General features: G+C 39.1%; 92 protein-coding genes, 4 tRNA genes and 1 riboswitch (1 of these 97 running past the window's edge). Of the genes, 47 read left to right on the forward strand and 49 right to left on the reverse strand.

The features are described 5' to 3' along the window. Positions 1-2,296: immunoglobulin domain-containing protein (locus tag HQN86_RS15695; protein WP_449580845.1), on the reverse strand; the 2,296-nt coding region annotated here is incomplete at its 3' end. Positions 2,297-2,546: 250 nt separating this feature from the next. Between HQN86_RS15695 and HQN86_RS15700 the strand changes: the two genes are divergently transcribed. Continuing rightward, positions 2,547-5,081, forward strand: coding sequence for an NACHT domain-containing protein (locus HQN86_RS15700; RefSeq protein WP_172661891.1), 2,535 nt, complete (start codon positions 2,547-2,549; stop codon positions 5,079-5,081). 45 nt (positions 5,082-5,126) lie between these two features. Here HQN86_RS15700 and HQN86_RS15705 read toward each other — a convergent pair whose 3' ends face one another. The 3 genes from HQN86_RS15705 to HQN86_RS15715 form a co-directional block, all read right to left on the reverse strand. Further along, complete coding sequence (locus HQN86_RS15705) at positions 5,127-6,725, reverse strand: S8 family peptidase (protein WP_172661892.1); 1,599 nt, start codon at positions 6,723-6,725, stop codon at positions 5,127-5,129. A 199-nt stretch (positions 6,726-6,924) separates the two neighbouring features. Next, positions 6,925-7,362: an RrF2 family transcriptional regulator gene (locus HQN86_RS15710; protein WP_048903680.1), complete on the reverse strand. Its 438-nt coding sequence runs from the start codon at positions 7,360-7,362 to the stop codon at positions 6,925-6,927. 304 nt (positions 7,363-7,666) lie between these two features. Next, complete coding sequence (locus HQN86_RS15715) at positions 7,667-8,173, reverse strand: GbsR/MarR family transcriptional regulator (protein ID WP_172661893.1); 507 nt, start codon at positions 8,171-8,173, stop codon at positions 7,667-7,669. A gap of 211 nt (positions 8,174-8,384) precedes the next feature. Here HQN86_RS15715 and HQN86_RS15720 point away from each other — a divergent pair, with 211 nt between their 5' ends. After that, on the forward strand, positions 8,385-9,713 hold the full coding sequence (locus HQN86_RS15720; protein ID WP_172661894.1) for a sigma-54-dependent transcriptional regulator: 1,329 nt from the start codon (positions 8,385-8,387) through the stop codon (positions 9,711-9,713). On the opposite strand, the gene HQN86_RS15725 is transcribed toward HQN86_RS15720, so the two are convergent. Then, a complete protein-coding gene (locus HQN86_RS15725; protein ID WP_246269656.1) occupies positions 9,698-12,178 on the reverse strand; it encodes an ATP-binding protein in 2,481 nt (826 codons plus the stop codon). The genes HQN86_RS15720 and HQN86_RS15725 overlap by 16 nt on opposite strands. 232 nt (positions 12,179-12,410) lie before the next feature. On the opposite strand from HQN86_RS15725, the gene HQN86_RS15730 reads away from it, so the two are divergent. Beyond that, entirely contained in the window at positions 12,411-15,386 is a 2,976-nt protein-coding gene (locus HQN86_RS15730; protein ID WP_216854432.1) for a glycosyl hydrolase family 28-related protein, read from the forward strand. A 17-nt stretch (positions 15,387-15,403) separates the two neighbouring features. Here HQN86_RS15730 and HQN86_RS15735 read toward each other — a convergent pair whose 3' ends face one another. Then, positions 15,404-16,381 (reverse strand): GlxA family transcriptional regulator, encoded by a 978-nt coding sequence (locus HQN86_RS15735; protein WP_172661896.1) that lies wholly within the window; start codon positions 16,379-16,381, stop codon positions 15,404-15,406. A gap of 373 nt (positions 16,382-16,754) precedes the next feature. On the opposite strand from HQN86_RS15735, the gene HQN86_RS15740 reads away from it, so the two are divergent. The 5 genes from HQN86_RS15740 to HQN86_RS15760 all read left to right on the forward strand — a co-directional run bounded on the left by HQN86_RS15740 (position 16,755) and on the right by HQN86_RS15760 (position 25,699). Further along, the gene (locus HQN86_RS15740) at positions 16,755-17,339 is read left to right on the forward strand and encodes an RNA polymerase sigma-70 factor (protein ID WP_172661897.1); all 585 of its coding nucleotides are present in this window, start codon (positions 16,755-16,757) and stop codon (positions 17,337-17,339) included. Positions 17,340-17,436: 97 nt separating this feature from the next. Beyond that, positions 17,437-18,435 carry a FecR family protein gene (locus HQN86_RS15745; protein ID WP_172661898.1) on the forward strand — a complete coding sequence of 333 codons (999 nt, stop codon included), beginning with the start codon at positions 17,437-17,439 and terminating at the stop codon, positions 18,433-18,435. Between the two features lie 244 nt (positions 18,436-18,679). Next, entirely contained in the window at positions 18,680-22,024 is a 3,345-nt protein-coding gene (locus HQN86_RS15750; RefSeq protein WP_246269658.1) for a SusC/RagA family TonB-linked outer membrane protein, read from the forward strand. Positions 22,025-22,040: 16 nt separating this feature from the next. Continuing rightward, on the forward strand, positions 22,041-23,633 hold the full coding sequence (locus HQN86_RS15755) for a RagB/SusD family nutrient uptake outer membrane protein (RefSeq protein WP_172661899.1): 1,593 nt from the start codon (positions 22,041-22,043) through the stop codon (positions 23,631-23,633). Between the two features lie 194 nt (positions 23,634-23,827). Continuing rightward, a complete protein-coding gene (locus tag HQN86_RS15760; protein ID WP_172661900.1) occupies positions 23,828-25,699 on the forward strand; it encodes an alkaline phosphatase in 1,872 nt (623 codons plus the stop codon). A 31-nt stretch (positions 25,700-25,730) separates the two neighbouring features. Here HQN86_RS15760 and HQN86_RS15765 read toward each other — a convergent pair whose 3' ends face one another. After that, positions 25,731-26,435 (reverse strand): GNAT family N-acetyltransferase, encoded by a 705-nt coding sequence (locus HQN86_RS15765; protein WP_172661901.1) that lies wholly within the window; start codon positions 26,433-26,435, stop codon positions 25,731-25,733. 44 nt (positions 26,436-26,479) lie between these two features. On the opposite strand from HQN86_RS15765, the gene HQN86_RS15770 reads away from it, so the two are divergent. Beyond that, positions 26,480-28,768, forward strand: a complete 2,289-nt coding sequence (locus tag HQN86_RS15770) for an alpha-L-rhamnosidase-related protein (protein ID WP_172661902.1) — start codon at positions 26,480-26,482, stop codon at positions 28,766-28,768. A 22-nt stretch (positions 28,769-28,790) separates the two neighbouring features. Here the strand turns inward: HQN86_RS15770 and HQN86_RS15775 are convergent, their stop codons facing one another. Then, positions 28,791-29,768 (reverse strand): GlxA family transcriptional regulator, encoded by a 978-nt coding sequence (locus tag HQN86_RS15775; RefSeq protein ID WP_172661903.1) that lies wholly within the window; start codon positions 29,766-29,768, stop codon positions 28,791-28,793. Between the two features lie 129 nt (positions 29,769-29,897). On the opposite strand from HQN86_RS15775, the gene HQN86_RS15780 reads away from it, so the two are divergent. The 4 genes from HQN86_RS15780 to HQN86_RS15795 all read left to right on the forward strand — a co-directional run bounded on the left by HQN86_RS15780 (position 29,898) and on the right by HQN86_RS15795 (position 31,628). Further along, positions 29,898-30,317, forward strand: coding sequence for an SRPBCC family protein (locus HQN86_RS15780; protein WP_172661904.1), 420 nt, complete (start codon positions 29,898-29,900; stop codon positions 30,315-30,317). Positions 30,318-30,341: 24 nt separating this feature from the next. Continuing rightward, a complete protein-coding gene (locus HQN86_RS15785) occupies positions 30,342-30,716 on the forward strand; it encodes a DoxX family protein (protein ID WP_172661905.1) in 375 nt (124 codons plus the stop codon). Further along, on the forward strand, positions 30,709-31,089 hold the full coding sequence (locus HQN86_RS15790) for an iron chaperone (RefSeq protein ID WP_172661906.1): 381 nt from the start codon (positions 30,709-30,711) through the stop codon (positions 31,087-31,089). Before HQN86_RS15785 ends, HQN86_RS15790 begins: the two co-directional genes overlap by 8 nt. Before the next feature lie 137 nt (positions 31,090-31,226). Further along, the gene (locus HQN86_RS15795) at positions 31,227-31,628 is read left to right on the forward strand and encodes a VOC family protein (protein WP_172661907.1); all 402 of its coding nucleotides are present in this window, start codon (positions 31,227-31,229) and stop codon (positions 31,626-31,628) included. A 68-nt stretch (positions 31,629-31,696) separates the two neighbouring features. On the opposite strand, the gene HQN86_RS15800 is transcribed toward HQN86_RS15795, so the two are convergent. Then, positions 31,697-32,299: an FMN-dependent NADH-azoreductase gene (locus HQN86_RS15800; protein WP_172661908.1), complete on the reverse strand. Its 603-nt coding sequence runs from the start codon at positions 32,297-32,299 to the stop codon at positions 31,697-31,699. 108 nt (positions 32,300-32,407) lie between these two features. Between HQN86_RS15800 and HQN86_RS15805 the strand changes: the two genes are divergently transcribed. Further along, the gene (locus tag HQN86_RS15805; protein ID WP_172661909.1) at positions 32,408-32,785 is read left to right on the forward strand and encodes a winged helix-turn-helix transcriptional regulator; all 378 of its coding nucleotides are present in this window, start codon (positions 32,408-32,410) and stop codon (positions 32,783-32,785) included. Between the two features lie 130 nt (positions 32,786-32,915). Here the strand turns inward: HQN86_RS15805 and HQN86_RS15810 are convergent, their stop codons facing one another. The 5 genes from HQN86_RS15810 to HQN86_RS15830 all read right to left on the reverse strand — a co-directional run bounded on the left by HQN86_RS15810 (position 32,916) and on the right by HQN86_RS15830 (position 34,181). Beyond that, the gene (locus HQN86_RS15810) at positions 32,916-33,473 is read right to left on the reverse strand and encodes a hypothetical protein (RefSeq protein ID WP_172661910.1); all 558 of its coding nucleotides are present in this window, start codon (positions 33,471-33,473) and stop codon (positions 32,916-32,918) included. A 284-nt stretch (positions 33,474-33,757) separates the two neighbouring features. Beyond that, a tRNA-Glu gene (locus tag HQN86_RS15815) sits at positions 33,758-33,829 on the reverse strand. A gap of 38 nt (positions 33,830-33,867) precedes the next feature. Continuing rightward, positions 33,868-33,943: transfer RNA gene (locus tag HQN86_RS15820), tRNA-Met, on the reverse strand. 50 nt (positions 33,944-33,993) lie between these two features. Continuing rightward, positions 33,994-34,065 (reverse strand) — tRNA-Glu (locus HQN86_RS15825). A gap of 40 nt (positions 34,066-34,105) precedes the next feature. Then, positions 34,106-34,181: transfer RNA gene (locus HQN86_RS15830), tRNA-Met, on the reverse strand. Between the two features lie 110 nt (positions 34,182-34,291). On the opposite strand from HQN86_RS15830, the gene era reads away from it, so the two are divergent. Then, entirely contained in the window at positions 34,292-35,170 is an 879-nt protein-coding gene (era, locus tag HQN86_RS15835; RefSeq protein WP_048903657.1) for a GTPase Era, read from the forward strand. 47 nt (positions 35,171-35,217) lie between these two features. Then, the gene (gene der, locus HQN86_RS15840; RefSeq protein ID WP_068887998.1) at positions 35,218-36,519 is read left to right on the forward strand and encodes a ribosome biogenesis GTPase Der; all 1,302 of its coding nucleotides are present in this window, start codon (positions 35,218-35,220) and stop codon (positions 36,517-36,519) included. A gap of 2 nt (positions 36,520-36,521) precedes the next feature. Here the strand turns inward: der and HQN86_RS15845 are convergent, their stop codons facing one another. After that, positions 36,522-38,099: a S41 family peptidase gene (locus tag HQN86_RS15845; RefSeq protein ID WP_172661911.1), complete on the reverse strand. Its 1,578-nt coding sequence runs from the start codon at positions 38,097-38,099 to the stop codon at positions 36,522-36,524. 184 nt (positions 38,100-38,283) lie between these two features. Here HQN86_RS15845 and murQ point away from each other — a divergent pair, with 184 nt between their 5' ends. The 6 genes from murQ to HQN86_RS15875 all read left to right on the forward strand — a co-directional run bounded on the left by murQ (position 38,284) and on the right by HQN86_RS15875 (position 46,134). Continuing rightward, positions 38,284-39,090 (forward strand): N-acetylmuramic acid 6-phosphate etherase, encoded by an 807-nt coding sequence (murQ, locus tag HQN86_RS15850; protein WP_172661912.1) that lies wholly within the window; start codon positions 38,284-38,286, stop codon positions 39,088-39,090. Positions 39,091-39,096: 6 nt separating this feature from the next. Then, positions 39,097-39,666: a hypothetical protein gene (locus HQN86_RS15855; protein ID WP_172661913.1), complete on the forward strand. Its 570-nt coding sequence runs from the start codon at positions 39,097-39,099 to the stop codon at positions 39,664-39,666. A gap of 48 nt (positions 39,667-39,714) precedes the next feature. Next, complete coding sequence (locus HQN86_RS15860) at positions 39,715-40,467, forward strand: Bax inhibitor-1/YccA family protein (protein WP_172661914.1); 753 nt, start codon at positions 39,715-39,717, stop codon at positions 40,465-40,467. A 265-nt stretch (positions 40,468-40,732) separates the two neighbouring features. After that, positions 40,733-40,842, forward strand: a riboswitch (SAM riboswitch). 117 nt (positions 40,843-40,959) lie between these two features. Continuing rightward, positions 40,960-44,619 carry a methionine synthase gene (gene metH / locus HQN86_RS15865; protein ID WP_172661915.1) on the forward strand — a complete coding sequence of 1,220 codons (3,660 nt, stop codon included), beginning with the start codon at positions 40,960-40,962 and terminating at the stop codon, positions 44,617-44,619. 23 nt (positions 44,620-44,642) lie between these two features. Next, on the forward strand, positions 44,643-45,596 hold the full coding sequence (metF, locus tag HQN86_RS15870; RefSeq protein ID WP_172661916.1) for a methylenetetrahydrofolate reductase [NAD(P)H]: 954 nt from the start codon (positions 44,643-44,645) through the stop codon (positions 45,594-45,596). A 103-nt stretch (positions 45,597-45,699) separates the two neighbouring features. Further along, on the forward strand, positions 45,700-46,134 hold the full coding sequence (locus tag HQN86_RS15875) for an META domain-containing protein (RefSeq protein WP_172661917.1): 435 nt from the start codon (positions 45,700-45,702) through the stop codon (positions 46,132-46,134). Here HQN86_RS15875 and thrC read toward each other — a convergent pair. From thrC to thrA, 3 genes are read right to left on the reverse strand one after another with little or no spacing between them, the layout of a single operon-like run. Then, a complete protein-coding gene (gene thrC / locus HQN86_RS15880; protein WP_172661918.1) occupies positions 46,121-47,431 on the reverse strand; it encodes a threonine synthase in 1,311 nt (436 codons plus the stop codon). The two genes, HQN86_RS15875 and thrC, sit on opposite strands and share 14 nt — an antisense overlap. A 12-nt stretch (positions 47,432-47,443) precedes the next feature. Beyond that, on the reverse strand, positions 47,444-48,379 hold the full coding sequence (locus HQN86_RS15885) for a homoserine kinase (protein WP_172661919.1): 936 nt from the start codon (positions 48,377-48,379) through the stop codon (positions 47,444-47,446). Next, entirely contained in the window at positions 48,376-50,823 is a 2,448-nt protein-coding gene (thrA, locus tag HQN86_RS15890; RefSeq protein ID WP_172661920.1) for a bifunctional aspartate kinase/homoserine dehydrogenase I, read from the reverse strand. Before thrA ends, HQN86_RS15885 begins: the two co-directional genes overlap by 4 nt. A gap of 259 nt (positions 50,824-51,082) precedes the next feature. Here thrA and rsgA point away from each other — a divergent pair, with 259 nt between their 5' ends. The 4 genes from rsgA (at position 51,083) to HQN86_RS15910 (ending at position 54,383) form a co-directional block, all read left to right on the forward strand. Further along, on the forward strand, positions 51,083-52,003 hold the full coding sequence (gene rsgA / locus HQN86_RS15895) for a ribosome small subunit-dependent GTPase A (protein ID WP_048903646.1): 921 nt from the start codon (positions 51,083-51,085) through the stop codon (positions 52,001-52,003). 5 nt (positions 52,004-52,008) lie between these two features. Next, complete coding sequence (dtd, locus tag HQN86_RS15900) at positions 52,009-52,461, forward strand: D-aminoacyl-tRNA deacylase (RefSeq protein ID WP_172661921.1); 453 nt, start codon at positions 52,009-52,011, stop codon at positions 52,459-52,461. A 64-nt stretch (positions 52,462-52,525) separates the two neighbouring features. Further along, positions 52,526-54,055, forward strand: coding sequence for a glycosyltransferase family 39 protein (locus HQN86_RS15905; RefSeq protein ID WP_172661922.1), 1,530 nt, complete (start codon positions 52,526-52,528; stop codon positions 54,053-54,055). Between the two features lies 1 nt (position 54,056). After that, complete coding sequence (locus tag HQN86_RS15910) at positions 54,057-54,383, forward strand: nucleotide pyrophosphohydrolase (RefSeq protein ID WP_048903643.1); 327 nt, start codon at positions 54,057-54,059, stop codon at positions 54,381-54,383. Positions 54,384-54,435: 52 nt separating this feature from the next. On the opposite strand, the gene HQN86_RS15915 is transcribed toward HQN86_RS15910, so the two are convergent. Further along, the gene (locus HQN86_RS15915; protein ID WP_172661923.1) at positions 54,436-54,837 is read right to left on the reverse strand and encodes an HIT family protein; all 402 of its coding nucleotides are present in this window, start codon (positions 54,835-54,837) and stop codon (positions 54,436-54,438) included. 11 nt (positions 54,838-54,848) lie between these two features. Next, the gene (gene greA, locus HQN86_RS15920; RefSeq protein WP_048903641.1) at positions 54,849-55,322 is read right to left on the reverse strand and encodes a transcription elongation factor GreA; all 474 of its coding nucleotides are present in this window, start codon (positions 55,320-55,322) and stop codon (positions 54,849-54,851) included. A 191-nt stretch (positions 55,323-55,513) separates the two neighbouring features. On the opposite strand from greA, the gene HQN86_RS15925 reads away from it, so the two are divergent. Then, complete coding sequence (locus HQN86_RS15925) at positions 55,514-57,391, forward strand: M1 family metallopeptidase (protein ID WP_172661924.1); 1,878 nt, start codon at positions 55,514-55,516, stop codon at positions 57,389-57,391. Here the strand turns inward: HQN86_RS15925 and HQN86_RS15930 are convergent. Beyond that, a complete protein-coding gene (locus HQN86_RS15930; RefSeq protein WP_172661925.1) occupies positions 57,386-58,312 on the reverse strand; it encodes a 2-hydroxyacid dehydrogenase in 927 nt (308 codons plus the stop codon). The genes HQN86_RS15925 and HQN86_RS15930 overlap by 6 nt on opposite strands. 47 nt (positions 58,313-58,359) lie before the next feature. Continuing rightward, positions 58,360-59,142 carry a 16S rRNA (adenine(1518)-N(6)/adenine(1519)-N(6))-dimethyltransferase RsmA gene (gene rsmA / locus HQN86_RS15935; protein ID WP_172661926.1) on the reverse strand — a complete coding sequence of 261 codons (783 nt, stop codon included), beginning with the start codon at positions 59,140-59,142 and terminating at the stop codon, positions 58,360-58,362. A gap of 101 nt (positions 59,143-59,243) precedes the next feature. Between rsmA and pdxA the strand changes: the two genes are divergently transcribed. The 13 genes from pdxA (at position 59,244) to HQN86_RS16000 (ending at position 72,749) form a co-directional block, all read left to right on the forward strand. Then, complete coding sequence (pdxA, locus tag HQN86_RS15940) at positions 59,244-60,323, forward strand: 4-hydroxythreonine-4-phosphate dehydrogenase PdxA (protein WP_172661927.1); 1,080 nt, start codon at positions 59,244-59,246, stop codon at positions 60,321-60,323. Positions 60,324-60,399: 76 nt separating this feature from the next. After that, entirely contained in the window at positions 60,400-60,936 is a 537-nt protein-coding gene (locus HQN86_RS15945; protein WP_172661928.1) for a YceD family protein, read from the forward strand. 18 nt (positions 60,937-60,954) lie between these two features. After that, positions 60,955-61,146, forward strand: a complete 192-nt coding sequence (gene rpmF / locus HQN86_RS15950) for a 50S ribosomal protein L32 (protein WP_048903635.1) — start codon at positions 60,955-60,957, stop codon at positions 61,144-61,146. Between the two features lie 98 nt (positions 61,147-61,244). Further along, on the forward strand, positions 61,245-62,186 hold the full coding sequence (gene plsX, locus HQN86_RS15955; RefSeq protein ID WP_048903634.1) for a phosphate acyltransferase PlsX: 942 nt from the start codon (positions 61,245-61,247) through the stop codon (positions 62,184-62,186). Positions 62,187-62,195: 9 nt separating this feature from the next. Then, positions 62,196-63,185, forward strand: a complete 990-nt coding sequence (locus HQN86_RS15960) for a beta-ketoacyl-ACP synthase III (RefSeq protein ID WP_172661929.1) — start codon at positions 62,196-62,198, stop codon at positions 63,183-63,185. Positions 63,186-63,337: 152 nt separating this feature from the next. Beyond that, positions 63,338-63,814, forward strand: a complete 477-nt coding sequence (accB, locus tag HQN86_RS15965; protein ID WP_172661930.1) for an acetyl-CoA carboxylase biotin carboxyl carrier protein — start codon at positions 63,338-63,340, stop codon at positions 63,812-63,814. A 129-nt stretch (positions 63,815-63,943) separates the two neighbouring features. Further along, positions 63,944-65,284: an acetyl-CoA carboxylase biotin carboxylase subunit gene (accC, locus tag HQN86_RS15970; RefSeq protein WP_172661931.1), complete on the forward strand. Its 1,341-nt coding sequence runs from the start codon at positions 63,944-63,946 to the stop codon at positions 65,282-65,284. Positions 65,285-65,365: 81 nt separating this feature from the next. Continuing rightward, a complete protein-coding gene (gene tatC, locus HQN86_RS15975; protein ID WP_172661932.1) occupies positions 65,366-66,250 on the forward strand; it encodes a twin-arginine translocase subunit TatC in 885 nt (294 codons plus the stop codon). Positions 66,251-66,306: 56 nt separating this feature from the next. Further along, the gene (rpiB, locus tag HQN86_RS15980) at positions 66,307-66,729 is read left to right on the forward strand and encodes a ribose 5-phosphate isomerase B (protein WP_216854433.1); all 423 of its coding nucleotides are present in this window, start codon (positions 66,307-66,309) and stop codon (positions 66,727-66,729) included. Between the two features lie 46 nt (positions 66,730-66,775). Next, positions 66,776-68,374: a M28 family peptidase gene (locus HQN86_RS15985; protein WP_172661934.1), complete on the forward strand. Its 1,599-nt coding sequence runs from the start codon at positions 66,776-66,778 to the stop codon at positions 68,372-68,374. Positions 68,375-68,518: 144 nt separating this feature from the next. Next, a complete protein-coding gene (locus HQN86_RS15990; protein WP_172661935.1) occupies positions 68,519-69,907 on the forward strand; it encodes a LutB/LldF family L-lactate oxidation iron-sulfur protein in 1,389 nt (462 codons plus the stop codon). A gap of 2 nt (positions 69,908-69,909) precedes the next feature. Continuing rightward, a complete protein-coding gene (locus HQN86_RS15995; protein ID WP_172661936.1) occupies positions 69,910-71,886 on the forward strand; it encodes an alpha-ketoacid dehydrogenase subunit alpha/beta in 1,977 nt (658 codons plus the stop codon). A 53-nt stretch (positions 71,887-71,939) separates the two neighbouring features. Beyond that, entirely contained in the window at positions 71,940-72,749 is an 810-nt protein-coding gene (locus tag HQN86_RS16000) for a hypothetical protein (protein ID WP_172661937.1), read from the forward strand. Here the strand turns inward: HQN86_RS16000 and HQN86_RS16005 are convergent. The 20 genes from HQN86_RS16005 to HQN86_RS16100 all read right to left on the reverse strand — a co-directional run bounded on the left by HQN86_RS16005 (position 72,698) and on the right by HQN86_RS16100 (position 98,308). After that, positions 72,698-73,282: a SprT-like domain-containing protein gene (locus tag HQN86_RS16005; protein WP_172662414.1), complete on the reverse strand. Its 585-nt coding sequence runs from the start codon at positions 73,280-73,282 to the stop codon at positions 72,698-72,700. The genes HQN86_RS16000 and HQN86_RS16005 overlap by 52 nt on opposite strands. Before the next feature lie 49 nt (positions 73,283-73,331). Next, positions 73,332-75,446 carry a ferrous iron transport protein B gene (feoB, locus tag HQN86_RS16010; RefSeq protein WP_172661938.1) on the reverse strand — a complete coding sequence of 705 codons (2,115 nt, stop codon included), beginning with the start codon at positions 75,444-75,446 and terminating at the stop codon, positions 73,332-73,334. Between the two features lie 5 nt (positions 75,447-75,451). Next, entirely contained in the window at positions 75,452-75,667 is a 216-nt protein-coding gene (locus HQN86_RS16015) for a FeoA family protein (protein WP_048903622.1), read from the reverse strand. Positions 75,668-75,902: 235 nt separating this feature from the next. Continuing rightward, positions 75,903-76,307 carry a VanZ family protein gene (locus tag HQN86_RS16020; RefSeq protein WP_172661939.1) on the reverse strand — a complete coding sequence of 135 codons (405 nt, stop codon included), beginning with the start codon at positions 76,305-76,307 and terminating at the stop codon, positions 75,903-75,905. Positions 76,308-76,310: 3 nt separating this feature from the next. Further along, positions 76,311-76,691: a glycine cleavage system protein GcvH gene (gene gcvH, locus HQN86_RS16025; protein WP_172661940.1), complete on the reverse strand. Its 381-nt coding sequence runs from the start codon at positions 76,689-76,691 to the stop codon at positions 76,311-76,313. A gap of 98 nt (positions 76,692-76,789) precedes the next feature. Beyond that, positions 76,790-83,962 carry a T9SS outer membrane translocon Sov/SprA gene (gene sov / locus HQN86_RS16030; protein ID WP_449580846.1) on the reverse strand — a complete coding sequence of 2,391 codons (7,173 nt, stop codon included), beginning with the start codon at positions 83,960-83,962 and terminating at the stop codon, positions 76,790-76,792. 54 nt (positions 83,963-84,016) lie between these two features. Next, the gene (ruvA, locus tag HQN86_RS16035) at positions 84,017-84,601 is read right to left on the reverse strand and encodes a Holliday junction branch migration protein RuvA (protein WP_068888257.1); all 585 of its coding nucleotides are present in this window, start codon (positions 84,599-84,601) and stop codon (positions 84,017-84,019) included. Positions 84,602-84,604: 3 nt separating this feature from the next. Then, positions 84,605-86,917 (reverse strand): NADP-dependent malic enzyme, encoded by a 2,313-nt coding sequence (locus tag HQN86_RS16040; RefSeq protein ID WP_172661942.1) that lies wholly within the window; start codon positions 86,915-86,917, stop codon positions 84,605-84,607. Between the two features lie 139 nt (positions 86,918-87,056). Beyond that, on the reverse strand, positions 87,057-88,268 hold the full coding sequence (locus tag HQN86_RS16045) for a lytic transglycosylase domain-containing protein (protein ID WP_172661943.1): 1,212 nt from the start codon (positions 88,266-88,268) through the stop codon (positions 87,057-87,059). A gap of 43 nt (positions 88,269-88,311) precedes the next feature. Beyond that, entirely contained in the window at positions 88,312-89,742 is a 1,431-nt protein-coding gene (gene gatA, locus HQN86_RS16050) for an Asp-tRNA(Asn)/Glu-tRNA(Gln) amidotransferase subunit GatA (protein WP_172662415.1), read from the reverse strand. Between the two features lie 40 nt (positions 89,743-89,782). Further along, positions 89,783-89,986, reverse strand: a complete 204-nt coding sequence (locus HQN86_RS16055) for a Sec-independent protein translocase subunit TatA/TatB (RefSeq protein WP_048903583.1) — start codon at positions 89,984-89,986, stop codon at positions 89,783-89,785. 10 nt (positions 89,987-89,996) lie between these two features. After that, the gene (locus tag HQN86_RS16060) at positions 89,997-90,389 is read right to left on the reverse strand and encodes a Sec-independent protein translocase subunit TatA/TatB (RefSeq protein WP_172661944.1); all 393 of its coding nucleotides are present in this window, start codon (positions 90,387-90,389) and stop codon (positions 89,997-89,999) included. A 58-nt stretch (positions 90,390-90,447) separates the two neighbouring features. After that, positions 90,448-91,722: a murein hydrolase activator EnvC family protein gene (locus HQN86_RS16065; RefSeq protein WP_172661945.1), complete on the reverse strand. Its 1,275-nt coding sequence runs from the start codon at positions 91,720-91,722 to the stop codon at positions 90,448-90,450. Positions 91,723-91,742: 20 nt separating this feature from the next. Beyond that, positions 91,743-92,525 carry a DUF4292 domain-containing protein gene (locus HQN86_RS16070; RefSeq protein WP_172661946.1) on the reverse strand — a complete coding sequence of 261 codons (783 nt, stop codon included), beginning with the start codon at positions 92,523-92,525 and terminating at the stop codon, positions 91,743-91,745. Next, positions 92,503-93,876, reverse strand: coding sequence for a tetratricopeptide repeat protein (locus HQN86_RS16075; RefSeq protein ID WP_172661947.1), 1,374 nt, complete (start codon positions 93,874-93,876; stop codon positions 92,503-92,505). Before HQN86_RS16075 ends, HQN86_RS16070 begins: the two co-directional genes overlap by 23 nt. Positions 93,877-93,882: 6 nt before the next feature. Beyond that, positions 93,883-94,314: a dUTP diphosphatase gene (gene dut, locus HQN86_RS16080; protein ID WP_172661948.1), complete on the reverse strand. Its 432-nt coding sequence runs from the start codon at positions 94,312-94,314 to the stop codon at positions 93,883-93,885. 2 nt (positions 94,315-94,316) lie between these two features. After that, positions 94,317-95,840, reverse strand: coding sequence for an oligosaccharide flippase family protein (locus HQN86_RS16085; protein WP_172661949.1), 1,524 nt, complete (start codon positions 95,838-95,840; stop codon positions 94,317-94,319). Further along, the gene (locus HQN86_RS16090) at positions 95,841-96,119 is read right to left on the reverse strand and encodes an acylphosphatase (RefSeq protein WP_172661950.1); all 279 of its coding nucleotides are present in this window, start codon (positions 96,117-96,119) and stop codon (positions 95,841-95,843) included. A gap of 15 nt (positions 96,120-96,134) precedes the next feature. Beyond that, a complete protein-coding gene (locus tag HQN86_RS16095; RefSeq protein ID WP_172661951.1) occupies positions 96,135-97,094 on the reverse strand; it encodes an NAD(P)H-dependent flavin oxidoreductase in 960 nt (319 codons plus the stop codon). A gap of 35 nt (positions 97,095-97,129) precedes the next feature. Further along, positions 97,130-98,308 (reverse strand): amidohydrolase family protein, encoded by a 1,179-nt coding sequence (locus tag HQN86_RS16100; RefSeq protein WP_172661952.1) that lies wholly within the window; start codon positions 98,306-98,308, stop codon positions 97,130-97,132. A gap of 95 nt (positions 98,309-98,403) precedes the next feature. On the opposite strand from HQN86_RS16100, the gene HQN86_RS16105 reads away from it, so the two are divergent. The 5 genes from HQN86_RS16105 (at position 98,404) to HQN86_RS16125 (ending at position 103,491) form a co-directional block, all read left to right on the forward strand. Beyond that, positions 98,404-99,093 carry a helix-turn-helix transcriptional regulator gene (locus tag HQN86_RS16105; protein ID WP_172661953.1) on the forward strand — a complete coding sequence of 230 codons (690 nt, stop codon included), beginning with the start codon at positions 98,404-98,406 and terminating at the stop codon, positions 99,091-99,093. An 85-nt stretch (positions 99,094-99,178) separates the two neighbouring features. Then, complete coding sequence (locus tag HQN86_RS16110) at positions 99,179-99,676, forward strand: DinB family protein (RefSeq protein ID WP_172661954.1); 498 nt, start codon at positions 99,179-99,181, stop codon at positions 99,674-99,676. A gap of 154 nt (positions 99,677-99,830) precedes the next feature. After that, positions 99,831-100,877, forward strand: coding sequence for a 23S rRNA pseudouridine(2604) synthase RluF (gene rluF, locus HQN86_RS16115; RefSeq protein ID WP_172661955.1), 1,047 nt, complete (start codon positions 99,831-99,833; stop codon positions 100,875-100,877). Between the two features lie 85 nt (positions 100,878-100,962). Beyond that, a complete protein-coding gene (gene rlmN / locus HQN86_RS16120) occupies positions 100,963-102,012 on the forward strand; it encodes a 23S rRNA (adenine(2503)-C(2))-methyltransferase RlmN (protein WP_172661956.1) in 1,050 nt (349 codons plus the stop codon). 102 nt (positions 102,013-102,114) lie between these two features. Beyond that, on the forward strand, positions 102,115-103,491 hold the full coding sequence (locus HQN86_RS16125) for a hypothetical protein (protein ID WP_172661957.1): 1,377 nt from the start codon (positions 102,115-102,117) through the stop codon (positions 103,489-103,491). 269 nt (positions 103,492-103,760) lie between these two features. On the opposite strand, the gene HQN86_RS16130 is transcribed toward HQN86_RS16125, so the two are convergent. Next, positions 103,761-106,526, reverse strand: coding sequence for a PAS domain S-box protein (locus HQN86_RS16130; RefSeq protein ID WP_172661958.1), 2,766 nt, complete (start codon positions 106,524-106,526; stop codon positions 103,761-103,763). Between the two features lie 19 nt (positions 106,527-106,545). After that, positions 106,546-107,817 carry a serine hydroxymethyltransferase gene (gene glyA / locus HQN86_RS16135; RefSeq protein ID WP_172661959.1) on the reverse strand — a complete coding sequence of 424 codons (1,272 nt, stop codon included), beginning with the start codon at positions 107,815-107,817 and terminating at the stop codon, positions 106,546-106,548. Between the two features lie 93 nt (positions 107,818-107,910). Here glyA and dxs point away from each other — a divergent pair, with 93 nt between their 5' ends. Together dxs and HQN86_RS16145 are read left to right on the forward strand one after the other, a co-directional pair. Further along, positions 107,911-109,839 (forward strand): 1-deoxy-D-xylulose-5-phosphate synthase, encoded by a 1,929-nt coding sequence (dxs, locus tag HQN86_RS16140; RefSeq protein ID WP_172661960.1) that lies wholly within the window; start codon positions 107,911-107,913, stop codon positions 109,837-109,839. Further along, positions 109,839-110,822 (forward strand): helix-turn-helix domain-containing protein, encoded by a 984-nt coding sequence (locus tag HQN86_RS16145; protein WP_172661961.1) that lies wholly within the window; start codon positions 109,839-109,841, stop codon positions 110,820-110,822. The genes dxs and HQN86_RS16145 overlap by 1 nt, the downstream gene beginning before the upstream one ends. Before the next feature lie 343 nt (positions 110,823-111,165). On the opposite strand, the gene HQN86_RS16150 is transcribed toward HQN86_RS16145, so the two are convergent. The 5 genes in view from HQN86_RS16150 to HQN86_RS16170 are tightly spaced (at most 16 nt apart) and all read right to left on the reverse strand, a layout consistent with a single transcriptional unit that may run on beyond the window. Further along, the gene (locus HQN86_RS16150; RefSeq protein ID WP_172661962.1) at positions 111,166-111,879 is read right to left on the reverse strand and encodes a DUF4397 domain-containing protein; all 714 of its coding nucleotides are present in this window, start codon (positions 111,877-111,879) and stop codon (positions 111,166-111,168) included. 16 nt (positions 111,880-111,895) lie between these two features. Then, positions 111,896-112,603 (reverse strand): LytR/AlgR family response regulator transcription factor, encoded by a 708-nt coding sequence (locus tag HQN86_RS16155; protein WP_172661963.1) that lies wholly within the window; start codon positions 112,601-112,603, stop codon positions 111,896-111,898. Continuing rightward, positions 112,604-113,635: a sensor histidine kinase gene (locus HQN86_RS16160; RefSeq protein WP_172661964.1), complete on the reverse strand. Its 1,032-nt coding sequence runs from the start codon at positions 113,633-113,635 to the stop codon at positions 112,604-112,606. It abuts the gene before it with no gap. Next, complete coding sequence (locus HQN86_RS16165) at positions 113,635-114,432, reverse strand: DUF4249 family protein (protein ID WP_172661965.1); 798 nt, start codon at positions 114,430-114,432, stop codon at positions 113,635-113,637. The genes HQN86_RS16160 and HQN86_RS16165 overlap by 1 nt, the downstream gene beginning before the upstream one ends. Then, on the reverse strand, positions 114,423-115,343 hold the end of the coding sequence (locus HQN86_RS16170; protein ID WP_172661966.1) for a TonB-dependent receptor. Its footprint extends 1,869 nt past the window's final position; 921 of the gene's 2,790 nt are visible here — the last part of the coding sequence; its start codon lies beyond the right edge, outside the window; the stop codon is at positions 114,423-114,425. The genes HQN86_RS16165 and HQN86_RS16170 overlap by 10 nt, the downstream gene beginning before the upstream one ends.

Below are 115,343 nucleotides of genomic sequence, written 5' to 3' on the forward strand. Positions count from 1 at the left end.
TGCTTAAAGCAGAAACCAATGCACCGAAACGAATTTCTACTCTGTCATAAACAGCACTTGCAGGAATAGTAACTTTTGCTCTATTTCCACTTAGCAATCGAAGGGTTAATAATGACGAATTTAGTGGATATGAAATTACATCTGTAGTTCCATTCATAACCTTTGCGGTTATTCCACCAAGCAGAGATAAATCTAATAAGCCATTTGGATTTTCTATATCTATACGGATACTATCAGTTGCAATACCAGGATTTGCAAAAATCAGACGCTGATAACCGGTTGCCCCTACACCTACCGCCAAATGGAGGCTGGTGAAATTGGTAGTATTCGCGTCAGTAGATGCTTCAGGATTGTCAACTCCGCATAATAAACAGATACCATCTATACCACTTTGCTGTGCTGTTGCTGCATTACAAGGTAAACCTGTTGATATCGGCGTCACGGTTACTTTCACCGCTACTCTTGAAGAACTCACACAACCTGATGCACTTTCAGCCTCTACATAATAAGTAGTAGTTGCTGCTAAAGCCGGAGTGGTAAAGCTTGGTCCGGTAGCTAATGATGCTCCGCCACTTGCTGCTGCATACCATTTAATGGTATTGCCCGGGTCGGCCGTTGCTTGAAGTGTGGCTGTTTGCCCTGCACTGATAACTTCATTATTAGTCGTTATTACGGCAAGCGCAACAACAGGACTTACCGATACATTTACAGCAACCCTTGGACTTACACAAGCTCCAATTACCGATTCAACATAATATATTTTATTAGCAGTTAATGCTGGTGAGTTAAAAGTTGTACTAGTGGCCAGAGCTGTGCCCCCTGTAGAAACATCATACCATTTGTATGTCTGTCCGGGGACAGGCGAATCCACCTGCAGGGTAACCGTACTACCATTACATATAGGCAATGGCGCTGTTACAACCGGCGGAATCGGATCATTAACAGTTATGCTTACTTCAGTGCGAGGTGATGTATTCGTACAATCGGTTCGCTTAGCCTCTACATAGAATTTATTTATACCCGTATTTAGATTTGTCGGTGTAAAAGTTGTCCCAGCAGTACCAGTACCCCCGGAAGCCTGGGTATACCATGTATAAGTTGCGCCCGCCTGTGGGCCATTTATTTTTAAAACGACAGGATCATTAATACAGACAACTGCAGATTTACTAACAACTCCATTTATTTCCGTAGTTGTAGGCATTACTCTGCTAACCTCATGTAGATTTATAGAAGCTAAAACACTTAACACTCCTCCTAACCTTAATTGTACTCTGTCAAATTGTGTTGTAGGTGCGAATGTAATCACTGCGGTATTCCCTCCACCGCTTAGTAATCTCAAATTCAAGAGCCCACCGGATCCCGCGACTACCGCACCTGGAACATTTCCGTTAAATGTTTGAATTGAAATAGAATTTAAAAGCTGTGCTTCAATTAATGCAGCAGGTGTCGATACTACCATGCGAACAGAATCTCCGATTACGGAATTTCCTAAAAACACAATGGTTTGCTGAGCATAACCCGCAACCCCTACTGATGCATTTAAAACAGACTTTGTTGCTTCACTTCCATCTATTGCATTTTTAGGATCCACTACTGCTCCAAGCGCAGCAATATTTCCAACGATGCCATGAAGTTCTTCAACTGGAGCATCACATGCTCCGTTTATCGCATCCTTTAAAAAGTATGCATGGTATACATTAATATTAGCAGCAACTGCAAGCAATCCACCATTTACCTTAACACGAACTCTATCATAAGCCACACCTGGGGCAGGGACAAAAATCTCTGCCTGATTACCGCTTGCAAGAAGGTTCAATAATGACGATCCCGCATCTACCGGATTTCCAACCGCAGTAGTGCCATCAAAAGCCTGAACTGTTATCGCCCCTAATGCACTTACACTTAATAGACCTCCAGTTGAAACTTTAACTACAGAACCGGTGGTTGCGGTAGGTAAGTTACCGTTAGGGAAAATAAGTTCCTGATACTGCTGTCCTGCGACACCAACACCAACTGAAATAGTTGATGCAGTATTTAAAAAGTCACCAGTTGCATCTATTGCATTTCCTCTATTGTCAACACCACAGATGAGGCAAAGGCCGAGAGTACCTGTTCTGTCGGCACTAGCATATACACGTTGTTTTGCTTGCGCATACGATTTTGTATTTAATAACGTTATTGCTATAATACTTATAAGAACAAGAATAGACTTTTTAAGATTTCCTGGTAGGGTAGATGTCCATTTCATAGGAGAGGGATTGAGATTATCTAATTTACTTGGTACAATTTTACTCATAGATTAGATCGTAAACCACGTTCGAATTGTTCATTTAAGGCCCCAAAACCCTTATTTGTCATTCATTTTGTTCATTTTTGAATAAAAAAAACAAGCAAACCCAAGGTCAAACAATTAACGCTCTGTAAAACAGATGATTACAAAATAAATTCATTGACGTTCATTTTTTATCCACGGAAGAAATATTCATTGTTCCTACATAAACCATTATATTCGTTTCGTTCAAGAATTTGACGCTCAATTATAATGTATGGATGAAACATTTATCTTAAACGAACTCAAAAGCTTAATTCTATCCAAAACAGGAATTCGAACCATCACACCTGCAGATTGTAAAAGAATTTCAATTGAGATCAGCAAGACATTGAACAAGAATGTTAGTGAAACAACCATTAAGAGGCTGTTCGGCTTTGCTATGGTTAAACACAACTTCTCCAAATTTACCTTAACTACACTATCAGAGTATGTTAATGAAGAATATGCTGAAATCGGAAATAGCTCATTAAACCTCAGCAAGCAAACTTCCCTTCGTACATGGAAAGAAATTCACGATAAGGCGACCAAAGTAACCGACTTCACACTCAAAAGTGTAAGGAATCGTTCTGGAATGCCATATGAATTGACAATAGGAAGAAAATTTGCCGAACACGATTTTGAAGATTTCTTTAAGAATAACTACAGCTTCACTTGTTTTATTTCCCAACCTGGCTATGGCAGAACTATTTTACTCAGCCACCTGGCCGAAAAATTTCTTACCAGTGATCTTCCGGAGTACAAAGACTCTACCCTGCTTTTCATTACAGCCTATAGTTTTTTTAACAAAGACCATATATCTCCAAATTTTGAAGATCAATTAAAGTTGCAATTGGGAATTCATCCTAAGGATAGTCTAGTTAGCTACATTAAGCAAAATTATAATGCCTCAGGGGGGAAATTCGTAATCTTTCTTGATGGCTTTTCGGAATTAGTGGTCAAGGCCGATCTTAAAAAACAGCTGTTCGAAAGCATCATTAATTTTATATGCAATATTGAAGATAATGAATGTATTAAATTGGTGATGAGTATGAGATCCACCACTTGGATCAAATTTTATGATCGCATAAGGCATTCCGCATACTTAAAAACGAAGTGGTTTCCTGGAAATTACTTTAATGTTAACGACGTTTCAAATGTACCTCCGCTTACAGAAAAAGAAGTTGATTTAATTCTAACAAAAATTAACAAAATCGATCCGAAAGGAATCAATTCAAAACTTAAGGCTCAATTAAAATTTCCATTTCATATTCAGCTCTATTACCAGTTAAAAGAGGAAGATCCTTACTTTAACTATTCTACAAATATCACTTTCTATGAGTTAATATCTCGTTTTATTCAAGACAAGATATACAGATCGAATTATTATACTGAAAAAATCCTTTTCCTAAAGAAAATAATTCAGTTAACAGATTATGGGAAAAAAGGCAATTCTGTACCAAAAGATGACCTTATAAGTGAATTGTCGGCATTCAAAAATGCATACATGGAACTCTTATCGGAGGGAATACTCATGGAAGAAAAAAGCCAGCAAGAATTCCACCCACGGGAATACGTTCGTTTTATTCATCCTCATATTTTTGAGTATTTTCTATTCATTGAACTTTTAGAAAAATTTCATCTAAAGGTAGACAGTTCTTTCTTTGATTACATTAAAGAGGAATATAAGCATACCAATGCCAGGTTCCAGCTCCTGCAGTGGACGATCAGATTTATTATAAGAATTGGCGATTTTAAGTCTTTAACTAACATTTTTAATCTTGAGCTCAATAACTACGAAAAGAATTATCTAATCCTTTTTATTGCCGAGAATTTAGAATACCGGAATAAATACAGTCCTGAAACTATCAAATTATTAAGAGAGCATCAGCTTCATGATATCATAATCAAAGAGCTCATCAACTTTGATTTTATAGACTCTTGCTATAAAGAAGCAATAACAGTCCTTATCAAAGTAGTTGATACAAATGAAAATCTATTAGTATATCATTCTTTATTGGCCTTCTTCGATATTTTAAGCTTAGATACGAAACTTATTAAGGAAAGAATCGAAATATTAGCTCAATTTAAGAGTGCCAAATGGCTAATAGCTCCTCATAATATTATTTCTATGATTCATGCAAAAATCATGGGTGTATCTTCTTCTCAGGAGGAACTAACTTTCAATGATATTGAAGCACTGATTTTAATGCAAGACCCTAATGATGTAAGTCCTCAACAAGCCATTTCTTATTTACTCATTATTATTTTAGATCAGCTTTTTGAAGAAAACGCGAGCACACAGCACCTTATTAATGCAATTTCCACTCAGCATGCTAAAGCCCTTTCGAAAAGAGCACCTATGGCAATTTTTTTAATGGCAATTTTTGCCCTTGTGAGCTCAAGAATAAATCCTGATAAAAAAACGGATAGATTAGAATCGATTCTAGTTTCATTAGCAGATAATAAATCCAGATTTAGGATCACAAAATATACCGAATCAATCATCAAATTAACGCAAGCTTATCAAGCTAAAAACAGAAGAGAGTACACAATGGCTTTCAATTACTGTAATGAATGTTTGGAGCTTTTTAAGAGAAATCAGCTGAACATGAATTCCTTAAGTGTATACAATCTTATTATTGAGATTTTTACTGCGCTTAAAGATCCTGTAAAAGTTAACGAATATAAATACGAACGTCTCTGCTTTATGGAAGATAATAGTATATCTCACCATTTATTCGTTTTGCCAAATGAAACAAAAAGATTTTAGAAATGCTACCAATCAGTAATTAAAGACTGGTAGCATCTTCTTATATTATTTTTTATATTCAGAGGCAAGTTTTAATGCATTATATGCATTCACTATCCCCCCTGTAACACAAAGGTCTGAGAACGGTACGGTTTTGGTCGTATCATCATTATCCTTAATCGTAACGTTTTGTTCTACCTTAACAACTGATTTCATGATGATATCTTTGACCTCAATTGCGGTTAATTTAGGATAGTACGAACGAATTAACCCAGCTAAACCAGCCACTACTGGAGAAGCCATACTTGTCCCATTTAGTTTTTCATATTTAGAACCAGGTACAGTAGAGTTTATATTTACTCCTGGAGCAAAAACATCAACCGTATTTTTTCCGTAATTCGAAAAACTAGCTTTTATGGTTTCATCATTTGCTGGTCCAGATGCTCCTACTGTAATCCATGAGGTGGCTGTTCCTCCATTTTCGTAATTTGGATTTGGATAATTTTTAGCTACTTCCAGATTTTCATTATCATTGCCCGCTGCATGTACAATTAGAACGTCCTTAGAAACGGCATACTTAACGGCTTCATCAACAATTGCCTTATCCCATGAATAAGATTTACCAAAGCTCATATTTATAACTTTCGCTCCATTGTCCGCCGCATAACGGATTGAATTTGCAACATCTTTATCGCGCTCGTCTCCATTTGGAGTACTACGAACAGCCATAATTGCTACATTATCGGCTATACCGTCAATACCTAAATCATTATTTCTAACCGCACCAATAATACCCGCAACGTGAGATCCATGTCTGGCGTCTGGTCCAGCTACGTCATTATTCCCATAGAACTTCTCCTTGCTATTATTAGGATCATCACCAACTATAGATCTTGGATCATAATCAAGATTTAAATTATAATCAACCTGCGATTTAAAATGTTCATAACCTGCCAATATCTGAGCATTATAAAATTCCTCGAAGGTCGTATCTTTTAGTTGTTGCAATAATATTCTCTGAATGTTTGTTTCGATATCAGAAGAGGGTTTAAAGGCTTGAATATCTTCAATAGTAGGCTTATCTTTCCCTAACTTCTTTACTAAATCATCAATGGCAGATTTAATAGCCGAATAATTCTCTAATCCTTCCTTTGCTTCAGCTAACTCTTTGTCAAGTTCTGCTTTATTCTTCTGATATGCTTCAAAAGCAGTTAGATCACTTGCGGGAACTGAAGTTGCATCTGCTTTACCAAATTTAGCACTATCTCTTCGCACCAATCTGGTCAACTCTAATGTTTCATAGTTGATTGATCCCTTGTTAGAGCCTAAAAAGTTCCAGCCATTTATATCATCAACGTAACCGTTCTTATCGTCATCCTTGCCATTACCGGCCTTTTCCTTTTTATTTATCCAGATTACTGATTTCAGATCCTCGTGATTAATATCAACCCCACCATCTAAAACAGCAACAATTACTTTTGTAGATTTCTTACCTTTCAATAATTCCGTATATGCCCTTTGCGTACTAATTCCAAATGTAGAATCTGCTTTAAGATCCAGGTTTTGCCAATTGGGCTTTTGAGCGAACGACATAAAAGGAATAATCATCAATAAAGACATTCCAAGCATCCGACTAGAAAAATTACTCATGTTCTTTTTAATCATATATATAAGTTTTAAAACAAAGTTAATTAAATAAAAGTTCAGGGTATTAATAACAAATGTGTGATTATCACCCGATATAACGAGAAAACCAGATATTTCATATCTGGTTTTCTAAAATAACAAAAGCAAAATGTATTCCAATCTTAAGAGAATACTATAATTGAATCGTCATTTCATAAAATTATTTAATCGACATGATTTAAGAAACAATGTTTTCGTCAGTCTCTCGAGCGATCACATCAGCTATGGAAGTCTGTGCCAATACGTTCAATGTGGCATTTCTTACATCTATAAATGTTTTTCTAATACCACAAGTTACTTCATCATGGCACTCATCACATTTGCGATAAAACTTCAAACTTGCACATGGCACCATTGCTATTGGTCCATCAGTAATGCGCAGGATATCAGCAAGAAATATATCTTGGGGGTCTTTATTTAAACTGTAGCCACCTCCGGCACCTTTTTTACTATAAAGGTATCCTGCATTACGCATATCTAACAGGATCTGTTCCAAAAATTTTCTCGGAATCATTTCCTGTTCAGCTAATCTGACTATTTGCATTGGAGGGTTACCGGTGTTCTTACCAAGAGCAACCAGTGCTTTTATCGCATATTTCGTTTTCTTAGACAGCATATAACAAAGCTAAGAAAAGATATAAGTATAGTAAAGCTTCATCAAAGATAATTTAACTAAATAGTTAACAAATTGTGTTTTTATAGTATAATCTATGGTTTTTGCCGAACATTATTTTAAGTCCTGCCTGCTGATTCCCTAAGGAATAATCATTTGTCATTCAGGTAAACTAACGGCAAAGCCAACAAAGGTCTATGGAAAGCAATAAATTCATTAAATCTAAAATCTGCACGCTGTTTTAATGACGCCTATTAAAACAAAACACATTTCTAAATTTTCAATATAGATTGAAAATTTAGAAAATCTATTTGAATATTTTAAAAATAGACCCCCAGAACCAACTCTCCTCCGCCTTTAACATTGTTTCCAGAGTCTTATTTACATTTTTTGCGAGTTTATTTATATCCTTTACTGAACTTCTAAATGTCTTATAATTTCGATCCTTATCATCGCCCTTCACTTCAGATAACTCGTTTAAAAGTTTAATTATAGGATCCAACTCACGCTTTTTTCTTTCTTTAGCCACTTGCCTGGCAATGTTCCATGTATCCTTGTCTGCATAAAAATATTCTTTACGTTCACCAGATTTATGCTGTTTCTCTACAAGCCCCCATCCAATTAAATCTCTTAAATTCATATTGGTATTTCCTCTGGAGATAGTAAGTTCTTCCATAATCTCTTCAGTGGTTAATGCTTCAGGTGAAATAAGAAGTAAAGCATGAATCTGAGCCATAGTCCTATTAATCCCCCATTCAGAGCCCAATTTACCCCAGGCTTCAATAAATTTCAATCTTCCTTCTGATAATTCCATACTCAAAAATAGATTTAAATATCAAAAGTTCAAAAATTACTGAAAGTTTAAATAACCACAAAAACAAACCACCTTTCTTCTTAAAATATCAACTTATAGATTAAAACGAGAGTTAGGTCGCAAAAAGTCAACTGTTAGCAATTTGTGTCGAATAAAAGCCAAATTTCGTCTGGCTTTTGTATTTTTGCTAATATTTACCTGCTTAATCCCTATGGCGAAAATACTCATTATTGAAGACGATTTAACTTTCTCTCAGATACTAGAGGGCTTTTTAACAAAGCATGGGCACGAGCCATTAGCTATAAACGAAGTAAAAAAAAGCTTCCAAATACTGGAAAAACAAACCTTCGATTTACTTTTAGTCGACTATCGTTTACCTGATGGAACAGGTCTGGATGTATTGGCCCATCTTCGGGAAAAGGGTTCGCTACAGCCAATTATCATCATGACGAGTTTTAATGATGTAAGAACTGCTGTGAAATCTATTCAGCTTAGCGCCTTCGATTACATTACTAAACCAGTCAATCCAGAGGAATTGTTAATGATTATCAATAATGCTTTGGGTAAAAAAGAGTCAGAAAGCACAACCGATTCGGTAGAGCACACAGATGCAATAAAAGGTAAAAGTGCGATTGCTGACAAGTTATATGAACATATAAACCTGGTTGCACCCACAGATATGTCTGTCATTATTCAAGGAGAAAGTGGAACCGGTAAAGAATATGCTGCAAGGGCCTTGCACATGCAAAGCAAGCGCAAAAACAAGCCTTTCATAGCAATAGATTGTGGCGCGCTTTCCAAAGATCTTGCAGCCAGTGAGCTCTTTGGTCATGCAAAAGGAGCATTTACCGGAGCATTGAATGATAAAAAGGGTCAATTTGAAATAGCCAGTGGAGGAACTCTCTTTCTAGATGAGGTTGGAAATCTAAGTTATGAGGTTCAGGTAAAACTACTCCGGGCGCTTCAGGAGAGAACAATACAGCCTGTTGGAAGCACTAAAACCATCAAAGTTGATGTCCGCATTATTACAGCTACAAACGACGATCTGAAAGCAAGTGTAAGCAATGGATCATTCAGAGAAGATTTATACCATCGTCTTAATGAATTTAAAATTCATCTCCCGGCATTAAGAGATCGCGGAAAAGACCTGGAGCTTTTTATCAATCATTTCATTAAGTTATCAAATGCTGAACTACAGCGGAATGTCTCAAATATATCTTCCCCTGCAAAGGAATTATTGCTTCAGTACGACTGGCCGGGAAACTTAAGAGAGCTTAAAAACGTAATTAAGCGAATGGTATTGTTAACTCCAAACGAGACTGCCGAAGTAGATTCCTTACCGGAAGAAATGATTGTTGCTATTAATCAAACCCCTAAACCTAGCGGGTCAGACCTTAAGGCAATTAATGAAGTCAATGAAAAGGCACTTATAATGGAAACACTGGTAAAGGTGAAGTACAATAAATCAAAGGCAGCCAAATTGCTTAATATCGATAGAAAAACGCTGTACAGCAAAATGGAACGTTACGAAATTGAATAATCGGGCTTTTTCAATTCTTCATCAATTTTGTCTAAAAGTCCACTCAGTTTTTCAAGCAATAACATTATTTCACCTTTTAAAGGCTCATCCAGCTGTACGCTATTATTCAATTTCAATTCGCACTCCCTATATTCCTTTGCCAAATCCTTAGAGCCAATCTGAGCTATTCTCCCAGCCAATCTATGTGTCAGCAAACGCAATACGACCAAATCATTTTCTGCTGTTGCCAGTCTAATTTCATCACCATCAGTCTGGCAATCTTCTTTAAATCTCAAAAGAATTTTATTCAACTGCTCCGTATCGCCATAAGTCATTTTTTTTAATGACGACAAGTCAAGTTCTAGCTCATGCAATAAAGGCTCGCTATGGCCAGGATGCTCAAGAAGTGCCGCTAAAAGTTCTGCCTCTCTAAACGGCTTCATTACAATACCATCAAAACCATTCTCTAATAAAAAGGCACGTTCATCAGGCAAAACCTGAGCAGTAATGGCATATATATTTACATCATTCCCCACCTTCTCTCTCAAAAGTTTACACAGCTTTATACCATCCATTTCGGGCATTCGCATATCCATTAAAACATAACTAACGGTCTTGTCCCATTCTGCATTTAATAACTGGGTTGGAGAGTTAAAACTCCTATAACTTATACCATTCTTTTTAAAGATAATCTCACATAAATCCAGGATTAACTGATCATCGTCAACAATCCATACTTTATGATGCGACAATGGTTCGTACACCGAGAGCTGAGTATTGTCAACCTCTGGTTCATTGGCATAAGTAAAAGTCAGGTACACAGTAAAAGCACTTCCTTCATTTACCTTACTTTTAACATAAATTCTCCCTCCCTGATTCTCAACAAGCGATTTTATAATCGTTAATCCCAGCCCTGTCCCGGTACTATTTACCACTTCACTTTCAATGGTGTTAATCTGCTCAAATTCGTTAAAAATCACCTTGCCATCTTCTTCGGAAAGTCCAATACCCGTATCTTTTACAATGAATGTAAAATGGACATTTTCATTTTGTCTTTTGTAAAATGCTGAAAGCACAATCTCTCCCGTTTGAGTAAATTTAACTGCATTTCCCAATAGGTTATAAAGGATTTGTTTTAATCTAAAAGGATCTCCATAAATATATTTAAGTCCCTTCAAATCAAAGTCAGCAACCATTTTCAACGACTTAGCCTCAGCCTGTGGTCTCATTACAGAAATAACTTCAGCTAAAAGTTGCCCCACGTCAAACACTTTGTTAGAGAAAGTGAACTTACCTGATATAATTCTGTTATAATCCAGCACTTCGTTAACAATTTGCAACAAATGTTCTGACGAGTGATAAATAGCATCAATATCTTTAGACTGTGGATATTCTTGCTGCTTAATCAGCTCGGCGTAACCAATTATTGATTGAAGCGGCGTTCTAATCTCATGACTCATATTCGAAAGAAAACGTTGTTTGGCCCTTCCATGATACTCTGCTTCATCCTTTGCCAATTCAAGCTCATTCCTATATCGCCCACTTCGGGTAATATCCGTTAAAATAAGATATAGCAGCACTCCTGTCAACACCAGAAAAACAAGCATAATTAATGAGATTGTATTGATTCCGGTGTTTACAACCTTTTTTGCTTGAATCCCGTTTACTTCTATTTGGCTTACCACTTCGCTTTCAACCTTTCTTAAAACGTCTAACATCTGACTAATTAGTACACTGTTGGCATTGGCAAGTACAGCTTCTCTATTTAAAAAACTAGCATTCTTTTGTTTTTGATCATCTTCAATAATCTTCAATGATTTCTTCAAATCACTAGCCATTTTCTCTTCAGCAGATAACGCTATCGTATCTCTTTTTACCTTTTCTTCACTTACAATTCTTATGGAGTTATCATTCTCACTTTTCTTTCTACCAAAAAGTTTCCCAAAAAAGCTTCTTGGCTTATCCTCATTAGGATAAATAGTTGTTGTAGATGTCTTTTCTTCAGTAGCAAGAATGGTACTGTCTGCCTGCTCAGCACTTTTAGAAACTATATCATTAATATTTTGAACCTGCGCTGAAAACGACTTGTTATTTACCAAACGCTCCCTGACTTTTAAATAGTTAATAAACTGTTTATCACGCTCGCTCAACAGCCTCTTTATAGTAGCTATTCGATCCAATTGAATAGAATCATTAGCATATAAAAACCCTAAACTATCTAAAATAGATCTTAGCTGTCGCGATTCTTTAAACAGCTTTCTATAGTTCCCCGGATCATTGAAGGCTTGTTTCTTTTGCAATTGATCAAGACTACTAATCTTCCTCGAAATAACATTCACAATCCTTAATCGCTCACTGGGAGCAGAGATATTCTCAACAGTATTTAGCATTTCCTTAAATGCTACTCTACTCACTCCCCACGCCATAAAAAGAGCAAAACACGCCAAGAGTAAAGCTATTATAACCTTACCCTTTATCGATTTCATGAAACTCTTTCTGGGGGAACTATTCATCTTAACTTTTTAATTATAACGCCAGTACTACGTAGGTATTTCCGCTTCGTATTCACATTTTACTAACTACAAGTATTATTCCATTTAAGCCAAGACAATATAACCGATCTAAAAAACAAAATAATTCATGCCAGTTTGGCTGAGTAATTGGCCAAAAAAATTCAACAATTAATATCGAATTTTAATTCTCCTATTCAAACCAAATATGAAAAAATTACTGGCATTCACGTTTGTGCCGCTACTATTAATACTTTCACAAGCAAAGGCTCTAAAAAGGACAGCTATTGAAATTACAATAGCTAAAGACGCCACTCATGTAGCTCTTATTAAAGCCGATACGGTTGTTGTTATTACCGGAAGCACATATTTATTCACAGTTGACACACCAGAGGATAAGGGATTAATTTCTACCAGCACAACCGTAAACCAACTGACACGGGAAATAAAATCTAAAGATGGATCTCTGCAAACATATAGAATTACGACAAAGGATGGCAGTTCAAAAACTGAAGGAGCATTAATTACCGGCGATAAACTTGTTGTTACGTCCGGTGATAAACAAACCGAAAAAAAGTATATCATCAAACTGCAGCCTATGGCCATTGGAGGAAACCTGCAACTAGATGAACAGCAGATAACCACCAATACAAGCACAAATCTTACTTTATATTTTACAGCTGGGCAAAGAAGTCCGGATGCTACAGTAAGTATTTCCCTACCTAAAGGCATTAATGCTACCCTTGAAAACACCACTGTAAATGTTATTGGGCGGGGTGATGTAAAATTAAAGGACCTTAGCAAACAGTCCATAGGGCGCACTGGCAATCACTACTCTTACTCAAAGGTTGGGAGCATTACAATAACATCAACTCTAAAAGGACAAATTCTTAACTTTAAGCATCTCGATTTAAGGCCAGCAAACGGAGCCGACCTCAAAATTGTCATTTCTAATGTGAACTTACCTGTAGCAGATAAATATCTTTTCAAAGCTAGCTATACGACGTCTAAACCTGAAATTCTTAAAAGTCCGGGCATAGGTTCCGAAATTGTAATACTAACTGCAACCAAAACCATTTCTGACTTCAAAAGAGTGCTTAAAAAGGACATTCGATATAAAGAATTACCCTCAACATATACCAATGCTACTTTTAAATGGGGATCCAATAAAAAACCCAGGAATATTCAAGTCATGCAGTCCCTCGACAAAGGAAAGAACTGGATTAAGGCATCGGCAAGTATAGATCAAAAAAAATCCACTGCGACTATATCAAATTTAGTCCCTAATAAATTATACACTTTCCGATTATTAATTACTACAGGCGCCAAAAAAGATACCTCCAACTCGGCTTACTTCTATTCGGGCAAAATGGACATAAAAGACTTCGGAGTAAATGCTGATGGAAAAGAAGATAACACTGAATCGATCAATAAAGCCATAGCATACCTAAATAAAATTGGTGGTGGCACACTTCTATTCTCTCAAGGAACCTATAATGTACGCACCGTTCATTTAAAAAGTAACGTTTATTTGTACATAGATAAAAATGCAACCATTAAGGCCATAAAAGGAGCTGATGCTCCTGAATCTACCTGGTTTAGTGACAAAAAATATAGATCTGGCCTATCTCCTACTGATCCTGGACCATATGCAGATCCGGAAAACTACATGACAAAACAGGATGTGGGACATCATTATTTCAGAAATGCTATGTTTTTTGGCGAAAGGCTAGACAATGTAAAAATTATTGGTAATGGCTTAATTACCGGAAATGGACATCTTGTAAATGGCGATAACGTAATGAAGAACGCGCCAAACAATAGAGCCGACAAAATGTTTACCCTAAAACTATGCACAAACCTTGAGATTGGAGGCATTCATCGAGAAGAAGATCTGTGGTATGATGCGGAGAAAGACGAACCATATTATATTGGAAACAATGGATCAAAAATATTTGATCACGACAATATGTTAAAAATTGATCGCGGCGGTCATTTCGTACTACTCGCTACGGGCACCGACAATATCAATGTACATAACACCTATTTTGCAAAGGACAGCCAATCTAATGCCCGAGACATCTATGATTTTATGGGCTGCAATAACGTTACGGCTACCAATATCTATTCAAAAGTAAGTTCCGATGACATCATAAAGCCAGGCTCAGATTGCTCACTCGGCTTCACCAGACCGGCTAGAAACTATAAAGTTCGTAATATCATTGGCGACACAAATTGTAATCTTTTCCAGGTAGGATCTGAAACAGCTGATGACATTAAAGACATTTGTGTTGATAACATTTATGTTCTTGGGGCCAACAAAGCGGGCTTTTCCATATCAACTAATGATGGCGCGCACATTAGTGATATTCATTTAAATTGCGGGCATACAGGCAAGCTACATTCCAGGTCAAAGATGTACAGAACCAGGGCTCCTTTCTTTATTTCTATATCAAATCGTGCACGTATTCTTGGGGCAACAATTGGCAGATACGTATTTACGGAAAATGGTGTTAAGCACGACGAATTACTTGTAAAAAATGTAAACATAGGAAAGGTAGAGAACATTATTCTTAATGGAATAGACGTATCAGAAGTATATGGTGGAAGTTCTTATGGCGGAAAAAATGGCCGTTGGAAAGCATACGATGGCTCCCAAAAAAAAGCAACTCCAATTATTGCGGGATATAAACTTCCGGATACAGATTCAGTTAAAGGGGGGCTCAATTTTAAACTTCCGAATGGTCAGCATACAGGCTACATTACCAACATTCAATTCAATGATGTTCATATATTAGTTAAAGGAGGTAATTTAGCATCCGACACCTCAAACCTTGCACCTGAGCTTGGCGTAGGGCAATACAATGTTGCAAACCTTAATGTACAGCCGTCATATGGCCTCTGGGCTCGCCATGTAAAAGGTCTAGAAGTAACCAAGAGTACTTTTAACTACGAAACCAGAGATAGCAGGTACGCCATTTTTCTGGATGATGTTTTGGACGCGAAAATATCATCTGTAAAAGTAGTCCGGGCAAAAGACAATAACCATATTATAAAACTCAAAAATTCATCAGATATAGCTATTACAGATATACTATACTACAAGGACGCATGGGAGAATTCACCGGCAAAACTCCCAAACATCCACTCAAAAAAATCCAATGAAAATGGCCAATATCCGTAAAAACATTAATTTTCAGTTTACACAGCCATTTCTCTGTTGTATTTACTACGATACTGAATTGGCGACAAACCCGTAATTCTTTTAAAAGTTGTACGGAAAGCCTTGTTGTCGGTATACCCTACTTTATACATCACCTCGTTAATATTTTCACGCGAAGATTCTAAACTAATTTTAGCAGCTTCCATTTTTACCCTTTGGATATATTCTACAATGGTATTAGAAGTTGCTTTTTTAAATCTCCGCTCCAGATTTCTTCTGCCAATTGCCTGCATCGAAGCCAATTGATCAATAGTTATTTTCTCCTGAAAATTATTCTCTATAAATTCCTGGATCTTCTTAACCGATTCATCTTCGTGCTCTTTTTGTCCTTGAAATATCGTAAACGACAGCTGGCTTTCACGATCAAGCTCTATAGCAAAAACTTTAGCAGAAAGAACGGCAATCTCACGACCTGCATATTTCTCAATCAGGTACAGGATAAGATTAAGGTAAGAAAAAGCCCCACCACTTGAATAAATTCCATGCTCGTCTGTAATGATTTTCTCAGTAACAAGGCTGACATCAGGGAACATTCTCCTAAAATCATTCTCGGCCAACCAGTGAGTAGCACACTTCTTTCCTTTCAATAAACCAGTAGAGGCCAATAAAAATGCACCAAGGCATAAACTTGCAATTTCTGCTCCCTCTTTATACTGTTTTACGATCCAAGGGATGAAATCTTTATTCTTTTCTATAGCTCCGCTTATTTCCCCATCAATAGCAGGTATTATGATAAGGTCTGTTTTTTCTATATCCCCAATCAAAAGATCTGTATTCACAGTAAACAATCCTCCGCTAACAGGTGTCTCCTTAGTTAAACCTACTAATTGCACTTTAAATAAAGGTGGCTGGCCTTTCGCTTTAAAAAACTCATTCACCTGACTAAACAATTGACGGGATCCTTCAAGGCTCCCCAAAATAGCCCCCTTGGGAACCAGGATAGATATATGTTTCATATTCTAAAATTAATGATATGTTTTGTCATAATCAACCCCCTAATATTGACGCATTTACACCCCCTAAGTACCTATTTTTATCATACCACACCATTTTTATTAATCAGGTTAAAAAATGGGCAATCTAGAAATTTCACATAATTAAAAATTCCTTTAAAAAAATTCGGGAAAATCAGACAAATATGTACCTTAACAAAACCATTTATAAACACCAAAAAAACGTTTAGCAACAGAATGATAGGGATTTCTGAGCTAATGCAAATACCTGAATAAAAGAACTTCCTTAGGAAAAGGCCATGTTAAATAAATGTTAACCGGAATTAACTAAAATATAATAAAAGCAAATCAAGTAAGTAGCTAATTTTGTTGCATAATGGCGAATAGAAGTTTACCAGATCATGAATTGTTACAAAGATGCCGGGAAGGAAATACCCGTGCATTTGACTTGCTATTTGAACGATATTTTAACAAGTTAAATCTTTTTGCCCTAAAATACATTCGCCAACAATCTATAACGGAAGAACTCATAATGGATCTGATGTTAAAGGTTTGGGAGAAAAAAGACAGCTTCCAGGAGGAGGGTTCTTTGGGCCCTTACCTCTTTAAAGCACTCAAAAATTCTATGATTGACTACTTCCGGAAAAAGGAGCTCTCCACAACCCCAATTTGTAAGTTAATAGAAGATTCTTTCACTCAGGATACAACTAATGAAGCGGTTTCTTATAATGAACTTCAAAAAATCTATCTTGACCATCTTAATCAGTTAAGTCCTCAAAGAAAGCTTGTTTTTGAAATGAGCAGACACGAGAACCTTAGCTACCGCCAAATTGCCACCAACTTAAACCTATCTGTAAAAACAGTAGAAAGTCACGTTTCTGCGGCCCTTCTTTTTCTCAGAAAAAAAATGAGAAGTCATGTAAACCTTATCCTTACAATCATCACTATTCATTTTTTATAGCTGAAAATCAGTTAATTATAAAAAATATCTATTTTACATTCAGGGTATTTTTCCTTTTTTACGTATTCACTAATGAAGGCCCAAATAGCAAACCAAATTGAACAAATTATTACTTAAAAAGTATTTAAATAACACCTGCACAGATCAAGAACTGGAGCAAGTAAAGCAATTCCTGAAACAACCGGAATCGGAAGAGCTATTTCGTGAAGTTCTTGATGAAGCCTGGCAGGAGATGGAAGAGCCTGAATTGAATATTCATGCAATGGCAACCTACCGCCAGCAATTGATGCAAAAGGTTCAAAACAATAATGAAAATATTCCTGAAACAAGCAAACTCTGGCCAAAAACATGGATTAAATATGCAGCAATCCTAGTTCTTCCGCTTATGTTTGGCCTTTACCAACTTTCAAAAAATAAAAAAGAAATAAGTGCTAAGGTTGCTATTATAGAATCTTATAATCCAAAAGGTCAGCGTTCAATAGTATCCCTATCAGATGGAACAGTAATCTATCTTGGCTCAAATAGTAAAATATGCTACCCTAAAACATTCTCTAATGTCAGAGAAATCGAACTAATAGGCGAGGCATTTTTTAAAGTAAAAAGAGATCCGGCCAGACCGTTTATAATTCATACCAATAATATTCAAACTAAGGTTCTTGGCACATCTTTCAAAATAGAAGCATTCAGGGGAAATCCGGTTGAAGTAAGCGTGGCAACAGGAAAAGTTAGCGTGGATAGACAGGCCGACCCTACCAAAAAACAATTAACCTCAGTTGCCGTTCTTACCCCGGGCAACCTTGTAAATTGGGACGAAAAAACAAAAAAAGCAACCTTAGCTAAAATCTCGACTCAGGAACTTGAACAATGGAAAGATGGAAATCTTACATTCAACAATCAACGTTTAGCAGATGTTGTTGCGGTACTAGAACGTTGCTACAATGTAAAGATCCATATCTCCTCAGATGCGCTGTCTAATTATCGTATAAATACCACCTGCTCTTTAAACGAATCTATAACTAAAATTATGGACATTATGGGTAAAGCGGCAAGTTTTAAATATAAGCTGCAAGGCGATCAGATTATAATTTCTAACTAATTAAAAATCAAACTATGTAAACAGAAAAAGCTACCAAAAAAAAACGCCCTGTTAAACAGGGCGAATTCACTAGAAATCCATTTAGTCATTGGTTTACGAGGCCTCAAGACTTAAAGGATTCGCATCTGAGTAAAACCTCAGAAGGCTAACAGATTTATTACCCCATTTTCTTTGGGAAAAAACCTACTAAACAAACAAAAATATGCAAAAAGGATTGTACCTCCACCCATGTATCAGATTTATTATGAAGATATCTGCAATCACACTAATTGTACAACTTACCCTAACAGGAATGTTGTTTGCAAACAGCGCTAATAGTCAGGATTTGAACAAGATACAGTTAAACCTAAAACTTAAAAATGCAGGTTTAAAAGAATGTTTTCAAACCCTTCAGAAACAAACTGGCATAAAGTTCTCCTTTGGAGAGGCGCTAATTAAAAGAAATGAAAAAAAAACCAGCATTAGTGCACGCCAGATCTCAATGGAGACAGCTTTAAAGCTGATTCTAGATGAAACCAATCTCCGCTGCATACAAATTGGCAATAACCTTATCATTGATGAAAAGCCCGCACCACCTAAACCAGCCACACCGCCTATTGAGCGTATTGTAACTGGTACAGTAACCGCAGATGATATTGTGGGCCCTTTACCTGGTGTAACCGTTCAGTTAAAAGGAACAAATAAAAGAACTGCGACAACTTTAGAAGGAAAGTATAGCATTGCTGTCGACAATGATCAGTCAATACTTGTCTTCAGCTACATGGGCTATGTAGCACAAGAGATCGCAGTAGGAAATTCAGCTAGTTTAAATGTAATTCTTAAAACTGACAGACAATCTTTAAATGAGATTGTGGTAATTGGTTATGGAACTTCCAGAAAACAAGATCTTTCCGCTGCTGTTGCAACAGTTCCTGATATGGATAAGATTAAAGATCGGCCTGTATTAAACGTTGCTTCCATGATTCAGGGTAAAGTTCCCGGAGTAACGGCAATTAACGACGGAGGCCACCCTAACAAGTCACCAAAAATAACAATTAGGGGCGTCGGTTCCAGAAAAAATGAGAATGTATTGTACGTAGTAGATGGTGTTCCAAACGCGCCATACAATCCAGCTGATGTTGAATCAATAACAATTTTGAAAGATGCTGCGTCTGCTGCAATTTATGGTGCATTTTCTGGCTCTGCCGGGGTAATCCTAATTACAACTCGTCAAGCTAAACAAGGAAGTCCAAGTGTAGAATATAGTGGCTTTACGGGACTAAAAAATGCATGGCGCCTACCTCATGCCTTAACTGCCGAAAACGAGGCAAAAGTAGCTAACCTTGCTTTAACAAATTCCGGATCTAATCCTTCAGAAGGTTGGGATATAACGAAAAATCCATATGCGCAAGTAACCCGAACTGATTGGATGAATGAAATTTTCAGGACTGGATTAATCCAACGACATAATGTTAGTATTAATGCTGGTACTGAAAAATTCTCCAACCTGATCCAAGGACGTTATGAAAGAGAAGAAGGAACTTTGCTAAACACTTATAATCAAAATCTCTCCCTTCGTTTTAACTCTAACTATCAATTCACCAAAAACATCAAGCTGCGACAAGAAGTATTTTGGAATAACAATGACAACAGGGGAACGGAAACAGAAAGCGGCTATTCAGGAACTATTCTTTCTGCCATTTATATGCCAAGTTCTGCAACGCCATATTATCCAGATGGGTCATTCGGAGGCGTTGGTCCAAGAGATTCTAATTATTTAGGTATTCACGGCGATGTAATTAACCCAGTTGCAACATTACTTAGAAACAAGCCTTACAATAAAACCAACGACTTACAGTCAGTTACGGAATTATCTGTATCAGACATTATACCTGGCTTAAGTGTTCTATCTCGCTTCTCTTATCGCAAAACCAATTCTTTATGGAAAAATTTTGAACCAAAAAGAACAGAGCCAGGAAAACCAAACTCGCAAAATACGCTAACTTACGAAACCAACAACAACTTCCATTGGATATGGGAAAACACTGCTAACTATAGCAGAACCTTTAACCGACACAGTATTGGCGCGATGGCTTCGATGACTGCACAAGATCAGGGAGTCCGCAGACTAAAAGTAATAGGCAAAGGGTTCGAGACTGAAGAAGAGTGGGCTCAATATTTTATCAACGCGACTATATTTGATCAGAACAAACCTGAGGACAAATACGAATATGATAGAAATGCATCTTATGTAGGGAGACTTTCCTACAGCTGGGCAGACCGTTATTTTGTAACAGGAAGCTATCGTTACGATATGGCCGGTCGTATAGCTAAAGATTATCGCGGTAAAGGACTTCCAGGAGTGACTGCTGCCTGGAAATTAAGTTCAGAACCCTTCTTTCATATTGATGGAGTTGATTTAATAAAATTCCGTGCCAGCTGGGGAAGAATTGGCAATATGGCCTCAATAGAGGATCTTGGATATGGCTATCCTCGACTAAGTGCTAACTACACAAATCAGATCGGGGATGGAGCCCCAAGAAGCAACTCTCTTTCTTTAGGAAGTCTGTTTAATCCTCAATTAACCTGGGAAACCTCTGAGCAGAAAGACATTGGTTTTGATTTTAGCTTTCTGAACCAGAGATTATCAATAACAGGGGATTATTTTAACAAATTAACATATGACCTGATTAAAGAAAAGGATACTGAATGGACCAATACATTCGGTTTGGGGGCGCCTTTAATTAATCAGGGTAAAATAAGGAATACAGGCTATGAGTTAGCAGCAACATGGAAAGATAATGCCGGAGCATTGAGTTATGATTTTGGTGCAAACATTGCCACTCTAAAAAACAGAGTTGAATACATTGATGAAAATCCCCAATCTTTCTGGCTGCATACTGATAATTGGAGAACGGTATTAAGACCATTTCGTTCAATAGTTGGACAACCATACTATTCATATTGGCTGATAAAAAATGAGGGGATATTTCAATCAGATGCAGAAGCAAATGCATATGTAAAGGATGGAAAGAAAATTCAACCTGATGCAAAAGCGGGCGATTTTAAATTCAGAGACTTAAATAATGATGGAAAAATTGATGATGCCGACCGTTCATATATGGGAAGTGCAGCTCCAAAACTAACCTATGGCTTTACAACCAATTTAGCTTGGAAAAACTTCGACTTCAGTATGTTCTTACAAGGTGTTAGCGGTGTAAAACTTTTCCATGCATTTAAACAATCTACGCTTAATGGATCAGAGCAAGGTTACAACAGATGGGATAAAATTCTTGATGCATGGTCACCTGAAAATACGGGTTCAAACATTCCAAGAATCTCTGCAAGTGATAAAAACCAAAACTTCCAAACTGCATCAGATTGGTACCTTGAAGACGGAGATTACCTACGTATCAAGAGTGTTATTTTGGGATATACCTTTAAAAACATGCCGTTTAAATCAAGCTTAAGAATATTCGTAGGCGCAGACAACCTTGTTACCTTCACAAAATACACAGGAATGGATCCTGAGGTTGGTGGCATAGGGTTAGATGGAGGGCAATTTCCCCTATCTCGCATATATACATTTGGACTAAAACTTAAACTCTGATCAAAGCAATTCAATTATGAAAAAGAATTTTAAATATATACTTACAGCCTTACTGTTGTTATCATTAGGTGCCTGTAAAAAAAGTTGGGTTGACAATAAACCCACAGGAGAGCCATCAACCGCATTTTTTTGGCGTACAGATGCTGAGTTGGTAAAAGGTGTAGCAGCTTTATATGTTCCAATGCGCTATGAATCAACCTGGGGAAGAGACTTGTTCTGGGTACAAAATGCAAGTGATGATCTTATTGTAGGAAGAACAAAAGCTGATGGAGAAAACATCAAAAACTTTATCCCTAGTGGTCGAGAAGGTTATTTAACAGGCGGCTGGAATGACTTATATTGGATGTTGAGTAAAGCAAATGATGCAATTAAAGAAATCCCAAAAGCAAGCCAGGCAAGCGAAGCCATTCGTAATAGGTCTTTAGGAGAAGCATATTTTGTTCGGGGATTCGCACATTTTTGGATCGCCTACATCTGGGGGCATAAAGATCAGGGCGTTCCATTTGATGCTGTAGAAAATCCTGAATATGGCAAAAGAATACCACCTCAGCTAAAATCAGTAACCGACAACTATGCGCAGATTATATCTGATCTGGAAAAGGCAGCAGATTTATTACCATTGTTTGAAAGTTATGGTGCCGGAGACCGTGGAAGAGCGCATAAAGCAGCTGCTTGGGCATATATGGTAAAAGCCTATGCATATTGGGCACAATTCGATAAAGCTAAATGGCAATTAGTTCCACCCCTTTGCGATAAAATAAAGAATGAAGGGCACCGTGCTTTAATTACCGGAAAGGCAAACGGCAAAGAGAACTACCAAAGCGTGTTTACAATTGCCAACAACTGGAGTTCTGAATATATATGGTCGGTTACTTCTGGAGTAGATGGAGGGTCAGAATTCCCAGGTGTAAGTCTTGAAAATAAGGGCTGGGGAATCTATAATGGCTGGGGATACTTCCAACCAACACTTGAGCTGTACAACGAATATGAAGCAAATGACCCTAGACGTGAAGTTACTATTTTGAAATTTGGAGATAAGTTCAAATTCTTTGGGCAGGAAAGATCATATTTTTCTACCAATAGTCTTTCTGGCTTCCAAATCAATAAATACATGGAGCCTTTTGGTTATGGGTCTGATGGGGATGCATCTTCAAATGATAAGATTAACCCTAGTGGTGATTATCCAACCACCATGCTTAACTTATCTTTAATACGTTATGCTGAAATACTTTTGTTTAAAGCTGAGGCATTAATAGAACAAGGTAAAAATGGAGAGGCCGCGGCTCCTCTAAATGAACTTAGAACAAGAGTTGGCCTACCCTCAATAAACACACCCACTTTAGATGATTTGAAACACGAACGTCGTGTTGAATTGGCTTGTGAGTGGACTGATAGATTACAGGATCTAAAGAGATGGGGAGATTTCGCTAAAATTAATGCTCCCCTTCATGGTCGTAATCATTCAGATAAAACTAATCCAAACTCTCCATTCGTAGTAAAGGAAGTATGGCCCGCACGCAACTTTAATGCTTCAAAAATGGCATGGCCAATAAGTCCGGATGAAATCACCAGAAGTAACGGTGCTTACAAACAAACCCCAGGCTGGTAAACAAGGTAATACTGAAAAGGGTGCACGATAATATCGTGCACCCTTTTGCTTTTATTAAAATCATCAGCTACCTAACCAAACCATTTGTTAGATTTACATTACTGATCTGCAAGTAGATCCAACAAATAGATCACATCAATGCTAAACGTACATAAATGCAATACCAACCATATTGCAAACAAGAACAGATTAGAATGAAAACAGAAAAACCGATCAAAAAAATTATTAAAGCGGGCCTTTTTGCGCTTTTATTAACCGCTAGTGCTAATTATTCTCAGGCTCAGGAGGCATCTGACAAAGAGCCTTCATACTCTTTATTAAACGCTCATTCTCATAACGACTATGAAAATGACATTCCTTTTCAAAGAGCTTTTCAAAAAGGATTTGGCTCTATTGAGGCCGATATTTTTCCGATAAACAATGAATTGCTCGTTGCACATAGTAAAGAGCATGTTAATCCCTCAGTTACACTATATAGCACCTATATTAAACCAGCTATAGCAGCCCTACAGAAAGATCCGAAACGCAAGCTTCATTTACTGATCGACATTAAAGAAAATTATCCAAGCGCTTTAGCTATATTAATCAAGCAACTGGAGCCTCATAAAGACCTCCTTAAAACCAGCACCCATCCTGGCCAGTTAACCATTACAATAAGTGGTTCCAGACCAAAACCAAACGACTACAAAAACTATCCTGATTATATCTATTTTGATGGAGAATGGCCATTACAACATACGCCTGAAGAATCAAAACACGTAGAATTAGTAAGCTTTCCATTCACTGCATATAGTAAATGGAATGGAAAAGGAAGACTGGAGCATGCCGACTACACAAGGGTCAAAGGCCTTATAGATAGTGTTCATGCTGAAGGAAAAAAGATCCGGTTTTGGGCTACTCCGGATACAAAAAGCTCTTGGCTGGCATTAATGAATCTTCATGTAGATTTAATAGGCACTGATGCTGTCGAATCACTTGGAAATTTCATAAAAGACCTGGCCAAAAACATTTATATCAATAAGGAAATCCACAAAACCTACCAGCCAACCTATCAATCTGATGGCAAGAATGGAAAAATAAAAAATGTCATCCTTTTAATTGGTGACGGAATGGGGCTTACCCAAATATACTCTGCATTTACAGCAAATCAAGGTCAGCTCAATTTATTTAAGATGCGCAACATTGGTGTTTCTGTTACAAATGCCGCAGATACTTACATCACCGATTCAGCCGCAGGTGGAACAGCAATGGCGGGCGGACAAAAAACAAATAACCGTGCAATTGGAGTAGATTCAACAGAAAAGCCATTAAAATCATTAGCTGTGTACGCCGCAGAAGAAGGTAAAAAAACAGCAGTTATTTCTGTGGGTGATCTTGCCGATGCAACTCCTGCAGCATTCTATGCGCATCAGCCCGACCGTTCAATGGAGCCTCAAATAGCACAAGATATGCATGCTTCGGGGATCAATATGTTCCTTGGCTCTGGCATCTCCAATTTTAAGAAAACCTTAAACGGTACAACGGCTGTTGAATTATTAGAAAAGAAAGGTTATACCGTGACCTATACTTTTGAAGATTTCAAAAAAAGCAATGCAGACAAGTTGGTTGGACTTGTTCCCGATAATGAAACAAGACCAAAAATTGAGGGCCGCGGAGAATTCTTAACCGAAGCCTTCTTAAAAGCTACTCAACAGTTAGCCAAAGATCCAAAAGGTCTTTTCATGATGCTTGAGGGCGCTCAAATAGACTACGGTGGCCATAGAAACAATGTCTCGCAAGTGATCACCGAAAACCTTGATTTTGACAAAGTAATTGGCAAAGCACTTGAATTTGCAGACAGTAATGGCGAAACACTTATTGTGGTTACTGCTGATCATGAAACCGGAGGCTTAACACTTCTCGATGGCGACATCCAATCAGGCTATGTATTGGGCGAATTCTCTACAAATGACCATACAGCTGTTCCAGTCCCGGTGTTTGCTTATGGCCCTCATTCAGATGATTTCAGAGGCGTATATGCTAACACCGAGATATTCAAAAGACTATTAAAATACATTAAAAAATAGTTACACACTGAAGCAACAAATAAGAGTTTTTCTAATCGTCAGAAAGGCTCTTATTTGTTGTCTTCTTTATAACATAGGCAAACATATCAGCCCTTATATCAAACCCTAGCTTCTTGTACAGCATAATAGCACCATAGTTATCATTTCTAACGTGTAAAAAAGGAATCTCCGACTTCTTCAATATCCTTTTGATCTGCTCGCGAAGCAGCTGATAGGCATAACCTTTACCAAGATGATCCGGGTGAGTGCACACTGCACTAATCTCAGTATATGGTGTAGGATTGAGCCGGTGCCCTGCCATGGCAATCAAATTATCACCACTAAATACACCTGTATAATTTCCAAACTCAATTGTTCTTGCTCTAAATGGCCCTGGTTGGGTCAACTCCACAAGAGCCGTCATCTGATTAACGTGTGATTTATCCAAATCTACAAAATCAATGTCGGTTCCTGTCGGAATCTCTTTAGATTCATAGATCATCTGAAACATATCAATTTGTGCAATAACTTTCCACTGATCAGGAATATCGACAGCAGCGGGTGTAAAAACAATAAACAGGCTTTCCAAGGCACTGTTTTCATAAAGCGCTTCAAAATCAAGCTTAGAATTATCCTTCAGACCTGCAAATGAAGCAATATCTTCCAGATAATATTTTACCTGATCTGTACCGCTCGAAAAAGCACTATGAGCCGAATTTAAAGCATTGTAGATGGGATTATCTAAAGTATGGGTCATTTTGTAAATTAATTATTTATTATTGTTAAAACCAAGTAAACCATATGCACCCTTTAAGCAATCTGTTCCTCGCTATAGTTTTATTAATCTCCTCCTTAAAAGCAAATGCACAATCGCTTAATCCTCCTTCAGATTTGAGGGTCGATTTGCTTCTGAATGCTGATAAAGTATGGAAAAACGGAGTGCCGGCAGCGCTATCACTTCAGGAAGCAAAGCAATCCGACTCCACCTATCAAGTGGCACTTATAGCCAATCAAAACCCATATTTCTCCTGGGTAGTAAATGATAATTCAGATGGCAGTTCCCAAACCGCATATAGGATTCTTGTGGCATCGTCCCCAGACAATCTTAAAGCGAATAAAGGAGATTTTTGGGACTCACAAAAAGTTATTCAAAACCAACAGACGGGAATCATTTACCGTGGTCAGAAGCTTAAACCAAATACTGTTTATTACTGGAAAGTAAAGGTCTGGAATAATAAACAAACCCCAAGTGATTACTCAAAACCCATCTCCTTTATTACCGACAGTATAATAAAGCCCTATCAGACTGCTCATCAACCCCTTGTAAAATCATTGGAAAAACCGGTTCTAAATAAGCAACTAAACAATCTTAACACTTTATATGATTTTGGGAATGATGCCTTTGCTCAATTAAAAATGCGCATCAAATCAGCAGCTGATGGAGATACCTTGCAAATCCACGTGGGTGAAACAATAGATGCCACAGGTCGCGTCGAAAGAAAGCCCAGAGGGACCATCCGCTACCGTTTATTAAAGCTAGTCTTGCAAAAGGGAGAACATAATTATGATCTTAAATTTTTAGCCGACGAACGTAACACCGGATCTAAGGCCATACTAATGCCAGATTACATCGGGGAGGTGCTTCCCTTCCGATATGTGGAACTTGAAAAGAATGATAAAGCAATAATTGAGGTACAACGTTATGTTGTAAACTATCCTTTTAATGATCAAGCCTCATCATTTAAAAGTTCCGACGCCCTTTTAAACCAAATATGGGATCTTTCTAAGCACACCATTAAAGCCACCTCATTTACAGGCTTGTACGTTGATGGCGACCGTGAGCGGATTCCCTACGAAGCTGATGCGTTAATTAATCAGCTGTCGCACTATGCTTCCGATGCTGAATTTAACATGGCTAAAAGATCTTTGGATTATCTAATTTATCATGCTACCTGGCCAACTGAATGGTCATTACAAAACCTGCTGATTGCCTGGAATGACTACCTGTATTCTGGCGACATCAGGACCGTAAAGCTTCTTTACCCTCAATTAAAACCAAAACTGTTGCTTGCCCTTGCCAGGCCTGATGGCCTAATCAGTACAAGAACTGGCAAGCAAGATAGTAGCTTTACCAAATCCATCCATTTTTCTACCTTTAATGGCGAAAAGGTACTTAAAGACATTGTAGATTGGCCGCAAAAAGGAGGTTTTGGATTGCCACCCTCCTATCCTGGCGAAACGGATGGTTTTGTTTTTACAGACTATAATGCCGTAGTAAATGCCTTTCATTATCAAGCATTGATTTGCATGAGGGATCTGGCCCTGGCATTAGGAGAAAAAGCAGATGCTACATTTTACAGGCAGCAAGCCAACAAAGTAAAACAGGCCTTTCAACATAATTTTATAAACCCGGACACAGGAACGATAAAAGATGGTGAGGATACCATGCACAGCTCCTTACATGCTAATATGCTTGCCCTTGCTTTTAACCTGGTACCAATTGAGAACAAGGCAAAAGTAATAGCCCACATCCGCTCAAGAGGAATGGCCTGCAGCGTTTATGGAACACAGTTTCTGCTGGATGCACTTTATAATGCAAATGAAGCAGAATACGGGTTACAGTTGTTAACCTCAACCGACAAACGTAGCTGGCATAATATGCTCCGTTCTGGTTCAACCATGACAACAGAAGCCTGGGACACGGATTACAAAAACAATCAGGACTGGAATCATGCCTGGGGTGCTGCTCCTGCTAATATTATTGTCAGGAAACTTATGGGAGTCGAACCGTTAACGCCTGCTTTCGGAACCATACAAATAAAACCCCAGCCCGGCACACTTCACTCCGCCGAGCTCCAGTTATCCACCTTACATGGAAAAATCAATGTTGCTTTTACTAAAACCACAGCACAGTTTCAATTAAAAACCCTTATTCCACCCAATACCACAGGAGTAGTTTATTTGCCAAAAGAAACAGAAAATGACAAGATAATCAAAGACGGAAGATCATTAAAAGCAATATCAGACGGCAAGTTTTGGGTAGTCAGAGATGTTAAATCTGGTACACATGTCTGGGAAGTAAGGTATTAGTTCAACTTTACTAAAAAGGTAATTATACCTCATTCGCAACCTTTGCAAACTTATTTCTGTACTCTATTGGAGTGAGGCCTGTTATCTTCCTGAAAATATCCCTGAATGCTTTGGTATCGGTATAACCTACACCATACATTACTTCTGTCACATTCTTTCTTGAAGCTTCAAAAAACTTCTTGGCAGCTTCTATTCTTACCCGTTGTATGTACTCCATTGGTGTGTTAGTTGTTGCATCCTTAAACCTTCGTTCAAAAGTTCTTCGTCCAACATTTGTAAGGTTCACCAAATCTTCAATACTTATTTTGTCTTCATAATTTATCTCAATATAACTCTGTACCTTTTGAATGTCTGCATCACCATGGTTTTTCTGTCCTTTGAAAATGGCAAACTGCGACTGGCTGTCTCTACCTATATCTAAAGCAAAATATTTGGAGATCATCACAGCCGTTTCTCTGTCCGAAAACTTTTCTACCAGGTACAAGATCAAATTCCACAAACTACTTGCGCCACCGCTACTATAGATGTTATTGTGTTCGGTAATGATAGCACCATCTTCTACTTCTACTTGTGGATATTTCTCTCTAAACTCGCTTATATGTGCCCAATGGGTAGAGCATTTTTTTCCATCTAGCAAGCCTGTTTCTGCAAGCAAAAAAGCACCTATACATAAACTTGCAAGGCTGGAGCCGCTTTGATGAAGCTTTTTGAAGTACGGTATTGCTTCCGCATTAGCTTGGATGCCTGCGTTAGTGTCTCCAAAAGTGGGTGGTATAATGAGCAGGTCGGTATGGGCAACATCTTTGAGCAGCCTGTCTGTTTTTACGGTGTATTCGCCGTTGTTGGCAGGCACATATTCATTTAAGCCTACATACTCTACTTTGAAAATGGGCTTTTTACCAAATGTCGTTAAAAATTCATTGGCCGTGTTAAAGGTCCTGAATGCTGGGGTAATAGCTTCTATTACTCCATACTGTGGAACGAAAACTGAAACTTGCATATAATTTTGACTTAACTAAAGGTATATACTTTTGTCGTAATTCACCTCTAATTTGTCGTTTTTACAATAGACCAGGTTTCGGAGTCTGTAGCATCTTTGTAATGTAATCAATTACTAAAAATAAAAATGATGGCAGAACAAACAAAAATTACGGTAGAAGCAACAGTGAATGCTCCCGTAGAAAAAGTATGGAAGGCTTGGAATACACCAGCCGACATTATCCAATGGAACACCCCTGACCCAAGCTGGCATACGCCAAGCAGCGAAAACGATCTCCGCATAAACGGAAAGTTTAAAAATAGAATGGAAGCTAAAGATGGCAGTTTCGGTTTTGATTTTGAAGGCACTTATGACAAGGTTGAATTGTATAAAGAAATAGCTTATACCATGGCTGACGGCAGAACTGCGACAACATTATTTACAGAGAAAAACGGTAAAACCATACTTGCAACAACTTTTGATCCGGAAACTGAGAACGACCCTGAATTTCAGAAACAAGGTTGGCAGGCTATTTTAAACAATTTTGTGAAATACGTAGAGAGCAAATAATTAGTTATAATAAAATTAAACAAAATGAAAAAGAATAAAATAATCTTTTGGGTGGCTACATCAATCCTCATACTTTGGGAAGGTGTAATGCCACTGGGTACAGTGCTATTTGCACCGGAATATGTAAATGCAGGTACAAAACCTTTAGGCTATCCCGATTACTTTGCTTATACGCTTATATATTGCAAGGTACTTGGAATTATAGCAATCTCTTTGCCTAAAATCCAGGGGAAGTTAAAGGAATGGGCATATGCTGGGCTTGCCTTTAGTTTAATCTATGCTTTCATCAGTCATGCCTGTGTAGATCAAAATATCGCGTTTATGCTATTGCCACTAATAGTACTGGGCATCCTCGCGGTTTCTTACATCTATAATAATAAAATTCAGAACAATGGCTAAAACAAATTATCAGTCGATTGATGAGTACCATCTCGCATTTAGTGGCGAAGCGCTCGAAAGAATGCAAAAGATCAGGAAAACTATTCATGAAGTAGTACCAGATGCAGAGGAAACTATCAGTTATCAAATACCTTGTATTAAATACAATGGTTACCTGATATACTATTGTGCATTTCCTAATCACATCTCATTATCGAACCCCTTTAGTGAAGCCTTTTGGGCACATTTTAAGACTGATCTGGAAGGGTACAAAACAAGCAAGGCTGTTATCCAATTTCCAATAGATAAACCGCTCCCTGAAAAGCTAATTAAAAGAATTGTGGCATTCAGGAAAAAGGAGAATGAGGAGAAAGCAATTACAAAAAAGAAATAATTGATTGATCAATTATGCTTTAAAAAAATGAAAGATAATATGGTTTCATTACATCGGGTAATTATGGCAAGCCTGGAGAAGGTATTCCAGGCTTTTTCCCTCCCAATAAAAATTCCCGACGCATAATTCAGTATAGGATGTTAGTTAAGAATAGTAATAAATTAATAAGTGGAATCTTTATCACATTTTCCGGGAATTGTAAAAGGGCACTCACATTTTACCAAACCTGCTTTGGCGGAACCCTGCATTTTGAAACATTTGATAGGGAATTACAGGGTTTTACAGAAAAACCGGTCATTAGTGGCTCGTTAGTTTCTGATAGTATAGTTATTCACGGTTCGGATCTGGTCCACAACGAAGGAAGAAAAATAGGGAATTATCTTTCTATCTTTTTACGTTGTAAAAATACAGATGATAGGAAAATACTTATTGAGAAAATAAAATCTGGCCACAGGGGCCTATCGTACAGGAATTATGAAGAACAGGTGCTAATTGAAGTAACTGATGCTTTTGATGTGACCTGGATATTAGGTATTTAAAACGAGAATCAGAAAATCGGTCATAAAAAAAAGCAGTAACCATAAGATTACTGCTAGTCTTTATACTCTTAATTAATCTTTATACTTTTAATTGCTCTATCCAAAGCATAATCTTTAATTCCCGGCACTTTTAGTCCTTCCGCACGGAATACGGTAAGATCTGTCATACCTAAAAACCCAAGAAAAGCCTTCAGATAGGGGGCAACAAAGTCGTTGGCTTTCCCTGGTCCCTCTGAATAAACGCCACCGGATGACATAGCTACATAAACTTTTTTCCCTGTAACCTTTCCGATAGGGCCGTTTTCACCATATCCAAAAGTTATTCCTGCCCTGGTAATATGATCAATCCATGCCTTTAGTGCTGAATGAATAGTAAAGTTAATCAGTGGTGCCCCAATTACAATGATGTCTGCAGCGAATAATTGTTTAACTAAATGATCAGAAAGCAGGATAGATTCCTTTTCTTCTTTGGTCAGCTCATCGCTGGGAATAAAGAATGCACGGAGGACTTCAGGTTTGAGATGTGGTATTTCAATATCGACCAGGTTTAACTCTTCAACAATGCTACCCGGATACTTTTCCTGAATTTCTTCAACAATGGCATGACCTAATTTAATACTGTACGACGTCGCACCTTGTATACTTGATTTTAAATGAAGGATATGTTTCATAAAATTGATTAATTATCAAGGGCAAAGCTAGGGCTAGGAGGTGATAAAAAGTTAGTCGTTACCCAAAGGTAAGCGCTTACATCGGGGTAAGTGATTATCTTTGCTATTATGAAAGTCATTAAAAATCAGCCGATACCAAGCAAGACAGAATGCGCGGGCTCACTTAGAAATGTTCTTGACGCCCTCTATGTGCTAAATGGGAAATGGAAGTTGGCTTTGATCCTTTCACTTGTACAATCATCCAAGCGTTTCAATGAAATTCAGAATGAAGTCTCCGGAATCTCCTCCAAGGTCCTAGCTAAAGAATTAAAAGATTTGGAATTGAATGACTTCATCAAGCGGAATGTGTATCCTACCCAACCGGTAAGTATTGTTTACGAGGCGACCAGTTATAGCCTGACCTTAAAAAATGTGTTGGCTGAACTAAGTAGCTGGGGGGAGCAGCACAGGGAAAAAGTTAAACAAAGCATGCGGAAGGAGTCTTGAATGGGAAAAGCCTCGATGTTGATTAAACACCGAGACTTGTCGTCCAAGCGTTACATTTGTTGAACCCCGTTCAGGACGATTTAATGCATTTGGCGAACATCGAAGATGATCTAGCTATTGCAACTACCTCTTAGCAACGGTCACTTTTACTGAAATCACGTTTAAAAAGTACCTTACCATTTTGCTCAATATAATCCCCTGATACAATCAAATAGGGATGACTTGGCGAATTCCCTGCGCTGCGGCTTTTTACAGTTATTTTGTCATTCACTTTCAGGCTAGTTAACGGCTGAAACTCTTTAGGAGTAAATTGCATCATGTATTGTTCGCCATCAATCTTCACGATAAGCCATTTTGGCCCTCCTGATTTTGCATTTTCACGATGAAAAGTAACAGAGGTGACCACGGCCTCCATATTCGCGAAAGACTCGATGTAGCCCTTTATTTTATCATGACTGCCCCTCACCTTTTTGCCTTCAGGAGATGCCTCCCATACCTTATATTTTATACCGTCAGGAGTTCCCTCCCATTGTTTCCTGGGATCCAGTGCGACTTTCTTGTTTGCAATGGACAACGGTTCTGAAGACCGACCGGTTTCAGTTTTAATGTTACGATTGGCAAATACTAGCCCGCTTACTACAACCAATACGAAGATCATCGCATAGGTGACATTTTTTTTATTTTTCATATTTTTTCAAATTGATTCAGCGAATCTACTTTGATATTTTTCGGGTCGAGTGGTTCGGATTGTAAATAAAAATGTAAACTTTGTAAATAAATCGTAAATAGTAGGATAATCGTCCGTCTTGAAGGATCCAGAATGAAATTCTTGCAGTTCTTATCCGAAAACACGACCAAATCTGATCGCTTTCCGAAGCCCGTAGGAGTTCCGTCCGATAGTTATCGGCACGATCCCCCTGTTCCATGAAATGGATGAAAACGACAAAAGCGATCGTTTCTGATCGCTTTTAGTAGCCCGTAGGGGAATCGAACCCCTGTTTCCAGAATGAAAATCTGGCGTCCTCACCCCTAGACGAACGGGCCATTTGGTTGCCTCAGCTTTATTAAAGCTGCGAACCTTTTGGTAGCGGGGACCAGACTCGAACTGATGACCTTCGGGTTATGAGCCCGACGAGCTACCAACTGCTCCACCCCGCACTATGTCTTTCTTAATAAAAAAACCGCTCATTTTTTTAAAGCGGTCGCTGTAGCCCGTAGGGGAATCGAACCCCTGTTTCCAGAATGAAAATCTGGCGTCCTCACCCCTAGACGAACGGGCCATTTTGATTGCCACAGTTTTAATTAAAACTGCGAATCTTTTGGTAGCGGGGACCAGACTCGAACTGATGACCTTCGGGTTATGAGCCCGACGAGCTACCAACTGCTCCACCCCGCACTATATACAATTTGGTAGTTTTTGCTAAATCCTTAACTCTTCTTCCGAATTGGAATGCAAAGATATAATTCGTTTCTTTGCGGTGCAAATTTATTTCAAAAAATATTTTTATGTCGCATAAAGCAGGTTTTGTAAGTATCATAGGTAAGCCCAATGTGGGTAAATCTACCTTAATGAATGCCCTGGTGGGCGAAAAACTTTCGATCATCACTCCGAAAGCCCAAACAACCCGCCACCGTATTTTAGGAATTGTTAATGAAGAAGATTATCAAATAGTTTTTTCTGACACGCCGGGCATCATAAAACCTCGATATGGTCTGCAGGATTCTATGATGAGTTCCGTAAAAGGAGCACTAACTGATGCAGATCTAATCCTGTTTGTTACCGACATTAACGAGCAGCACGACGAGAATGATGTATTAGAGAAAATCATCAATACTACTATTCCAATGATTGTGTTAATCAACAAGATCGACAATGCAACCCAGGAACAGGTAGAAGAAAAGTCAGCATACTGGCAGGAAAAATTAAATCCAAAGCACATATATGCCATCTCAGCACTTCATCAATACAACCTGGAAGGCATCCTTACCATGATATTAGATCATTTACCGGAGCATGCGCCGTTTTATGATAAAGAAGACCTTACAGATCGTAACCAAAGATTCTTTGTATCTGAGATCATCAGAGAAAAGATCTTTAACAACTATCAAAAAGAAATACCCTACAGTACGGAAGTAGTTATTACTGCCTTTAAAGAAGAAGAAAATATCACCAAAATCAGTGCTGAAATTATAGTAGAACGTGATTCTCAAAAAAACATACTGATAGGCAAAGGAGGTGCAAGTCTTAAAAAGGTAGGAACTGAAGCACGTAAGGATATTGAGAAATTTTTGGATCAGAAAGTATTTCTTGAAACCTTTGTAAAAGTAATTCCAGACTGGCGCAGTAAAAAGAACTACTTAAAAAGTTTCGGGTACGAAAATTAAGCTTACCTTTGCAACCCCTTAATAATTAATACAATTCACAACACAATATGAGCAATATTATCGCAATCGTCGGAAGACCAAACGTAGGCAAATCTACCCTCTTTAACCGCTTAACAGAAAGTCGTAAAGCCATTGTCGATGATTTTAGCGGCGTAACCCGCGACCGTCACTACGGTTCAGCTGAATGGACTGACAAACAATTCACTGTAATTGATACTGGTGGTTACGTAGCAAACTCTGAAGATGTTTTTGAAGCAGCTATCCGCGAGCAAGTGGTTATCGCTATTGAAGAAGCAAGTGTATTATTGTTTATGGTTGACGTAACCACAGGCATTACAGATCTTGACGACGAAATAGCGCAATTACTTAGAAGAAGTAAAAAACCTGTATTTACAGTAGTAAACAAGGTTGATAATACACAACTACAAAACGAAGCTGCGGTGTTTTACGGATTTGGCCTTGGCGAAATCTACCCTATCTCGTCTATGACAGGATCAGGAACAGGTGATCTTCTTGATGATGTGATCAAAAACTTTGAAGATCTTCCTGAAGAAGAAAACACGCTTCCTAAAATCACAATCGTAGGTAGACCAAACGTTGGTAAATCTTCTTTAATCAATGCACTGATTGGTAAAGACAGAAATATTGTTACTCCAATTGCAGGTACAACCAGAGACTCTATACACATTCATTATAATCAGTTTGGACATGAATTCATGTTTATCGATACTGCCGGTTTACGTAAAAAAACCAAGGTAAAAGAGAACATTGAGTTTTATTCTGTAATGCGTACAATTAAAGCCTTAGAAGAAGCCGATGTGGTGATCTTAATGGTTGATGCAACCGAAGGTTTAGAATCGCAGGACGTGAATATTTTCCACCTTGCAGAGAAAAACAAGAAAGGTATCGTAATTCTTGTAAACAAATGGGACTTAATAGAGAAAGACAATAAAACTGTAAAAGCATTCGAAGAGCAGATTCGTCAGAAATTGCAGCCTTTTACTGATGTGCCAATTGTATTTACTTCAGTAGTAACTAAACAACGTATTTTCCAGGCTATTGAAACCGCTTTAGAAGTACATAAAAACAGAGGCAAGAAAATCCCAACATCTAAATTAAACGATGTAATGTTGCCGATCATAGAAAACTATCCGCCACCTGCATTAAAAGGAAAGTACATCAAAATAAAATACATCACACAGATCAATGGAACATCTCCAATGTTTGCTTTCTTCTGTAACTTACCTCAATACATTAAAGAACCTTATAAAAGGTTTATCGAGAATAAGCTTCGTGAACATTTTGATTTTAGCGGAGTACCAATCCAGATTTATTTCAGACAGAAATAAGCTTACTGCAAGCTATTTAACGCCTGTTTTACCATAGCATCACTTAGGTTAAGCGCTTTATAATAACCCGCATCACCTAAGTGATACTTACATAAAAGCACCTTCATATCATTTAGGATCAGTGGTTTTGCCGAAGCCAGCTGTTTCTGATCAACAACAACATTACGATTCTGAATATACTTTAGCAGGTCACGATAGTCTGCTTCACTGACATTAAAAGTAGCCAGATTCTGCTCAATAAATGGTGCAGAGTATCTGCTGGCTAAAACATCATAAACAAAATCAAACAATATCTTTTTAGACGCCAGCATAGTATAACATTTGTTATAACCCATAGTATCCATTTTTACATAAATATCTGGCTGGATACCACCTCCTACTAGTCTGCCCTTTATACTATCCTTTTTAACAATTTTTTTCGAAGCAGTAAGCTCTCCATCATTAAAACGATTCTCTATCTCATCCTGATAAGCTTTATAACCATCTTTATACGATTTCTGAATACTTCTGCCAGATGGAGTATAATAACGTGCAATTGTTAAATTCAATGCAGATCCATCTACAAAAGGAAATTGCTCCTGAACAAGTCCTTTACCAAAAGAACGGCGACCGATAATAAGCCCCCTGTTTAGATCTTGTACCGCGCCCGCCAGAATTTCGCTGGCCGATGCCGTGTTTTCATTAATAAGCACCACTAGTTTACCATCTTCAAACTCACCTCCACCTGTGGCCACATAATCTGTGCGCGGCTCATGTTTTCCTTCGGTATAAACAATTAATTTATTCTCCTCAAGAATTTGATTAGCCAGCCCCGTTGCCGCCGTTAAATAGCCTCCCCCGTTGTCCCGAAGATCAAGTACCAGCTTTTTCATCCCTTCAGATTTAAGCGACTTTATAGATTCCACAAAATCACGATCAGTATCTGACCCAAATTTACTGATCCTCACATAACCAACTTCGCTGTTAAGCATATACGACGCATCGATACTACTCACCAGTACCCTATCGCGTTTTACCGTAAAAACAGTTGCCAGGCTACTGCCAGGATGCACAATAGTTAATTTTACTGCAGTACCCTTTTTTCCTTTGATCTTACCAATCATCTGTTCTCTTGGCAAAGCCTTGCCACTAACAAAAATGGTATCTATTTTAATAATTCTGTCGCCCTGTTTTATTCCGGCCAAAAATGCCGGGCCATCCTTAATTACATTTGTAACCAGCAGGGTGTCATTTAAAATGTAATATTCAATGCCTATGCCCTCAAAGTTTCCATTTAATGATTCAGCAAATTCATTCGCTTTTTCTGGTGGAAGATATATGCTATGAGGATCAAGTTTATGCAATAAACTATCAATAGGCAGGTTATTTAAGCTATCGGCATTAACCTCGTCTACATAGTTTTTATTAATGATATGAAGAATTTCATCAACCTTTTGCGCATTATTATCCGCTATATATGTTGTCTTTTGGAAGGTATATCCCTGGTCTTTCAGAAACTTATACCCAAAAAACATCCCACCTATTAAAGTAACTGAATAAGTGAGGGCAATTAAGAGATTATAACGGGTATTCTTTTTCATGGCTAAAGGCACCGTAAAGGTACAAAATTAGACTGTTATATAATCAATTAACCGCTTTGATTTTTATTTGTTTAGTATTTTTTCTATTACTTTATAATTGAGAAGAAATCCTTATTTTGAATTGATTTCCCCTATTATTTCTGGTTTAACAAGAAAATCACGAATTTTAACAAAAATTAATCTAATGATAAGAGTAACCGAGCAAGAATCAACGTATAACGATATTGATAAAATGTCAGTACTTGAAATTCTAAAGGGCATAAATGATGAAGACAAAACAGTTCCCTATGCTGTGGAAAAAGTAATTCCTCAGATAGAGAAACTGGCTTCTGCTGTTGCCGAGCGAATGATAAACGGGGGAAGGTTATTTTACATCGGTGCAGGCACAAGTGGCCGACTGGGTGTTGTTGATGCCTCAGAGTGCCCTCCTACCTTTGGTGTTCCGTTTGATTGGGTTGTTGGAATTATTGCCGGCGGAGACACTGCCATACGAAGAGCAGTTGAAAATGCTGAAGATGATGACCAGCAAGCATGGATAGATCTGCAGGAATTTAAAATTGATGCCAACGACTGTTTAATTGGTCTTGCCGCATCTGGAACCACGCCATACGTTATCGGCGGACTAAACACTGCCCGTAAAAATGGCATTTTAACGGGTTGTATTGTATGCAACGAAGGGGGGCCGATAGCTGCTGAAAGTGATTTCCCTGTAGAGGTAGTAGTTGGTCCTGAATTTTTAACAGGTTCTACCAGAATGAAGTCTGGAACTGCACAAAAACTGGTTCTAAACATGCTTAGTACTACGGTAATGATAAAACTAGGCAGGGTAAAAGGCAACAAGATGGTAGACATGCAGCTAACCAATCATAAACTGGTAGACAGAGGTACACAAATGGTAATGGACGAACTGAATATAGATTATGAACATGCTGCTGATCTGCTTATCCGTTATGGAAGTGTCCGCAAAGCGGTTGAATCTACTCATAAATAACCCAACATGCACGAAATAGAGCCTTACTATCTATGGCGTGATGACTATATCGCGGCAGAAGATGAGCGTTCTCCGTTCTACAACACTGAGTACTCGGAATTTTATTTCGACAAGCAGCTGTACAATTTTCTGTTACATCCCCAATGGGATGATTTCGGATCAAGTACAATGTATCTTAAAGTACTGTATGTTGACTACGATAGAAATTATGCAGTCATAGAGCTTATTGGAGAGTGGAACGATGCCATCGGCAACGACATTATGCTTCTGAAACGTGAAATCATTGAACTGATGATTGACGAAGGCATAAATAAATTCATACTGATAGGCGAAAACGTACTGAACTTCCATTCTTCTGAAGATAGTTATTATGAAGAATGGTTTCAGGAAGTTGAAGATGGGTGGATTACAGGCATCAATTTCCAGGAACATGTAATCAATGAATTCCGTAACAGCAATATAGATTATTACATCAATTTTGGTGGCGAACTTGACGATATGGCATGGAGAACCTTAAAACCCCTTCAGTTTTTCAAGAAAGTTGAAGAAATCCTGACAAAAAGGCTAGGGGCATAGCTTTTGTTAGAATGAAACAATTCGTATCTTTAAATAAATTTAAAACACATGAATAATAACAATAATAATGATTGGGCACAACAATCCGTTTTTGTAGAAGACTTAACTGGTAAAGTTGCCAAGAAATTCTTCGCGAATGTTTTTTTATGGATGTTTATAGCTCTTGGTTTATCAACATTAGCTGCTTTGCTTATTTCAACTTCTCCTGCAGCTTTAAGTCAATTAATTAATTTTGAAACAGGACAAAGAACAATACTAGGTTATATCGCAATGTTTGCGCCTCTTGGTCTGGTAATTTTAATGGGAACGGGATTTAACCGCCTGTCTTATGGTGCTTTATTAGGCGTATTTGTTCTATTTTCGGTTCTATTAGGTGTTAGTTTAAGTTTTATATTACTTATCTATACCGCTGGTTCAATTGTAGCATGTTTTGCTGCCGCAGCGGGTATATTTGGAATAATGGCAGTTTTAGGTTACACCACAGATGTAGATTTAAGCAAATTTGGCCCAATATTAATGGTAGGTGTAGTAGGCTTATTCATTGCCGGTATCATTAACATGTTTATTGGAAGTGATCGTTTTAGCTACATAATGAGCTTCTTTGGAGTAGCAATCTTTACAGCTCTAACAGCATACGATGTTCAGAAACTGAAACGTATTGGTGCGGGTATTGAAGAAAATGGGGATCAAATGGCGGCAACTGACGCTAAGAAACTGGCAATTATGGGCGCTTTATCTCTTTACCTTGACTTTATAAACATCTTCTTATATCTATTAAGAATCTTCGGAAGCAGAAAATAACAACCTGTTTCTTAAAAATATTAAAGGCGGGTGGAGCATTAACTATGATCCCACCCGCCTTTTTGTTGTCAACATATTTATCTCTCATAGGCAGATTGCCATCTCTATAATTTAAACACATTTTAAGCTTTCAAATTCAGCTGTACACTGTGATGTTTTCAAAACAATGTTTCGAAGTTCTGAGTTAATTGTCTCCTCTATACAATTTTATATGCTTTAACGGCCGAAATTTTGGAAATGATTTTTCTTTGTTGCACCTTTGTAATGCTTATAGAGAAAGACGGAGGGATTAGACCCTGCGAAGTCTTAGCAACCTGTGCTTACAAGGTGCTACATTCTACTGGAGCCAAACAATTGGTTCCCGAAAGATAAGTTAAAGTCGACACCTAAACCGGACTTTTCGAATAAGCTTTGTATGTAATGAGTTCGGCACTTGTTTAGGCACAGCCTCTATCAACTTTAGCTTATTACCTACTCATATTACTATTAAAAATGGACATTAGAGCAGAGTTAGAAAAACGTATCCTGATCATTGATGGTGCGATGGGCACTATGATACAACGTTACGTCCTTTCTGAAGAAGATTTCAGGGGCGAGCGGTTCAAAGATCACCCGTGTGATGTAAAAGGTAATAACGACTTACTAAACATTACCCGTCCAGATATCATTAAGGCAATTCATACCGAATATTTAAAGGCCGGTACAGATATCATTGAGACCAATACCTTTAGTACCCAACGTATTTCACTGGCCGATTACCAGATGGAAGAGCTTGATTATGAGATGAGCTTTGAAGGGGCTAAAATAGCCAAAGAGGCAGTTAATGAATTTATGGCGGCTAATCCCGACAGAAAATGTTTTGTTGCCGGTGCCGTAGGCCCGACTAACAGAACACTATCTATTTCTCCGGATGTAAACGATCCAGGGTTCAGGGCACTCACTTTCGATGAATTAGTTGATGCTTATTACGAACAAATACGCGGACTGGTTGATGGCGGTTCAGACCTGCTTTTAATTGAAACCATTTTTGACACCTTAAATGCCAAGGCCGCCATATTTGCCATCAAAAAATATGAGAATGTAATTGGCCGTAAAATAGAGATCATGATCTCCGGAACCATTACTGATGCTTCCGGCAGAACTTTATCAGGCCAAACTGCCGAGGCTTTCTTAAATTCCGTAATACACGCCAATCCATTAAGTATAGGCTTCAACTGCGCCTTGGGGGCAAAAGACATGAGGCCGCACATAGAAGAACTTTCGGCTAAGGCAGGCTGCTATGTTTCTGCCTATCCTAATGCGGGTTTGCCAAATGAATTTGGTGCTTACGATGAAATGCCTCATGAAACTGCTCATCTGGTAGAAGATTTTATTCAGCACGGTTTTGTAAATATTGTAGGTGGTTGTTGCGGAACTACACCTGAGCATATCGGCTGCATAGCCGAAAAAGCAAAAAATGTAGCACCGCGTAAAATACCTCAGATAGAACCTTATCTGCGTTTAAGCGGATTGGAACCGGTTACCATAACTCCAGAGAGTATTTTTGTAAACATTGGTGAGCGTACAAACATTACCGGTTCTCCAAAATTCTCTAAGCTCATTTTAGGTGGAGATTTTGAAGCGGCACTTGCCGTTGCCCGTCAGCAGGTTGAGGGTGGTGCACAGGTTATCGATGTGAATATGGATGAGGGGATGATTGATTCGGAAGCCTCTATGACCAAATTCCTTAACCTGATTGCGTCTGAACCTGATATTTCCAAGTTGCCTATCATGGTCGATTCGTCTAAATGGACGGTTATAGAAGCCGGGTTAAAATGCTTGCAGGGAAAAGGAATTGTAAACTCCATCTCTCTTAAAGAAGGCGAAGACAAATTCCGTGAAAGTGCGCGCAAAATCATGACCTACGGTGCTGCCATAGTAGTAATGGCATTTGATGAGCAGGGACAGGCCGATAATTTTGAAAGAAGAAAAGAGATCTGTAAAAGATCATATGATATTTTAGTTGATGAAATTGGCTTTCCGCCTCAGGACATCATCTTTGACCCGAACATCCTTACCGTTGCAACCGGATTAGAAGAACATAACAACTATGCGGTAGATTTTATAAATGCCACCCGCTGGATCAAAGAAAACCTGCCCCATGCAAAAGTAAGTGGTGGTGTTTCGAACATCTCCTTCTCGTTTAGAGGTAATAATACCGTTAGGGAAGCGATGCACTCTGCATTCTTATACCACGCCATCAAAGCTGGTTTAGATATGGGGATTGTAAATGCCGGGATGCTAGAGGTTTATCAGGAAATTCCGCCAGAGCTTTTAGTACTTGTAGAGGATGTATTGTTAAACCGAAGAGACGACGCTACAGAGCGGTTGGTTGAATTTGCAGACACCATCAAATCTAAAGGAAAAGAGATTGTCAGGGATGAGGAATGGCGTAAAACCAGTGTAGAAGAAAGACTTTCTCATTCGTTAGTTAAGGGAATCATAGAATACCTTGATGCTGATGTTGAAGAAGCACGTCAGAAATACGCGAGACCCATTCAGGTAATTGAAGGCCCATTAATGGACGGGATGAACATTGTGGGTGACCTTTTTGGGGCCGGTAAAATGTTCCTGCCGCAGGTTGTAAAATCTGCTCGTGTAATGAAAAAGGCCGTGGCTTATCTGTTGCCATTTATTGAGCAGGAAAAGCTGGATAACCCGGATCAGGATCAGAATTCATCGGCCGGAAGGGTATTAATGGCTACTGTAAAAGGTGATGTTCATGATATCGGAAAGAACATTGTAGGTGTAGTTTTAGCTTGTAATAACTTCGAAATTGTGGATATGGGCGTAATGGTTCCTGCACAGGAAATCATTAAAAAAGCCAAAGAAATAAATGCTGATATTATTGGCTTAAGTGGTTTAATTACCCCTTCGCTTGATGAAATGGTACACTTCGCCAAAGAAATGGAGCGCGAAGGCTTTACCATTCCGTTAATTATTGGTGGTGCTACTACCTCCAGGATTCATGCTGCGGTTAAGGTTGCGCCTAACTACTCGGGGCCAGCCATCCATGTGCTTGATGCTTCGAGAAGTGTAACGGTTTGCAGTACTTTAATGAACAAAGATACCCGCGATGAGTACATCCAGGGTATTCGCGAGGAATATGATAAAGCACGTGAGGCGCACTTAAATAAGCGCTCTGATAAACGTTTTAAAACAATTGAAGAAGCCAGAAAGGATAACTTTAAGATAGATACCGCATTGGTTGCTCCTGCTCCTTCTTTTACAGGAACCAGGGTATTTGAAAATTACCCTCTTGAAGAGCTTGTGCCTTATATAGACTGGACTCCTTTTTTCCAAACCTGGGAACTGCGTGGTAGTTACCCGCGTATCCTTGAGGATAAAGTTGTTGGTGATGAGGCTAAAAAACTTTTTAATGACGCCAAAGCATTGTTAAAAAAGATTGTTGACGAGAAATTACTTACTGCAAAAGCGGTAATAGGTTTCTGGCCTGCATATGCAAAAGGCGATGATATTGTGCTTGATGTGGAAGGTAAAGAGGTGGTGATCCATACTTTACGTCAACAAGCTGAAAAAGTTGCCGGACAACCATATTATGCGCTCTCGGATTTTATTGCACAACAGGAAACTGGTGTGCCTGATTATTTTGGCGGTTTCGCACTTACTACAGGTATTGGTTGTGATGAAATGGTAGCTGAATTTGAGGCTAACTATGACGACTACAACAGTATTATGGCTAAGGCATTGGCCGATAGGCTTGCTGAGGCTTTTGCTGAGAAAATGCATGAGCTTGTCCGTAAGGATTACTGGGGTTATGCAAAGGATGAAAATCTGGACAATGAGGCACTGATTAAAGAGGAATACGCAGGTATTCGTCCGGCACCGGGTTACCCTGCTTGTCCGGAGCATACCGAAAAAGGCACTTTGTTCGAATTGCTCGATGCCGAGAACAGAATTGGCTTACATTTAACTGAAAGCTATGCGATGCACCCTACCGCAGCGGTAAGCGGTTTCTACTTTGCCCATCCGCAATCAAGATATTTTGGACTTGGTAAAATAACCAAAGACCAGATTGATGATTATGCAATCAGAAAAGACATGCCTGTAGAAGAAGTAGAAAGATGGCTAAGTCCTAATCTTGGCTATTAAATTAACCAAACAAACTGACCAAAATGAAAATTGTAGATCATATTAATAATGCCAAGGGTAAAACCTTGTTCTCTTTTGAATTATTACCGCCAGTTAAAGGCAAAAGCATAGACGAAATTTATAAAGCGATAGATCCGTTAATGGAGTTTAACCCTCCTTTTATAGATGTGACCTATCACCGTGAAGATTATATTTATAAACAACACAGTAACGGCCTGTTAGAAAAAGTTTCTTATCGCAAAAGACCCGGTACAGTAGCCATTTGTGCTGCTATTATGAACAGGTACAAAGTAGATGCAGTACCTCACCTGATTTGCGGCGGTTTTACGAAAGAAGAAACCGAGAATGCTTTAATAGACCTTCAGTTTCTGGGTATCGACAATGTGTTGGTACTAAGAGGAGATGCGCGCCATGCGGATTCTTCTTTTATTCCTACCCCGGGTGGACATGCCTTTGCAACCGATTTGCTGCAACAGGTAACTGACATGAACAGCGGAAGGTACCTGCACGAAGATCATTCTGCATTTAAAACAGATTTTTGCATCGGTGTTGCCGGTTATCCGGAAAAACATTTCGAAGCGCCTAATTTGAAGACTGACTTTAAGTATCTGAAACAAAAAGTGGATATGGGTGCAGAGTTCATTGTAACGCAAATGTTTTTTGACAACACCAAATACGTGAATTTTGTGCAGCAATGCAGAGAGAATGGGATCAATGTGCCCATCATTCCGGGCTTAAAGCCGATTACTTCATCTAAGCAGTTAATCAGTTTACCAAAGGTATTTCACATTGATCTTCCGGAGGAACTAACTGAAGCAGTTCAGGCGTGTAAGGATGAGAAGCAAGTGAAAGAGGTGGGCATAGAATGGATGATACAACAATGTAAAGAGCTAGTCCAGGTTGGTGCACCTGTATTGCATTTCTATACAATGAGTAATCCTGAGCCAACCAAAAAGATTGCTCAGGCAATATTTTAAGAAAAAATACAATCAAAACGATCGGTATCCTGAATTTTTCAGGATACCGATCGTTTTTAAAATAGTCTTTGTACCTTTAGGCTAACAAACTAATTTTACCGCTATGAAAAAACTGATGCTACTTATACTTGTCATTGCAAGTGCCTTTACAGCCTGTACTACTATAAAGTCTGGAACAATAGGAAATGGTGGGCTATCTCAATTGAGCGGAACCTGGGAACTTAACTATATTTCGGGTCCAAGAATAGCATTTAATGGCTTGTACCCGGGTAAAAAACCTACGATCACATTCGAAGTGGCAGATAAAAAATTCAGTGGCAATACCAGCTGCAATTCTTACTCAGGAGCACTTGTTGCCGATGATACTTCCATCAACTTTACAGCGCCTTTTGCAATGACAAGAATGGCTTGTCCGGGCGAAGGAGAATCTACATTTGTACAAATGTTAAAGAAAGTAGGTAGTTATTCAGTAACCAGCGATACCACCCTTAACTTTATGATGGGCGATATCGCTATTATGCGTTTTAGTAAAAAGTAGTTAAATACTTTTTAAACGACTCGTAATCTGTATTCATCTTTTGTGCTTTTTTTGGCTTGGCCAAAAGATCTTTTACCTGATCCGGGAACTCAATATTTGCTTTGATTGTTTCCGGGAAAACATCAGGGAATTTACAGGCATGCGCTGTAGAAAGGAAAATGCCGGTATAATTATCGTCAGGATGTTCTGCTCTATATTTTTGTAATGCAAGCCATGCTATTGCAGTATGCGGACAGGTGATATAATTGAACTGTTCATATATTGCATTTATTCCGCTTAATGTTTCCTCATCGGTAAAGCGATAGCTTTGCAAAATCTGTTGTAATGCTTCCTTGTCGTTTTTAAACAGGTCCATTATCCTTACCCAATTACTTGGTGCACCTACATCCATTGCATTAGAATAGGTTTGTACAGATGGCTTGGTTTCGTAGACACCTGTTTCTAAGAATCTCGGAACAGTATCATTTACATTGGTTGCTGCTATAAATTGCTTTATCGGCAATCCCATTTTATAAGCCAAAAGGCCTGCTGCAATGTTACCAAAGTTTCCACTTGGAACAGAAAATACTACTTCCTCCTTACCTTGTCTCTTTAACTGGGCATAAGCATTGAAATAGTAAAATGTTTGCGGGATTAGTCTGGAAATATTGATAGAATTTGCCGAGGTCAACCTTAACCTTGCATTTAACTCTTCATCTGCAAAAGCTTGTTTAACCAGGGCCTGGCAATCGTCAAAAGTTCCATCAATCTCTACTGCATGGATATTCTGCCCGTTTGTACAAAGCTGCAGCTCCTGAATTTCGCTTACTTTTCCTTTAGGATAAAGGATAGTTACCCTGGTATGGGGAACACCTAAAAAGCCTAAGGCCACAGCCCCGCCGGTATCGCCAGATGTAGCAACAAGCACATCCAGGGTTTTCTCATTATCCTTTAAGAAATAAGCCATAATGCGGCTCATAAATCTGGCGCCAAAATCTTTGAAAGCCAGTGATGGGCCGTGGAATAATTCCAGTACTGCAGTGTTTTCGTCAAGTGACACTACCGGAGCTTCAAAATTGATAGCATCATCAATAATGGCTTGAAGATCTTCTAAAGGTATAGCATCTTTAAGTAATACCGCAGCTACTTTAAAGGCAATTTGGGATAAAGTGAACTGATCTATATGATCAATAAATTCTTTATCCAATTCCGGAATGTGAACCGGCATATATAAGCCTTTATCCAAAGGCATACTGTTAAAAACAGCAGTGGCAAAATCTACTTTTAAACTTTGGTTGTTGGTACTGTATAGTTTCATTTTGTTTGGTTATTAATCCAATATAATAGGGCCTCTTTTATTTACTTCCGAAACAAAAGACAAGCTATTTATCGAAATGTTCTTTAAATGCTGCTTTAACTTTTCAGTGATTTTGTTTGCTGTATCTGCATCCTTTGTAAGTGCAAATACCGATGGCCCTGATCCCGAAATACCAAAACCTACAGCACCTGCCTTCATTGCAATAGTACGCAGTTTGTAAAAATCAGGAATTAGTATGGAACGTGTTGGTTCAACCAGTATATCTGTCATACTTCTTCCGATCAAATCATAATCCTTCATAAACAATCCACTGACCAAGCCGGCCACATTTCCCCATTGGGTTACTGCATCCTTTAACAAAACTTTAGAACGGATCATCTGGCGGGCATCTTTAGTTGGCACATCAACTTCCGGGTACACTATTGCAGCGTGCATCTCTTCAGGAAAAGGCAGACTAATGATGTCCAATGGCTGATAACTTCTGATCAACACAAAACCCCCCATTAAGGCAGGCGCAACATTATCAGCATGACCATATCCGCAAGCCAGCTCCTCGCCTTTCATGGCAAAAGGAACAAGTTCTTTGTTGGTTAGTAAATTACCCATCAATGTGTTTATAGCAAACAAACCGGCTACAGTACTTGCAGAGCTTGAACCAAGTCCGCTGCCTATCGGCATCTTTTTGTGCAGTTCAATTTCTACACCCAGATCAGGTTTACCAATATGGTTTAAGTAATGTTGAACACTGGCACTTACTGTATTTTTTGTTGGGTTTAATGGCAACTTCCCATCATCACCTGTAATTTTTGAAATAGTAATACCCTTACCATCGGTAAGACTCATAATTACCTCATCACCTGGTTGGTTTACGGCAAAACCTAAAACATCATATCCACACACCACATTGGCAACAGTAGCTGGAGCGAAAACTTTTATAGACTTTTTCATCGTTTACCTACGTTTATGATGTCAGCAAATACGCCCGCAGCAGTTACTTCTGCTCCAGCACCAGGTCCTTTTACAACCAAAGGCCTGTCTTTATAACGATTAGTAGTAAACGAAATAATGTTATCACTACCAGAAAGGGTATAGAATGGGTGATTCTCATCTACCATTTGCAGGTTAATGGAAACCTTACCACCTTCTAGCTTACCAATATATCTTAATACTTTATTGTTTTGAGTCGCCTGTTTTTTCAGGTTCTCGAAGTAAGCTGAATTATTTTTTAACTCTTTATAAAAGTCGGCCACACTTTCTGCAGCCATACACGATGGAGGTAACATATTTTCTAGTTCTATATCTTTTTCTTCTAATGCATATCCGGCATCACGGGCCAGAATAAGCATTTTACGCATAAAGTCTTTCCCATTAAGGTCATCTCTCGGGTCAGGTTCGGTATACCCTTTTTCCTGTGCTTCTTTTACTACTTCATGAAAAAGAACTCCGTCTTTGTAGTTGTTAAAGATGTAAGAGATAGTACCCGAAAGGATGGCTTCGATACAAGCTACCTTGTCGCCACTTAGCATCAGGTCTTTAAGTGTACGGATAATTGGCAAACCTGCCCCTACATTGGTTTCGTAGAAAAAGTCGACTCCATAAGTCCTTGCTGCTTGTTTAAAGGCTGCATACTGCTCGTAATCTGCAGAGTTTCCTATTTTATTGCAGGTAACTACAGAGATGCTCGATTGTAATATATCCAGATAAAACTCAACCGGATTATGGCTTGCAGTATTGTCAACAAACACACAGTTCGGAAGGTTCATCGCTTTCATTCGTCTGATGAAATCAGGTAAGCTTGCTTTTGTGTCCTGATTGTTTAAGTCTTCTTCCCAGGTATTAAGGTCTATTCCTCTTGGGTCAAGATACATTTTACGGGTATTACTAACCCCCATAACTTTTACTTGCAAATCGTTATTATCGGCAAGGAAAGGCATTTGATCCTGAAGTTGTTTAAACAGGGTTTTACCTATGTTGCCGGTACCCAGACAGAACACATGTAAAGTCTTTTTAAGATCTGCATAAAATGCATCATGAATGGCATTTACTGCCTTAGACAAGTCGGTTTTCGAGATAATTACCGAGATGTTATATTCTGAAGAGCCTTGTGCAATGGCCCTTACATTTACACCATTACGGCCAAGGGCGCTAAACAATTTACCAGACATACCTGGTGTGCGCTTCATGTTCTCACCAACTATGGCTACAACTGATAGTCCGTTTTCTACTTCAGGATATTCAAGCTTTCTGGCTTGAAGTTCGAGTTCAAACTCTTTATTGATTAACGACAAGGCCTTTAAAGAATCGGCTGGTTTTACCGCAAAGGTGATGCTATGCTCGGATGACGACTGAGTGATCAGCACAACGTTAACCTGTTCACGTGAAAGCATAGAGAACAACCTGCCACTAAAGCCTGCTTTGCCTACCATGCCGCTTCCTGAAAGGTTTAAAACGCTGATCTCATCAATTGAGGAGATTCCCTTTATCGGAAGGTTTGAAGGGCTTATGCCGTGCTTAATGTATGTTCCGGCAAAGTCAGTATTAAAGGTGTTTTTGATTACAATTGGAATCTTCTTTAAAAAAGCAGGGATCATGGTTGGGGGATAGATCACCTTGGCACCAAAATAAGAGAGCTCCATTGCTTCAGTATAACTCAGTTCAGGTAATGAAAAAGCTTTTTTAACGATGCGCGGATCCGCTGTTAACATCCCGTCAACATCAGTCCAGATCTGTATTTCTGATGCGTTTAAGGCTGCACCCCATATTGCGGCGGTATAATCGCTGCCGCCACGACCAAGAGTGGTTACACGCCCATCATCATTGCTTGATATGAAACCGGTAACAAACAAAAGCTTGTCTTGGTTGGCTTCGTAAAAATCGTTGATAAGCATCTCGGTCATGTAAGTATTTACCTTAGCCTGGCCAAAATTACTGTCTGTTTTGATCAGTTCTGCCCCATCAACATAAACAGCATTAGAAAATTGTTGTTTGGCGATGTGGCTGATCATTACTGTAGAACAGCGTTCGCCATAACTAAGAATCAAATCTTTGGTTTGCGCACTAAGTTCACGAAGATTATATACGGATTGTAAAATATCTTCCAGTTCGTTAAAATAAATTTTAAGTTTAGTAAGCACTGGATTTTGTGCCCCGGCAGGTAACAAAGCTCTGATTACCTTGAAGTGTTTCTCCTCAACAAGTTTTAATGCGTCGCCGTAGTCTCTTAGGTTCCGGGCATTTTCTGCCATGTCAAGTAATGCGTTGGTAACACCGCCCATGGCTGATAAAACTACTATAGGGTTCTCATCTCCCTGCAGTGGTTTAAGTATCTCTATCAAAGCGCTTATGCTTTCGACAGAACCGACCGATGTGCCTCCAAATTTTAAAATATTCATAGTTGTTGGTTAAAAAAAAAGCGCCTTCCTGGTTTAGAGGAAGGCGCTTTTCGTGGTTTTTTATTTTTTCAGTTACACCATTAGCTTACCTTCCTCCGAGTAATCCCGGTGGTGGTTGTAGTGGTTGTAATTGTTGAGTTCATATACATTGTATTTTTTACACTTAGTGTGCTGCGGTGTAAAGTAAAGTTATATTTTTCTAATTAGCAAATGATTATAAAAATATTTTATATCAGGTTTCTTACCTTTACACCTTTATATGCGAGGATTAGTAATTAAATCAACAGGAAGCTGGTATCAGGTACATGCAGAAAATGGCATCAATTATGACTGCCGGATTAAGGGCAAGTTTAGAATTCAGGGTATTCAGACCACAAATCCTATTGCCGTTGGTGATCAGGTAGAGTTTGAACTTGAGCCAAATTCCGACAATGGGGTGATTCATAAACTGCACGACCGGAAAAACTACATTATCCGTAAATCCATCAATTTATCAAAACAGGCTCAAATTATTGCGGCCAACATGGATCAGGCTTTTCTGGTAGTTACCCTTGCCTCTCCCCGCACGTCTTTAGGTTTTATAGATCGCTTTTTGGCAACGGCCGAAGCCTATTCCATTCCTGCGGTTCTGATTTTCAATAAACTTGACCTCTTTAATGAAGATGGCCTGGCTATTTTAGCTGAATATGCAGCTATTTACGAAAACATAGGTTATCCATGCTATACCGTATCTGCTATAGAAGGCACCAATATCCCTCAGATAGAAAGTTTACTTAAAGACAAAACGACTTTGTTTTCTGGCCACTCAGGTGTAGGAAAATCAAGTCTAATTAATGCATTACTACCCGGAAGAAGCATTAAGACTGGTGAAATATCGGAAGCCAGCGACAAAGGCCAGCACACTACAACTTTTGCAGAGATGCATACTTTACCTTTCGGAGGCTATCTTATAGATACTCCGGGCATCAGAGAACTGGGCATATTTGACATCAGGCCTGAAGAACTTGGTCATTATTTCAGAGAGATGAGGGACTTGATGAATGAATGTAAATTCAATAATTGCCGACATGTGAATGAACCAGGATGTGCTGTGATAAGAGCGGTAGAAAATGGTGAAATAGAGCTAAGCAGGTACGAAAGCTATCTTAGTATTTATAACGGCAACGAAACACGGGCCTAAGCGGTATGAGAGCGGTCATCCAAAGAGTTACTGAAGCCAACTGTAAGGTAGACGGCAAAATAACAGGTGCCATTACCGATGGTTTTCTGGTATTGCTAGGTATTGAAGATGCCGACACACATGAAGACCTGGATTGGCTGGCTCAAAAAATAGTGAACATGCGGGTTTTTGGAGATGAAAACGGGCTAATGAACAAAGGTCTCGCAGATATTGATGGAAACATTTTACTGATTAGTCAGTTTACATTGTTTGCCTCTACTAAAAAAGGCAATAGGCCCGGATTTACCAGGGCAGCAAGACCTGACAAGGCCATTCCCCTATATGAATCCATGATTAAGCAATTGTCTTCATTGCTCAATAAAGAAGTCCAAACCGGAATATTCGGGGCAGACATGAAGATCAGCCTTGTAAACGATGGTCCGGTTACCATCAGTATCGACACAAAAAACAAAGAATAACAGCTTTGCTGAATTTTGGGTAAATTTATTTTCATCATAAATTAATCTTACCTAAATTACTGGTATGCCACTCCAAAAAACCAACACTGAAACCATTGTTTTAGTATCCTTTGTTGTATTGAAGCTTTTTTTACACTGTTTCCTGATTAATCCGGTATACGAATTACATCGTGATGAGTTTTTACACCTCGATCAGGCAAACCATCTGGCATGGGGCTTTCAATCTGTTCCTCCTGTTACCTCCATTTTTGCATGGATTATAAAAATGCTTGGCGGCGGTACTTTTATAATACGTCTGATTACCGCGTGTTTTGGCGCAGGTACATTAATGTATTCCTGGTTTATTGTAAAAGCGCTAAAAGGTGATCTGTTTGCCAAGATATTATGTATGGTGGCATTGTTTGCATGTGCCATTGCGCGTTTGGATATGTTATTTCAGCCCAATGCTTTTGATATTTTATGCTGGACAGCCACTTACTATTACTTTATAAAATACATCTCTACAAATGCGCCAAGGTTTATTTACTATGCAATACTTGCCATTGCAATTGGTTTTTTAAACAAATACAGTATTGCTTTTTTGGTTGTTGGTTTAGGGCTTGGGTTTTCCATATCCGCGCAGCGGCATATATTTGCTGTAAAACACTTATACTTCGCCATTGCCATTGGCCTACTGCTGGTTTTACCAAATCTGTTATGGCAATATCAAAATCATTTCCCTGTGGTTAAACATATGAAGGAGCTTGCAGCAACCCAGTTGGATAAAATTAACCGAATAGACTTCCTAAAAGAGCAGTTGCTTTATTACATCGGCGATCTGTGGATTTTATTTGCTGCAGCAATTGCCTTTTTTGTTTATAAACCATTTAAAAATTTAAGATGGATTGGCTTAAGCTACCTGATTACCATTGGCTTGTTTACCTGGTTTAGGGCAAAAGGGTATTATGCTGCCGGGCTTTATCCTGTTTTACTAGCCTGCGGATCTGTTTATCTCGCCGCTTTACTTAAAACTGGATGGCAAAGATATCTTAAGGCTATTCCTTTAATTACTGCTGTAGCAATGTTTTTTCTTATCCTGCCTTATGCCTATCCAATACTAACCCCGAGGGAAATTACCCTTAAAAAGGAGAAATTTGAAACACTAGGTGTTATGAGATGGGAAGACGGGAAAAACCATCATCTCCCTCAGGATTTTGCTGACATGCTTGGCTGGAAAGAATTGGCAACAATTGTAGATGAGGTCTATAAAAGGATCCCGCAAAAGGAAAACCTGATTATTCTTTGTGATAATTATGGAGAAGCCGGAGCTATAAATCATTATTCTACTTTTAAAAACATCAATGCTGTTTCTTTCAGTGCAGACTACATTACCTGGGTTAATCTGGACAAACAAATTAAAAATGTTATCCTTGTTACGAGTATAGACGATGATGATCCCGATCGGAAAGTGGAAAAACCTATATTTGAACGGGTATCGAAAATCAATTCCGTTAAAAATAAAATGGCCCGTGAATACGGGACATCCGTTTATTTACTGGAGAACGCTAAAATTGACATCAATGCCCGGTTAAGAGCGGAAATGAAAGAAGACTAAAATGACAATAGAAGAAGCACAGAAAACTGTAGACCAATGGATTAATACCACAGGCATCAGGTATTTTAATGAATTAACGAATACCGCCATTTTAATGGAAGAGGTGGGTGAGGTAGCCAGAATCATGTCTAGAAAGTATGGCGAGCAATCTTTTAAGAAAAGCGACGAAGCAGTTGATCTGGGTGATGAAATGGCTGATGTGCTTTTTGTATTGATATGTTTGGCCAATCAGACCGGCATTGATTTGACCACTGCCCTGGAGAAGAACCTGGTTAAAAAGAATATTCGCGATGCGGAAAGGCATAAAAACAACGAGAAGTTAAAATAAAAAAAGGCAGCGTTTTTAGACGCTGCCTTTCAGGTATTTCAAAATAATGTCTTTAATCGAGGGTTAGTGCTGCTTTAATTTTAGCTGCCGCTTCTGCCAATTCCTCGTCTGTAGGTTTTAGCTTTTCTTTACTAAAATTCATGTCGTTTACGGCATTCATTGGAATCAGGTGAATATGCACATGTGGTACTTCAAGTCCGATTACTGCCACGCCTACTTTTTTACAGGGAAAAGCTTCCTTTAACCCCTGGGCTACAATTTTTGCGAACAAGGTCAGTCCAAAATAACTTTCGTCATCCATATCAAAGATGTAATCAATTTCCTTTTTTGGAATAACCAGTACATGCCCCATTACTAACGGACTCACGTCTAAAAAGGCAAGGAATTCACTGGTTTCTGCAACTATATGTGCCGGAATATCGCCATTAACAATTTTTGAAAATATGCTTGACATGATTTTGGGTTTTATCTCGTGATTTCCAATATTTCGAATTCAATTTTACCGGCCGGTACTTGAATTTCAGTTTTATCGCCAACTGACTTACCCAATAAACCCTGGGCAATAGGAGATTTTACAGAAATCTTTCCTGTTTTTAAATCTGCCTCCGACTCCGCTACCAATTGATAGCTCATTGTAGCGCCATTTTTAACATTTTTGATCTTTACGATTGATAATGCCAGTACTTTAGAAGTATCCAGTTTCGATTCATCAATTAGCCTTGCTGTTGAAAGTGTTGTTTCAAGCTTAGCTATCTTGGCTTCATGTAAACCTTGGGCTTCTTTTGCTGCATCATATTCCGCGTTCTCAGAAAGGTCACCTTTATCTCTTGCTTCTGCTATTGCTTTAGATATTAACTGCCTTCCGGTAGTTTTTAAATAGTGCACCTCTTCTTTTAGTCTCTCTAAACCATCTTGGGTATAATATGTTACCTCTGTCATAGCTCGTTTATTTTGTTAGTTACTCTAAAAAACAAACAAGACTACATGGGATTCTAAACCTACATAGTCTTGCTTCAATTAAAACGAAGATAATGGGGTAATACCACAAAAACAAATTATTGATCTAAAATGATGCAGTTATGAACAAAATAAGGCTATTTTTATATTTCCATTAAGTTAACAGTTATAGAATGAATACTTTAAAAACCCTATTTCTATTCTTAATCACTTCATTTACAGTTAGTGCACAAGAATTATACACACCCAGAAATATAAAAAATGCATATGATAATGGAACACGTTCATACGATGGGAAACCAGGTAAAAATTACTGGCAAAATCGGGGAAAGTATGACATTCAGGTATCGGTTGACGAAAAAAACAAGATTGTAACTGGAAAAGAAACTATTGTTTACACAAATAATAGCCCTGATACATTAAAATCAGCCGCAATAAGATTCGTAAACAATATCCACAAACCAGAATCTCCAAGATCTGGTTATGTTGGTGCTGATTTCCTAAGCTCCGGCTTAAAAATCTCCTCATTTAGGGTAAATGGCCAGGCCTACCAAGTGAACAGTACCAATTGGGGTACGGTTGCAAGTGTTGCACTTAAGAGCCCCCTCCCTTCTGGCCAATCGGCAACCTTTGTGATCGAATGGAACTATCCCTTGTCAAAGCAGAGTGGTCGCGAGGGACAAATCGACAACACTTCTCTTTTTGTGGCCTACGCTTACCCCAGAATATCTGTATATGATGATTACAATGGATGGGATATGATTCCGCATAGCGACAGAACAGAGTTTTATAACGATTTTAACGACTATAAACTTGCTGTTAAAGCGCCAAAAAATTATGTTGTCTGGGCAACAGGTGATCTGTTAAACCCTGATGAAGTTTTGGAAGCTGAATATGCGTCGAGACTTAGAAAGTCTTACACTTCTGACGAGGTGATCCATATTGCTACAGCCGCTGAAATGAAAAAAGGCGGAGTAACAAAACCAAAAGACGACAACATCTGGAAGTTTGAAGCCAACAATATAAGCGATGTTACTTTTTCATTAAGCAGTAGCTATTTATGGGATGCAGGAAGTATTGTAGTTGATAAGAAAACCAATAGAAGGGTTAGTGTTCAGGCGGCTTATAATGAAGCTGCAAATGATTTTTCTCATGCAGTTGAATGGGGCAAGCTTGCACTGGATTGGTTCTCTAACAACTGGCCCGGGGTGCCCTACCCTTTCTCCAAAATGACCGCTTTTCAGGGATTTGCTGACATGGAATATCCAATGATGGTGAATGACTCCAGCACGCCAGATCTGGAGTTTTCTCAATTCGTACTTAATCATGAAATTGCTCATACATATTTCCCTTTTTACATGGGCACCAATGAAACACGCTATGCATTTATGGATGAAGGTTGGGCCACCACACTAGAATATTTGATAGGGCAACAGCAATTAGGCAAAGAAAAAGCCGCAGAAAATTATAAGAAGTTCAGGGTACAACGTTGGATATCTGACCCTTCAACGGAGCAAGATCAGCCAATTATCTCTATGTCAACCCAGGTATCAGATGCCGGATACGGCAATAATGCATACGGTAAACCTTCATTGGCATATCTGGCTTTAAAAGATTTACTTGGCGACGAAGTATTTGGAAAGGCACTGCATACCTACATGGATCGCTGGAATGGTAAGCACCCCATTCCATGGGATTTCTTTTATTCCTTTAATGACGCCACAAAACAAAATTTAAACTGGTTTTGGAACAATTGGTTTTTTAGTAGCAGCTACATAGACCTTGCTATTGAAAAGGTAATTGTAAAGGGGAACAATTATACGATTTCAGTAAAAAATGCCGGAGGATTTGCAATTCCTTTTGACCTGAAGGTTATTTATAACGACGGCAAGGAACAGCTGATTCACCGAACTCCGGAAACATGGAAAAACAACCGTAAAGAGACATTTTTTGAAATCAGGGCAGATGCCCCCGTACGATCGATCACCTTAGATGGCGGTATTTTTATGGATGCCAAACCAGCTGATAATATTTGGCTAAAGAAATTATAAGTTGCGTAACTTCTCTGCCAGAATTTCTGAAATCTTGCGATAAGAGTCGAAGGTCCAGCCCCCAACATGTGGTGTTAATATCACCTTGTCGGATTTAGCCAGCTCCTGGTACCAGTTCTGAGTTCCCAAAGCAGGAAATTTCTCTACCTCTAGTACGTCGAGCCCTGCGCCGAGTATTTTATTTGCAGCTATTGCATTTAAGACTGCCTTTGTATTTACTACCTCGCCCCTTGCGGTATTGATAAAAAATATTGGCTTGCGGAAGTGAAACAGATACTCCTCATCTACCATTTGCCTGGTTTCAGATGTAAGCGGAATATGTAGGCTCAGCACATCGCTTTGCTTTACAATCTCTTCCATGCTTACTTCTTTAGCGTAAGCATCGGTAAAGCCTGTTTTATATTTATCATATGCAATAACGTTAACTTCAAAACCTGCTAATTTTTTCGCAAAGCTTTTACCCATAAAGCCATAGCCTATTATCCCTACGGTTTTACCTTTAAGCTCAAATCCACGACTACCCTCTCTGTCCCAAACACCATTTCGTACTTCAATGTCTGCCCTGCGGAAGTTATTCATAAGTGCAAGCAGCAAACCTGTAGCATGCTCTCCAACAGCATCCATGTTTCCTTCGGGAGCATTTAGCAGCTCAATATTTTTTTCCTTGGCAAACGCTTCATCTATGTTATCTAATCCCGCTCCTGCCCTTGCAACAAATTTTAACTTAACGCCCGCGCTTAAAAGTTCTTTATCAATCAAAAATTTTGTTCGAACAGCTATTCCTTCATACTCAGCAATTACAGCAAGCGTTTCGGCTCTTGTAATTAACGGTTGATCGTTTACTTCGTATCCCAGTGCAATGGCACTTTCTTTAAATGCCGGATGCAGATCGTCTACTATTAATATTTTCCCTTTGGTCATTATTAGAATTCTATTTATGCAAAAATACAGGGTTTAGTGATTTGATTTTACTGAGATAGCTGTGCTAAATGCTGTGTTAGCGCTATAAAATCTGCAACGCTTAATTGCTCCGCACGTTTATCAAAAAAGGCATGGTCATCCATTTTATCTTTAGGTACCACCCCGGATAGCGCATTACGCAATGTTTTTCTTCTTTGATTGAAACCCGCTTTTACGGTACGCCAGAAAAGCTTTTCATCACACGGCAGTGTTTCTACATTATTCCGGCTGAGCCTGATCACACCTGAATTTACTTTTGGTGGGGGATTAAATGTACCGGGCTTAACAGAAAACAGGTATTCAATATCGTAATAAGCCTGGATCAACACACTTAAAATGCCGTAGTCTTTAGTCCCTGCCTTAGATGCACAGCGTTCTGCAACTTCTTTCTGAAACATACCAACCATTTCCACAACATGTGTTCTGTTTTCGAGAATCTTGAACAGGATTTGAGAAGAAATATTATAAGGAAAGTTTCCGATGATCGCATACTTGTCAGGAAAAATCTCAGAAAGATTTAATGCCAGGAAATCACCATTTATTAGTCTATCGCCAAGCTGAGGATATTTTTCCTGCAGAAAACGATACGATTCCACATCTATATCAATTAAAAAAGTTTCAAGGTCTGTCCGTTCCAGTAAAATATCTGATAAGATTCCCATGCCCGGGCCTACCTCAAGTACTTGTTTGTATTTATCGGTATGAATAAGGCCGTTTACTATTTTTGCCGCAATGTTTTTATCCGTTAAAAAATGTTGCCCTAAATGCTTTTTTGCCTTTACCAAACTCATATCCTGATCTATTAAAAGGTGCAAAATAAGTAAACTTTTACTAGTATCGGACTAACATTCAGGTGAAATTCTGTAATTTGCGCTAAATTTTCTATTTAGATATGAGCAATAAAATTAAAATCGGTATAAGTATAGGTGACGTAAACGGCATAGGATTAGAGGTTATCCTTAAAACCTTATCTGAAAACCGCATCCTGGACTATTGTACGCCAATTGTTTATGGCCATACTAAAGTTGCTTCTTATCACCGTAAGGCATTAGGCATGAATGATCTTGTTTTTAATGTGATCAATAACGCTGATGCAGCTAATCCTAAAAAAGCAAACCTGATCAATTGCTGGGAAGAAGATGTTAAAATAGACTTAGGAGTTTCTAACGAAATTGGCGGCAAATATGCCCTTTTATCGTTAGAGAAAGCCACAGACGACCTCATTAATGGCAATATTGATGCATTGGTAACTGCTCCTATTAATAAACACAATATCCAATCTGATACTTTTAATTTCCCTGGACATACAGAGTACTTGCAACAACGCAGCGGTAGTGATGATGTGCTGATGTTTTTAATAAGCGAGGACATTCGTGTAGGTGTGGTAACCGGACATATTCCAATTACAGAGGTATCTGCAAGTATTACTAAAGACAAAATTGTAAAGAAACTGGTAATGATGAATGAAAGTCTTAAGAAAGACTTTTGGATAGAAAAACCAAAAATTGCAGTTCTGGGTCTTAATCCTCACGCTGGCGACAATGGTTTATTAGGAAAAGAAGAGGCCGATATTATTACACCTGCTATTCAGGAAGCTTTCGACAAAGGAGTAATTTGCTTTGGCCCTTACCCTGCCGACGGCTTTTTTGGTAATGGTGGGTATAAGCAATTCGACGCTGTACTGGCCATGTACCATGACCAGGGCCTTATCCCTTTTAAAACAATTGCTTTTAGCACAGGTGTTAATTATAGTGCTGGATTGAAGATTGTACGCACTTCGCCAGACCACGGTACAGGATACGATATAGCAGGAAAGAATGTTGCAGATCCGACTTCGTTTATAGAAGCCGTTTTTGCCGCTACTCACATTGTGAAAAACCGCAGAGAACAAGAAGAATTATTAAAAAATCAACTGCGCAGTGGTGGAAAAATTATTGAAACTGCGGCAGACATGAAGGATGACGCAAATTAAGAGTATTTTATTTTTCAATAACATTTTAGAAATGTCAAATTAATTCTTACATTTGCGGGCTAAAATTTTGTTACAATTGAAACCATTAAAACAATTTTCAATCCCATTTACCGGCTTAAAAATTGGCAAACATCAGTTTGATTTTGAGATTGATAACAGCTTTTTTGATGCTTTTGAATACTCTTTAGTAAAAAAAGGTGATTTAAAAGCTAGCGTTGAATTAGACAAACAAGAAACAATGCTGATTTTGCAGTTCCATATTGAAGGAACTATAATTTTAGATTGCGACAAATGTTTAGCCGAGTTTGGAGCACCAATAAGCGTACAGGAAAGGCAGATTGTAAAATTTGCTGAAGATGAGTTAGAGAGTGATGATCTGGAGATCATTGTTCTTAGTAAAAAAGAAAGTGAGATCGATGTATCAGAACTTATTTATGAATTCATCACAGTATCTGTACCATATATAAAAATATGCGAGCAAAATGGCGAAGGCCAGCAATGCGACCAGGAAATGATAGCAAGACTGGAAAGTCTTTCTATCGGATCACAAAAAGAAGAAGAAGAACAACAAGATGATGACCCACGTTGGGCAGCATTAAAAAAATTAAAATAATAATTAAATAAATCAGCAATGGCACATCCAAAACGCAAGATTTCTAAAAGTAGAAGAGATAAAAGAAGAACCCACTATAAAGCAGAAGCTCCTTCTTTAGCTACTTGTCAAACAACAGGTGCAATCCACACACCTCACCGCGCTTACAACGTTGATGGTAACTTGTACTACAACGGTAAATTGGTTATTGAAAACACCTCAATAGGTTAATTTTCTGAAAAATAGTTTGTGTTTTAAGTCTTTGAAAGTTTAACTTAGAGACTGGAAACAAGGGTGATTTTACCTTATACACAAACTGATTTTTTACTATGAAAATAGGTCTCGATATAATGGGCGGAGACTATGCTCCTAAAGCAAATGTTTTAGGAGCAATAGCAGCCCATCCATTGTTATCTCCAGATGAGCAGATAGTGCTTATTGGAGATACGAAGCAGATTAAACCTTTACTCTCCGAAAACGGATTTGATCCGGATCTCTTTGAATATGTTCATACCGAGGAGGTAATAGGTATGGGTGAACATCCCACTAAGGCTATCGTTCAGAAGCCTAATTCCAGTATTTCTATAGGTTTCAATTTACTTAAAGAAGGTAAACTTGATTCATTTGCAAGCGCCGGTAATTCGGGAGCCATGCTTGTTGGTGCCGTTTTTAGTGTAAAAACTATTCCCGGAATCATAAGACCATGTCTTTCTACTTTTTTACCAAAGCTTAGCGGTGGCGTAGGTTTAATGGTGGATGTAGGCGCCAATGCAGATTGTAAGCCTGATACTTTATTACAATTTGGTGTTCTTGGAAGCTTGTACGCAGAAAATGTAATGGGTATAAGCAATCCTAAAGTAGCCTTGATGAATATTGGTGAGGAAGATGAAAAAGGAAATATGCTGAGTTTGGCAACATTCCCTTTAATGAAAGATACCAACCTGTTTAACTTTATAGGTAATGTAGAAGGCCGGGATTTATTTAATGATAAGGCCGATGTAATTGTTTGTGATGGCTTTACTGGAAATGTAATGCTTAAACTTGCAGAATCATTCTATGTACTAACATTAAAAAGAGGTTTAAAGGATGAATTCTTTGACCGCTTTAATTACGAGAACTACGGCGGAAGCCCGGTTCTTGGTGTAAATGCTCCGGTTGTTATAGGACATGGAATTTCTAGTCCTACGGCAGTAAAAAATATGATATTACAGTCCAGAGACATGATTACTACAGGCTTGGTAGGCAAGATACAAGCCGCTTTTAATAATTAATATCAAGAAATGAGTAAAATTCATGCTGCGATTACGGCTGTTAATGGCTACGTTCCCGAATACGTGCTTACAAACAAAGAGCTAGAATCGATTGTAGACACTACGGATGAATGGATCACGTCCAGAACAGGCATAAAAGAGCGCAGAATACTAAAAGGTGAAGGTTTAGGCACTTCAGATATGGCAGTTCATGCTGTTAATGGCTTACTTAAAAAACGTGGAATCACTGCTGAAGAGATCGAACTGATCATCTTCTGTACGACTACACCTGATTTACCTTTCCCTGCGTCTGCTAATATACTGGCAGACAAAATTGGAGCAAAAAATGCATGGGGTTACGACCTTCAGGCAGCTTGCTCTGGTTTCATTTATGGTGTTTCAACCGGAGCTCAGTTTATTGAATCGGGTAAACACAAAAAGGTTTTAGTAGTTGGAGGCGATAAGATGTCGTCCATCATTAACTACCAGGACCGTACTACCTGCATTATTTTTGGCGATGGTTGTGGCGCCGTACTTTTAGAACCAAACGAAGAAGGATTCGGAGTAATGGACTCTATCCTTAGGAGCGATGGTTCAGGCAGACAATTTTTGCACCAGAAAGCTGGTGGTTCTGCAAGACCGGCATCCCATGAAACAGTTGATAACCATGAACATGCCGTTTATCAGGAGGGGCAGGCTGTTTTCAAATTTGCCGTAACCAATATGGCGGATGTTGCAGCTGAAATTATGGATCGCAATAATCTTACTTCTGAAGATGTAACCTGGTTAGTACCTCATCAGGCCAATAAACGAATTATTGATGCCACAGCTTCAAGAATGGGAGTTGGTTCTGAAAAGGTGATGATCAACATTCAGCGCTATGGTAATACTACTAACGGCACCATCCCCCTATGTTTATGGGAATGGGAAAGTCAGTTGAAGAAAGGCGACAACATTATACTTGCAGCCTTTGGCGGTGGTTTTACATGGGGTTCGGTTTACTTAAAATGGGCGTATTAAATTTTTAATCAGAATACAACTTAAAGACTTTTAAGTCGTTATGAGATGCATTTATAGATTTTTTGAATGCAAACTCATGATGATTTTATCATAATTAATCATAACTTAGTTAATTCTAAAAACACATTGTTTTCTTAAAATAACACCAAAAAATGGATATCAAACAAATTCAGGAACTTATTAAATTTGTTTCTCGTTCGGGCGTAAATGAAGTCGCTATTGAGCAAAAAGACTTCAAGATAACTATTAAAACAAATCAGACCCCAACAGTTGTTCATGCTACTGTTCCAGCTCCTGTTGTTACGTCTGCAATCCCTGCAGCCGCAGCGCCACAACCGGTGTCAGCTACAGAAACTAAAGCAGCTCCTGCAGCTGAGGACACTTCAAAATACATTACCATTAAATCTCCAATGATAGGAACATTTTATCGCTCAGCGGGTCCTGATAAGCCACTATTTGTAAACGTTGGTGACGAGGTTTCTACTGGTAAAGTAATCTGCATTATTGAAGCAATGAAATTGTTCAATGAAATAGAAAGTGAAGTTTCTGGAAGAATCGTAAAAGTACTTGTTGATAATGCATCACCAGTAGAATATGATCAGCCATTGTTTTTAGTAGAACCAATTTAATCCGTCAGGCTGAATTTCGGTATCTCCATATTCAAAATAGATCCTGAAATAAACTGCGTAGCATTCTTGAAGACAAAAAATCAATAAATACTACTCCTGAAATTTCAGGATGACGAAAAGGAAAAATATATGTTTAAGAAAATATTAATTGCCAACAGGGGCGAAATCGCATTGCGAATTATTCGCACCTGTAAAGAAATGGGCATTAAAACGGTAGCTGTTTACTCTACTGCTGACAGGGAAAGCTTACATGTACGCTTTGCTGATGAAGCTGTTTGTATAGGGCCGCCACCAAGTAAAGATTCTTACCTGAGTATTCCTAACATTATATCTGCTGCTGAATTAACAAATGCAGATGCAATTCACCCAGGTTACGGATTTCTATCTGAGAATGCTAAATTCTCTTCCGTTTGCCGTGATTACGGTATTAAATTTATTGGAGCAACACCTGAACAAATCAACTCTATGGGCGACAAAGCGTCGGCTAAAGAGACCATGAAAAAAGCAGGCGTTCCTACTATTCCCGGATCTGAAGGTTTACTTGAAAGTGTTAAAGAAGGTATAAAAATTGCCAACGGCATGGGTTATCCGGTTATCCTGAAAGCAACTGCCGGTGGTGGTGGTCGTGGAATGCGCGTGGTATGGAAAGATGAAGAGTTCGAAAATGCATGGGATAGCGCCAGACAAGAATCGGGTGCTGCTTTTGGAAACGATGGATTATATTTAGAAAAATACATCGAAGACCCACGTCATATCGAGATCCAGATCATTGGTGATCAGTATGGCAAAGCTTGCCATTTATCTGAACGCGATTGTTCAATACAACGTCGTCACCAGAAACTTGTTGAAGAAGCCCCATCTCCTTTCATGACTCCTGAGTTAAGAGAGAAAATGGGCGAAGCTGCTATCAAAGGGGCAATCGCTGTTCAATACGAAGGTGCCGGTACAATTGAATTCCTGGTTGACAAACACCGCAACTTCTATTTTATGGAGATGAATACCCGTATTCAGGTTGAGCATCCGGTAACTGAAGAAGTAATCAACTACGATTTGATCAAAGAACAAATTAAAGTGGCTTCAGGTGTTCCTATTTCTGGCAAAAACTATATGCCTGATATGCACGCAATTGAATGCAGGATTAATGCGGAAGATCCTTTTAACAACTTCAGACCTTGTCCAGGTAAAATAACCAACTTCCACTCTCCCGGTGGTCATGGTGTAAGGGTTGATACGCATGTTTATGCTGGTTATCAAATTCCTTCTAACTACGACTCTATGATTGCTAAATTAATTTGTGTTGCACAAACACGCGAGGAAGCAATTAGTACGATGGAGCGTGCATTAAGTGAGTTTGTAATTGAAGGTGTAAAAACTACGATACCTTTTCACTTAAAATTGATGAAAGATCCTAACTTTAGAGCTGGTAATTTTACCACGAAGTTTATGGAAACCTTCGAATTTTCAGAATAGAAAAAACTATTTATAAGATTTAAAACGTAAATACCATTCTGAATAAAATAGAATGGTATTTTTGTTTTACAAATAACGTACATGAGTGATACTAAAAAAAGGGACCTTATTGGTGCTATAAAAGAAAAAGGGAAAACATTAGAAGCGGAAATGTCTTTCTTTGACCACATTGACGTACTTAGAAAGCATTTATTGCGCGCATTAGCCATTGTTCTGGTACTTACCATTGGGGCATTTTACTATACTGATTTTATTTTCAACACGATCATTATGGGCCCAAAAAACCCCAGCTTTTGGACCTATCGTATGATGTGTAAGCTGGTAGAGCGCTTTCCTTCTATAGGTCCGGAGTTCTGTATTACAAAAATTGATGCAAAAATCATCAATACAGAGATGGCCGGACAGTTCACACTCCAGCTGAATTCATGTGTAATGGTAGGTATCATATTGGGTATCCCCTATCTCCTGTTTGAACTTTGGTTATTTGTAAAACCAGCACTGCACGAGAACGAAAGAAAATCTGCAAGTGGCTTTGTAGCTTTTGCTTCATTCCTGTTTTTCTTAGGTATACTATTTGGGTATTACATCATCTGCCCTTTATCCATCAACTTCCTAACTAATTTTACAGTAAGTCCTGAGATTCAAAATACCTTTACAATTGACTCTTATCTTTCGTCAGTAATGACCTTAACGCTTGGTTCCGGAGTAATTTTCCAGTTACCGGTCATCATCTATATCTTATCAAAATTAGGTATAATGACTCCGGCATTTATGCGGGCAAGCAGAAGATACTCAACTGTTCTTATTTTAATAATAGCAGCTGTAGTTACACCAACTGCCGATCCATACACAATGCTAATTGTAGCACTGCCATTATTCTTGCTTTATGAATTGAGTATCTTTATATCTGCAAATATAGAGAAGAAAAGAAATAAAGATATTTATGGTGTGGCCAAGGTAAAATAGGCTTAATACAATATTTAATTAAATAACAAAGTTTTAAAATGTCAATAGATAAAAAAATGAAAATTGCAATAGGCGCAGATCACGCAGGTTTTGAATATAAAGAGCTATTAAAATCCTACCTAACTGATTATGAAGTTAAAGACTTTGGAACTTATTCAAGCCAATCTGTTGATTACCCTGATTTTGCACACCCTGTAGCATCAGCAGTCGAAAGTGGCGAGTATACCTTTGGCATTTTAGTATGCGGAAGCGCAAATGGTGTGGCAATTACTGCAAACAAGCATCAGCAAATAAGAGCAGCGATTTGCTGGCTCAATGAACTTGCCGCTCTTGCAAGACAACACAACAATGCAAATGTTTTGTGCATTCCTGCCAGATTTGTTTCAGAAGATCTTGCAAAGGAAATGGCAACAACCTTCATCAATACACCTTTTGAAGGCGGCAGGCATGGTGTAAGGGTTGGAAAAATGTCCTGCTAAAAACCAATCGAAATAAAGAGAACCTAAGAAATTTAATCCGGCCGAGATGAAAAAGCAGCTTTTATATTCAAGTTTTTTATTACTTATTGGCTGTACTGCAGTGGCACAAAATAAAGATGCCATAAAATTCAGTCAGACCATCAATAAAGATAATGCTTCCAAACATCTGTCAATATTGGCATCCGATGAATACGAAGGTAGAGAAACTGGGAAAAAAGGTGGTTGGATGGCGGCCGAATACATTAAAAACCACTTTAAAACCATTGGTTTAAAAGGTCCTGTATCCGGAGATTACTTTCAGCCAGTTGACATAGTTTCGTTTGGTCTTTCACAAATAGTAACAGTAGATGGTCAACCGGCCGAACCTTTAACTGATTTTTTCATTATGCCCAAAACCGTTTCGACCAAAGGTTTTGCTTTTAATGCCAACAGCATATTATTTGCCGGCTATGGGCTAACAAAAGATGATTACAACGATTATGCTGGCCAAACAGTAGCCGGAAAGGTAGTAATGATCTTTAAATCAGGAGAACCCGGATCTCCCGCCCCTACTGCATCTATAAGAAATTCCAGCGCTTTAAATGCCAAACTTAAATATCTGACAGCGCAAAAGGCACAGGCAGTTCTGCTTATTGACCCTATTGTTGATAATATGCCTGACAATTTAAAAGGCTATCTGCAATCGGAAGAAATGGCATTAAAGAATAAGGAAACGATGGACCGTCAGGATGTTCCTCAAACTATGCCCGTTATCACAATAGGGACTTCACTTGCAAATAAAATTCTTGCCGGAGCCAGCACAAACATCGACGTACTTAAAAAGAAAATAACTGACAGTGGAAAACCTTCTCCACAAGAGATTAAAATAAGCGTGTGCGCAAGCGCAAGCAAGGTCGAGAAAAAAGTTAAATCTGAGAATGTTTTAGGTTTTTTGCCGGGTTCAGATCCCAAACTAAAGCGCGAAGTATTGATAATCACAGCCCACTACGATCACATTGGTATTACACCTGATGCCAAAGGCGATGATAAAATCAACAACGGTGCAGATGATGATGGATCTGGTACAACGGGTGTGTTGTTAATCGCCGAAGCATTTGCTAAAGCAAAGAAAGCAGGCAAAGGCCCTAAAAGAAGTATTTTATTTATGACTGTTACAGGTGAAGAAAAGGGATTACTTGGATCTGAATGGTACTCAGAAAATCCTGTCTTTCCTTTAGAAAACACCATTACAAACTTAAACATCGATATGATTGGCCGTGGCGACAAGGCACACGAAAGTGATAACAACTTCGTTTACATCATTGGTTCAGACATGCTAAGCTCAGATTTGGACAGAATTGGTAAAAAAGCCAACAAAACTTATGTGAATATCAATCTCGATGAAAAATATAATAACCGCACAGACCCTAATCAGTTCTATTATCGTTCTGATCATTATAATTTTGCCAAACATGGCATTCCGGTAATTTTCTATTTTAATGGTGTACATGATGATTACCACATGCCCGGAGATGAGGTAAGCAAGATAGATTTTCCTATGCTTGCCAAAAGAGCCAAATTGGTTTACTTTACAGCCTGGGAACTAGCCAATGGATTAAAGCGCCCGGTGGTTAATAAAAATGACGACGGCACGCCAAAGATGTAATAGTCAAATTACTTTTTTTCATGAATACTTGCATAGTTTTATCTAAGTTTGAAACTAACAAGATTCAAAACCAGGGGAAATGGTTTAAAGCCTTAAAAAGCTATATCTGAGAATTGAATAGGTAAATAAAAACAGGTGAAAACGATGGATATATCAGAGGAATTTTTGGAGAAGGCAGATGAGAAGGCCTTCGATTTAGGACATCGCAACACTATCAATCATAACATAGGCAAATATAATCTTGCTGTTGAACGCGGATTATCCAAGTTTGAAAATTTAGAGAACTCCAAAAGAAAAGCACACGTTATTAAGTGGCGCGTTATGGAGAACCTGGATAAGTTTTTACCAGAGTTCGAATCCAATTTCCAACGTAGAGGCGGTAAAGTAATTTGGGCAAACGACACCAATGAAGCCCAAAAAGAAATTCTGAATATCATTAAAAAGAATGGTGGAAAGACAGTAATTAAGTCGAAATCCATGACTACAGAAGAGATTCATTTAAATGATTTTCTTGAAAAAAATGATATTGAATCCCTAGAAAGTGATCTGGGCGAATATATAGTACAACTACTGGGGCAACCCCCATATCATATTGTGACGCCTGCAATGCATTTAAGCAAAGAGGATATTGCTAAATTATTTCATGAAAAATTTGGTACCCCTCTCGATTATACCCCTCAGCAGCTTACCCAAAAGGCTCGTGAGCTTTTAAGAGATAAATACCTGAAAGCGGATATTGGGATTAGCGGGGGAAATTTTCTAATAGCCGACACAGGAAGCATTGCTTTAACTGAAAATGAGGGTAATGCAAGGCTGTGTACAACTTTCCCTAAAATACACATTGCTATTGTGGGTATCGAGAAGATCATTCCTTCTATGGCAGATCTTGATCTTTTCTGGCCGCTTTTGGCTAGTCATGGTACGGGACAAAACCTAACCGTTTACAATACGATTCTAAGCGGTCCCAGAAGAGGTGAAGAAACTGATGGTCCGGAAGAAATGTACGTAATCTTACTTGATAACGGACGGACCAATTTACTTGCTCAAAAAGAACAGCGTCAGGGCTTATACTGCATTCGTTGCGGTGCTTGTCTCAACGCTTGCCCTGTTTATAAAAATATTGGCGGACATACTTATAATACTACTTACAGTGGCCCTATTGGCTCTATTATTACCCCGCATCTTAAAGGCATGAAAGATTTCAAGCATTTAAGCTACGCATCAAGCCTGTGCGGAAAATGCTCAGAAGTTTGTCCGGTTAAAATAGACATTCATAAAATGTTGTTGCTGAACAGACGAGACGCTGCTGCTAACCACGACAATAGTAAGGCCGAGGAAGTAGGCTGGAAAATCTGGAACGTAGGCATGTTAAAAAGATCAAGAATGGATTTCCTGAGTGGAAAAATCAAGAACTTCTTCCTTAAAAATCTATTTAGAAAAATATGGGGTAAATACCGTTCCATGCCGGTAATATCACCAAAGTCTTTTGCCAAGCAATGGGAAGAAAAAAATAAGGAATCTAAAAACCTATAAGCATGACCTTCGACCGAAAAGACAAAAGTGACAGCGCATTATTGAATTTCTATAAGCGCCTACTTTATCCAAGAATGGTCGAAGAGAAAATGCTAATCCTACTGCGCCAGGGTCGCATAGGCAAATGGTTTTCAGGAATTGGTCAGGAAGCTATTGCCGTAGGCAGTACTATGGCAATGGAAGCTCAGGAATATATCCTGCCGATGCACCGCAACCTTGGTGTATTTACAACCCGTGATATTCCTTTAAGAAAGCTAATGGCCCAATGGCAAGGCAAAATTACAGGCTTTACTAAAGGGAGAGATCGTTCCTTTCATTTTGGGACTCAGGATTATAAAATTATTGGGATGATATCCCACCTTGGCCCTCAAATGGCACTGGCTGATGGGATTGCACTTGCGGATTTAATTGAACATAAAGAGAAGGCGACTTTAGTGTTTACCGGCGAAGGGGCAACAAGCGAAGGTGATTTTCATGAAGCACTAAACGTTGCAGCGGTGTGGAACTTACCTGTGATCTTTCTTATAGAAAACAATGGCTATGGGCTCTCCACGCCTATAAATGAGCAATTCAAATGCAAAAACCTTGCAGATAAAGCTATTGGATATGGAATTGAGGGAATTCAGGTAGATGGCAACAATATCCTGGAGGTATATGATACGCTGAACTCGATAGCTACTTCTATCCGGAAATACCCAAGACCAGTCCTAATTGAATGCCTTACATTCAGAATGAGAGGACATGAAGAAGCTTCGGGAACTAAGTATATTCCGCAGGAGCTATTCGATAAATGGGCTGCAAAAGATCCGCTCAAAAACTTTGAACAGTACTTACTTGAACAAAATATTCTTACAGAGCGCTTAGTTCAGGAAATAAGGGCCTCATTCAAAACAGATATTGACCAGGAGATAGAAATTGCTTTTCGCGACCAGGAGCCCACTGCCGACATACAAACAGAACTTGACGACATGTTTTCGCCGTATTTGTTTGAAGCTACTGAACCAACCGGATTACCAAGGGAAATACGCTATTTAGATGCCATTACAGATGGACTGAGAACAGGCATGACAAAACATGAAAACCTTGTTTTGATGGGGCAGGATATTGCTGAATATGGTGGGGCTTTTAAGATTACTGATGGTTTTGTAAGGGAATTTGGAAAAGCAAGGGTTAGAAATACGCCCATCTGCGAGTCTGCTATTGTTGGTGCTGGTTTAGGGCTTTCAATAAATGGATATAAAGCTGTAGTAGAAATGCAATTTGCAGATTTTGTTACCTGCGGTTTCAATCAAATTGTCAACAACCTTGCAAAAACCCATTACCGATGGGGAGAAAAAGCTGATGTTGTGGTGCGCATGCCTACAGGAGCAGGAACTGGAGCCGGCCCTTTTCACTCTCAAAGCAATGAAGCATGGTTTACCAAAACCCCCGGATTAAAAGTTGTTTATCCGGCTTTCCCTTACGATGCCAAAGGATTGCTACTTTCCGCTATAGACGATCCGAATCCTGTAATGTATTTCGAGCATAAATATCTTTATCGTAGTTTGAGTGGCAATGTACCATCCGGATATTATAACATAGAGATTGGAAAGGCCAGTATTTTAAAACATGGAACACAACTAACTATCATAACTTATGGACTAGGGGTTCACTGGGCACTCTCTTATCTGGATGAAAATCCTGAGATTTCAGCCACTCTAGTCGACTTACGAAGTTTGCAGCCATGGGATAAAGAAACTGTTGCCACAGCAGTTAAAACAACAGGCAGAGCCCTGATCTTACATGAAGATACGTTAACCTGTGGCTTTGGCGCCGAGTTGGCTGCATGGATCTCTGAACATTGCTTTAAATACCTCGATGCTCCGGTTATGCGTTGCGCAAGTGCCGACACGGCCATACCAATGAGCAAAACGCTTGAAGATAGTTTCCTGGCAAAAAGCAGCCTCCCGGATACCGTGAAACGCCTGTTGGCTTACTAGTTTAACTTGGCATGATAATAGCCTGTTAGTTAAACACAAGCTAAGTTCATCGTATGAAATCATTATCTCTATTTTCCTTGCTCGCAATAACTGTTGTGAGTTGTAATCAGGGTCCTAAGCATCCTCAAGCCGATCTTGTTAATGCGCGTATTGGCACTCCAATGACAGAGGCTTCGATATTGCTTTATGCAGATTCCATTGATGTAACCCTCAATACTTATGAAAAGAATATCAGTCTGGTTTATCAACTGGGGCAGGCAACGATGCGTGTAGAAAAATACAGTTGGAATGGCAAACCGGTATTGTTTTCTCAGTACGAAAATGATGAAGGAATAAGCAATGAGATAAAAAAATACTATTTTAAAAATGATAGCCTGATTTTGTTGAGGGAGGGAGCCAAAATAACCAAACAGGGAACAGATGTTTTTGAGGATCATCGCACCTATCTTAGAAATAATATCCCCTTTAAAGAAGAATTCCGCAGTTCAGCCACCCTCACATCGCTTAAAGCAGAGCCTTTCCAGATCAGAAAGAAAACAGCTTCCGATCAGACAAAAGAATACAATGAAGACATAAAATTATTAAACGACGCAGTTAACGGCGCTGATAAATTTGATTTGGTTTTCGATAATGTTATATCTGCTCCGGATGAAAGGTATATTCTCTTAAAAAGTAAAATCGCCGGCGGCTATACCGCAAGCATTTTAATAAAGGATACGGACAGCTATGTGGATAGTCTGTTAAAAGACCCTTCAATTTATAAGGACAAAAAATTGAATATAAAATGGGAAGTAAGAGACAAAGAAGCCGTTTATGTACCCGTAGCGGGCAGTGTTACCTCCGCTAACGGATTAAAAAGATAAGTATTCCCGTTATCAAGACAAACACAACGATATCTTTTTCTCAGTCGCTCTCCTTTTTTAAATTGTCTTCCGTCTTTTATGCTAAATACGGTGTTTATAGGAAGCTCTTCCAGGCGGGAAACATTTAACAGCAGATCATATTTTTTCAAAGCTCTTGACAACTTCAAATCAGTACAGCTGGCGGCAGATGGGTTATTTAAATAGCTTACAATTGCAGATTGTACGTCCTCAGGAAAAATATTCTGTTCAATAAAAGGTACCATCATGCGCTTAAAATTCCGTTTCCATTCATCACCATGAGGTTTTACTTTATTTTTGTGGTCGTTCCAGGTTAGCAGATGAGCAAATTCATGAACAGTAGTTACCAGAAAAGCGTAAGCATTAAGGTCATTATTGACCGAAATCTTATGCCCGGCACCTTTAAATGGATGTCTGTAATCACCAAGCTTTGTTGCCCTGTTCTTAGAAATCTTAAATTCACATTGAAAATAATCTATCCACCGGGCTATAATTGGAGCCGCGGCAACAGGCATGTATTGTGCTAAGATATTCTCCTTTTTCACAAAGGCCAAGATAATTAAATTACTTTAAAAGTTGATAGGCGATCAGACTCGCTACATATGCCATTCCGGTCATATACACAATTTGAATAATAGGCCATTTCCAGGATTTGGTTTCTCTGAATACCACTGCCACAGTACTCATACACTGCATTGCAAAAGCATAAAATAACATCAGGGAAAATGCCGTGGCAAATGTGAATACAGGCAGGCCGGTATCCGGATCCCGCGCCCCGCGCATTTTATTGCGGATGGTAGCAACCTCCCCATCATTATCCACACTATAAATAGTAGCCATTGTACCTACAAAAGCTTCTCTGGCAGCAAAAGAGGTAATTAAAGCAATACCTATTTTCCAGTCGAATCCTAAGGGTTTAATAGCAGGTTCTATTACATGCCCTAAAATACCCGCATAAGAGTTTTCAAGCTTCTCTGCGGCCCTATCTCTTTCCAATGTGCTAATTTGCACACTATCTTTTTGCGCTTCTATAGCTGCATATTTATCATCAATTTGTTTAAACCTTTCAGATGGGCCGTACGTTGCCAATACCCAAAGGATAATAGAGATGGCAATAATCACTTTACCTGCTTCAAATACAAACGTCTTTGATTTCTCATACATGGTATAAATCACATTTGTCCATCTCGGCATTCTATACACAGGCAGCTCCATAATGAAATATGATTTCTCTTTCGCCTTTATCAGGAACTTCATCACAAAAGCTACCACGACTGCTGCCAAAATACTAATAACGTACATCCCCATAAGGGTTAAGCCTTGCAAATTGATAAAGCCCCATACCATCTTTTCTGGCACAACCAATGAAATCAATAAAGTATAAACAGGTAATCTGGCAGAGCAGCTTACCAAAGGAGCAACCATAATAGTGATGATACGATCCTTCCAGCTTTCAATATTCCTTGCACTCATGATTGATGGAACGGCACATGCCAAACTTCCAATCATAGGTACTACAGATTTACCGCTAAGCCCAAACTTTCGCATGATCTTATCCATCATAAAGGTAACTCGAGCCATATAGCCGGTATCCTCCAGTATAGATATAAAAGCAAACAGGATCGCTATTTGAGGAATAAATATCACTACACCACCTAAACCAGCCAATACACCATCTAAAAGAAGATTGGTTAAAATACCATCTGGCAGATGCTGGTGTCCGTATTCAGTAAGCCACACAAAAGCATATTCAATTAGCTCCATTGGATAAGACGACCAGGAGAAAATAGAATTAAAAATAAAAAATAGAATCCCAATGAAGATCAGAAAGCCCCAAAATTTATTGGTAAGTACCGAATCCAGTTTATCACTAAAAACAAACTTCCTTGCCGCTCCGGTATCTTCTACCACCCCACTTAAAATGGTGCTTAAATACCTGTAGCGGGCAATGGTTTCAGCTGCTTGTAACTTAGAAGATTCAAAGGTATGCTCAGCTTTTATCCGCTCAAAGGCTTCATGATCCTGAAGGGAAAATGTATTAAGATGCTCGTGCTGATGCAGTATTTGTAAGGACAGGTAATTATTTTCTGTTTTGATGCGCTGCTTAACCAAATTAATAGCCTCTGGCGCCAATACATGCATATCCGCTCCCGCTACCTGGGTAGCAATTTTTGTAGTATTATCAATAGCTTCCTTTAGCTCAGTTAAGCCCGAATTGCTCCTTGCAGAAATTGCTACTACTTGTATCCCCAGCCGTTCAGAAAGTTTATTGATGTTGATATCAATTCCTTCTTTTTTGGCCATATCGGTCATATTAAGTGCCAGAACCATTGGAACACCCAAATCGGCCACCTGCGAATAAAGCAATAAATTTCTTCGAAGGTTTGTTGCATCTGCTACCAGCACAACAATATCAGGATGACTTGAATTATTTTTATCAGCCAACACCTGAAATACGATGCTTTCGTCTTTGCTTTTTGGATACAGGCTATACGTACCAGGTAAATCAATTATTTCAGCCTGTTTATTATCGGCTAGTTTGCAATAGCCTACTTTCTTGTCAACAGTTATACCCGGAAAATTTCCAATCTTCTGATTTAATCCTGTAAGCAGGTTAAAAAGTGTAGATTTCCCAGTGTTGGGGTTACCAACTAAAGCAATTTTAATATCTTTTGCCAAAATTATTATTGAATTATAATAATAGACGCTTCGTTTTTACGCAAACAAAGTTGATATCCTGCAACGCGAATAGCTATTGGGTCACCAAGTGGCGCAAAACGTTCTACTTCTACTGTTTCACCAGGCAAGCATCCCATTTCCATTAATTTTACAGACATTTCAAGATCTGTAAACGCTACGATAGTACCTTGTTCTCCTGGATTTAACTGTGAAAGTTTCATCTATGTATAAGTGTTATTTTGAGGCGCAATTTAGACTTAATTTATAATAAATCCAAATAAGCAGGGATTTATATATAGTCATAAAAAAGCCCTTTAATAAATAAGGGGCTACTTGTTAAATTGATTCAATTACTTACGTGGATAGCTGGAATAGCTAACTTTTGGGCATTTACAACCTGGTTTAAAAATGCTGCAGCTGCTAATTAATCCTACAAACATTAACAGCATCAATAAATTAAATCGTCTTTTCATTGTAATTAGATTTGTGTAGTAAGATATAGCTAAAAACGCCCATAAAAACACCTGTCATATCACATCCAAAATCCCACCACTCTGCTGATCTGTAAGTAAAAAACTTCCATTGTAACAATTCAATACCACCTCCAAGTGCTGCTGTAATCACAATGATCTTAAATATGGTCAGAGAGCGGAAGCTATAATTATGCTGATGTTTTATTTTACCATAAAACAACAGAATAGTAAGCACATAAAAGAACCCCAAATGAACCAATTTATCAAAGCCTTCAAAAAAAAAGCCTGATCCACTGGTATCAGGCATTTTCATATTACAAAGCACTAAAATTACAATGGTCCATACAATGGCCCAGACCTGATATTTTAATTCCCCGAATTTATTCATCAATTATGCTCCTACAAGTGCCTTGTAAGCATCCGCGGTTAATAAGCCTTCAACTTCCGAAAGATCAGAAACTGCAACCTTAACCATCCATCCTTGTCCATATGGATCAGAATTTACCAGCTCTGGGTTGTCATTAAGAGCAGCATTAGTTTCTGTCACGGTAGCAGTTACTGGCATAAACAGATCTGAAACTGTTTTAACCGCTTCTACAGTACCAAATACCTCGTCTTTGCTCACTTCGTCACCTACAGTATTTATGTCGATGTACACGATGTCGCCTAGCTCACGCTGGGCAAAATCAGTAATACCGATATAAGCTTCATTACCCTCAATTCTAAGCCATTCGTGGTCTTTAGTGTACTTTAATTCTGATGGAAAATTCATTTCTCTAAATTTATTTTTTCGTAAATCTTTTACCGCTCAACACATTAAATAAGCTGCGCGCGCTCAAAGGTAATTAATATCAGTGTTTATAACAATCCTTAATTCAGAGTAATCCTTAAACTAAAACCAAAATTACTGAAAGAGGTGTTAAAGGTCTGCGAAGTATACGGCTTGGTAACGTTAGAATCATAGAATACCCGCACATTAAAACGCTGGTTAAGCACATAATCTATACTCGGCCTAAAGGTTATGTTCTGCGCTCCTGATGAAACTTCTGCCTCAGTAATATCTGCACGATAAATCACAGTCTTATTATCTCTTAATGCAATGTCCAACTTAAAATCCATATTGTTATCAGTCTTTAATCCTTTAAATAACCCAAAAGGGAATCTGAATTTATTTGTTCTGTATCCCAAACCAAAAACCATATTGTTTTCCGTTAATTGAGCGAGCTGACTGTTTGCAAGACTTAATCCCAGCAATCTCGATCGGCCATACTCAAAGTTAGCCGTCATGTTATTTTTCAATCTGGTATCCACACCAATTAGCGGGGCAAATTGTTCAGCAATAGTTACCTGAGAATACTGGAACTTAGGCAAAAAGTTTCCCCCATCAGCATCTTCTCTGCTAATTACAGATCCGTTACTTTCCTGATATCTCAATAGGGAGTTAAAACTGTTTACACTGTACACTGAACGATAAGAATGTCTGATGTCTATTGAATTAAACCGGTCCGCAAGGAAAGCAATACGGGTTAATCCACGGTAATTCAACCGCCAGTTCGGCAAAGGAATACTTGGAAGAGAGTTCAGGTTAACTGACGAGGCACTTCTGCCCGAATAAGCTGCTAAAAATGCAGAAACAACTACATCCTGGGCATTCTTATCGTAACCATCTGCATAACCATCAACCATTCCTCTTGAATTTGGGTTTTGTGCGCCCAAACGCTGCGAAATCACCTGTCTGTTGGCCATGAACTGGTTAAACAACTTAGAAACCGTACTGCCCGATTTTTCTGAGAATGAGGTGCGTAAAGAAATAAATGAAACGCTATAATCTCCGGTTGTATATGGACTTAAATTCTCAAATTCACGACTGTCTCTATCATATCTGTAGTTCGTAGAGAAATTCGATGTTCTATTCTTATTTGCAGTAAGGGTAATGGTCAAATCCCGAATGGGCTCAATTAAACTGGTAAAGCTTAAATCCTCTCGCAAGGTATTCACATAAAGCTGTGTCTGTAAAGTATCCGTAGTGAGCCATCCATTATTAACAGCCATACTTCTAATGTCACGCTGACTTCCGAACACAAAGCCCAATCCCGGAGCTCCGGTCACATCATCAATACCAAAATAATTGGTTTTAGGTAAATAACCTGGCATAAATATACCCCTGGTCTGCGTATAAGCACCTACAATATTTTTAATTCCTGTAAGTAAACCTACAAAGAACCCCGTGCCCGATTGCTTATCTGTAGTCCCGGCACCTGCCTTTCGAACAAATCCGAATTTGTTGTATAGACTGGCAAGGTTCAGATTTGGATTGATCTGAATGATCCTTGAATTCTGAATGGTATTCCCCAAATCTATAAGTGGGTTTCTAAGGGTTGATAGTGGCTCAGTCTGCCAGTTAAAGCTAGTTCCGTAACGAGTAGTTACATTTAACCAGTCCATTCCCGGAATCTTATTTAACGGTAAATTATAAGTAACATTTAAGTTGTGGGAATAGTCTGTAGTTCTACCCAGTCGCTTTAAATTCTGCCAAAGTGTGTCTCTTTTCAATCCGTCAATTCTGCCCTCGGGCTCATCAATGATAGAGTAATTGGTGGCATCAAAATCTAAAGTAAGTGAACGGGTAAAGTTCCAAGAAATACCATATACCCGGGTAACAAGGAAATTTTTATTAAACGTAGTGTTTATAGGAATGGCGTTATTAGGGTCATTGTTGCGCAGGCTGTTTTCTGAATAATACCGGTCCAGATCAATCCTAAAGTTTATGGAATTAGGCAATAAGCTAAAGTTGATCTCTTTTAATAATGCCAGCGTATTTGATTTAATGATCTTGGCAAGCGGTTCATAGCTTTTTGACTGACCGGCATAATTATAGGCCAACGATGCCCTGTAAGTCTGCTGAATATTATTCTGATTAATAAAATCCCTATGTGCAAACTTAGTATAGGCATAACTTGCGTTTAAATTTTCTACATCCCATAGCTTAGGTTTTTTATCAAGATCGGTACGTTCCTTTCTTACATTTGTAAAACTGATGCTATTACGTGTAGTATAATCTTGTGCGTAATTCAGGATCTCTTTTTTCTCTGCTTTAGTGGCCCCTTCCAACGCAGTTTTCAATTCAATATCCGGCGTTCTCGGATCATACTGCGGTGTACTTATCTGACTTGAATAACTAATAAACATGGGAATCTTTACCCCCGATTTGTTAGGTAAAAACTTGCCAAGTTCCATGCTCGAGGAGATATCAAAAAATACATTATCAGCTCTGTTTCTTTCGCTTACTCGTTTTTCCAGGGAGCCGAATCCAATCGTAGATTTACTTCCCGAAATGTTTACATCCGCAAAATCTGCCAGTTGTGCATTCATCCTTGCAGTTGCAGCCCACCCCCCTCTTTCGTCAAACTGCGTCAACCTTAATTCATTAAACCATATCACCGCATTTTTATCCAGCCCATCATCCTCACCAGGGTTTGCAGGATTCCTGAGTGGATTTTTCACACCAAGCATATAAACCCGGACTTTACTCATATCAGGCTGACCCTTTATGGTAATTGTTTTCCCATTTTCGATAAATTCATAGGGGATATTTACCGGCCATGGCTGCCCGTTAAGCATAGCTTTATTTCTGGCTATCTTGGCTTTTTGAAAAATCTCAAGTTCAATATCCAATTTATTCTGGTCCGGCCAGATGGCATAAGGATCACTTGTTCCCGGATTGGTAACCCTTAAAGGTTGTGAGTACTCGTAATAATTATCCTGATTATCAGTCCCAATTCTTAAAAAGGCACTCAGGTCATTATTATTCAGCACATTACTCCCAAGGGCTTCAAGGTGAATATACATTTCCAAGTGCTTGTATGATCTGAAATCATTAATAGCGGTTTTAAATGTAGCTCTTCCGTATCCATCCCTCAAATTTTTGATCGTTACCGCCAGCGACTGTTCATTCTGCCTGGTATCACCACGATAATTGCTGAAATCGCGTTCTCTTTCAATACCCGGAGGAACAACATATGGTATTGGGGTACGTTTTCCATTTTCTTCAATGTTCACTGTGGCTACTTCTATTGTCGAATTATCGGCTCCTATTGGTTGTAACACCGGATCAACAATTACCTGTGCAGGATCGTTATTTGCATTATACTGGCGCCATTCACCTCTTATCAATTGGATCTTTCCAAACCTTAGCACAGTGGTATCGGCATAATTGGTCAGGAACATTCTAATGAAACGAATCGACTTAAAATCCTGGATATTTCCAACCTTTTGCTGGTATTGTGCCAATGGAATTCGGATCTGATACCAGGTAACAGGTTGTGTTTGTCCATTAGCAAGTTTAACCTGCGAGGTCACCTTGTCAGTAACAAAATTTTGTCCAACCATTAAATCTCCCGGACGCATAGATACCTTATATTGAAAATACTCGTCAGACTGGGTCATGTTATTATCTCTGTTGATGTCCTCTCCATCCGGTAAAGAAGTAGAAGCTGAATTCTCTACACCAAAATCTTCCTGAGATTGTTCAGGGGTCTTAGAGTTTCCTTCAGTACCATTATATCTCTGGTAACGTTTTAAAATTCCGGCACCAGCCTGATCGAGTGCATTACTCCGATAATAGGAATAGTCATCTGATGATGGGTCATTTTCTAATTCAGCAGCAGCATCTGGATTTAACTGCCCCTTTATTTGATTAATAAGCGAGGCGAATTTGGCACGTTCATCATTATTCGACAACCCGTCCAGCCCTACATCCTGGGTTCTTCTGGCAGCTGGATCATTGTCAAATGCCTGAACCACCGGTTGCAGCTTAGGTACCCTGCCCCAATTTGTTTCATCAAATTTACTTGGATCTCCATTTGCAGGCAACCCATTTTCTAATGATTTACGTCCGTCTTTCAGAATGTCTTCTGAAATATTTCCAACATTAAAATACAAATCACCTCCGGCAGAATTTGGTTTATAAATATTTGGGTCCATAACCCATAATTCTATAAACTCTATATTCAAAGCCTCAAAATCATTGGTTTCAATTCTTCTGAACAAACCACCCCATCTCGATTTAGGATTATTTAACAGACCATTAGAACCAAATCCTGTTGGTGCATAATTATAAGGTCCTCTCACTGTCGGATAAAAAGCAACATCTAAAGTTGGCAGGGTGATAGATTGACCGGTACTTGTTTCTTTAAAAGGGAAAACCTCCTGCTCTATAATTTCGCGCACATAATGATTCGACAATTCTGTACGGTTGCTTCTTATGCTGGCAGGTAAATTACTCGCATTCCTATTGTAAAAGGTCGGGTCAATATTATAAAATGCAATACGCGCCCTATTGTAGCCGTACGCAAGGTCATTAGTCAAATTTGATTCAGGGAACAGTTGAGGGGTACCCGATAACTGCCATGCTACAGCACTTTTAAGATCTATTATTGATCTCGAGGCTTCAAAATCATCCAGGTAACTTACGCCACCTTTTTGACCTCCAAAGTTAAGCGCATTCGGGTGGCCAGGTAACAATTGGGCAAACTCTCCCGAAAAGGTAATGCTCGAAGGGGCTTTGGTAGAAAGGAAAGGTAATTTATCAACCAGCTTAGTTAAAAACCTTGAGGGTGAACTGTAATTAATATCCAGCCCCCATATGGTATTGGAAATCGGTTCCTCTCCAATGTTTACTTTTGGTGTTAGCGGTTTTTCAGAAAGGTTCATGATTGTACCTCCCAAATTCAGTTTATTATTTACTTTATAGTCCAGCCTTGCCCCAAATAACGACCGCTGCTGCAACCCAAAAAGTTCATTATTTTCTGTTGATATTCGTATCGGCTGGCCTGATATTAAAATTCCCGTATTCAATATCTTCACCCTTCCTCCCTGGTAGTCTACTGTAAAATCCACTCCTTCCTGTAAAGGAATTGTTCCGGCAAAAACCCTCACCGATCCCTCCGGCACATTGATGGCATTTAAGCTAAACTCCGAGGCAATATCGGATTGGTAACTTCCTTTAATGATATACCGGTTCTGTTTGGTAAACAATTGCTGCGCCACAACCTTGGTCGAGTCGTACAATGCAGTGTAAGTGTATTTATCAATAAAAGCTTGTTCGGTTGGTAAAAACTGACTGGCCAGATCTCTTCCAAATGGCTCAACAAGCGGAAAAATTATTCTCCCATTTAATGGATCTATAGTAATGTATCCATTTTTTGTGTTTGAAAGCACGTAGGCCGTGTTTCCATTGGTATTATTAATTGTATTGGTATTGTTAAAAGCACTATTGTTCCCAAATGTGTTTGAGGAGTTCTGATTAGAATTTGAATTAAAAGGGTTATTCTCTGCCTGGAAGTCAAAAATCCCATCCGGTTTTGCTTCATCCTGCTGATTTAAACGATCCAAACCCCCTACCTGTATCCATAACTTATCTTTTAGTGGCCGCTTAAATTCATCCAGTTTCTCACCCTCAGTAATAACTGGTCTCTCAATACCTGTTTTCTCGTCTATTCTAAAGATATCCAGCTTAAAGTTTTGTTGACTGATTTGGTATCCACCTATAGAATAAATATTTTTCATCATCAGTCCCCATGTAGGCAGGTTAACTTTAGTCGTTTCATTCTTTAATAACTTTGCGAACAAAACTTTAGGGCTCCCCTGGTCAAATGGAACATCGGTAGTGAACTCACCCACCTGATATTCTACCCCATTGTAAGTATAGCGGTACGCAACGGCAAGCACTTCGTCTGTATTCAGGGAATTATTTAAGGAGATATAGCCCAGTTTAGGATGAAAAGTAAACTCTCTTTCGGTTAGCTTTCTGGCATAAGTGAGCTTCGCGTAGTTGTCTGTGCCCTTGCTTTGCTCAAAGAAAGAAATAACTGCATTAGAGTTGGTTTGTCTCGCATCTGCCGGCAACCTATCCAACAAATTATTTGAATGCCTTGGAAACTGAGCATTCTTAAATGCCGAAGGAAGTACCGAGGTTCCTCCGGTCAGGGTAGCATTATATGGCCTGTTCTCTCCCAAATCCATAAAGGCAAGAACATCTCTGGAATCCTGAGTATTGCCGGCCTTATTGGTAACCCATACTTCTATTTTTGTAATGATAACACCCGAAGTAATGGTAGGCGGATTGGATAAGGCCTTATTGTAATTGTCCCTGAAATACTGGGCAAGGAAATAGTGTTTGTTTGCCTCGTAATTATCTGCACTGATCCTGTATTCGTTTTGCTGTGCACCATTATTAATCTGTATTTCTCTCGACTGCGATTTTTGCTGGGTAAAAACAGTATTTACGTTCAGTTTACCAAACTGCAATTGTGTTTTTATCCCAAATAGAGCTTGTGTTCCGCTAATTAAGGTGGTATTTAAAGGAAGGCTCACATTCCCGGCCTCTATTTTCTTTATAATATCATCATCACCACCCGTATAATCCAACTTAATCTGGTTCTCAAAATCGAATTGAGCTTCAGTGTTGTAGTTCATATTAACTTTCAGCTTGGTACCGATATTACCAATCACATCCATCTGGATCCGCTGGTTAAAGTCAAAATTACCCTGCACCCTCTGGCGTTCATTAAACAGGGGGTTTTCATTTCTGTTTATTCTACCCAAAAAGGTAAGCTCCGCTTCCCCCCTCGGTTGGATATTGATCGTATTCCCGCCAAATATTTTCTCGAAGGCTTTACTATTGATACTCAAACTAGGAATGATCCCGGTTCTTCTTACATCATTGATCTCCTCATTCGAAAGTGTCCTCCAGTTTTCACGCTTAATTTCACTGCTTATCAACCGCTGATATTCGGCGATGGTTAGGTATTGAGGGGCAGCTATTAACTTATCGCCCACCAGCTGTCTAATAATGTATCTTTTATTTATGGCATCATACTCAACCTCACGTTTCACATTTTCCGGTAAGGGCTTAAAGGAATTTGACAGTGGCCTTATTCCCAGCCGCTGCTTTTCTTTTAACCCGAATAAATTTCTTGACGTATCAGTGGCAGCCCGCCCAACCACTACCTGAGAGACAGCATTTTTTCCCCAAAAGAGTATAACCAAGAGGAGAGATAATATTAGCGTTAATTTGTTTTTCAAGAGTAAAAAAAGTTATAAATTTTTTAGGGCTAGCTTAATCATTTGTTCTACTGATAGATCCTGACCACCCACCTTCACTGCATTATCAATTGCCTTTTCAGATGCAGGTTTAGCAAACCCGAGCATCATTAAAGCCGATAAAGCTTCTTCCTTTACAGTATTGTTTAAAGGGGCCGCAATTAACGACCCCGTTCCTTCCTTCTTTAATTTATCCTGCAACTCAAGCACAAGCCTTTGTGCAGATTTCACACCTATCCCCTTAATACGTTGTATAAGCGGAAGGTCGCCGCTGATAATAGCCGACTGAATTTCATTAGGGGTAATGGATGAAAGCATCATTCTTCCTGTATTTGGTCCTATACCAGATACCGAAATCAGGTGCAGAAATAACCTTCTTTCACCTTCATCAGCAAAACCATACAAAGTATGAGCATCTTCTTTAATATGAAGCCATGTATAGATTTTACATCGCTCCGCATCAGCAAGACTGCTGTATGTGTTTAGAGATATATTAATATGGTAGCCTACGCCACCGGCTTCCACTACAATATACGCGGGGCATTTAAAGGTCAACTTACCATCAATATATGCAAACATATTTTATCTTTTTGAAATTCTTTTTAATAGACCTTTTTTCGGTTTTGCTTCTTGTTCTTTAGCCTGTACATCTAAAACTGCAATGGTTACCATGTTTACAATTTCTCTCACTGAACTGCCAAGCTGTACAATATGTACCGGTTTTTTCAGACCCAGCAAGATCGGGCCAACGGCTTCCGCTTCTCCAAGTTCCTGTAATAACTTATAAGCAATATTACCAGATTCCAGATTAGGAAAAACCAGTGTATTGGCTGGAGCGCCTATTAACCTGCTAAAAGGGAAATTGTCTTTTAACATCTCATTATTAATGGCAAAGTTCCCCTGCATCTCACCGTCCACCATAATATGTGGATATTTCTCGTGTAGTATCTTTACAGCTTTCCTAACCTTTTCCGGTACAATACCTTCATTAGAGCCAAAGTTAGAGTATGAAAGTAATGCCACCCTTGGCTGTATGTTAAATTTACTTACAGATCTTTCTAAAAGCAAAGTTAAATCTACCAATTCTTCTGCAGTAGGATCAACATTAACAGTCGTATCTCCGAAAAATACAGGTCCCTTTTTGGTCATCATCATGTACATGCCTGCAACACGGTTTACACCCTCTTCTGTACCAATAACCTGCAAAGCTGGCTTAATTGTCGACACATAATTCTTAGTCAAACCAGAAATCATTGCATCAGCTTCTCCAAACTCAACCATAGAAGCACCAAAATAATTCCGGTCACGCAGAAATTTGGTAGCCTCAATTAAAGTCACCCCTCTTCTTTGTCTCTTCTCATATAATGAGTTCGCATACTTGCTCATGCGCTGCTGCTCTTCAAAAGGGTCAATTATGGTAACGCCCTCTAATTCCAGTGCATTTTCCTCAATTATTTTCTTAATGATTTCCTTGTTTCCAAGCAGAATCGGAATAGCTATATTCTCATCTTTTACAATTTGGGCAGCTTTTAATATTTTATAGTTGTCAGCTTCAGCAAATACAACGCGCTTAGGATCAGATTTAGCCTTATTTGTAATTGCACGCATAATTGCATCATCACCACCCAATCGATGTTTCAATTCCTCAGTATAAGCCTCCCAATCGGTGATCACCTTACGCGCCACACCCGAGTCAATTGCTGCTTTAGCAACTGCAGTAGATACATTCGTCATTAAACGAAGATCCATTGGTTTTGGAATAATATAATCTTTACCGAACTTAATGTTGGTTTCATTGTAAGCCATATTAACCGCCTCAGGTACTGGTTTTTTAGCCAGCTCGGCAATTGCTTTTACTGCAGCGATCTTCATGGGCTCGTTAATAGCAGTAGCCCTCACGTCAAGCGCGCCTCTAAAAATATATGGGAATCCCAAAACATTGTTCACCTGGTTAGGATAGTCAGAACGGCCGGTAGCCATAATGATATCCTTACGGGAATTGAGTGCCAGCTCATAAGCAATTTCCGGGTCTGGATTTGCCATAGCAAACACGATAGGATTTTTTGACATTGATTTCAGCATATCTTCTGTTACACAATTAGCAGATGATAAGCCAATGAACACATCACTATCCTTCATTGCCTCCGCCAGTGTATCTAAATTTCTGGAAGTTGCAAATTCAGCTTTGATTGCATCAAGGTTCTCACGTGTATCACGGATCACACCAGAGCGGTCACACATCACAATATTCTCTTTTTTAGCACCTAAAGAAACATATAAGCGTGAGCAGGAAATGGCAGCAGCACCTGCCCCATTCACTACTATCTTAACCTTATCCATTTTCTTTTTTTGCAGCTCGCAGGCATTTAGCAATGCCGCCGCCGAAATAATAGCAGTTCCATGCTGATCATCGTGCATAACCGGAATCTTCATTTCTTCCTTTAAACGACGCTCTATTTCGAAGCACTCAGGTGCCTTAATATCTTCTAAATTTATGCCACCAAAAGTAGGCTCAAGGGCTTTTACGATCTTAACAAAATCATCCACATTAGTAGTGTCCAGTTCTAGATCAAAAACATCAATATCAGCAAATATTTTAAAAAGGAGACCCTTTCCTTCCATTACAGGTTTTCCTGCTTCCGGTCCAATATTACCTAAGCCCAATACAGCAGTACCATTACTAATCACAGCCACTAAATTCCCCTTAGCTGTATATTTATAAACGTCTTCAGTATTTTCAGCAATCTTTAAACATGGCTCTGCAACCCCAGGTGAATAGGCAAGCGCCAGGTCTCTTTGAGAGTTTGTTGGTTTTGTTGGGATAACCTGAATTTTCCCAGGGCGCCCCTGCGAATGGTAATCTAAAGCATCCTGCTTCCTGTTTATTTTAGTCATAAAATTGTCAATTGTAAAGGGTCAAAGTTACAATTCTTTTATTAGGGCTTAAAATAAAAAAAAGGCAATTAAATTACGGATTTCGCGTGTTTAAATGCAATTATGAACAAAATGAACAGGAAAATAAACAAACTGAACGCTAGCTTTTCAGTCGACGGGGGGTGTCATCATCGGTATGTGCACTATACACTTTTATTTTCTGTCCCGGAACAATCGTTAAACTTCTTAATTTATTCCAGACTTTAAGATCCTGAACTTCAACATGATATTTATTGGCAATCTCTCCCAAATTTTGTCCGGGTTTAACTTTATGATAGAAAAAGACCGGTGTTGATTTCGCATTCCTTACCGGTCGACGCTCTTCATTTGAAGCCAGTACCACTTTCATGTTGGTTTCTGTCTCAGGGTTCAGCACCTCGTAGATTCTGGCAAAGTTAGCCAGGCTCACTTTTGGAACAATCACACGCTTCGGCATCGATTCTGTTCCGTTAACGATCTTCTTCTTGTAAGAAGGATTTAACGTGCAAAGCTCCTCTTCATCCATATTCAAAGCGCTAGCTAAAGTAGGGATAGAAATAAAACGATTAACCTGAATAGTATCTGTAATCTTGATATAAGATGGTCGCTGTGAACTAATATGGTGTTTATCTGAACACTTCATTACATACACAGCAGCAATAAACGCAGGCACATAATTTCTTGTTTCGGTTGGCAAAAATCTTCTAAGCTCCCAGAAATCAGTGGAGTTGGCTTTCTGCATGGCCCGCTTCACATTTCCCATTCCACAATTATAAGCGGCAATTGCCAGAAGCCAGTCCCCCAACTCTTCATAGGCATCTCTGAAATAGGCTGCCGCAGCATAACTTGCCTGTATAGGATCCTTTCGGTCGTCAACAAAATTATCCATATTTAAGCCATACTCTCTGGCAGTACCAAACATAAATTGCCATAATCCGGTAGCACCAACTCGTGAAACTGCATGTGGGTTCATAGATGATTCTATGATCGGCAGGTATTTGATCTCCTCCGGGATGTTAAGGCTTTTAAGTGCTCTTTCAAAAATCGGAAAATAGTAGTCAGACATGCCCAGCATTCTGCCCATCATTTCCTTCCTTCCGCTATAGATGTCTATGTACTTCTGTACGTATTCATTGTAAGTAAGCGGAACAGTCTTCTCAATAGAATCTAATCTGTTCTTGTAGTTGTAATTATAGTTATTAAACAGGGGCGTTTCATCAACCTCAGGTACTGAAGCTGTGTCATTCAAAATTAAGCCATGTTGTTGGGCTGATGCTGAAAAGCTAATTAATGCTAAAATGCAATAGGATACGAAGTGTACTTTTATTTTCATAGGCATTTCATTCTGCTTCCAAGGCTTTTCTAAAAAAACCTCCTTAGTTTAAACTATCATTTAAAAATGTTTGGGACAAGGAAAGTAGTTCTTCCTCCCTAAAATGTTTGGTCATCAATTGAATACTTAACGGCAAACCATCATCATTATTGCCCAAAGGTATTGCTACCGCCGGAATCCCGGTTAAAGAGGCCAATACAGTAAATATATCTGCCATGTACATCACCAATGGGTCATCTATATTATCACCAATTTTAAAAGCTGGTGTTGGCGTTACAGGAGTTAAAATCACATCAAACTCCTTAAGCATCTCTTCCATTTTCTCCCTGATCAACCTTCTTACCTGCTGTGCTTTTTGATAATATGCATCATAATATCCGGCACTTAAAACAAAGGTTCCCAACAATATCCTTCTTTTCACCTCTTCCCCAAAACCCTCTGCTCTTGATTTTTTATAGAGTTCATTTAAACTCCCGGCTTCCAGGTTACGGTGACCATAATGCACGCCATCATACCGGGATAAATTAGATGAAGCCTCCGCCGTAGTAAGCACATAATAGGCCGGCACCAGATAGTCCAGCAAATCGAACGACACATAATCTACCGTATGCCCCTGAGCTTTAAATCGCTCAATGGCTTTCAATATCGAATCCTTAATTGCAGGATCCAGTGCTTCGCTTTCCAGGGTTTCCCTGATCACTGCAATTTTCTTTTTGGTCCCATTGCCCAGGGCTGCAGCATAAGCAGGTACTTCTTTTTTAGAAACGGTGCTATCATAATCGTCAGCTCCGGCCAAAACCTCTAACAATACTGCCGCATCACTAACTGAAGATGTAATGGTACCTACCTGATCAAATGATGAAGCATAAGCAATTACACCATATCTCGATATACGGCCGTAAGTTGGCTTAAAACCAATACATCCGCAAAAAGCAGCTGGCTGTCTAACAGAGCCTCCGGTATCAGTGCCTAAGGCCGACAGGCACAAATCTGCCTGAACTGCAACTGCCGATCCTCCTGATGATCCTCCCGAAACCCTTTCAGTATCTGCAGCATTACTTACCGGACCATAATAAGAGGTTTCATTAGACCCGCCCATAGCAAATTCATCACAATTTAACCTGCCAATAATAACAGCATCTTCACTGATCAGTCTTTCCACAACGGTAGCAGAGTAGGGAGATACAAAACCTTCAAGCATCCTGGAAGAAGCAGTAACCATATGGTCTTTATAAGATATATTATCTTTTATACCAATTACCATCCCCGCAAGCTTACCCGCAGTTCCATTATCGATTTTTTTCTGTACAAGCTTCGCCTGCTCAGAAGCCGAATAAAAAAACACCTCATTGAATGCATTGAGGTGTTGATGAGCTTCTATTTGCTTAAAATAATAATCTAACAACTCAGGTAAGCTGAGCTTTTTTTGACCAATAAGAGTTTGTATCTCTGTTAAGGAGCTATACTTCTTCAAATTCAAGAATACATTAAGATTAAAAATTAGGTTCTAAAACCTATAACGGTTTGTTGGTGCGGTTTCTTTCAACCGGTTCATTATCATCAACTCCGTCTTTACCATCTTTAAATTCTTTAATGCCTTTTCCCAGACCTTTCATTAGTTCCGGGATCTTTCTACCTCCAAAAAGCAAAAGTACTATTACAAGAATAACGGCTATTTCCATGCCACCTAACGCGGCTGATATCGTTGTGTTTAACATGATATTTTAGTTAAAGTTTAGTTTTATCTGTTTCTATTTTTGTGTTCTCTGTATCGTTATTCGCAGCAACAAGGTCCTGCTTTTCAAAATCCGATGAACCCCTGCTCTCCTCTACAGCCTGTGCTTGTGGCTCCGGAGTAGTTTCAGAAGGATGATGACGATTGGCATTGGTGTCATTAATAACCGATTCGATATCATCAACAATACCTACGGAATTTATGTTACGATGGATTTCTCTTTTAACCCCTTCTGAGGCATCTTTAAAATCTCTGATTCCTTTCCCCAAACCTCTTGCTAGTTCCGGTAATTTTTTACCTCCAAATAACAAAAGTACCACCGCCAGGATGAGCATAATCTCGCCGCCACCCATGTTCAGGAATTCTATTAACGTCCCTCTATACATTTTCTTACTGATTTATAATTAATTAATACAAATATAAACATTTATAATCCACAATATCCTATTTTGCTATCCATGCTTCAGGATTCTGCGCTGCCATCCCTCTTCTGATCTGGAATTGCAGCTGAGGTGTACCTTCGGTTGTACCCACAGTACCTATTGTCTGTTTTGTAGTCACTTCCTGGTCTTTAGATACACTTACCGACTTCAGGTTCTGGTAAACCGTGAAATATTCACCATGTTTAATCAGCACAAAATACCTACCATATTGCTCCATAACCGTAGTAACCTTACCATTAAATACCGCACGTACAGCAGCTCCTTCAGCAGTTTCAATATTTACACCATCGTTGGTATAAGATGCCTGCCCTTCCATATGTCTTCCAAAACGTTCCGTAATTGAACCGGTAGCAACAGGCCATGGCAGTGAGCCACGGTTACTTTCAAATTGTGATGATAGCCTTGCAGCTTCCGGTGTTGCCGTCAGATATCCGCTGTTTGTTTTTGCTTTTGGCGCAGCGGCAGTTGGAGCAGGTTTATTTTCTGCTTTTGCCTTGGCGGCGGCAGCTCTTTCAGCGGCCAAACGCGCCTCTTCTGCCTCTCTTCTTGCTTTCTCTATCTCCCTTGCAATTGCTGCGCGGATATTTCTATCCAGCTGGGCAGATATTTTTTTCCGGGTTGCGATGTCTTGTCTATACTGCTTCTCTTCCCTGCTAAACTTATTCAGTACCTGAGATTGTTCACTTTTATTCTTGCCAAGCTTATTTTTCTCCTGCTCCTGTTCATGCAAAAGATTGCTCTTCTCCTTAAGGTTTCTATCTAAAATCACGATCTTATAATTAAGATCCTTCTGCTTACCCTGTATATAGTCGGCCTGTTTTTTACGGTACTGGCCAAACTGCTGTAAATACTTAATCCGCTTATATGCCTGATTAAAGTCACTTGCCGCAAAAATGAACATCATCTTATCATAAGAGTTCCTGTTCCTTTGCGCAAACCTGATCATACTTGCATATTCTTTTTTAAGCTGCCCGAGCTGTCCTTTTAAATTATGAACAACGTTCGTGTTTTCATGAATCTGATTGTCAAGATTTTTCATCTCCGAATTGATCACAGAGATTTTGCTTTGCATTAAGCCAATTTTGGCATTTAGTGCATTGATCTGGCTTAAAGTAAGCTTTTTGTTCTTTGCTGCTTTATTTGCATTTTTCTGCAACAAATCAATTTCGCGCTGTATGGCTTCTTTTTTTCTTTTCAACTCTGCACTACTTTGTCCGAAAACAACAGAGGCAGATAGTAAAAATAAGAGGAGTAAAAGTAATTTGTTTAGCTTCATTGCATCAAAAGTATAAAAAATCAGTTTATTACCTCATACTTATTTGGAACATTAAACGGAAATTCAAGAGCAAGATTGCTTTCAATTTTCGAAAAGTCCAAATTGATATTAATTCTTTTATCCCCGGCCATAGAGTTAATTTTCAGATTAGTGGGAAAAAGAGCGCCATTAATATTCTGATATTCCCCGTAAACAACCCGCAAAGATCTTCCGGAAGCAATATCATTTAAATTGTTTTCATTAACCTTTAACAAGGTATTAAAAATCACTCTGTAAGCCAGGCCTTCATTTACGCCACTAAGGGTCCAAACGCCGTTTTCCTGTGCTACCAGTGTCTCATCTCTAAAGAAATCTTTAACCGTATTTCCAGAGAAAATAGCTTGTAACAGCTCAAAATTAACCTGTTTATTGGTATAAGTATGTACGTAATTAAAAGGCTTCTTTAAATAAACCCCCTGTAAATTATTTCTGACCTTAATACTATCCGGAGTAATTAATGCCCTTGCCACTTCGATACCTAAAGCGGTAATACTTACCCAGATTTTTTTATTTTTCTCTATCCTGATGTTCATGTTCACATTATTTGTGTTCCCATTGATATCAAGACTAGCCTTTGCTTTAAGCGAAAGCGTACTAAAAGAAATATCCTTCGCTTTTAGCACCGTTATCGTTTCTGATCTCTTGTTGTCAGCCGGAGTTTCCACTACCTTTGGCGGCTTAACAATGGCTTTCTTGGTTTTACAAGCCATTCCCACCGAAACAAGAGCAACAAACAGCAAGCTATTGAATATATTTCTTCTCATTAATCTTCTTATTTAACTTCTCTGAATTACTTCCGGCGCTTTTGGCCTTCTTCCACTGTGCCAATCCCAAATCTTTATCACCCTTCAGAAATAAAACATCACCATAGTACTCTATATATAACGGATTTTCTGCATCCAGTTGCAATGCTGTTTTGATATTTGTTAACGCCAATGCATTTTGGTTGTCATTTTGAAGGGCCAATGCCATGTAATAATATAAAATAGCTTGATTCGGATAAACCGACAAAGCATCATCAGCAGTTTTGATTGCATCCTTATATAAACCAAGCGAAGTCTGTATATTCAACATCTGTTCCCATACTGCATAGAGCTGATCGGTCATCTTTAATACAGATTGGAACTGTGTCAATGCGCCCTGCAGATCTCCTTGCTGATAAAGTACATCACCGTATAAAGCAAAAACTTTAGGATCATCCGTATGAACCTTCGTTGCAATCATTGCCAGTTCAGCAGCAGCATCCACCCTTAACTGATCCTTCTTGCCACCCAAAAGCATCACTACAATTTTAACTTTTTGGTCAACAGGCATCATAGTGTTTCCAAAAGCCTTTTTTAGAGATATCTGTGCTTCTGTATTATTCTTTAAGGCACTATAAACATCAGCCATCGCCAGATCCACCTCAAAATTATCCGGTTCCAGTTCTTTTGCTTTCTTAAGTACTGCCAAAGCTTCAGCGTTCTGGTTTTTTTGTATCAATACCCCACTTGTATATAGCAAGCCCTTAACATCCTTTACATTTTCAGCTAGGATCTTCTCAACTTCTTTCTTATCAAGCCCGTCATCTTTCCCCATACTCGCGCGCTGCCTGGCTTCGGTTAAAGCATCTGAAGGTCCGAACTTCTTTTCCAGTACATCATACCCTTTCAAAGCGGCGTCTTCTTTACCCGCTAGAAGCAAAGCATTGGATTTATCAAAGTAATAAGAGTCTTCATCAGGAGAAAGCGCAATTAACTTATCAAAAACGCCAACCAGATTATCCATATCTCCTTTTCGCTTATAAAGCTCTGCCAATAATTTCCAGAACCAAATGTTATTAGGACTCAGCGCAGTAGCCTTTTTAATGGCCATTTCTGATTCCATCAGTTTATTTTGTCTGAAATTCAACGTAGCAATCTCAAAATAAGCAGCAGAATTGTCAGGATCGATCTTCAACAACTTATCAAAGTTCTCAGCTGCCTTCGGATAATTTTCATTTAGCTTTTCCTTTAAACCTGCAAAGAAGAGTGTTTTTATAGCCATGCTGTCCGTTGCAGAAACCACAGGTTCCTGGGCAAACACCGATGTGCTGCCAGTAAGCAATATCATTAAAAACCACTTACCTCTTCTCATAACAAATTATTTGCCTGTATGCCCGTAACCACCAGCTCCACGCGTTGTATCGCTCAACTCGCCTACCGATTTCCAGCTTACCTTTTCATGTTTTGCAATAACCATTTGGGCTATTCTATCACCATCATTCACCACAAAATCTGTATCAGACAGATTAACCAACAACACTTTCAGTTCACCGCGATAATCTGCGTCAATAGTACCCGGCGAATTCACAATACTGATTCCATGTTTATAAGCGAGGCCACTACGTGGGCGTATCTGCGCTTCATAACCTACAGGAAGTTCAATATGTAAACCTGTTGGAATCAAAATACGTTGTAAAGGTTTAATCGTAATATCAGTTTCTATAAAAGCGCGAATATCCATACCTGCAGCATGTTCAGTTTCATATTGAGGCAATGGATGTCCGGAATTGTTTATAATGTTTATGTTCATTTTTAGTTCTTTTTTAATAGCGCCATCAGTTCTTTTTTCTCCGCATAAAATGCAGCCAAAGCAAACAATATCAGCAACCCATTACCGATAAACATGTTCCTGTTAAACACACTAAATGAGATAAAAACGATTACTATGGCGGCAACAATATAAGCTAAATTCTTTTTTATTTGATAAGGAATGGGATAATTACGCTGTCCCCATAGATAGGACATTACCATCATACCTGCATAAGCGACAAATGAAATCCAGGCTGATGCCATATAGCTATATTTTGGAATAAAGATCCAGTTCAATACGATAGTCAGCACCGCACCGATACCTGATATGTACAAACCATATTTGGTCTGGTCAGACAATTTGTACCAAACCGACAAGTTCATATAAATACCCAAACTAAGGTAACCAAATACCAATGGGGGGACTACTCCCAGTCCAGACCAATAGATGTTTTGAACCACATGATTGTTAACTACGCGAGTTTCCGGCCCTACAATTATCGTAGCCAGAATATTTACGTTGGCCACCAGTGCCACTGCTATAATCACCACCGTAATTACAAAATAATTCATAATCCGCGCGTAGGTCTCTTTAGCATTTTTATTTTTTGAATGATTGAAAAAGAAGGGCTCTGCTCCCAACCTAAAGGCCTGTACAAATATGCTCAGGAATAATGCAATTTTTGCACATAAACCGTAGATGCCCACTTCCTGATCACTGATGCTGGCAGGCAGCATATGCTTAAGCATGGCCTTATCTAGTGCTTCGTTAATGATAAAGGAAATGTTGGCGATCAGTACTGGCCAGCTGTATACAAACATTTCTCTAAACATGCCCAGGTCAAACTTCAGCTTGAGCTGCAAAATCTCTGGTAATAGTAAAAATATGGTACACACGCTCGCAATCACGTTCGATAAAAATACATAACCTACCCATTTGGGTCTGTACCAACTTGCCATCCATTCCCCCCCAGGCAGCTTGTGGCTAATGATCATCGGAATGAGAAATAGGAAGAACACATTAAAGAACACAACGATAAAAATATTCAAACACTTTATTGTTCCAAACCTTATCGGCCTACCTTCGGCACGAATCTTCGCAAAAGGAATTACACAAAAGGCATCCGTTATCAGGATCGTCAGGAAACACTTTACATAGAAAGCATAATCTGCATGATCTTTAACATCTCCAGTCTGCATAAAATCGATAATGCTGTTTAAAAAAAGTAAGGAGAACAACAAAAATACAATAGAGATGGCGATCACTGCCCCAAAAGCATTGTTATAAACCAATTGCCTGTTATCATTCTTTTTCTGCAGATACCTGAAAAAGGTAGTCTCCATCCCAAAAGCCAGTATTGGATTAATAATAGCAGCATATCCATACATGGCCGTAAAAATGCCATTGCCACCAACCGGCAATGCTCTCGCGTAAATGGGCGTTAATGCAAAGGCAATCATCCTGGAAAGGATTGTACTGAGGCCATAAATAGCCGTATCACCAGCAAACTTCTTTAATACCGACATCTACTTCTTAATGATTTCAAAATTCTGATAGTTTTTCACCTCACCGGGTGTAACCGCTACATTTTCAATTTTGGCTCGGTCTGGCCCCTCATTGCACCATTCTACAAAAACTTCAAGTAAAGTATCATCACCCTCTGCTTCCAGATATAATGAACCATCTTTTTCATTCCTTACCATACCCCTAATGCCCATCTGATCAGCAACAGCCTTAGTGGTAGCTCTGAAAGATACCCCTTGCACCTTTCCTGTTATTTTAATATCTATATGTTTCGTTTCCATGTAAACTTTAAACCTTTAACGGTAATCGCTAAATTCTAATGCGCTTAACCTATTTTTTTCTTCTAAAAATTCTGACCAAATACTGTGTAGTATAACTGCTGCCGGCTTAATATCTTGTAGCATGGCCGATACCTGGCCTATTTCCAACTCGCCCTCATCCATATTTCCTTCAAACATACCCAGTTTAGCGCGTGCCTTTCCCAGAAGATGCTTCAATGCCTCAACACTTGCACCTTCCGACTCTGCTTTGGCTACTGCGTCTGCAAATTCATTTTTCAATAACCGTACAGGGACCAGTTTTTTCAGCGTCAGCTTAGTATCTCCCTCCATTGCCTCTACTATCCTATGTTTAAAACTGGGATGAGCTGAAGACTCCTCGGCAACAGCAAATGCCGATCCTATTTGCACCCCTTCGGCACCCAATGCAAAAGCCGCAAGCATTGCACTGCCACTTCCAATCCCCCCGGCAGCAATCACCGGAACTTTAACCACAGCTTTAACCATGGGTACTAAACACATTGTCGTCGTTTCTTCTCTTCCATTATGCCCACCTGCTTCAAACCCTTCGGCCACAATGGCATCTACTCCGCAAGCCTCTGCTTTTAATGCAAATTTTGTATTGGCAATAACATGCGCCACCGTAATTCCCTTTTCTTTTAAAAACCCCGTCCAGCTGGCAGGATTTCCTGCCGATGTAAATACCACTTTTACCTGTTCAGCAACGATAATATCCATTACCTCCTGCACATTAGGGTAAAGTAACGGAACGTTTACCGCAAATGGCTTTGACGTCGCCTTTTTACACTTTTGGATATGCTCCAGCAACACCTCAGGATACATAGACCCGGCGCCAATAATGCCCAACCCGCCTGCATTAGACACTGCAGAAGCCAACCTCCATCCACTACACCAAACCATGCCGGCCTGGATAATTGGATATTGAATACCAAAAAGAGATGCAATTCTATTCTTCATCAAATGCAAAGAAAAGACATTTATCTAAATAAAACTTAAAACAATCTTTCTACTCTTGATCCCAGCATTATTATCCCGCTTATCTCTTCAAAATCAACAAGGTTTATGCCCGGCCTTTTTCCCGGCTCCAGACTACCGTAACGCTGTTCAACCCCTAAAAACTCAGCCCCGTTAATGGTGCCCCATTTTAAAAGATCATCAAAGTCAATTCCAAAATTGATTTGCAGGGTCTGCATCTCTGCAAATATGCTCAGCCTGTTGTTACTGGCTAAACTATCTGTGCCCAGCGTAATTTTAACCCCGGCAGTCCTCAGGATATCTACATCCGGGAGTCTGTTTTCTATATATAAATTCGCATTCGGGCAAAGGCACCAATATAAATTAGGATGATATGCTTCTGCAAATTCAACATCTGCTTTTGAGGTAAAAGTATTATGTACCAACAGTGTTTTCTGTTTACCAGATAACAGTGGTAAAAATGTTTGTAAAGATGTTTTACCAGAGGCTTCATAAAAGTCAATATCCAGACCCAAAACTTTATACAATTCCAAAAATCCCCCTTCTTTGCGCTCAAAAAATAGGTTTTCATCTTCCGTTTCCTGATTATGAATACTGAGCAGCTCACTACTGGTTTCACCATTACTACGCAGCTCTTTAAATAACTCAGCCGAAACTGAATATGGGGCATGCGGAACAATTGAGACCTTAAGGGGATCAAACTTCTCCTTAAATTCAAGCGCACGATTTATAGATTCTTTTGCCGTTAAGGGATTAAAACCCATAACTTCCAGGAAAGTATGGTAATAAATAGGGCTTCCAAGCTTGGTTCCCCTTGAAATGATCTGATTCGAAATATCACCAACAGCAACTATTCCATTCTCAAACATTTCCCTGTCCGCTCTCAGCATGGCCAGATCCAGCGCATCTTCATCAGATGTCCTCAATTTCATTATGGCTTGGACAAAACCCAATAACCCGGTACGTGTTTCTATCTGGCCTTTTAGATGCGACAATTCCAAATGGCAATGTGTATTCACAAATCCCGGCACCAATAAGCCCTCATAATGGGTTATGTCCTTTATTTTCTCTTTTCCGGCTTCCTCAGGCGTTAAAACACTGGTTATTGTACCATCAATTTCAACTCCTATCACCCCATTTTTTATTGGGGGGCTAACCACAGGAAATACGTAAGACGCAGATATATAAGAAATCATAACTACAAAGAACGGATAATAAGCGCAGAAATCTATAAATTAGTACCCGCTAAAGCTATTTTATATCAATTTGCAAAACATCAACAAGCCTATAAATGAATCGGATAGACAGACTTTTTGGAATACTTGTCCTACTTCAGACAAAAAAATATGTTACAGCCGACAAAATTTCGGATCAATTTGAGATCAGCATCCGTACCGTTTATCGCGACATTAAAGCACTTACTGAACAGGGAATTCCAATTAGCTTCGAGCAGCCAAAAGGCTACTTCATTGTCCAGGGATACTTTCTCCCACCCGTATCGTTTAATTCTGAAGAAGCCAATGCTTTATTAATTATGGAACGTCTGGTTTCCGGCTTCACCGATCAATCTATTCTTAAACATTATACCACTGCCTTAAATAAGGTCAAAGCGGTATTGCGCAGCAATCAGAAAGAGAAACTGGAACTGCTGAACAACAACATGATACTGCAACTGCCCGATTCAATAAAAAATGAATTTGAATACCTTTCGGCCTTACAAAACGCCATTTCCTCGCAGTGCATCATAGAAATTGCATATACAAACAACAAAGTGCAAACCACTAAAAGGGAGCTGGAACCAATTGGACTCATATTTTATGCATTCAGCTGGCATTTAATCGCATGGTGCCACCTCCGCTGCGAATACCGTGATTTCAAGGTATCCCGAATTGAGTCCGTAAAAAATTTAGAAATCCCATTCCGAAAAACCGAGCACATGCAATTAAGTGAGTATATGAAGCTCCTTCCAGTCAATTATTAAAATAAATTTTCTTTCTCAAAACAGACTGCCATAGGGTTGTCAGTTGCTCTCATTTACTTTGTTCTACAAAACAAAAAACAAAGTTATGAGCAGAATTAAAATGTATTTAAAGGAACTGGAACAAGAGGCTTTAACCACGCGCAAAATGTTGCAAAGAGTGCCAACTGATAAGTTTGAATGGCAGCCACATGAAAAAAGCATGACCATTAAGCGACTGGCCACTCACATTGCGGAACTGCCAACCTGGATTACAATGGCCATCAAAACCGACGAGCTTGACTTCGCCGATAACCCTTATCAACCTGCTGATGTAAATACTACTGAAGAATTACTGGCTTATTTTGAAAGTTCACTGGCCGATGGCAGATCTGAGCTTAAAGAAGAAAACGAAAGTCTTTTAGATAAGGACTGGACCTTAAGAAATGGACAACAGATTTATAGTGTTGAACCTAAAGCAGATGTAATCCGAATGAGTATTAATCAAATTATCCACCATAGGGCTCAACTAGGGGTGTTTTTAAGGCTTCTTAACATCCCAATTCCAGGAAGTTTTGGTCCCAGTGCTGATGAAATGGATTTTTAAAATGATTTGCTTTATTTTAAAATGGGGTCATTTTGTTATCAGAATGACCATGCTTTTCTTCCTAAAATAAGTTGCTTAAAAATATTTTGATAGCATATTTGGTTATAAATTGATTCCTTTGTAAAAAAGAAATCAATTTATAACTCCAATATCCATGTCTGATTCTAGCATCCGATTAAATAAATACATTAGTGAAAGCGGTTTATGCTCCCGTAGAGCGGCCGACAGATATATTGAGCAAGGCAATGTATTTATCAACAGCAAACGGGCTAAGGTTGGCGACAAGGTCATCTTTGGAGACATTGTTACGGTTAACGGACAGACTATTGAACCTAAAGAGGTCGAGAACTCTGTTCTTATTGCTTACAACAAACCTGTTGGCATTACCAGTACTACTGAGGCTGGTGTGAAAAGCAATATTGTTGACCATGTAAATCATAGTGAAAGGGTATTCCCGATCGGGCGTCTGGATAAAGACTCTCAGGGCTTAATCTTCCTTACCAATAACGGCGACCTGGTAAACAAAATACTCAGAGCAGGTAACAATCACGAAAAAGAATACATAGTTACTGTAAATAAACCTATTACTGAATCATTTTTAACCGGCATGGCCAAAGGTGTACCGGTATTGGGCGTAATGACCAAAAAATGTAAAGTAACTCAGGAAAGTCCTTTTGTATTTAAGATCATACTGATTCAAGGGCTAAACCGACAAATCAGACGGATGTGCGAGCATTTTGGTTTTGAAGTAACCAAGCTGGAACGTGTTAGGATCATGAACATCAGTATAAAAGGCATTCCTGTTGGCGAATGGCGCGAGCTCACCCCAGCAGAGCAGACTGAGATATTTAACATGGTTGCAAAATCAAGTTCCGAAAGTGCCGCTCCTAAAAGAGTAAATAAAAAACCTAAAGCCAGGGCAGAAGAAGATTTATCCGAAAATGTAACTCCAAGAAAATCTTCAGGCAAACCTGGAGGCCCTAAAAAACCTAATAGCAAGGCATCGTCAGGTACGGTAAGCAGAGCAGATCGTCACGCTGGTGGCAAAGGTAAATCAGCACCAAAATCTGCCGGAGGTTTCAAATCCGCTGCTTCAAGTACTGACTGGAACAAAAACAACGGACCAAGCAAAAGACCGGTAAGACCAACAAAAGGCAGATCCGGTGCCCCGGCTGCAAAAACCAGAAGTCCCAAACGCTAATAGTTGGTGGCTTCAGCTACCCTCCGCGTTGAAATGAATTATCAATGACGGGGAAAGAATATTTTTTAGGTAGCTTTGCAACCAAATGCTTACTACAAAGAAAACTGATATACGTTCATTAGACCTGGCGCAGCTGCAACAGCACTTTACCGCCATGAAAGAACCTTCTTACAGGGCCAAACAGGTTTACCAATGGCTTTGGGAAAAATCAGCACGCACATTTGCAGAGATGAGTAATCTTTCCAAAGAGCTTAGAATTAAGCTTGATGAAAATTATGCCATCAACGTAGTGGAGGTTAACAACTCTCAATTCAGTAATGACCATACCATCAAAAATACATTCAGGCTATATGACGGCAACATTGTAGAAGGTGTTTTAATTCCAATGGACGACCGCATGACCGCTTGTGTAAGCTCTCAGGTTGGCTGCAGCTTAACCTGTAAATTCTGTGCAACAGGCTATATGGATCGTAAACGTAACCTCAATGCTGATGAGATTTATGACCAGGTAGTATTAATTGACCAGCAGGCTAAGCAAAATTACAATGCCCCATTGACAAATATCGTTTACATGGGTATGGGTGAGCCCCTGCTTAATTATGCCAATGTATTAAAGTCGATAGAGCGGATCACCGCTCCCGATGGCTTAAATATGTCGTACAAGCGAATCACCGTGTCTACAGCAGGCATCTCTAAAATGATAAAAAAATTGGGTGATGATGGCGTTAAATTCAATCTTGCCCTGTCATTACATGCTGCCAATGATAAAAAGCGCAATGAGATTATGCCTATCAATGAGCACAATACCCTAAAAGCGCTTGAAGAAGCATTAAAATACTATTATTCCAAAACCAAAAACGCAGTAACCTACGAATACATTGTGTTTAATCACTTCAATGATGAAATTGAAGATGCCATGGAACTTGCAAAGTTCTGCAAACATGTTCCCTGCAAGGTTAACCTGATTGAATATAATCCGATTCAGTTTGCTGATTTTGTGAATGCTGAAGGCGATAAAATCGATGCGTTCTCTAATTACCTGAAAAGCCAGGGCATCACCACAAATATCCGACGCAGCCGCGGTAAAGATATTGATGCGGCTTGTGGTCAGCTCGCCGTAAAACAGCAAAATTAATCATCAGGTCCAGCCACTTAAATCCTAAAAAGGGAAAAACTAGCGAATGAACTTAATTAAACATCGCTGTCTTTGCATAATAAATTTATCTAAGTTTGTTAAATGCGTTTGTCTCATCTGTTTTTTGCGTTCCTTTTCCTGGCATTTACGGCCTGCCGTAAATCCGAAGGAATAACTACGGATGCTAAAGCAAAGCTCTCTTTTTCTACCGACACCCTCCTCTTCGATACGGTATTTACCGCTGCAGGATCTACCAATAAACGGATTAGGGTTTATAACCCAAATGTAAAAACGGTTAACATCAGTGAAATCAAACTCGGTGGTGGTGCCGGCTCTAATTTTAGCCTCATCATAAACGGACAATCTGTTAACCAGAAATCCAACCTTCAAATTGACGGTAAAGATTCTATCAGTATCTACGTAAAGGCTACCATTGATGCAAACAACCAAACAGAACCATTTATTGCGCAGGATTCCATTGTGTTCAATACAAATGGGAACCGGCAATCTGTTGCACTTATAGCTTACGGACAAAATGCCGTTTTTTTAAACAACCAAACCATCACGTCAAACACCACTTGGAATAGTGCGCTGCCTTATATCATCTACAAATCTGTAACGGTTGCCCCACAAACTACACTAACAATCCTCCCCGGCACCAAAGTGCTTTTTCATGAAAATTCAGGAATGAATATTAAAGGAAAACTGTTAGCGACCGGCACAGCCACCAATCCCGTTTTATTTTCGGGAGACCGAATGGAAGGCATGTATGCCGAGGAACCCGGACAATGGAATGGTATCCATTTTTATAGCAGCAGTTCCAATTCAAAACTCCATTACACCCAGATCAAAAATGCAGTAATAGGCGTCACTGTCGATTCTCTTTCCACAAATAACATACCCAAACTAGTGCTTACCAATAGCATCATAAAGAACATGACCATTGCCGGTCTTGCAGGCTACAATGCTGAATTGGATGCATTTAACAATCTGTTTTACAATGCCGGTCAATATCTTTTGTATGGTGTTTCCGGAGGAAGATATAACCTCAAACAAAATACATTTGCCGGCTACAATACAAAGTTATCGCGCAGAACACCATGTCTGTATTTCTCTGATGCAGGGAGCGGCTATCCCTCAAAAAATTTAAAAATCCTGCTGGTCAATAATATCATTTGGGGAAGCTTAACTGAAGAGTTTCTTGTTGATAAAAAAAGCACTGCAGCTATCGAAACGGAACTGAGCAACAACGCGATTAAAACGATGCTAAAAACCTATGAGGGCAGTTTTAATCTGTTAAATATTGATCCCGGTTTTATAGATCCCATCAAATACAATTTTCTGCTTCAGAACAATAGCGCTGTATTAAATAAAGGCCGCGATTTAAGTGCCGACCCTGCTTTTAATCTTTTCTTAAACAAAGACCTTAATAACCGGCCCAGAACATTCCCTTCAGAACTCGAGGTGCTACCAGCATAATTAAAAAAAAAACATCAATTATAACAATTTCAAGATAAGGTCGTTTATGTTAATGAGAGCGTTAATTTAGATGGTAAGGGTCGGTATTCTTAATAGAAATACCGGCCCTTTACTTTTTTCACTTTTTATTGTCAAATAAGTCTTTTATTTTTTGGCAATTAAGAAATAATTCGTTCCTTTGTTACGAGAGCGTTAATTTAAGGGTCGATAATTCCATGCAAATGGACTATCGGCCCTTTATCTTTTACAGCAAATCCAATTCAATTTTACTACTTAGAGAAGTTTATAGCGATAATATTCTTTATTTCTTCCGGCTTAAATGGCTTCAATATATGCCCATTCATCCCGCAAGCTTTGAACTTGCTATTTTCATCCTGAAGTGTAGATGCAGTAAGCGCAATTATAGGAATGGTTTTAAAATACTCATCATCCAGCTCCCTTATAATACTTGTGGTCTCAAACCCATCAATACCTGGCATTTGAATATCCATAAAAATAAGGTCAAAGGTTTTTGTCATTACCTTCTCAATGGCTTCCCTACCATTTCTGGCAAATTCAAGGTCAAATCCCCATTTACTAAGTATGCGGTTTGCAATCAGAATATTAATTTCATTATCATCAACAACCAATATCCTTTTTCCAATAAATGAGGCCGGCGGTTCTACTGATTTAACAAGTCCGGTCTTTTGTGTCGCTTTGCTAAATTGAATATCGAAAGAGAATTCGGTCCCTTTTCCTTCCTTGCTTTTTACTTTAATGTCCGACTTATATAACTTTAGCAGCTTTTTGGTAATTGCCAAACCAAGACCTGTGCCTCCATACTTCCGTGATATATCTGTTTTAGCCTGAGTAAATGTTTCAAAAATGTATGATTGCTTATCCTCAGGAATTCCAATACCATTATCCTTTACCACAAAGCGCATCACCACAGCTTCTTCATTTTCGCTGACAAGCTCAATCTTTAATTCTATCGTCCCATAATCTGTGAACTTAATTGCGTTTCCAAGTAAGTTCATCAGGATCTGATACAACCTGGTCTTATCCCCAAGAATATTCACCGGAATCTGATCATCACATGCCAATGTCAGCTTGTCCCCTTTTTGCGCGGCATTAATTTGTAAGGAGTTCACAATATCGCAGGCCAGGCTTTTAATGTCTAATGGTATAGCTTCCAGTTCCAGATTACCGGTTTCTATTTTTGTAAAATCCAGGATGTCGTTAATAATATGCAAAAGGTTTTCCGCAGAAAATTTAAGCACATTCAGATCTTCCAGCTGCGATGCCTTAGGATCATTATCTATCAGCAAATGGGTCATCCCAATAACTGCATTTAATGGGGTCCTGATCTCGTGGCTCATTACAGAAAGGAACATCTCCTTCGCCTCACTCAGCTGCAACGCCTGCTCTTTAGCCTCGAGCAACTCATGCTCTATTTGCTTACGCTGAGTGATATCCGAGATCAGATCAATCTGACGTTCAAGCGAACCCTTATCATTTATAATTGGGGTATTGGAAACCGAAAGCCAGATAGATTGGCTGTCCTTGGTTTTGGCTTGTACCTCTATCTCATAAGATTCATTTTTCAGTGACTTTGCCCGGGAGCTTAAGATCAGCTCTTTATGCGCTTCGTCTTTAGAAAGCACATCGCCCAGTTCCTTGCCCTTCAGCTCGGCCAAAGAATAACCGGTTAACTTTTTAAGGGATTGGTTTATCCAGGTCGTTTTGCCTTCGGCATCTGAGATGTTAACTCCAGTATTGGTTTTACTGGCTACCAAAGACAGTACCTGCAGTTCTTCTTCTGCCTTTTTCTTTTCAGTAATGTCTATAATGATCTCCACCTCCATATCAACCTTTCCTTTATCATCCAGCACCACTGTATTGTAAATAGACAACCAAATGGGTTGTCCGTCTTTTCTATACGAAAGGAGGTCTACCGTAAAAGACCTGTTTTGTTTGATCAGGAGCCTTGCTTTTTTCAATAGCTCCAAATCCGTTTTGGGGCCAATGATCAAATCACCCAGGCGCTTCCCCTTCAAATCATTGATGGTAAATCCCGTGATCTTTTCAAAGGCATCGTTCACCCAGGTTACATGGTTATTGGCATCGCTGATCACCACCGCATTATTGATCTTACTGGCTACAAAAGACAGCCTTACCAACTCACTCTCTACCCGTTTATTTTCGGTGATGTCTCTTCCATAGGTATACCAGCGTCCCTGGCGGGCCACCATATTCCAGCTCAGCCAACGCAACTGGCCATGCTTGCTCTTTACCCTGAATTCTACATTGAATTCTTTAACCTTTTTCTTTAGTCCTTCTTCAATAATTTCCACCAACCTGCTGATGTCTTCTTTATTGCAAAACTTCCAAATACTTAGTCCTATAGATTCGGGAACCGTATAACCAAGTATACTGGTTACCGCATCATTTATAAACAGGATTTTACCTGAGTAATCTAAAATACAATGAATCTCTGGCGAAACTGTCGAAAGATTTAGCAGTTCCTCAAAACGCTTGGTTTTGGCTTCCAGCTCTATTGTTTTTTTTCTTAAAGTAATATGGGTAATGGTTTCATTGGCAAGTGTTACCAAACCATCTTTCTGGTCATTGGTTAAGCATCGTGAGACTACATCAAACACTGCAATAACACCTATTTTAAAACCATTTTCATCCAGAAGGGGTGCGCCTGCATAGAAACGGACACCGGGTTTACCGGTAACCATAGGATGATCTTTAAATCTTTTATCGGTTAAAGTATCCTGTATTTCAAGTATCTCATTTCCTTTAATGGTTTCTGCACTAAAAGACACCTCCTTTGAAACGTCTCCATTGCCGATACCGATAAAGGATTTCAAAAAGAGCCGGCTTTCATCAACCAGAACAATAACCGCAATAGGTGCATTACATATTAAAGTAGCAAGCTTGGTAATATTGTCGAACTTCTCCTCTGAAGGGGTGTCCAAAATATTATACTCATGCAATACTTTAATACGCTCGCTTTCACTGGCAGACGAATCCCGGCTCTTCGATAACATTTAATTTATAACTCCCTTTCTATTTATATAGGGGGAACTTGCTTACCAATTCAATTACCTTTTGTTTTACCTGCTTAAGGTTATTTTCGTCCTCAGCGTTGGTAATTACCTGGTCAATCAGATCAACAATAAGTTCCATTTCTTTTTCTTTAAATCCTCTTGTAGTTATAGCAGCAGTTCCTACGCGTATACCCGAAGTAACAAATGGAGATTTATCATCAAAAGGAACCATATTTTTATTTACTGTAATGTCGGCTTTTTCAAGTGCATTTTCAGCAAGCTTCCCTGTGATATTTTTATTTCTTAAATCAATCAGCATCAGGTGGTTATCAGTTCCACCAGAAATAATTCCGTAACCTCTTGATACAAATGCTTTTGCCATTGCCTGTGCATTTGCCTGTACTTGTTTAACGTAGGCTAAATAATCGTCACTCAAAGCTTCACCAAAAGCAATTGCTTTTGCAGCGATAATGTGCTCTAAAGGACCACCTTGTGTACCCGGGAAAACAGCCATATCCAATACTGACGACATCATTCTGATTTCGCCTTTAGGTGTTTTTAAACCAAACGGGTTTTCAAAATCCTTACCCATCATAATCATACCGCCACGTGGGCCACGTAATGTTTTATGTGTAGTTGTGGTAACGATATGGCAATGAGGAAGCGGGTTGGTTAATAATCCGCGGGCAATAAGACCTGCCGGATGAGAAATATCTGCCATTACCAATGCGCCAATTTTATCAGCTACACTGCGTACAAAAGCATAATCCCACTCTCTTGAATAAGCAGAAGCACCAACAATGATTAATTTTGGACGTTCAGCTAAAGCTAATTCTTCAAGTTTAGCATAATCAATTAAACCATCTTCTTTTTTAACTCCGTAAAATAACGGATGATACAATTTTCCTGAAAAGTTAACCGGAGAACCATGAGTTAAGTGACCACCATGAGAAAGATCAAATCCTAAAATCTTATCTCCGGGTTGAATTACCGCAAGCATTACAGCAGCGTTTGCCTGTGCACCAGAATGTGGTTGTACATTCACCCATTCCGCACCAAAAAGTTTCTTTGCGCGTTCAATAGCAATGGTTTCCACCTCATCTACTACCTGGCATCCACCATAATATCTTTTGCCCGGAAGGCCTTCAGCATATTTATTTGTTAAACAAGAACCAGCGGCTTCCATTACCTGTTTGCTTACAAAATTTTCTGAAGCTATCAGTTCAAGTCCATTTTCCTGACGGTCCAATTCCCTGTCAATCAAATCAAAAATTAAAGTATCTCTAGTCATTTATCGAAGTATATTTTTGTAAAATTAGCAATTTTCCTTCTTACTTTGATAACAAAATACCTTACTTTGTATTTCTATTGATAAAACCCCTGCATGGAAGATATTAACGGTCCATTACTACCCAACATAAACTATCCTACTGATTTAAAGCAGTATAAGGAACAAGACCTTGAACAAATTTGCAAGGAACTTCGTCAATATATTATAGATGTGGTTAGTGTAAATGGTGGACATTTTGGTGCCAGTCTTGGCGTTGTTGAGCTTACAGTAGCCTTACATTACGCATTAAACACCCCATACGATAAATTAGTCTGGGACGTTGGACATCAGGCTTACGGACACAAAATTCTTACCGGACGCAGGTCAGTTTTTCATACCAACCGGATATTAAACGGCATTAGTGGCTTCCCAAAAATCAGTGAAAGCGAATATGATACTTTTGGTGTAGGCCACTCTTCTACATCCATCTCAGCAGCTTTGGGCATGGCCGTAGCTTCGCACTATAAAGGAGAAACCGATCGTCAGCACGTTGCAGTGATTGGAGATGGTGCCATGACCGCCGGATTGGCATTCGAAGGATTAAATCATGCCGGTATTGAAAATTCAAACCTGTTAGTGATACTGAACGACAACTGCATGTCTATCGATCCTAACGTTGGTGCACTAAAAGAATATTTAACAAACATTACTACCTCAAAATCTTACAACCGCTTCCGCGATGACATTTCTAATGTGCTTATTAAGCTTTCTGAGCTTGGACCTAATGCGCATAAGTTTGTCAAGAAAATTGAGAAAAGTATAAAAGGTACGCTGCTTAAACAAAGTAATTTGTTCGAAGCGCTGAACTTCAGATATTTCGGCCCGGTTGATGGTCACGATGTGGTCCGCCTAACCCAGGTCATTAAAGATTTAAAAGAGATCCCCGGCCCTAAGCTTTTACATTGTGTAACCGTAAAAGGAAAAGGCTTTGCCCTGGCAGAGAAAGATCAAACAAAGTGGCATGCACCTGGCCTTTTCGATAAAATTACCGGAGAGATAAAAAAATCTGTTCCTGATAAACCACAACCTCCAAAATATCAGGATGTTTTTGGCCATACTTTGGTTGAGCTGGCTGAAGCCAATAAAAAAATTGTAGGTGTAACTCCCGCTATGCCATCCGGATCTTCAATGAACATCATGATGAAGGCAATGCCTGCCCGTGCGTTTGATGTGGGTATTGCAGAACAGCATGCCGTTACTTTTTCCGCAGGATTGGCCACTCAGGGGCTTATTCCATTTTGTAACATCTACTCAAGCTTTATGCAAAGAGCTTATGATCAAGTCATTCATGATGTTGCAATACAAAACTTAAATGTTATTTTTTGTCTGGATCGCGCAGGTTTGGCAGGTGCCGATGGTGCCACACACCATGGTGCTTATGATCTGGCCTATATGCGTTCTATTCCTCACATGACGGTTGCTGCCCCAATGAACGAGGAAGAACTACGTAATTTAATGTATACCGCACAGCAAGACAATATGGGGCCTTTTTCCATACGTTATCCCAGAGGAAACGGCGTTATTGTCGACTGGAAACGTCCGCTAAAAGCATTAGAAGTAGGAAAAGGCAGAAAAATCTGTGACGGCGAAGATGTCGCCATACTTACCATTGGTCACGTGGGTAACTTTGCGGTAGATGCATGCAAAGAATTGAATAGTGAAGGTATACATCCTGCACATTACGACCTTCGCTTTGCCAAACCTTTAGACCAGGCCATGCTTCATGATGTATTTAAAAGATACAAACACATCATAACAATTGAAGATGGGTGTGTGCAAGGTGGCGTGGGGAGTGCAATACTTGAATTCATGGCCGACAATGCCTACAATGCTCAGGTAATCCGTTTAGGTATTCCTGATGACTTTATTGAACATGGTGAGCAGGCCGAATTATGGGCTTTATGTGGTTATGACACAGCAGCAATTATTAATACCGTAAAAAAGATTGCCGTAAGCAGAACTACAAAAACAATGGCCTCCTAATGCCAAATGCCTCAGCGTTAAGGCATCAACCATTTGTAAAGCCAGATCCAGAGTTAATGGATCTGGTCATCAATCATCTTTCTTCCTATCACCCACTTCCCAAAGCACTCGAAAACGAAATTAAAGCATGTTTGTTTGATGTACGGGCTAAAAAAAATGAATACCTGCTTAAGCAGGGCGAAACGAGCGAATACTTATATCTCATCATTAAAGGTTTGGTAGTTGGTTATACCACACTTAAAAATAAAAAACTTACTACTTATATCTGCCTGGAGGGTGAATCTGTTTCAGCTATAAAAGGAATGTACGGCGACGGGCCCTCCGGCGAAAGTATTTACGCTGTAGAGGATTCTCATCTCATCGGCTTGCCCATACATAACCTGCTGCAGTGGCTTCAAACCTCATTTGAACTGAACATCATCATCAGAAAAATAGTCGAATCCTTTTACAAATCTGCACACCAGCGGTCCAATCTGGTAAGAATGGGGTCAGCCCAGGAGAAATATGAATTCTACCTCAGCACAACAAATCATAATATACAGAGAATTCCCCCTCAATATATTGCTGATCTGCTGGATATAAAGCCCGAAACACTCCATAAGATTTTGAAAAAGGCGAAACAGCCAAATGAGGCTTCAGTACAAACTTATTTTGAGTTAATTGAAGATTACATGAGGAATCAGGAGGCATTTAAACAGCATGGCTTAACCCTGCCCAAGATGGCAGCCGACCTAAGGGTACCCACCCATCAGCTCTCACATGTATTAAATTTTCATTACAAAAAGAGTTTCACTGCCTTTGTAAATCACTACAGGGTTGATTATGTCAGAAGCAAGTTGCAAAACACCTCTGCATGGCAACACCTTACCATAGAGGCTTTAGGAAAAGAAGGTGGCTTCTCCTCAAGAAGTGCCTTTTTCGCTGAGTTTAAGTCACATACCGGTATGACGCCTTCTGAGTATGCCAAGTCCCGACAAAATTAAGTCCTGCATTATAAATCAGGACTTAATTCTCTTTCCTTTCCTTGCCCACCGATAACCTATTGATTATATTTGTTAATAATAAATAAACTTATTTATACCGAATAATTAAGTTCAACGATAATTTTATTGCGTCCAAGAAATGGAAACCTCAGAAATCACCTGGTTAAATGCCAACAAAACCTACAAAAAATGCCCCTATTGCAAACAAGGAGACTTAGATTCGAGAGTTAAAAGAGGCACTTTAGTTAAATCATTTTTATTTTGGCTTGACCTGAAAAGATACGCATGCGGATCATGTGGCCGTAAGGTTTACATGGTTGGCAAAAACGAAAAATAGTACGTCTTATTTGTGGGTGTATATTTGCAATTTAAATGATTCCTCTACATCATTCGGTTGTACCAATCCTATCGCCATAACTGTGTAGTACTGCCCCGCTGTTAAAACAGTACTGCTCAAAGTGCCCATGACTGTTCCTTCAGCAGCATTCTTTGTATCAAAAGAATAAGTTCCCGGGGTAATTTCCGTAAAACTGCTAACCGCTTTATAAGATTTGTCAGTAACCAGATTTGTCGTATCATTATTCAAAGACAGATCAAGCGCAGGGGCATCGGGCGATAAGTTTACAAATCTTATAAAAGCCTTTTCAGTGGAATAAGCATCAGGCGTATCTGAAATCAACAGCCCATCCATGTTCTCGTTTTTGTTAATTACAAAAAAAGAATAGGCCTTATTGGCCTCTATTGCTATCGTTTTGCTCAGCAGCGCCGTTAGGTCGCTTTCTGCAGTAAACTTTAGGGTATGGTCTCCTTCAGTCAGGGTAGCATATGGAATTACACCTCCAAATGGCAAAGCGCCCTCAATTACTTTTGTCCCATCCAGATAGGCATTATAAGTAGCCAGGGTAGGCGATGCATTGATAATCGTTAATGAGGAAAGGCCCGTGGTGTCCGCCGCTTCTTTTTTGCAGGAACTGAATAACATGATAGCCAGGGTAATCATCAAAAAAACAAACAATACATCCAGACCTTTATTGGTCTCATTTTTAAAAATATTCATAAGAGTTTATTAAAATTTATAGATTTTTTCCATTAACATATGCCTGCAGCGCATGGCGGTATCCCTCGCCAATGGGTATTTCGGTACCAGCAATAATCACCTGTGTCTTTTGTATAGATTCAATCTTTTCCAGAGAAATGATGTATGATTTATGAATGCGCATAAACCTTCCCGAGCTTAACTTTTCCTCTACCCCCTTCAGCCCCATCCTGGTAATTACCTGTTTGCCATCCTGTATATTGATCCGCACATAATCTTTAAGGCCTTCAATAAAAGTGATGTCTTGCATCCTCACCTTAACAAGGGAATAATTTGCATTTACAAATACATGATCATTTTCCGGTTGAGCCGGTTTAGGCTTTACCTGCCTCACCTGATAAAGTTCTCGTGCTTTTTCAACTGCTTTAAAAAATCTCGAAAACGGCACCGGTTTCACCAGATAATCCACCACATCCAGATTAAATCCGTCTAATGCATGTTCGGGATAAGCAGTCACCATAATCACCATTGGAGGTTGTTTCAACGAGCGCAACAACTCTAAACCGTTTATGCCCGGCATCTGAATATCCAGGAACAGCAGGTCTATCTGTTGCGCCTTTATCAGATCAAATAACTGCATCGGACCGCGGATAGAAGCAACCACATTTAGATAGGGTATTTGCCGTACATTATCTTCCAGCAGCTTCAGCGCCGGGCTTTCATCATCAATTAATATACAATTCATTTATAAGTTGATTTGAAGTTTAGCTACGTAGGTATTATCGGTTTCTTCTATTTTTAATGCATGGTTCTGAGGGTAAATCAGCTCCAGCCGCCTGCGCACATTGGCCAGTCCAATTCCCGAATCCCTTTTATCTGATGTTGATGGCCAGGTTCTTACCGGCGCAATCCCGTTCATTACTTCCATATAAAGCTTACTGGATTCAACGGCAATCGAAACATCTATTATCGGATCAGGAAGCATCCCTATCCCGTGTTTAAAGGCATTTTCTACAAAGGGGATTAAAAGCATCGGTTCAATCCTATATTCATCAGTTATCCCCGATAGGTAAAGGTTTACCTGAATATCATCGCCAAACCTTAGTAATTGCAAGTTGATGTAGTTCTTCAGGTATTCTGCTTCTTCTGTAAGTGTGATCTTGCCTTCGTCACTATCATAAAGCATATAGCGCATTAATTGCGACAAACTGATTAGCGAGGGTTCTATCAGTTCCGGTTTCTTTCTCGACATATAAACCAGCGTATTCAGCACATTGAACATAAAATGCGGGCTGATCTGAGAGGATAAAAATTCCAGCTCGGTTTTCAGTTGAATGTTTTCAAGTTCCTTTATATGTTTATCACGAATGACCTTATTCATATAAAGACGGTAACTGAAGCTAACCACAATCACAAAAGTGAAGGGCAATACATTCATGAAGGGTTTCGGATGGGCCATCCGCCGATCCGCAAACCTGGGCATTTCAGGATGCAAAAAGTGATTTGCCAGCATAAACAAAAGCAAGGTCACAACCAGCAGCAGCACATAAAAATACATGCCATTCTTTTTTTCTCTTATCGGATAAATCACAAAACTGTGTACATAGAAAATGATCATGAGCAAAATATTAGAAAGGAACAGGTTTTTAAGCATGTCATTTCTAAATTCTGGCGGGGCGCCTCCAAATCTCGATAGAAATGGCAAACTCAGTACCAGCAACCAAATGAGCAAGGGGGCCATAGCGCTTATTAAGCGCCAGTATTTCGAATTCTTCATTACTGATACACCCGTAATTTTAAACTGTCAGCCTGCATGGAGGTAAAAATGCCCAGCCCATTCACAATGTTGGTATAAGGGTTGGTCAGGTTTAATGAACTGCCGCCATTGTTATTTAAAGCATCGCTATATTCTTTATTGATATGAAACAGCAGCACCCAGTAATTACCCAGGTAATTAAAGGTCATCTGCTGGGTCTGAAAGGACGAAACCTGTCCCAGAATCACTTCGGTGTCTCTGTATGAACCGTTATTTCTCGGATTTGTGCTTGTCCTGCTGGTCTCCGTATTCTTCAGCACCATCATATAATGTCCGCCGGTAGTATTGTTCCAGCTCAGGGTTATCGGAACAAAAGTCGCAGGCGTTGTTCCAAAATCCATTACCGGTACTTTTTGAAGCGAATCAGAAGTCACAAAGCCTGTAGGTTTATCAGGCACCGTAGTTTCGGAGCTGATCGTTTTATTGTTATACTCAAAACTGAGTGAATAGGTCTTATGTTCAGTTATAAAAGTCGTATCACTGTAAACGTAGTTTCCATCGGTACGCTCCGAGAGTTCAACTGTTTTGGCACCGTCTGATATTTTTAGCTTTAAATCGGTAAGGGGAAAACCCAATGAGATGGTATCATCAAGGTATTTTTGATAATAAACCTTCACAAGGACCGATTTTCCGGGTACCAGGTAACCTTCTACCACGGGTCTGGAATAATCATCATCTAATGTGCTGTCCTTTTTGCAGGAGCATATAAAAAAAGTGGCAAATGCAACGGCAAGTAGGGTAGGTATCTTTATTTCCATTTTAAGCTTAGTGTAATATTAGGGGTGAAACCAAGGTAATTTACATTAGAGGTAAGCACCTGATTGTTTACGATTGAGTATTGTTTATACCAAATGTTTGATCTGTTATAGATGTTGAAGAGCGAAAACCCGATACTCCCGGTTTTGCGGCTGTCAATTTTTATCAGATCATAGGTAACCGAAGCATCTAACCTGTGGTAGGCCGGCATGCGGGCCCCGTTTTTCTCGCTAATGGTTAAGAAAGTGTGGCTTCTGCCGGAATAATCATTAACCGTATAGCTGGTCAAGGGCGCAGTATAAGGCTTACCTGTGGCATAGATCCAGGTTGCAGAAAAGGTCCATTTACCGTTATGATAAACGTTAACCAGCTTAATTTCATGGCCGGTGTCCTGATTTGCAGGGAACTCTCCCCCATACACCTCAAAATTATTTACTGCCTTTGAGAGGGTATAACTCAGCCAGCCGGTGTATTTGCCGTGTGTTTTTTGCAATAAAAACTCAACTCCTTTTGTATAGCCGGTCCCATTGTAAAAATGTTCTTCCAGTGTCCCCGCCGACCCCATCCTCCTGCCAGTTTGTCTTTGCGAATATTCACTCAGGTTATCCAGGCTTTTGTAATAACCCTCTACATCAATCAGGAACTGGTCTGTTTCATAACTAAATCCGGCTATGTAATGCAGGGCAGAGCTTACCGGAATAGTACTTCCGTTAGAAAGCACCCAGAAATCTCTGCTGCCTGCCAGAATATCTTCTTTAATTACCCGGTTTGTAAACTGATAGAATTTTCCGGTTGAGCCTTTAAGTGTAAAGCGATCTGTAAGCGTATAAGTTGCCGAAAACCGGGGTTCCAGATATACTTTTCCCGTAAGGTCATAATAGGTACTGCGCAAACTCGGATTCAACTGCAACTT

The sequence above is a fragment of the Pedobacter panaciterrae genome, from assembly GCF_013204795.1.
Taxonomy (GTDB): domain Bacteria; phylum Bacteroidota; class Bacteroidia; order Sphingobacteriales; family Sphingobacteriaceae; genus Pedobacter; species Pedobacter panaciterrae.

Coding starts and splice junctions, on each gene's coding strand:
- plsX (WP_048903634.1), top strand. CDS start 61,245: ATGAAAATAGGTCTCGATATAATGGGCGGAGACTATGCTCCTAAAGCA.
- HQN86_RS16150 (WP_172661962.1), bottom strand. CDS start 111,879: ATGAATATTTTTAAAAATGAGACCAATAAAGGTCTGGATGTATTGTTT.
- HQN86_RS15960 (WP_172661929.1), top strand. CDS start 62,196: ATGAGTAAAATTCATGCTGCGATTACGGCTGTTAATGGCTACGTTCCC.
- HQN86_RS16005 (WP_172662414.1), bottom strand. CDS start 73,282: ATGCCTGTTGCCGCGGCTCCAATTATAGCCCGGTGGATAGATTATTTT.
- HQN86_RS16065 (WP_172661945.1), bottom strand. CDS start 91,722: ATGAAGCTAAACAAATTACTTTTACTCCTCTTATTTTTACTATCTGCC.
- HQN86_RS15915 (WP_172661923.1), bottom strand. CDS start 54,837: ATGTCAAGCATATTTTCAAAAATTGTTAATGGCGATATTCCGGCACAT.
- rpiB (WP_216854433.1), top strand. CDS start 66,307: ATGAAAATTGCAATAGGCGCAGATCACGCAGGTTTTGAATATAAAGAG.
- HQN86_RS15985 (WP_172661934.1), top strand. CDS start 66,776: ATGAAAAAGCAGCTTTTATATTCAAGTTTTTTATTACTTATTGGCTGT.
- metF (WP_172661916.1), top strand. CDS start 44,643: ATGAAAATTGTAGATCATATTAATAATGCCAAGGGTAAAACCTTGTTC.
- HQN86_RS15910 (WP_048903643.1), top strand. CDS start 54,057: ATGACAATAGAAGAAGCACAGAAAACTGTAGACCAATGGATTAATACC.
- HQN86_RS15875 (WP_172661917.1), top strand. CDS start 45,700: ATGAAAAAACTGATGCTACTTATACTTGTCATTGCAAGTGCCTTTACA.
- HQN86_RS16070 (WP_172661946.1), bottom strand. CDS start 92,525: ATGAGAAGAAATATATTCAATAGCTTGCTGTTTGTTGCTCTTGTTTCG.
- HQN86_RS16130 (WP_172661958.1), bottom strand. CDS start 106,526: ATGTTATCGAAGAGCCGGGATTCGTCTGCCAGTGAAAGCGAGCGTATT.
- HQN86_RS16145 (WP_172661961.1), top strand. CDS start 109,839: ATGCCAAATGCCTCAGCGTTAAGGCATCAACCATTTGTAAAGCCAGAT.
- ruvA (WP_068888257.1), bottom strand. CDS start 84,601: ATGTTTGCATATATTGATGGTAAGTTGACCTTTAAATGCCCCGCGTAT.
- HQN86_RS16155 (WP_172661963.1), bottom strand. CDS start 112,603: ATGAATTGTATATTAATTGATGATGAAAGCCCGGCGCTGAAGCTGCTG.
- accC (WP_172661931.1), top strand. CDS start 63,944: ATGTTTAAGAAAATATTAATTGCCAACAGGGGCGAAATCGCATTGCGA.
- HQN86_RS16125 (WP_172661957.1), top strand. CDS start 102,115: ATGCGTTTGTCTCATCTGTTTTTTGCGTTCCTTTTCCTGGCATTTACG.
- era (WP_048903657.1), top strand. CDS start 34,292: ATGTCGCATAAAGCAGGTTTTGTAAGTATCATAGGTAAGCCCAATGTG.
- HQN86_RS15700 (WP_172661891.1), top strand. CDS start 2,547: ATGGATGAAACATTTATCTTAAACGAACTCAAAAGCTTAATTCTATCC.
- HQN86_RS15715 (WP_172661893.1), bottom strand. CDS start 8,173: ATGGAATTATCAGAAGGAAGATTGAAATTTATTGAAGCCTGGGGTAAA.
- HQN86_RS16060 (WP_172661944.1), bottom strand. CDS start 90,389: ATGTATAGAGGGACGTTAATAGAATTCCTGAACATGGGTGGCGGCGAG.
- HQN86_RS15720 (WP_172661894.1), top strand. CDS start 8,385: ATGGCGAAAATACTCATTATTGAAGACGATTTAACTTTCTCTCAGATA.
- rlmN (WP_172661956.1), top strand. CDS start 100,963: ATGCTTACTACAAAGAAAACTGATATACGTTCATTAGACCTGGCGCAG.
- HQN86_RS16105 (WP_172661953.1), top strand. CDS start 98,404: ATGAATCGGATAGACAGACTTTTTGGAATACTTGTCCTACTTCAGACA.
- dxs (WP_172661960.1), top strand. CDS start 107,911: ATGGAAGATATTAACGGTCCATTACTACCCAACATAAACTATCCTACT.
- HQN86_RS16020 (WP_172661939.1), bottom strand. CDS start 76,307: ATGAATAAATTCGGGGAATTAAAATATCAGGTCTGGGCCATTGTATGG.
- thrC (WP_172661918.1), bottom strand. CDS start 47,431: ATGAAACTATACAGTACCAACAACCAAAGTTTAAAAGTAGATTTTGCC.
- HQN86_RS15800 (WP_172661908.1), bottom strand. CDS start 32,299: ATGAAACATATCCTTCATTTAAAATCAAGTATACAAGGTGCGACGTCG.
- HQN86_RS15710 (WP_048903680.1), bottom strand. CDS start 7,362: ATGCTGTCTAAGAAAACGAAATATGCGATAAAAGCACTGGTTGCTCTT.
- HQN86_RS16085 (WP_172661949.1), bottom strand. CDS start 95,840: ATGTCGGTATTAAAGAAGTTTGCTGGTGATACGGCTATTTATGGCCTC.
- HQN86_RS16110 (WP_172661954.1), top strand. CDS start 99,179: ATGAGCAGAATTAAAATGTATTTAAAGGAACTGGAACAAGAGGCTTTA.
- HQN86_RS15995 (WP_172661936.1), top strand. CDS start 69,910: ATGACCTTCGACCGAAAAGACAAAAGTGACAGCGCATTATTGAATTTC.
- thrA (WP_172661920.1), bottom strand. CDS start 50,823: ATGAATATTTTAAAATTTGGAGGCACATCGGTCGGTTCTGTCGAAAGC.
- HQN86_RS16100 (WP_172661952.1), bottom strand. CDS start 98,308: ATGATTTCTTATATATCTGCGTCTTACGTATTTCCTGTGGTTAGCCCC.
- HQN86_RS15785 (WP_172661905.1), top strand. CDS start 30,342: ATGAAAAAGAATAAAATAATCTTTTGGGTGGCTACATCAATCCTCATA.
- HQN86_RS15860 (WP_172661914.1), top strand. CDS start 39,715: ATGAATAATAACAATAATAATGATTGGGCACAACAATCCGTTTTTGTA.
- HQN86_RS15735 (WP_172661896.1), bottom strand. CDS start 16,381: ATGAAACATATATCTATCCTGGTTCCCAAGGGGGCTATTTTGGGGAGC.
- glyA (WP_172661959.1), bottom strand. CDS start 107,817: ATGACTAGAGATACTTTAATTTTTGATTTGATTGACAGGGAATTGGAC.
- HQN86_RS15790 (WP_172661906.1), top strand. CDS start 30,709: ATGGCTAAAACAAATTATCAGTCGATTGATGAGTACCATCTCGCATTT.
- tatC (WP_172661932.1), top strand. CDS start 65,366: ATGAGTGATACTAAAAAAAGGGACCTTATTGGTGCTATAAAAGAAAAA.
- HQN86_RS15795 (WP_172661907.1), top strand. CDS start 31,227: ATGTTAGTTAAGAATAGTAATAAATTAATAAGTGGAATCTTTATCACA.
- HQN86_RS16045 (WP_172661943.1), bottom strand. CDS start 88,268: ATGAAAATAAAAGTACACTTCGTATCCTATTGCATTTTAGCATTAATT.
- HQN86_RS15930 (WP_172661925.1), bottom strand. CDS start 58,312: ATGACCAAAGGGAAAATATTAATAGTAGACGATCTGCATCCGGCATTT.
- HQN86_RS15990 (WP_172661935.1), top strand. CDS start 68,519: ATGGATATATCAGAGGAATTTTTGGAGAAGGCAGATGAGAAGGCCTTC.
- HQN86_RS15905 (WP_172661922.1), top strand. CDS start 52,526: ATGCCACTCCAAAAAACCAACACTGAAACCATTGTTTTAGTATCCTTT.
- HQN86_RS15845 (WP_172661911.1), bottom strand. CDS start 38,099: ATGAAAAAGAATACCCGTTATAATCTCTTAATTGCCCTCACTTATTCA.
- der (WP_068887998.1), top strand. CDS start 35,218: ATGAGCAATATTATCGCAATCGTCGGAAGACCAAACGTAGGCAAATCT.
- HQN86_RS15805 (WP_172661909.1), top strand. CDS start 32,408: ATGAAAGTCATTAAAAATCAGCCGATACCAAGCAAGACAGAATGCGCG.
- rluF (WP_172661955.1), top strand. CDS start 99,831: ATGTCTGATTCTAGCATCCGATTAAATAAATACATTAGTGAAAGCGGT.
- HQN86_RS15765 (WP_172661901.1), bottom strand. CDS start 26,435: ATGACCCATACTTTAGATAATCCCATCTACAATGCTTTAAATTCGGCT.
- HQN86_RS15730 (WP_216854432.1), top strand. CDS start 12,411: ATGAAAAAATTACTGGCATTCACGTTTGTGCCGCTACTATTAATACTT.
- HQN86_RS16160 (WP_172661964.1), bottom strand. CDS start 113,635: ATGAAGAATTCGAAATACTGGCGCTTAATAAGCGCTATGGCCCCCTTG.
- HQN86_RS16090 (WP_172661950.1), bottom strand. CDS start 96,119: ATGGAAACGAAACATATAGATATTAAAATAACAGGAAAGGTGCAAGGG.
- pdxA (WP_172661927.1), top strand. CDS start 59,244: ATGAGCAATAAAATTAAAATCGGTATAAGTATAGGTGACGTAAACGGC.
- HQN86_RS16055 (WP_048903583.1), bottom strand. CDS start 89,986: ATGTTAAACACAACGATATCAGCCGCGTTAGGTGGCATGGAAATAGCC.
- HQN86_RS15780 (WP_172661904.1), top strand. CDS start 29,898: ATGGCAGAACAAACAAAAATTACGGTAGAAGCAACAGTGAATGCTCCC.
- HQN86_RS16165 (WP_172661965.1), bottom strand. CDS start 114,432: ATGGAAATAAAGATACCTACCCTACTTGCCGTTGCATTTGCCACTTTT.
- HQN86_RS16040 (WP_172661942.1), bottom strand. CDS start 86,917: ATGACTAAAATAAACAGGAAGCAGGATGCTTTAGATTACCATTCGCAG.
- HQN86_RS15740 (WP_172661897.1), top strand. CDS start 16,755: ATGGCGAATAGAAGTTTACCAGATCATGAATTGTTACAAAGATGCCGG.
- HQN86_RS16095 (WP_172661951.1), bottom strand. CDS start 97,094: ATGAAGAATAGAATTGCATCTCTTTTTGGTATTCAATATCCAATTATC.
- HQN86_RS16015 (WP_048903622.1), bottom strand. CDS start 75,667: ATGAAACTTTCACAGTTAAATCCAGGAGAACAAGGTACTATCGTAGCG.
- dut (WP_172661948.1), bottom strand. CDS start 94,314: ATGAACATAAACATTATAAACAATTCCGGACATCCATTGCCTCAATAT.
- HQN86_RS15855 (WP_172661913.1), top strand. CDS start 39,097: ATGCACGAAATAGAGCCTTACTATCTATGGCGTGATGACTATATCGCG.
- metH (WP_172661915.1), top strand. CDS start 40,960: ATGGACATTAGAGCAGAGTTAGAAAAACGTATCCTGATCATTGATGGT.
- HQN86_RS15760 (WP_172661900.1), top strand. CDS start 23,828: ATGAAAACAGAAAAACCGATCAAAAAAATTATTAAAGCGGGCCTTTTT.
- HQN86_RS15705 (WP_172661892.1), bottom strand. CDS start 6,725: ATGATTAAAAAGAACATGAGTAATTTTTCTAGTCGGATGCTTGGAATG.
- HQN86_RS15925 (WP_172661924.1), top strand. CDS start 55,514: ATGAATACTTTAAAAACCCTATTTCTATTCTTAATCACTTCATTTACA.
- HQN86_RS15775 (WP_172661903.1), bottom strand. CDS start 29,768: ATGCAAGTTTCAGTTTTCGTTCCACAGTATGGAGTAATAGAAGCTATT.
- dtd (WP_172661921.1), top strand. CDS start 52,009: ATGAGAGCGGTCATCCAAAGAGTTACTGAAGCCAACTGTAAGGTAGAC.
- HQN86_RS15725 (WP_246269656.1), bottom strand. CDS start 12,178: ATGAAATCGATAAAGGGTAAGGTTATAATAGCTTTACTCTTGGCGTGT.
- gcvH (WP_172661940.1), bottom strand. CDS start 76,691: ATGAATTTTCCATCAGAATTAAAGTACACTAAAGACCACGAATGGCTT.
- greA (WP_048903641.1), bottom strand. CDS start 55,322: ATGACAGAGGTAACATATTATACCCAAGATGGTTTAGAGAGACTAAAA.
- HQN86_RS16075 (WP_172661947.1), bottom strand. CDS start 93,876: ATGAGAAGAGGTAAGTGGTTTTTAATGATATTGCTTACTGGCAGCACA.
- HQN86_RS15750 (WP_246269658.1), top strand. CDS start 18,680: ATGAAGATATCTGCAATCACACTAATTGTACAACTTACCCTAACAGGA.
- HQN86_RS15755 (WP_172661899.1), top strand. CDS start 22,041: ATGAAAAAGAATTTTAAATATATACTTACAGCCTTACTGTTGTTATCA.
- rsgA (WP_048903646.1), top strand. CDS start 51,083: ATGCGAGGATTAGTAATTAAATCAACAGGAAGCTGGTATCAGGTACAT.
- rpmF (WP_048903635.1), top strand. CDS start 60,955: ATGGCACATCCAAAACGCAAGATTTCTAAAAGTAGAAGAGATAAAAGA.
- murQ (WP_172661912.1), top strand. CDS start 38,284: ATGATAAGAGTAACCGAGCAAGAATCAACGTATAACGATATTGATAAA.
- HQN86_RS16000 (WP_172661937.1), top strand. CDS start 71,940: ATGAAATCATTATCTCTATTTTCCTTGCTCGCAATAACTGTTGTGAGT.
- HQN86_RS15885 (WP_172661919.1), bottom strand. CDS start 48,379: ATGAAAAAGTCTATAAAAGTTTTCGCTCCAGCTACTGTTGCCAATGTG.
- HQN86_RS15770 (WP_172661902.1), top strand. CDS start 26,480: ATGCACCCTTTAAGCAATCTGTTCCTCGCTATAGTTTTATTAATCTCC.
- accB (WP_172661930.1), top strand. CDS start 63,338: ATGGATATCAAACAAATTCAGGAACTTATTAAATTTGTTTCTCGTTCG.
- HQN86_RS15810 (WP_172661910.1), bottom strand. CDS start 33,473: ATGAAAAATAAAAAAAATGTCACCTATGCGATGATCTTCGTATTGGTT.
- rsmA (WP_172661926.1), bottom strand. CDS start 59,142: ATGAGTTTGGTAAAGGCAAAAAAGCATTTAGGGCAACATTTTTTAACG.